We start from the raw sequence: 114,536 nt of genomic DNA, 5'->3' as shown, positions 1-114,536 counted from the left end.
TGTGCGCGGGCCTGGAGGCCGTGCTGGAGCGCCGCCGGCACCGCAAGGTGGTCGTCTTCCGCCCGCTGTACGCGGTGGGCGGCCAGGAGCTCGGCTACCTGCCCGGCTCGGAGAACGAGAAGATGTCGCCGTGGGCGCAGGCGGTCTACGACACCCTGTCGGCGGTGACCACCCCGGAGGTCATCGAGGAGGTTTTGGAGCGTGGCATGTTGGAGGTCCTGCCACTCACCCACATCCGGGGGCGCTCGCTGCACGACGCGTTCGTGATCGTGGACGAGGCGCAGTCGCTGGAGCGCGGCGTGCTGCTGACCGTGCTGTCGCGGATCGGCGCCGGATCGCGGGTCGTGCTCACCCATGACGTGGCGCAGCGCGACAACCTGCGGGTGGGGCGGCACGACGGGGTCGCGGCCGTGGTCGAGCGGCTCAAGGGGCATCCGCTGTTCGCGCACGTGACGCTGACGCGCTCGGAGCGGTCCCCGATCGCGGCGCTGGTGACCGACATGCTCGGCGACGTGGGGGCCTGACCCGGCACCCGGCCTCAGCGGCTCGACGACGGCGGTCCGTCTCGCGGGCTCCGGTCCACGCGGCCGGGGCCCGCTCGGCGTTCCGTGCGTGCGGCCGGATCCGGTCACGTTAGGTGATCGCTAAACGTCATCCCGGTTACCTGTGGCGAACGTCACATGAACCGGGGCGAAGTGGAGGAATCCCAGCTCTCATCGCCGATACGGGGCTTCGGCCAGGGAGTTGACAATCGCCACACCCATAGCATTCGCCCCGTTCCGGTTGCGGACCATGCCCCGGGCTGGGGCATTGTGTCTCCTCGTAAGCACCCCCAGAACGCTGCCGCATGCCTCCTCACCCCTGAACGACCGAGGCGGCCGCGGCCTTGTTCCGGCCCGGGGCCATCGTGACCCGGCCGGCTCGGTGGGCCGGGGGTGGAAGCAGCTCGTGCGCGTGTCCATGCGCGCATGACCGTCGGAAGGACCGCCTTGTACGGAGACCGTCCCGGGTCCCCTAGGCGAGACGATCGACAGAGCTTTGCCCCCCACGACTCCCAGGGCCCTGCTTACGGCGATCGGCACGATGACGACGTGAAGGTCGCCGGTTCCCCGTTCGCGACGCAGGCCATGGGCCCGATGGGCCGTCCCGGCGATGCCGGCGGGCCGGGTGGTACCCACGCGATGCAGGCCGTCCAGGACGAGCCGCACGGCCCCGGAGCGGCAGTGGGCCTGGCCGAGCCGCCGCCCTCGCCCTACCCCGGCCCCGGCGAGCCGATGGGCCCCATGGGCCCGGCGGGACCCGCCGACGAGCTCGCGGCCGGCCCCGGAACGCACGGCCCTCGCGGCCCGCGCGGCACGCGCCGTTCCGGCGGTGGCAAGGGCAACGGGATGAAGATCGTCGCCATGGCCGCGGGCGCGGCCGTCGTGGTCGGCGGCGGCGCGGTCGCCGCGCTCGCGCTGACCGGCGGCGACGAGGGCAAGGCCAAGGTCTCCTCGGCTCCGCAGGCCGACGCGCCCAAGCCGCCGCCCGTCGACCCGTACGTGGAGGTGCAGCAGCGCCGCAAGCTGGCCTACGAGCGGGCCACGCGGGCCGCGCGGACGGCCCCCAAGGGCAAGAAGCCGGTGCTCATGCCCAAGGGCGAGCCGATCCCGACCAAGAAGCCCAAGCCCGAGGGCGGGGACGAAGGCGGTGTGCCGTCGCTGGGCAGCCCGGTCCCAGCCGGTGTCGCGCAGGCGTACGCCAAGTCGGTCATGGACGACCCCGGCACGCAGTTCGGTTGCCTGCAGAAGCTGTGGAACAAGGAAAGCGGCTGGAACTACAAGGCCGCCAACCCCTCGTCGGGCGCGTACGGCATCCCGCAGGCGCTCCCGGGCTCCAAGATGTCCAGCGCGGGCGCCGACTGGAGGACCAACTACAAGACGCAGATCAAGTGGGGCCTCGGCTACATCGAGGATCGCTACGGCTCCCCCTGCAAGGCGTGGGGCCACTCTGAGTCGGTGGGCTGGTACTGAGTCGGTGGGCTGGTACTAGGCCGTAACAGCAGTCGTGAGGCCGCGCGGGCATGTCCCGCGCGGCCTTTCGCGTTCCCGGGGTCAGCCGCGCGGCGCTGAGCGCGTCATGGAGAGGACGTCGAGGGCCGCGTCGAGTTCCTCCTCGGTCAGCTTCCCGTCGGCCACGTGGCCGCGCTCCAGGACGACCTGGCGGATCGTCTTCCGCTCGGCGAGGGCCTGCTTGGCCACCCGGGCCGCCTCCTCGTACCCGAGATAGCGGTTCAGCGGCGTCACGATCGACGGCGAGGACTCCGCGTACTCGCGCAGCCGCTCCTCGTCGGCCTCGATCCCCGCCACGCAGCGGTCGGCCAGCAGCCGCGACGCGTTCGCCAGCAGGGTGATCGACTCCAGCACGTTGCGGGCCAGCATCGGCAGCATCACGTTCAGCTCGAAGCTCCCCGCCGCGCCGCCGAACGCGACCGCCGCGTCGTTCCCGATCACCTGCGCGGCCACCTGCGCCACCGCCTCGGGGATCACCGGGTTGACCTTGCCCGGCATGATCGAGGAGCCGGGCTGCAGATCGGGCAGCCGGATCTCGGCCAGCCCGGCCCGCGGTCCCGAGCCCATCCAGCGCAGATCGTTGGCGATCTTGGTGAGCCCGACCGCGATCGTGCGCAGCGCCCCGGACGCCTCCACCAGCCCGTCCCGGGCGCCCTGCGCCTCGAAGTGGTCGCGCGCCTCGGTCAGCGGCAGCCCGGTGGCCCGGGCGATCTCCGCGATCACCCGGGCCGCGAAGCCCTCGGGGGTGTTGATGCCGGTGCCGACCGCGGTGCCGCCCAGCGGCAGCTCGGCGAGCCGCGGCAGCACGGCGTCCAGGCGCTCCACGCCGTACCGGACCTGCGCCGCGTATCCGCCGAACTCCTGGCCGAGCGTGACCGGCGTGGCGTCCATCAGGTGGGTCCGGCCCGCCTTGACCACGGTCGCGAACGCGGCGGCCTTGGCGGAGAGGGCCTCCTCCAGGTGCCGCAGGGCCGGGACGAGGTCGTCCACCACCGCCCCGGTCGCGGCGATGTGGATCGAGGACGGGAACACGTCGTTGGACGACTGCGAGGCGTTGACATGGTCGTTGGGGTGGACGGGCCGGCCGAGGCGCTCCTCGGCGAGCGTGGCGATGACCTCGTTGGCGTTCATGTTCGAGGACGTGCCGGAGCCGGTCTGGAACACGTCGATGGGGAACTGGTCGTCCCAGCGGCCCGCCGCGACCTCCAGCGCCGCCTCGTGGATCGCCGCCGCCAGGTCCTTGTCGAGCACGCCCAGTTCCGCGTTCACCGTGGCCGCGGCCGCCTTCACCCGCCCCAGCGCGGCGATGTGCGCGGCCTCCAGCCCGCGGCCGGAGATCGGGAAGTTCTCCACGGCGCGCTGCGTCTGAGCGCGCCATTTGGCCGTGGCCGGGACGCGCACCTCCCCCATGGAGTCGTGCTCCGTCCGATACTCGGGCTGCTCCGGCGCACCCTCGGTCATGGAAAAGCCACCTCCGGATTCGAATCTATCCCTGCCCTCGTGGCAGCCCCGGAGACGGTGCCCGCATTCCCGTCGGCCTCACCCGCCGGAAGTGGCCCCCTGCACGGTGTAGGAGCGACGCTCGCCGGGCTTTCCTCCAGGCCGCCGCTCGCCGTTCACCCATACCTCGCAGGCCGCGGCGTCGTAGACGACGGCGTTCAGGTTGGGCTGGTCGTACTGGCGCGCGTCGCCGGCCGCCAGCGTCTCGTCCGAGATCACGTTGATGTTCGGGCCGGGCACCGAGACGAAGATCTTGCAGGGGCCGGTGCGGGCCCGCACGACCAGCGTGCTGGAACCGACCCCCGGCGGCGGGGCCGCCGCCGGCGCGCGGCCGGGCGAGCTCCCGTCCGGGGCGGTGGGGGAGGGGCCGGGGCTCTCCCGCATCATCCCGACGATCAGTGCGGTGGCGCCGATACCGCACGAGGCGACGGTGGCGCCGATCAGCGCGATCACGGCCATCACGCGCAGTCGCGGGGTGGGCGGGCGGCGGCCGGAGCGCGGACCGGCCTGCGCCCGTTCCAGCCGGTCCACCGCGCGCGCGTGGCTGAGCCGCCGGGTCGGGTTCTTCTCCAGCAGCCCGTTCACCACCGGGGCCAGCGGTCCGGCGTTCTGCGGGGCCGGCGCGGATTCGTTGGCCAGCGCGCTGAGCGTGGCCATCACGTTGTCCCGCTCGAACGGGGGACGGCCCTCCAGCGCGGCGTACAGCGTCGCGCCGAGCGACCACAGGTCCGACCGCGGTGTGGCCTTCTCCCCGGCGGCGACCTCCGGAGCCACGTACGCGGGCGACCCCATGAAATGGCCTGATCTGGTCAGGCTGGCCGAGCCCGGCGAGAAGGCCAGGCCGAAGTCGGTGAGCACGACCCGGTCGCCGTCCAGCAGCACGTTGCTGGGCTTGAGGTCGCGGTGCACGATCCCGGCCTTGTGCGCGGCGGCCAGCGCCTCCAGCAGCCGGCGGCCGATGTGCCCGACACGCTCGGGGGGCAGCGGCCCGGACCGCTCGATGAGCTGCTCCAGGTTGGGCGCCTCGATCAGCTCCATCACGATCCACGGCCGGCCCTGCTCGATCACCACGTCGTACACCTCGACGATCGAGGGGGTGCGGAGCTGGGCCGGCGCGCGCGCCTCGCGGAGCGTACGGCGGTAGAAGACGACCCGGTCGTCCTCGGAGAGGTCCGCGGGGAGCCGCAGCTCCTTGACCGCTACGGCGCGATCGAGGAGGTCGTCATGGCCTCTCCAGACGGTGCCGTTGGCACCCTGACCTATTTCCGAGACCAGCCGGTAGCGCGTCGCGAGCACGAGGCGCTCTGACTGAGACATGGCGGAAAAGATACCGGAGAGACCATGCGCCCATCGGGGAGATTTCGGGACTTACTTGGATATTGCTCCAATTCGGGCATTACCCCTTGACGGAGATCAACGCCTGCCGATCGTGAGCACCGGGCCGGTGGTGTCGGCGAAGAAGTCATTCCCCTTGTCGTCGACCACGACGAACGCGGGAAAGTCCTCCACCTCGATCTTCCAGACCGCCTCCATGCCCAGCTCCGCGTACTCCAGGACGTCCACCTTCTTGATGCAGTCCTGCGCCAGCCGCGCCGCCGGGCCGCCGATCGACCCCAGGTAGAACCCGCCGTGCGCCTTGCACGCGTCGGTCACCTGCTGCGAACGGTTCCCCTTCGCCAGCATGACGAACGAGCCGCCCGCCGCCTGGAACTGCTCGACGTAGGAGTCCATCCGGCCCGCCGTGGTCGGGCCGAACGACCCCGAGGCGTACCCCTCCGGAGTCTTGGCCGGACCCGCGTAGTAGACGGCGTGGTCGCGCAGGTATCGCGGCATCGGCTCACCCGCGTCCAGCCGCTCCTTGATCTTGGCGTGCGCGATGTCCCGCGCCACCACCAGCGGCCCGGTCAGCGACAGCCGCGTCTTCACCGGATACCTGGTCAGCTCGGCGCGGATCTCCTCCATCGGGCGGTTCAGGTCGATCCGCACCACGTCGCCGTCCAGCTGGTCCTCGGTGGTCTCGGGCAGGTACTTCGCCGGGTCGGTCTCCAGCCGCTCCAGGAACACGCCCTCCGCGGTGATCTTCGCCAGCGCCTGCCGGTCCGCGCTGCACGACACCGCGATCGCCACCGGGCAGGACGCGCCGTGCCGCGGCAGCCGGATCACCCGCACGTCGTGGCAGAAGTACTTGCCGCCGAACTGCGCCCCGATCCCCAGCTTCTGCGTCAGCTCGAAGACCTGCCCCTCGAGCTCCACATCGCGGAACCCGTGGCCCAGCGGCGACCCCTCGGACGGCAGCCCGTCCAGATAGTGCGCGGAGGCGTACTTCGCGGTCTTCAGCGCGAACTCGGCCGACGTACCGCCCACCACGATCGCCAGGTGGTACGGCGGGCACGCGGCGGTGCCCAGCGACCGGATCTTCTCCTCCAGGAACGACAGCATCCGCTTCGGATTCAGGACCGCCTTGGTCTCCTGGTAGAGGAACGACTTGTTGGCGCTGCCGCCGCCCTTGGCCATGAACAGGAACTTGTACGCCTCACCGGGCGCCGCGTACAACTCGATCTGCGCCGGCAGGTTGCTGCCGGTGTTCTTCTCGTCCCACATCGTCACCGGTGCCATCTGCGAATAGCGCAGGTTCAGCCTGGTGTAGGCGTCGTAGACGCCCCGCGAGATGTGCTCCTCGTCCCGCTCGTCGGTCAGGACGTGCTGGCCGCGCTTGCCCATCACGATCGCGGTACCGGTGTCCTGGCACATCGGCAGCACCCCGCCCGAGGCGATCCCGGCGTTCTTGAGCAGGTCCAGCGCCACGAACCGGTCGTTCGGCGACGCCTCCGGGTCGTCCAGGATCCGGCGCAGCTGCGCCAGGTGCGCCGGACGCAGCAGATGCGAGATGTCGCGCATCGCCGTCTCGGTGAGCAGCCGCAACGCCTCCGGCTCGACCTGCAGGAACGTCCGCCCGCCCGCGTCGAAGGCGGACACGCCCGCGGAAGTGAGCAGCCGGTACTCGGTCTCGTCCGGGCCGAGCGGCAGCAGGTCGGTGTAGGAGAACTCAGGCATCGAACATCCTCGCGCGCTTACTGAATGAGGGGCACCTAAAGGTTACGGCCCGCCCCGGCCACCGCGACCGCCGCCCCGGAAGGCTTCTCGCGTCCGCGGCCCAGCCCCAGCACCACCCCCGCGCCCACCAGGACGGCGCCCGCCAGATCAGCCGGGCCCGGCCGGCCCAGCCCGAGCACCACCGTGGTGATCAGCGCGCTGATCGGGATCAGCCCCGCGAACAGCCCCGCGCGGTCGGGCCCCAGCCCGCCGAGCGCGCCGTACCAGAGGCAGAACGCCACCGTCGTGACGAACACCGCCAGATACCCGAACGCCGCCAGCTCGGCCCAGGTCGGGACGCGCAGCACCCCGGAGCCGTCCACGAGCAGCCCGACGACCAGCAGCATCGGCGCGGCCAGCGCCGCCGAATACGCCGACACCCGCAGCGGCCCCAGCCTCGGCAGCAGCGGCACCGCCAGCAGCGAGAAGCACACCTCACCCGCCAGCGCGCCCAGCGCCAGCAGCAGCCCCCGCACCGTCCCGCCGCCCAGCCCGTTGGCCAGCGCCGCGCCCGCGGCCACCGCGCACGCCGCCAGCACCACCTGCGGAGCCGGACGGCGCCGCTCCAGCAGCGGGCCCACCAGTGCCAGCACCACCGGCACCGTCGCGACCACGGTGCCGATCGTCGCCGGGCTCGTGTCCTCGGTCGCGGCGACGATGCACACGTTGAACGCCGCCAGCCCCGTCCCCGCCAGCGCCGTCAGCAGTACCAGCTCCCGCCCCGACGGCCGCCCGGGTCGCGGCCCGCCGCGGACCAGCACGACCGCGTACAGCAGAACGGCCGCCACCGCGTACCGCAGCGCCTGGCCGCCGAAGACGGGATAGCCCGAGACCGTCGCCGACACGGCGGTGAGCGTGCCGACCAGGAACATCGCCGACCCGGCGCCGATCATGTGAACCTTCATGCCCGGGACGCTAGAAGCGACTTGGACCCCGAGGAAGGTCCAATAGGCCCCGCAGAACCAGAACCAATTTCACAGGACGTGACATCTGGGCGCCCCCGCGACGCTGAGATTGATGTGACCGACCTTCATCTGCCCCTCGACCGCTCCGCCGGACGGCTGGCCGCGCAGATCGCGGCCGGATTCCGCGGCGCGATCCGCTCCGGCCGGCTCACCGCCGGAACCCGGCTCCTGTCCAGCCGCGACCTCGCCCGCGACCTGGACGTCTCCCGCGGTGTCGTGGTCACCGCCTACGAGCAGCTCATCGCGGAGGGCTTCCTGGTGGCCCGCCGCGGCGACGGCACCCGCGTGGCCCCCCTGGCCCGCCCGGACGCCCCGCCGCCCGTCCCGGCCTCGCACGCGCCCCCCGCGCCCATGCCGGGCGGCCCTCCCGGCGGCGACCCGCACGGCTTCCAGTACAACCTGTGGCCCGGCACCCCCGACCTGAGCGCCTTCCCCCGCGAACGCTGGGCCGCCGCCGTCCGCGCCGCCCTGCGCGCCCTCCCGAACGACGACCTGACCTACCCCGACTTCGCCGGCACCGCCGCCCTGCGGACCGAACTGTCGGGCTACCTCGGCCGCGTCCGCGCCGCGTACACCACCCCCGACCAGATCGTCGTCATGAGCGGCGTCGCCCACGGCCTCTCCGCCGTCGTCGCCAACCTGGTCGCCCGCGGCCACCGCACCCTCGCCGTCGAGGACCCCACCAGCGCCCGGCAGCTCCCCATGCTGGACGCCGCCGGCATCCGGCTCGTCCGCGTCCCCGTCGACCGGCACGGCATCGACGTCGAGGCGCTGGCCCGGCTCGAGGCCCGCGCAGTCCTCGTCACCCCCGCGCACCAGTACCCCACCGGCGTCGTCCTCGCCCCCGAGCGCCGCGCCGAACTCATCGCCTGGGCACGCTCCGCCGACGGCCTGGTGATCGAGGACGACTACGACGCCGAGTTCCGCTACGACCGCGACCCCGTCGGCTGCCTCCAGGGCGTCGACCCCGACCGCGTCGTCCTCCTCGGCTCCGTCAGCAAGGCCCTCGCCCCCGGCCTCCGCCTCGGCTGGGCCGTCGCACCACCCCGACTCGCCGAACGGCTCCGCGCCCACCGCGCCCACACCGACCTCGGCGCCCCCGTCCTCGACCAGCACGCCCTCGCCCACCTCATCAGCACCGGCGCCTACGACCGCCACCTGCGGCTGATGCGCCGCCAATACCGCGCCCGGCGCGACGCACTCGTCAACGCCCTGCGCGAGCACATCCCGGGCGCCACCGTCCGAGGCGTCTCCGCGGGCGTCCACCTCTACGTCGAACTGCCCGAAGGCAGCGACGAAGACAAGGTCGTCACCGCGGCCGCCGGCCTGGGCGTCGCCGTCGCCGGCGCCAAACCCATGTGGTCACGAGGCCGCGCCCCCTACGCCCCACCCGCCCTCGTCCTCGGGTACGCCCAGCTCAACGAGGGCCGCCTGACCGAAGCTGCCGAACTCCTGGGCAAAGCGATTACAAAAGGCGCCCCCGGGTAGTTAGCCGATCCCGGCGAAGGAGGATTGCATGTCTCTGGAAGAGGCGGCGCGGCAACTGAAGATGGCGGTCCACGACTCGCAGGTGGCGTTCGACTGCGTCGGACTGGGCGACCTGGAGCGTGCACAAGAGCACGCGGTGATCGCGCGGGCTGCGACCGACGCCGCCATGACCGCACTGGCCCAGGCCCTGGAGGACATGACGCCGGAACAGGCCCTAGCCGAAGGCGAACGCGCCATAACAGCGATGGAAGACGCTTAATTTACCTGGGGGGCCAGCCCCCACGCCCCCCGGCAGGGGCCCCGCCCCCACACCCCCCGTCGGGGGGTGTGGGGTTTCAGGCGATGAGGCGGCGGCGCATTCCTCTTACGGCGATGAGCCACATCAGGGCCGCGAAGACCAGCAGGGCGGCCAGGTGACCCAGGTCGGCCAGGGGTTCCAGGCCGAACACCGCGTGCCGGATCAGCTCCACCGTGTGGAAGAGGGGGTTCAGCAGGGCCGCCTTCTGGGCCCACTCGGGCAGCGACCCGACCGGGAAGAACGTCCCGGCGATCAGGAACAGCGGGGTCACCACGCCCGTGATCACGTAGTCGAACGAGTTGATCGACGGCACCACCGACGAGGTCCACATCCCGAACAGGCCGAAGCCCAGGGCCGTCACGAAGACGATGAAGGGGACCAGCAGCATCCCGAACGAGGGGTCCAGGCCGAAGAACATCGCGACCACGATCGGGGTGCACGCGTACACCGCGGACTTGGCCGCGATCCACAGCGCCTCGCCCGTGACCAGTTCGTGCACGTCCACCGGCGCGGCCAGCATCGCGTCGTAGGTGTGCTGGAACACGCGCCGGATGTAGCCGTTGAACATGCCCGGGAAGACCGAGGTGAACAGCGCCGCGATCCCGACCACGCCCGTCGCGACGAAGTCGATGTAGCGGTAGTCGCCCACCGCCGCCACCATCGAGCCGAACCCGTACCCGAAGGCGAGCAGCATGAAGGTCGGCTCCACCATCGAGGCGAACGACTGGGAGCCCCAATAGCGCTTGAACAGCGCCAGCTCGTGCCGCCATATGCCCCGCACGGGCGCCATCTCGAACCGGCGCAGCGGCGCCTGTGCCCGCGTCGTCATTCCACCCGCTCCCCGGTGAGCACCACGAAGACGTCCTCCAGGTTCGCCGCGCGGCGCACCCCGTCGGGACCGAGCCGGTCGTCCAGTGACGGCGGGATGGTCTCCGCCTTCAGGACCGACACCGAAGGCCCGGTGCGGCGCGTCGGCAGCCCCGCCCCGCGCGCCAGCCGCTCGACCTCCTCCAGCCGGTCGGGCGGCCCGTGGTGCTCCACCACCAGCTGCCCGGCATGCTCCTCGATCAGCTTGGACGGCCCGCCCCGCGCGACCACCCGGCCGTGCGACATCAGCGCGCAGTCGTCGGCCAGCCGCTCGGCCTCCTCGATGTAGTGCGTCGACATCAGCACGGTCGTGCCGCTGTTCCGCAGCCCGTCGATCAGCCCCCACAGCTCCGCCCGGACCTGCGGGTCGAGGCCCACCGTGGGCTCGTCCAGCAGCACCACCGCGGGACGGTGCACCAGCCCGCGCGCGATCAGCAGCCGGCGGCGCATCCCGCCGGAGAGATCATCGACCTTGGTCCGCTGCCGCTGCGTCAGATGGGCCAGCTCCAGCGCCGCGTCCACCGCCTCCCGGCGGCGCGCCCGCGGGACCCGGTAGAGGTGCGCGAACACCTCCAGGTTCTCCCGGGCGGTCAGCTCCTCGTCGAGGTTGTCCTGCTGCGGCACGACGCCCATCGCCGCCCGCGCCCGCTTGGACTCGCGCGGCACCGCGTACCCGAGCACGTCGATGGACCCCTCGTCCGGCCGTGCCTGCGCCGTGAGCAGCTTCATCGTCGTGGACTTTCCCGCGCCGTTGGGCCCCAGCAGGCCCAGGCAACTGCCCGCCTGGACGTCCAGGTCGAGCCCGTCCACCGCCCTGAAGTCACCGAACCGCTTGACCACCCCGCGCAGGCTGATGGCCGAACGGACGCCGGTCCCCTCCCCAGTCACGAGCCCGTGACGCTGAACCGTCATGTCCGCCACACTATGCACAAGGCCGTACAAATCCCCATCGGTTTTCGGGCGGCTAACCTTGACCCGTGGACACGCCCATCCGCCGCCCAGCAGAACAGGCGACGCACGTGCGCGACCTGCGCGCCTCCGATGCCGACCGCGAACGGGTGGTCAACGTCCTAGGCGAGGCACTCGCCGACGGGCGGCTCACCCTCGATGAACACTCCGAGCGCACCACCCGTGCCTACCAGGCCCGTACCCTCGGCGAGCTGACCGGCCTCACCGGCGATCTCAGCCCCGAAGAGGCCCAGCCCATCCTCGTGGACGACCGTCCGGTTTCGGCCTTCTTCGGCCGGATGCGCCGCGAAGGCCGCTGGGTCGTCCCCGTCAAACTCCCCATCCTGGCCCTCTTCGGCACCGTCGAACTCGATCTCCGCGAGGCCGTCCTGCAGCGCCGCCACATCGTCCTGGACTCCCTGGTCGTCGGCGGCCGCGTCCGGATCGTCGTCCCCGAGGGCGTCCAGGTGAACGTCACCGGCCGCACCATCCTCAGCACCCGCGAGGTCCGCACCCGCCCCGCCGCCGAAGGCCCCACGATCGAAGTCGGCGGCACGTTCCTCTTCGGCTCGGTCAGCGCCCGCTCCCCGAAACGCAAATTCACCGCCCGCCTCTTCTCAAGATGGAGAGGCGACCCCCCACACCCCCCGAAACGATGACCCTCGTGGCTCTTTAGAGCCGATGTTCAACCCGTTCCGCTCACTTTGCGGGGTGTGGGGGCTGTCCCCCTGGCAGGGGGTGTTGGGGGGCGTCCCCCCGACAGTGATGAGAAATTGGTAGTGCCGTCACGGTCTCGGCCTTTTAAGAGCCGATCTTCGACCCGTTCCGGTTGCTTTTCGGGGTGTGGGGACGGAGCCCCTGCCAGGGGGCGTGGGGGGCTGGCCCCCCAGAAGATGCTTCTAGAAGTTGATGTTGCTGTAGGCCCTCAGCTTGTTGAGTTTGTGTTCGCTGGCGACGGTCCGGATGGTGCCGCTGCGCGAGCGCATGACCAGGGAGTGGGTGTGGGCGGAGCCTTTGCGGTAGCGGACGCCGTCGACGAGTTCGCCGTCGGTGATGCCGGTGGCGGCGAAGAAGACGTCGTCGGAGGTGACGAGGTCGTCGGTGGTGAGGACGCGGCCGAGGTCGTGGCCGGCGTCGATGGCCTTCTGCCGCTCGGCGTCGTCCTGGGGCCAGAGGCGGCCCTGGATGACGCCGCCCAGGGATTTGATGGCGGAGGCGGCGATGATGCCCTCGGGGGTGCCGCCGATGCCGAGGAGGAGGTCGGTGCCGGTGTCCTCGCGGGCGGCCATGATCGCGCCGGCGACGTCGCCGTCGGTGATCAGCTTGACCCGGGCGCCGGTCTCCCGGACCTCCTTGATCATGCCTTCGTGCCGGGGGCGGTCGAGGATGACCACGGTCACGTCGGCGGGGGCGGAGCCCTTGGCGCGGGCGATCGCCCGGATGTTGTCGGCGACCGGGCGTTCGATGTCGACGACGTCGGCGGCCTCGGGGCCGGTGACGAGCTTCTCCATGTAGAAGACGGCGGACGGGTCGTACATGGAGCCGCGGGGTGCGACGGCGAGGACGGCGATCGCGTTGTTCATGCCGAGGGCGGTGAGGCGGGTGCCGTCGATGGGGTCGACCGCGACGTCGCATTCGGCGCCGCTGCCGTCGCCGACCTCCTCGCCGTTGAACAGCATCGGGGCGTTGTCCTTCTCGCCCTCGCCGATGACCACCACGCCGCGCATGGAGACGGTGTTGATCAGTTGGCGCATGGCGTTGACGGCGGCCCCGTCGGCGCCGTTCTTGTCTCCCCGTCCGACCCAGCGGGACGCGGCCATGGCGGCGGCCTCGGTCACCCGGACCAGTTCCAGCGCCAGGTTGCGGTCCGGCGCCGCGGGCTCGGTGGTGAGCGGGGAGAGGATAGTGTCGTCGGACATGCGAGGCAGCCCTTTCGGTCAGTTGGTGACACGAATTCTCCGGGTGCCCGGTGCCGTGCCACAAATTGGACCAGACCAGCGATCCGCCTCCGGTACCGGAGGCCGGCCGGGGGCCCGATTCGGTCTCCGCGCGTGCAAGGGATCGTTTCCCCACCGTGGGAGGGCGTAATCTCAGCTTCCATGAGCAGCGACATCGACCTCTCGACCGCGGGTGGGGCGGCCGCGCAGGAGACGTCCTCGGTGAGCGGGGCGTCCGCCCGGACCTCCGACCGCGGGGCGGCGACCCGCAGCGCGTTGCTGGCGGCCGCCAGCGAGGTGTTCAGCGAGTCGGGGTTCGCCCAAGCGGCCGTGACCGACATCGTCGCCAAGGCGGGGGCCAGCGTCGGCAGCCTTTACCACCATTTCAACGGCAAGGCCGACCTTTACCTGACGCTGTTCGAGGAGTTCCAGACCCGGCAGCAGGAGCGCACCCGCAAGGCGATCAACGCGGTGCGGGACGCCGGGGAGAGCGACCCGATGCGGCTGTTCATCGCGGGCGCGGGCGCCTACCTGGACGGCTGCCTGCAGGATCGGCACGTGGCGCGGCTGTTCATCTCCGGCGACGGGCCGCCCGGGTTCGACCGGGTGATGCGGCAGCGGCTCAACAAGTGGGCCCGCCGGAACGCGGCGCTGTTCCACACGGCCGACGGCGGCGTGGACGAGCCGCTCGTGATCGTGTTGACGGGCGCGATGGCGGGTGCGGTCTCGGAGGTGTCGGGCAGCGACGACGAGGAGGCCACGCGGCGGCTGGCCGACGACATCATGGCGATCGTGGGGACGATCAGGAACCCCCGTTCGGAGCAGCCCTGACCGTGCGGGATGCTTGAGGGGTGACCGACAAGACCTCTTCCCCCACCGCCTCCGCCGAAGCGCGCGGGACGGTCCAGGTCAGCCCCGGGGTCTACAAGCGGCTGACGACCGGGCTGGGGGGCTTCACCCTGGCGATGGCGGCCTGCCTGCTGCTGGTGGGCGCGATCTACCTGGTCACGCCGCGCGGCGACAAGGAGCTGCTGCCGACGGTCGACTACAGCACGCAGCTGTGGGCGATGCGCAGTGACGCTCCGTACACGGTGCAGGCCCCGGAGGGGCTGCCGGCGGGGTGGCGGGCGACCAGTTCGCGGATGCACGGGCTGAACGGCGACGGGCCGGTGGCGTGGCATCTGGGGTTCGTGACGCCGACCGAGCAGTACGCGGCGGTGGAGCAGAGCAACGAGAAGGCGTCGGCGTACGTTCCGCGGATGACCAGCATCAAGAAGACGATCGGCACGATGCAGGTCGGCGGCGCGTCCTGGGCCAAGCACCACCGGGTGGACAAGAACGCCCGGTCGCTGGTGCGGACCCTGCCGGGCGGCGTGACGGTGGTGGTGACGGGGACCGCGTCGTTCGAGGAGCTGGCGGTGCTGGCGGGGGCGTTGAGGCCGCAGTCCAAGCAGGGCGCGTCGTCGGCGCCGCGGTCCTGAACGGGCCGTTCAGAAGGGCGCCTGGGCGCCGTCGTCGCCGTTCTCCGGACGGGCCATGGCGTTGGCCAGCCGGGCGCGTGCGCCCTCCAGCCATTCTTCGCAGACCGCGGCGAGCTTCTCGCCGCGCTCCCACAGCTCGAGCGACTCCTCCAGGGTGAGCCCGCCGGTCTCCAGGCGCTTGACGACCTCGGTGAGCTGGTCGCGCGCCTGCTCGTACGACATCTGTTCGGTCACGCGACAACCCTATGACCCGGGCGGGGCGGTGTCGTCCACGGTCACGGTGAGGCGGCCGCCGGCGAGCCGGACCAGGAGCCGGTCGCCCTTGCCGGTGCCGGCCGCGTCCCGGACGACGGTGCCGTCCTCGCGCTGGACGATGGCGTAGCCCCGTTCGAGCGTGGCGGCGGGGGAGAGGGCCAGCAGCCGGGCGCGGGTGTGGGACAGCTCGTCGCCGGCCCGGTCCAGGGAGCCGGACAGGGCGCGGCGGGCCCGGTCGCGGAGGGCGAGGACCAGCTCGGACTGCCGTTCGATCTCGCGGACGGGGTCGGCCAGCGCCGGTCGTGACCGGACCGCCTGGAGCCAGGCCCGTTCCCGTTCGATCCCGCCCGCCAGGCAGCGCCGCCCGCGGTCGCGGAGCTGCCGGACGAGCTGGAGCTGCTCGCGCACGTCCGGGACGACCTTCTTGGCGGCGTCGGTGGGGGTGGAGGCGCGGACATCGGCGACCAGATCCAGGATCGGACCGTCCTGCTCGTGGCCGATGGCGCTGACGACCGGTGTGCGGGCCGCGGCGACCGCCCGGACCAGGGCCTCGTCGGAGAACGGCAGCAGGTCCTCCATCGAGCCGCCGCCCCGGGCGATGACGATCACCTCGATCTCGGGGTCGGCGTCCAGCCGCCGCAGCGCCTCCATGACCTCGCCGACCGCGTAGGAGCCCTGGACGGCGGTGTTCTCGACCCGGAACGCGACGGCGGGCCAGCGGCGCCGCCCGTTCTGCAGGACGTCGTGCTCGGCGTCGGAGTCGCGGCCGGTGATCAGCCCGACCTTGCCGGGCAGGAACGGCAGCTGCCGCTTGCGTTCGGGCCGGAAGAGGCCTTCGGCGGCCAGCACCTGCTTGAGCCGTTCGAGCCGGGCGAGCAGCTCGCCGACGCCGACCGGGCGGACCTCCAGGGCGCTGAGCGAGAAGGTGCCGCGGTTGATCCAGAAGTCGGGCTTGGCGTGCACGACGACGCGGGCGCCGTCGGTCACGGCGGGCCCGGCGGCCTCGAACACGGCGCGGGGGCCGACGACCCGTACCGACATGTTGGCGACGGGGTCGCGCAGGGTGAGGTAGCAGGTGCCGCCGCGGGCGTTGAGGTCGGTGATCTGGCCCTCGACCCAGATGCGGCCCAGCTTCCCGATCCAGCCGCCGACCGCCTGCAGGACGGTGCGGACCGGTACCGGGGACTCGGCTGAGGTGTCCATCGCCATGGCACGCCAGCCTATGTGCAGCGGCTCAGTTGAGGCCGTTCAGCTTGGCGATCCGGTTCTCGTACATTTTCAGGACGTCCGGGCGGGCGGCGTGCTTGCGTTCGTATTCGCGCAGCAGCTTGACCTGTTCCGACGAAAGGCCGCGCAGGCGGGCGCGGAGCTGCGGGAGCGTGGCCTCGTCGTAGTTCGGGACGGGCAGGCCGGCCGCCACCCGCTCGGCCTCGGCGGGCGCCGCGGGCTTGCTCTCCGGACGCGGCTCGAGCTTCTCCTCGGCCTCCGGCTCCGGCTTGGGCTTGCCGACCGAGATCTCATCGCGGGGCGCGGCCTCGGGCTTGGCGGGCTCCGGCTCGGGCTTCGGCTCGGGCACGGTGCCGTCGCCGCGGACCCGCTCCACGACCTGTCCGACGACCTTCTCGGCGGTGTGCTGGACGTCGTCGCGCAGCCGTCCGATCACCGGGCGGACCCCGCCGCCCTCGGTGATCTCCTTGTAGTCCCTGGTCACCCGGTCGCTGAGCAGCAGTGCCCGGCCGACGCCGAACATGGCCAGCCGGACGGCGTGCAGCGGGAGGTCGCGAACCTGTTCGCCCACCGTTTCCTGCACCTGCTGCTTGAGGCGGCGCGGCGATTTCGTCATCGTCTCCATCTCCCTGCTGTCCCCAACACCGTCTGTCAATCATCACTTTGCCGTATGGCCGCGATAGGGGTCACCCCGGGTTAATGGAATTCTGGTCAACAGTGCCGTGCGGTGGGTCACGTTTTCGGGCGTGGCGCGACGACTTCCCAGAGTGACGCCCCGGACGGTACGCGGCCCCTCGGGTCGGCTCGTACCATGGAGCACATGACCTCCAACAGCCAGCGCCGTGTCCTGCTCGCCAAGCCGCGTGGTTACTGCGCGGGCGTGGACCGGGCCGTGCAGGCCGTCGAGATCGCCCTGGAGAAGTACGGGGCCCCCATCTACGTGCGCAAGCAGATCGTGCACAACGTGCACGTCGTGAAGACGCTCGAGGAGCGCGGCGCGATCTTCGTGGACGAGACCGAGGAGGTGCCGGAGGGCGCCATCGTGGTCTTCTCCGCGCACGGCGTCGCGCCCGTGGTGCACGAGGAGGCCAAGGGGCTGAGCCTGCGCACCATCGACGCCACCTGCCCCCTGGTGACCAAGGTCCACAAGGAGGCCGTCCGGTTCGCCAAGGACGACTACGACATCCTGCTGATCGGCCACGAGGGCCACGAGGAGGTCATCGGCACCACCGGTGAGGCGCCCGACCACATCCACCTCGTCGACGGCCCCGGCGACGTGGCCAACGTCGAGGTCCGCGACCCCGAGCGGGTCGCGTGGCTGTCCCAGACCACGCTGTCGGTCGACGAGACCATCGCCACGGTCGAGAAGCTGCGCGAGCGGTTCCCCAAGCTGATGGACCCGCCGTCCGACGACATCTGCTACGCGACCCAGAACCGGCAGACCGCGGTCAAGGAGATGGCGGCCCAGGTCCAGCTGGTGATCGTCGTTGGTTCGACCAACTCCTCCAACTCGGTGCGGCTCGTCGAGGTCGCCAAGGAGCACGGCGCCGACAACGCCTACCTGGTCGACTACGCCGAGCACATCGACGAGACCTGGCTGGAGGGCGTCACCACGGTCGGCGTCACCAGCGGCGCCTCGGTGCCGGACGAGCTGGTCCAGGGCGTCCTGGCCTGGCTGGCCGAGCGTGGCTTCGGCGAGGTCGAGGAGGTCGAGTCGGTGCCGGAGAGCATGCGCTTCGCGCTGCCCCACGAACTCCGCAGGAACCTGCGCATCACCCCGGTCGGCTGACCCCCTTCGCTCGCCTGGCCCTGGGACGTCTAGGGGCCGGACGGGACGTACGAGCGCAGCAGGCCGTCAATGTTGCCCAGCGCGGTGGTGGCCTCACGCAGGCGCGCAGGCCAGTCATCGTCGTCGCGGCGCGAGCCTGCGGCGGTCTCGATGGCCGACGGAGCGGCAGTCCCCCACAGCGCGGCGGCACAGGCGGTTCCGTCCCGCTGGTCGCGGTCCCACCGCGCGGAAACGTGCTCGAACTGCTCCGCGACGGTGGCACCAGGGATGTCGCGCCCGTGGACGGCCGCCCATTCACCGCTGCGGGGATGGCGTCCGGTACTGGGCGGTGCGGATCGCAGTTCTTCCAGCACCAGGCACCACCGGTAGGGGGCAGCGAGATAGGCGGCCTCCTCGGCCGCGCAGGCCACTCCGCCGTCCAGCCGGGCGTACAGGACGGCGGCCAGGTGCTCCCCGAGTGCCGCAGGGCCGATGGCCGGAGGGATGACGGTGGACCTGGACGCGGCGGCGGCATCCACGGCATGGGATATCGCGCACTCCCGCGACCGCACGGGCAGCGCCCGCACCTTCTCCAGGACGGTCTCGTCCGGGATCGGCGCGCCCCACCCGGTCAGGTGAGCCGCGGCGGCCAGCTCGGCCCACAGGACGAGCTCGGGCAGCTCGGTCAGGACGCGGTGGGCGTCGCGCATGTCGCGCAAGGTGCAGGGTGACGCCTGGCAATCGGTCCCGCATGTTCCGCTGCGCGGTGACACCACTGCCCTGGGGGAGGCCACGGCTGCGGTGGAGGCGGCCTCGGCCCGCGTGCCGTCGGGCATCCGGACGAGGTGGGGGAAGTCCATGCCGTCGGTGAAGACGGCGCCCTCTCCGGGGGTGAGGGTGACCAGGAACTGCGACTGGGCCTCGGTGATGTTCATCGTGGCGCCGACCGCGTCCCGGTCGTCCCGGGCGGGCAGCCGATGGACGATCTTGACGGCGGTGTTCTTGATGACGTCGGGGACGAGCTTCGCCGGGATCTGCTCGGCCACGATCAATCCCTCGCCGTAGGCGCGGATCTCGGCCAGCAGGCCCGCGAACGTCTCCACCGCGTGGGACGCCGGCCCCGGCTGTTCGCTGCGCCGCAGCAGGCGGTGCGCCTCCTCGAAGACGCTCAGATGCCGCAGCCCGGCCCCGCCTTCGTGGCGCTGCCTCAGCCGCAGGTGCTCCACCAGGCGTACCAGCACGGTGCCCATGAGGAACGCCTTGTCGCGGTCGTCTCCCACGTCCTCGATCTCCAGGACGACGTTGCGGTCGAGCAGCCGGCCGAAGTCGATCGGATGCCCGCCCTCGAGGAACCGGCCGGTGGTGCCGAGGCGGAGGCTGGACAGCCGCACCCGGATGAAGCCGCGGACATTGTCGGTGATCTCCTGCCCGTACCCGATCTCGTCCACCACGGTCTCGGCGGTGGCCTGCAGGTCGGCCAGCGTCGGGTAGCGCGGGCGGGCCCCGGGGACGGCGGGCTCGCCGAGCGCGAGGTCCCAGCCGAGCCGCTCGTAGCATCGGGTGAGGGCCGCGCTGAGCACCTGGGGGAACGGCTCGTCCGCCTCGAAGGCCGCCAGGAACAGCGCACGCACCAGGTCGGCGTGGGTCTGCAGCGGGAACGGACGGCCGTCCGGCCCGGCCGCGGGCTCCAGCGGGTTGATACCGGCGGCGATCGCCTCGGCGTCCCCGGGGCGGATCGCCACGACCTCGGCGTCCGGGAGGCGGGCGGCCATGAGCCGGTACTCGGCCTTGGCCGGTTCCACCACCAGCCATGGAAGCCCCGCCTGTGAGGCGGCGGTCAGCATTGCGCGGACGGTCTGGGACTTGCCCGCCCCGGTGGCGCCGCACACGAACGTGTGCCGGTTCAGGCTCGACAGCGGCAGCGCCAAGTGCCCGACCTCGCGGCGATTGCGGTCCAGCACCTGGCCCAGCCGGATACCGTCCGCGCCCGGAGCGGGTTCGGGGGTGACGTCGAACTCCGGGCGCAGCATGAACCGGACCCCGGCGACCTCCCGCAGCGGGGGCCGGGCGAGCGCGGCCAGCAGCCGCGTGCTCGCCTCGAACGGGAACGACGGTCCCGTGTCCGGGCTCGCCCGCGTCTCGGGGACGAGCGCGTACGGCAGCCCGTCCAGGTCGGCCGAAGCGCACACCAGTCCCGCCACCTGCGCGGCGGCGCGTGCCGTCATGGCGCCGGCCAGCAGCTGCACCCGCCACAGCCCGGATGTGGTGGCCTGGCGCAGTTCACGGTGACGATGCTCGTCGCGGATCGAGGCCACCGCGTGCTCGGGCGACATCTCCGCCATCGACGTGAAGTACTGCTGCCGGTCGGCCAGCTCGTCGGCGAGCCTGCCGGTCTCGCCAGGGTCGACAGGCTCGGCGAGCAGCAGCCACGCGAACGGCCGCATCCATACCGACAGCAGCCCGTCCTCCAACGACGGCCGCGCCGGATCCTTGGGGACGGTGTCGGCCAGCAGGCCGTCGGTGATGCCGCCGATCCGCACCCAGTGCGGGAAGGTGCCCATCGCGTCCGCCAGCGCCCCTGGCGGCAGCATCACTCCGCGCCCGCCGGCCGGCAGGCTCAACGTCGCGGCGTCTTCACCGTCTTCGGCGATGAGCGCGTCCCCACCGATGAACACCTCGGTGGGCCCGGACGCTTGCGCACGCCGCCAGCCCACCAGCACCGCGCCGCCGTCGCCGGCATGGTAGGCCGACACCAGTGCCGCGATCCGCTGGTCACGCCATTCGTCGCGGCCCTCGCTTTCCCCTTCCCGGCGGCGCGGCACCTCCAGGAGCCTGCACACGGGCAGTTCGCGCACCCTTTCCCACACGACCAGTCAGGGTATTGAGCAAGACCTCCAATGTGAAGCGCGATACTGGGCCGATCGGATGACAAGTCCCATGTCAATCTGCTTGGGTGTTTTGCGTACCACGGGCCCGTAACCGTGGCGATCGAACGGCACCCAAAAGAGAACAGGGGGGCGCACCCGTGAGGGGTGGCATCGATCACCACGCCTTTCTGAGCCGCCGCGCGCGGCTCTTCGATCCCGACCCGCGCCTGGGCTGGGTGTTCCGTGACCGCTGGTGGTTCCTGCGCCCCTTCCCCGAGCCCTCGCCCCGGCAGCAGCCGCTCCCCGACTACCTGGCCCGCCGGATGGCCGCCACCCGGCAGGCCGCCGACCGGCGGTTGCGCCGCACCCTGCCGGCCGGCCTGGCCGCCGCCGCGATCCTGTTGCTGTTCGCCGCCTTCTCAGCCCAGTCGCTGTCGCGCACCCCGGTCCCGGTCGGCTTTCTACTGCTGGCGCTGATCGCCGCGACGCCGAGCGCGGCCATGACGCTGTTCGCCGTACGGCAGCGCAACAGTGCCCGTGACGCCCACGAGCTGGCCCAGCGGCAGACCACCGGCGACCACGAGGACCAGACCCGCCAGTGGCAGGCGCGCAAACAGGCGCACGACGCCGCCGAACACGCTCGCCTCGACGGGCTCTCCGAATGGGGCGCCGTCCCCTGCCCCACCCGTCGCCTGGACGTCTTCGGCGGCACTCTGTGGTCATGGGAGGCGCTGCTCACCACCTACGGCACGTCCGCACTGGCCGCCCCGCTGCTGGTGCTGGACCTGTCCCGTGAACTGGTGAGCCGCGAACTCATCACGCTCGCCCAGCAGGCGGGGAAGGGCGTGGACGTCCAACTGCTGCCCAGCCGGCAGTCGTCCGCCACCCTGCTCGTCGACCTGCCACCGCGCGAACTGGTGGACGCCATCGTCGAATCCATGCACGGCGGCACCCCCGACACCGCCCGCGCCGAGCGCAGCATGGACGACCGCATCCTCACCGCGATCTGCGGCGCGCTCGGCGGCGACATCACCCTCGCCCGGATCACCGCCGCACTACGCGCCCTGATGGGGGAGCCCGACACCTCCGGGGCGCTGACCCGCGACGAACGCCGCCGCATCGCGAACGAACTGTTCACCGTCGAGTACCGGCGGCAGGCGCATGCGAGCCTGTCGCGCATCGAGTCCTACCTGCATCCGCTTGAAGACCTCGGCACTGAACCCCGCGAGGGCACCGGCGCGGGCTTCTTGACCGTCGTCGCGCTGGACAGCCAGGCGCGCAACGTCCGATCCGAGCTCCTGACCGACCTGATCGTGCAGTGGGTCACTCACCGCATCGCCGCCACCGCCGACTCCACGCCCGCGCTGCTCGTCGCCGGTGCCGACGAGCTGGCCCGCCGCCATCTGGAACGACTCTCGGACTCATGCGAGCGGCGCGGCGTCCCTCTCACCTTCCTCTTCCGGCGGCTACGGGAGGCCTCGGCGGAGGTGATCGGCGGCGGCGCGGTCGCGTTCATGCGGCTGGGCAACCACGAGGACGCCACCCGCGCGGCCGACTACATCGGCCGCGAGTACCGCTTCGTCCTGTCCCAGATCACCAAGAACATCGGCGGCAACGAATCCCACACCCAGACCGACACCACGGGCGAGAGCGACTCGGAGACCCTCTCCACAAGCCGGACCACCGGAACGTCCACCAACTGGGGCACCAGCCGCTCGTCGGGCGCCACCTACTCCGGCGGCGAGATGTTCCCCGACCGCTCGACCAACCGCCAGTCGGGCACCAACCGCGGGGGCTCCAGCAGCACCAGCGACACCACCGGCACCGCCACGTCCACCTCACGGAACTGGTCGGCGGCCTACTCCTTCGCCGAGGGCACCAACTGGAGCGACGCCGACACCACCCAGCGCGTCTACGAGTACGTCATCGAACCTGTCACCCTCCAGCACCTGCCGGACCACGCTCTCCTGCTGATCGAGTCGGCCCCCGGGGGCGGACGCACCCTCACACCAGTCGAATGCGACCCGTCCATCATCACGCTGGAGCGCGTCAGTACGTCCCCCTTGCCCGAGCCACCCGCCCCGCAGCAGGCCCTTACCACCGGGGCCCCGTCCACCACCCCCCAGTGGACCGCCGCCCCACCCGCCGCGCCGACTCCACGCGCGCCCCTCTCGCACGAACCAGGCCCACCACCCGGCCACCAAACCGGCCCGCGTCCAGGCCCCCCGCCTCGGCACCGTCCGCCGGGACCGCCACCCCTCTTCGGCGGAAAGAGCTGACCCATGGCGCTCGAACGCAACGATCACGGCACCGAGACGACCGACCGGCCGCCGCCCAGCGAGCAGTCGCCTCCCCAGGACAACCCCGGTGCTCCTGGCTACCCGTCCCGCCGCGAAAGCCTCGCCGCCGCCCGCACCGAAACCGGCGCGCAGACCGAGAGGACCGACGCAGGCGGGACCACCGAAAAGGAAACCACCGAGCCCAAAAGCGACACCAAATCCGGGCAGAACGACCAGACGGACCAGCCGCGGACCGACTCCCCGCAGACGACGGCCGATGACAGCCCACGCAACGACGAGCAGCCGGAAAAGCCCGGCACCGCCGATACCGGGACACAGTCGTCGACGCCCCGCCTGGACTCGCTCAGGGCAGCGTCAATTCCGAGCGAGCGCACGGACACCAACGGCACCAGCTCCCCACCGGAAACGCGCACCGCCAGGCCCGCCGAAGGCGGCGAAGCCCAGCCTCAGGACCAGACGATGTCCAGCGAGCATGAAGCCAAGGACCGGACCGCGATGCAACCGGACCAGGCCCAGCCACAATCCGAACCAGATGAGCGAAGCCCCCGCGAGACATCTGAGCAGCCCGCCGACGGCAGCGACACCGATCCCGCACAAGAGACGCCCGAGCCCGCCGGGCCGCACCAGGAGAAGCCCGAACCAGCCCGCGGCGGAACACGAACCACCGACGGAAGTTGGGCCGGCCCCCAGGAAGCACCGCCGACGGCCGACGACCAGCCTGAGCCCATGGACGCCCTACCCAGGGTCGAGCAAGACAAGACCAGCGAACGTCCAGACACCCCGCCACCCCCACGACAGGACGAGCCGGGCGACGAGCCGCAACCCACCGAGCCCATCCGAGCCGAAGTGAGCACCAGCGACACCGCGGGCCGGCCCTCCGAACGGACGGATATCCCCGACCCAGGAACAGACGACCCTGGCGCCCCCGTCGAACCTGCCCGGGACCTCGCCGAGCAGTCCCCACAGCAGGACAAACAGGTACTGGGCGGGTTGCGCGAGGAAGTCGACCCGACAGGCGCGGAGGGTGAATCCAACACTACTCTTGATGTGCGCGACGAACGGACCGGTGATCAGATCGCGGAGAGTGAGCCGGATTCCCGCTCCGATAGACTTCGCAGGAAGTTTTTCCAGCAAGGTGATGGTATTGGCATCAGTCAGGGAGGAAGGAAAGCAAGTAATTCTGTTCAAGATATCCTCAACAAACCTTCACCGACAGGGCACCCGGAGACCCGGACGAGTCCGACGATGTCTCAACCTGATCACCATGGAGTCGAAGCAGGGAATGCCCTGTCGGCTGCCGTGGTGGCGGGTGTGGTGATTACCGAGGTGGTTCGATGGTGTCGCAGTAGACGTACTCAGCGAACAGGAGTGTAGTGATGGCGATTTCCGCTGAGCAGGTGGCCACGCTGCGGGCGCAGCTTGCGGGCGACTTCACGGAATATGAACTGCGATGGGAGCGGTTGGAACCCACCGCTCGGGCTACTTATGGAGCACTTCTCTCCGCGGCGTTCTGTGAAGCCGTCGAGCGGAGGTTCAATGAGAGCACGCCGATCGAGGAAATAATCGAGTTCGTGAGTAGCGTGCGAGCCAGGTCGGAAAGAGTAACTGACGACCTTGATCCGCGTGTGGCCGAGCGTATGATTCTGGCGGTCTACACCAACGAGGAGATCGACGACGTCGACAGTCAAACGAGGGGAGTTGTTCAGATGATAGTCCTGGCGGCCCTAGTGTCGGACGCGCATTTGGATGACCTGGGTCTGGATGAACTTCTGGGCGAAGCTCGCAAGCTGGCTGACCAATGGCTGGAGTGAGCGATGGTGACCCCCGGATCGATATTTCGATATCCGATGATCACATTGCGACATTGCGTGCCTTCCTTGTGCTCGATTCAGGCTGGGAGGAGCTCGTATCGCAACTTGCCCAAAGAGGCTCTCTTGGCGGGTTCGCTGAGTTGGGGCGTGCTGCATTCGTTGTAGCAGTGCGGCGGCGGTTCTTCTCTTGGTCCGTGGCAGAGATAGTTCGTTTCGTCTCCGCCGTACGCGTCAGATTGCTCCAGGATGACATCGAGATCGATCCGAGCACAGCGGAGAGTCTCATCCGATCCGCTCTTGGGGACGTGTCGCAGGTCGATCTCGATCCAGATAAGATTGGCAGCGCTCAACTCCTCCTGCTTGGCGAGTTGATCTTTGAACGAGATCTTAACGATGCCGAACTTGATGACTTCTTGAATTTGGCCAGGCGATTTGCTGCAGGCAGAATCGGTGACGATTTATGAAACCGTCTGGCGACAAGTCGGTGCCTGCGCGCGGGTCGGCCGTATGCGTCGGTCGCGGCATGTTCGCCTCCTCGGCCACCCCATAGGCGAACACGCCGCCAGCCGATGGGGTGCCGCGATCAAGGACCGTTCGGCGTTCGTAACCGTGGTCGTCTTGGCACACGGCCGCGCAGCAGCCGTATGGGACGTCTTCACCAGACGGGCTGTCGGCGGAAATGTGGGGCGCCCGGCCCGTTGGGCCGGGCGCGAGGAGGAGGTGCGGTGCTTGCTGGATTCTCGTCTCAGTCGAAGAGTTCGTCGGTGGTGTTGATCGTGGCGGCGCGCTTCAGCCAGAGTTCGAGCCGGTCCAGGTCTGTACACCCCGTGATCTGCTCGCGGGTTTCATCGGAGACGCAGATCTTGCGGGCGCGCAGGAACATCAGGAGCGCCCTCGCCTCACCTTCGGCACGTCCTTCGGACCGGTGCTTGATGGCGAAGTCGGACTGCCACTGGTAGTCGTCGAGCATGATCTCCTCCAGGAGCTTGCGCGCCACGTCCGAGAATAGCGACCGAGCGTAGTCATGGTAAAGCTTGCCGGTTTCGCGATCGAGGGCTTCGAGTGCCTCGCAGTACCCGCGCAGGACGTCCTTGCCGTCCGGGCTGTCGGCATGGGCGGGAGCGGTGAGGACGGCCAGTTCGGGCCGCCGCCGGGCCTCTTGCGCGTCGGTCACCGGGGGTAGAGCCTTGGGGGATACGGTGACCGGATACACCACCGACCTCGAAGGGCTCAGCACGATCGGCTTCCCCAGCCGTTGGGCGGTGGTCTCGTCCGGGCACAGCACCAGCAGCTCCGCATCGCACTTGTGCTGGTGACGGAACGTGGCCAGATATGCCGGCCAGCTGTATTCCTTCTCGTCGTCGGTCCGCCGCTGCGACTCCACCACGACACCGAACACCGCCTTCCCGGCCTTGTTGGCCAGGACGGCGCCATCGCAGTTGAGCTCGGCCGGATGCAGCGTGGAGACGTTCTCCGACGCCAGGGTGACCTGATCGTGTGCGGGCACGTCGATGTCGAAGACATCACGCAATATTTCGACAGCGAGGCGGGGGCGCTGCCTGATCATGTGCAGTGGCACCTCGTGCTGATACGAGGGTGACATGCCCAGCAAACTATCGATAGTCGTGTGATCACGTACTGTTTACGACAGGGAAGCAGGCGCGGGGTGATCGCTCTTGTCGACCTTGCTGCTAGCCGAACACGCCACGATCAACAGGCTGGCGAACGATCTTGTTCGCAGTCGCCTTGACGAATGGCTGTGAAGAAAGCCTTGACCTCGGCTCGGGTGAAGGTGAGCTTGGGGCCCGCGGGGTCCTTGGAGTCGCGAACGGCCACCGAGTCGGCCAAGTTTGCGAGTTCGACGCACTCGCCGCCGGTGCCCTGGCTGTGGATGGACTTCCGCCAGACCGTCTTGGCAAGGTCGGTCGCCCGGGAGGTGCGGAACAGGGGGAGGGGCTGCATTGTCCTCACTCCAGCTGGCTGATCATTTCGGACAGGAACCGGATCGACGCATCTGGGGCCAGCGCGCTGGCCTGCAGGTGCTGGAACCTCACACTATGACGTTCCAGATCTTCCGGCTTGTCCAGATACAGCGCGTTCCCGCCGCCAGTCTCCAAGTACACGATCGAGGGATCCTGGGTGTAGCTGAGGATCACGAATCCGCAGGCGAGCCCTGCGTGCAGCCCGGCATCGAACGGGAGGATCTGCAGGGTGACGTGCTCAAGCGCGTCGGTGTCGACGAGCCGCTGCAGTTGCTCCCGCTGATCGGCGGTTGAGCCGAAGGGGCGGACGAGCGCGGCTTCGTCAATGATGACCCACATCGTCAGTGGATCTTCGTGTTCAAGGATCTTCTGGCGGGTCATGCGCATCTCGAGCCGCCGGTCGATCTCGTCCGCATCGCGGGCCAGATCCCCTCGGGCGAGCGCCCGAATGTAGGCGGGAGTCTGCAGGAGCCCTGGGATCACGAGTGGCTGGTAGGCGTGCAGGGACCTGGCCTCCTGTTCGAAGCCGACGTAGGCCGAGCCCAGCACGTCGCCGTACTCATCCTCCCACCAACCGCGCTTGCGGGACTCGCGGGCCATGGTCATCAGGGCTTCTCTGGTCGCGTCGTCGGTTTCGTACAGCTCGCACAGGTCCTTGATGTCGCGAGGGTTGGGGCGCTTCCACTTGTTGGTCTCCATCGCGGACAACTTGCCCTGTGACCATTCCAGCCGCCGGCCGACCTCGTCCGCGGTGAGGTTGGTTCCTTCCCGTAGCCGCCGGAGCTCGCGGGACAGGCGGCGGCGACGGACGGACGGGCTGTAGCGGGCGGTGCTGTCGATCACGTTCGGCTCCTGATCGTGTGCGGAGGGTGCGGTCACCTGGGTGGACAGCATCGTACGGAAACCGTTCCTCGTACATGGGTAAACGGACATATGGCCGCCAGATGGACTACTTCAAAGTCCGAGCTTGAGAATTTGAGCAACGGCGTTCATCATGGCACGAGTCCAGTTCCGTTACGTTCGGTGATCAATTGAGCTCGAATCGCTACCTTGCGGCGGCGATCATCTTCCGGCGTGCGGACGTCACCCTCTCCAGAGCTCGAGGAGGCGCAGATGATGGGCGGGAAGCCCTCGGATATTCCGTTCGGTGGTGCGTGTTTGTGGCGGTTCGCGGGGGATGCGTGCTGCGCGAAGCGGGCCAGGGATGCGCTCGGCTCGGTGATGGCGCAGTTGGGCTTTGCGCCCGACATGATCGACAGCGGCGTCCTGGCCGTCAGTGAGCTGGCGACCAACAGTCACCAGCACGCGGGCCGGGCGGCATCTGCCTCGGCCGACATGGTCGAGCTGTGGGTCTGGGCCCGCACCCATCCGCGTCTCGAACTGGTCGTGGCCGTTTTCGACGGTCACAGGGACGTGGTTCCCTGCCCCACGCCCGGAGATGTGCTGGACGAGCACGGCAAGGGCCTGGGAATCGTCGGGGCACTGGCCACGGCCTGGGGCTGGCATCCCTCGCGCTCACGCCTGGCCGCGCGTCCCGTCCTCGGCAAGGCGACTTGGTTCGCCCTGCCACTGCCCCCGGTCTGGCCGGTGCCGCGCCGGGTCATCGCACCGTCGGTAGCCGCTGAGCGGCTCCACTCGCTGCTCGGCTCGCGAGGGCTGGCCGTGACCCGCCGCAGCGACGCCACCGGGATATCGGTGATCACGAGTTGCGCGCTGGACATCTGGGTCACGCCCGGCTGGTTCGCCTGGAGGAACGGGTCCGGCTACGACCGGCATCCTCTCCTGGATCTCCAGGAGGCGGCGGAGAGCGTGGTCAGGAAGGTTGAGGCGGACGCGCGATCCCTGGCCACGTCCAGCGAGCCGCGGCGCGGGTGAGGCGGCCTCGATGATCGACGGGCCGCCGGAGGTGTTGAAGACCGGTGAGGTGGCGCGGATGCTCGGGGTCTCGCCTTCCACGGTGCAGTCGTGGGCGTACAGGGGCCTGCTGGACTACACGCGGACCCCCGGTGGGCAACTCCGCTTCTACCGGCACCAGATCGAGGCCATCCTGGACGGCACCGGGTCGGGGGACTAGAAATTCGCCTGGTCACGGCCCGGCGAGGTGGCGGCGGAGGCGTTCGGCGCGGCGGACCAGCGGAAGGGGCAGGTTGTCGCCGCTCGTCACTGTCTCGATCTGGTGCTCGACCGCCGCGAGCAGTTCGGATCCCAGGCCCAGCCGTACCGCGTAGGTGTCGGCTTGGAATTCGGTGTACTCCGACAAGGGGCGCATGACAAGGCGCAAGGCACGGGCCAGGCCGGCGGGCAGTGCGGACACGGCGGTGACTGCCGTGGCGGTGGTTGCGAGCAGGAACACCAGCAGGAAGCCGACCGGGCGATGCCATTTGACGGCTCGCTTCCACATGGGGCCGACCGGCGTCCACAAGGTTCTCAGTGTCCACCACAGCAGCCTGCTGGGCCAGGACAGGTGCGTGCCCGCGAAGTTCTGCACGGCCGAGCGGTGGCCCAGTTCGTGTGCGAGCACTGCTTCCAGTTGTCCGGCGGGCAGTGAACGGGCCGAATGCGCAGTCACGACCACGCGCTGCCCGGTGGAGCAGCAGGCGTTCAGGTCGTCCTGATCGGTCACCAGCAGCCGCCTGGACCGTTGCGTGAGGCGCTGCCAGGGGAGTTCGAGTCGGGCGCGTTCCGCACTGTTCGGCTCTCTGCACGGGCGGGACGCCGACCCGAATCGCGATACGGACAGCAGGAACGCGAGCGCTACCCAGATGGCCAAGGGCAGTGCCGCGCCCCAGACGGGCCAGCGGAGATGCAGGCCGTAGGCGATCGGCGCGACGACCGCGCCCTCGCTGACCAGAACCAGCAGGACAACGATCAGTGTCGTCCCTGCGGTCCTCAGCGGCTTGGACGCCGCCGGCGACGGACGATGTGACGGGCCCGCGATCTGAGGAACGGGCACGTCGGGCGGTGTGAGGGACTGGCGTGGGGGTGCTTGCACGGGGGCGGGCACCGCCGTGTCCCTTGCCGGGGGTTGGGTGCTCAGCGGCGCGGACGTGGATCCGCTCTTTCCTTCCCAACGGCGCGAGTGGTCGGTCCATGCCTGCCCGTCCCAGTACCGTTCCCGGCCCATCCATTGCGGATCCGGATACCAGCCGGGCACTGCGCTCACCGGGCTTTGCCTCCGGGTGCTGGGGAATCTGGTGTCTGCGCAAGGCTTGCGCACCTGGCGTCGCAGCGTCAACGCGGGCTGATCGGGGCGGTGGACGCCCTGGCGATCAGCTCTATGGGGTGGACGCGTTCGGTGCCGGGTGGGCTGGTGCCGTCGAGGAGTTCGAAGAGCAGTGCCGCGCAGGCGGCGCCCGCCCGGCGGGGGCGCAGGTCGATGGCCGTGACCGGCGGTTCGGTCAGGAGCAGGTCCGGGGCGTCGACGCAGGACGCCAGCAGGAGGTCCGTGCCGACGCGGCGGCCGGCGTCGCGCAGCAGGGGCAGGAGCTGGGCGGCGGAGCCGGCCGGCGCGCAGACCAGGGCGTCGAGGCCGGGTTCGTCGCGCAGCAGGTCGCGGCCGGCGGCGTGGACGTCGCCGGCGGGGGCCTCGAACGGGACGGTCCGGACGGCCGGGGCGACGCCGTGCCGGGTGCACCAGTCGCGGTAGCCGCGGTGCACGTTCGCCGCCCAGTCGCTCTCGTCGCCCGCGACGAGCAGCGCGGGCCGCTCCGCGCCGGAGGCGGCCAGGTGGTCGAGGAGGTCGCCGACCACGTCGGCGTGCCGTGACCAGACCACCCCGTCCGGGCGGGCCCGGCCGGGGAAGCGCTCGCAGGTGACGGTCGGCAGGCCCGCGTTCATCAGCTCCTCGACGACGGGGTCGCCGGTGAGGGGGTCGCCGAGCACCAGGCCGTCGACGCGGGGCGGGCGGGCCCGGCCCGAGGTGATGAGCGTGATGTCGTAGTCGTTGTCGGACGCCGTCGCGACGACGCCGAAGACGAACGACATGTAGTAGTCGGAGCGGGTGAGCACCTCGGGCACGTAAAGCCCGATCGTGCCGGTGCTGGCGCGCCGCAGGTGCCGGGCCGACCCGTTCGGGACGTAGCCGAGCGCGTCGGCGGCGCGCTGGACGGCGGCCCGCGTCTCCTCCGACACCCGGCCCGAGCCGCGCAGGGCGTCGGAGGCGGTCGTCTTGGACACCCCCGCCGCCTCGGCGACGGTGATCAGGGTGGCGGGCCGGTTGTTCTGCACGGGATCCCATCGTAGTTCCGGGGCCGGCGGGTCTTGTCGTCGCTCCGGGCGCGGGCTAGGTTGCTCTCCATTGCCGGAACGTTCCGGCAGCGGAAGGAGCCGCCGGAGATGGCAACCCTCGGGGCCGGTGCGCGGCCGCACCCGCTCGACCCGCTGGACGCGGCCGAGATCGACCGGGTACGGGAGATCCTCGCCGCGGCGGGCGTGCTGACGGAATCGACCCGGGTCGCCTACCTCGGGCTGCTGGAGCCGCCCAAGGACGAAGTGCTCACCGGCGGCGCGCCCGGCCGGCGGGCACGGGCCCTGCTGCTCGACCGGCGGGGTGACGCCGAGGACGTCGTCGTCTCGCTGACCTCCGGCGAGGTCGAGTCCATTACTGTGGTCGATCCCGTCAGCAGCGGGCAGGTGCCGCTGCTGGACGAGGAGCACGCCGCCGTCCGGGAGGTGCTGAAGAACGACCCGGGCTGGTCGGAGGCCCTGCTGCGGCGCGGGATCACCGACCCCGGCACGGTCTACACGGCCGCGCTGACCGCCGGCCACTTCGACCTCCCCGCGGAGAAGGGCCGCCGCGTCGCCCGGGTGCTCGCCCACCTGCAGCCCACGCCGGAGAGCCTGCCCTGGGCGCATCCGATCGACGGGCTGGTCGCCTACGTCGACCTGGTCGACCGGGCCGTGCTCGAGATCGTCGACACCGGCGCCCAGCCGATCCCGGAGGAGTCGGGCGACTACCACCGCCCCGAGGTGTCCGGCCCGCACCGGACCTCGCAGCGGCCCATCGAGATCACCCAGCCCGAGGGGCCGAGCTTCACCGTGGACGGCACCCTCGTCCGCTGGGAGAACTGGAGCCTGCGGCTCGGCTACGACATGCGCGAGGGTCTGGTTTTGCACCAGATCGGCTTCGACGACGCCGGCCGCACCCGGCCGATCGTCTACCGGGCCTCGGTGGCGGAGATGGTGGTCCCGTACGGGGATCCGAGCCCGGTGCGGTTCTGGCAGAGCTACTTCGACACCGGCGAGTACCAGCTGGGCAAGCTCGCCAACGCGCTGGAACTGGGCTGCGACTGCCTGGGCGAGATCACCTACTTCGACGTGACCGTCACCGGCGACGACGGCCGTCCCCGGGTGCTGCCCAACACGATCTGCATGCACGAAGAGGACTACGGCGTGCTGTGGAAGCACACCGACCCGGCCAACGGCTCCAAGGAGGTGCGGCGGCAGCGCCGGCTGGTGATCTCGTTCTTCGTCACCGTCGGCAACTACGACTACGGCTTCTACTGGTACCTCTACCTCGACGGGACGATCGAGCTGGAGGTCAAGGCCACCGGCATCGTCTTCACCGGCGTGTACGACGAGCGGGCGCGGCCGTACGCCTCCGAGGTCGCGCCGGGCCTGGCCGCCCCCTACCACCAGCACTTGTTCAGCGCGCGCCTGGACATGGCGGTGGACGGGACGCGCAACGCCGTCGACGAGGTCGAGGCGGCGCCGCTGCCCATGGACCGGGACAACCCCTATGGGAACGCCTTCGGCCGGGCGTCCCGGAGGCTGCGCACCGAGACCGAGGCGTGCCGCGACGCCGACCCGTCCCGCGGGCGCGCCTGGCACGTCGTCAACACCGAGACCACCAACCGGCTGGGACGGCCGGTCGGGTACGCGCTGACGCCCGAGGGCCTGCCCACCCTGCTGGCCGCCGCGGGATCGTCCATCCACGGGCGCGCCGCGTTCGCGACCCGGCACCTGTGGGTGACCCGCTACCACCCCGACGAGCGCTACCCGGCGGGCGACCTGGTCAACCAGCACCCTGGGGGAGCGGGGCTGCCGGCCTACACCCGGGCCGACCGCGACATCGACGGCCAGGACATCGTGCTGTGGCACACCTTCGGGCTGACCCACCACCCGCGTCCCGAGGACTGGCCGGTCATGCCCGTCGACACCTGCGGATTCACCCTCAAGCCGGTCGGGTTCTTCGACCGCAACCCGACGCTGGACGTCCCGCCGAGCACGGCCCGGCACTGCCACTAGGAAGGAACCCCCCATGCGCCCCACCTGGCTCGGTGCCGCGGCGACCGCCGTGCTGATGGCTTCGGCGTGCTCGGCTGGCACGACCGCTACCGGCGACACCCCCGCCGCCCCGGGCTATGCCGCGGTCGCGGACAAGGCGCTGCCCGCGGGCGGCACGCTCAAGCTGCAGACGCATGTCGACATCGGCGCCGCCACCGGGCTCGACCCGCAGATGGCGGACGTGGCCTCCTCCTGGCAGCTGCTGTCGCTGGTCTACGAGACCCTGGTCACCGTCGGGCCCGACTTCGAGGTCAGGCCGGGGCTGGCGGCGAGCTGGCGGACCCCCGACCCGACCACCTACGAGTTCACGCTGCGGGACGGCGTCGCCTTCTCCAACGGCAGGGCCATGACCGCCGACGACGTGGTGGGCAGCCTCGAGCGGCTGCTGGCGTCCAAGTCGGTGTGGCGGGGGCAGCTCGGCCCGGTGAAGTCGGTCGCCAAGACCGGGCCGCTCGATGTCGAGGTCAAGCTGAGCGCGCCCTACGGGCCGTTCCTCACGGCGCTCGCGAACGTCCCCGCGGCGGTCCTGCCGATGAAGGAGATCAAGGACGGTTCGGTGAAGCCGGAGACCGCGATGCTGGGCACCGGCCCGTTCACCGTCGCCGCCCACCGCCAGGACGTCTCCTGGAGCTTCAAGCGCAACGCCCGGTACTGGGCGAAGGGCAAGCCGGCGGTCGACGGCGTCGAGGTCACCATCGCGGCCGAGGAGAACGCGCGGGTCGCCGCGCTGCAGAACGGCGGCGCCGCCATGGCCACGCTCGGCAACGTCGACTCCCGCGCCACACTGGCGGGGGCGGCGAACGTCAAGGTCGTCACCCAGGCCACGACCGACTTCTACTACCTGATGCTCAACACCAAGAAGGCCGGTTCGCCGTTCGCCGACCCGCGGGTGCGGCAGGCGGTCAACATGGCGCTGAACCGGCAGCAGGTGTCGGACGTGGCGCTCGGCGGGCAGGGCAAGCCCACCACCGTCACCCCGGCGGGGCTGCCCGGGGCCTGCGACCCCGCGGCCATGCCCTCGGCCAAGGCGGGCGTCGCCCAGGCGAAGACGCTGCTGGCGCAGGCCGGAGTGCGGAACCCGACCTTCACGCTGAGCATCTACTCGACCCAGCCCGCCCCCGCCGTGGCGCAGGTGATCCAGCAGAACCTCCAGCAGATCGGGGTCACCGTGAAGATCGAGCAGATGGACGAGGCGAGCTGGGGCGGAAAGGTCTACACCCCGAAACCCACCTTCGACGCCGCGCTGTCGTGGTTCGCCGGGTACGCCGACCCGGCCATGGTGATGCGCTGGTGGAATCCCGAGCAGGGCGGCTTCAACGCCGCGTTCATGAAACCCGACCCCGATCTCGACAAGCTCATCGACACCGCGGGCCGGCAGCCCAAGGGCCGCGAACGGGACGAGGTGCTGCGCGCGGTGTGCGCCAAGGCCGACCAGGACGCGCAGATGATCCCGCTGGTCACCCGCCCGGCGACCACCGCCTACCGCACCGACTCGGTCAGCCCGACCTTCTACAGCGTCGAGGGCTACGGCAATCCGCTGCGGTTCCTCGCGGACCTGCGCATGAAGAAGGCCCAGTAGTCCGATGCGGCTGCTGCTGTGGTGGTCCGGCCGGGCGCTGAGCGCGGCCGCCACGCTGCTGGGCGTCTCGGTCCTGATCTTCGCGGCCGTGCGGATGATGCCGGGCGGCTTCGCCGAGACGATCCTGGGGCCGTTCGCCAGTGCCGCGCAGAAGGCCGAGCTGGCCGACCGCTACGGCCTGGACGAGCCCGTCCTCCTGCAGTACGGGCACTGGCTGGGCGCCCTCGCCCAGGGCGACTTCGGCGTCTCGATGATCAGCCGCGAGCCGGTCGCGGACGAGCTGTGGCGGCGGCTCCCGGTGACCGCCGAGCTGACGCTGTTCGCGGTGGGCGCGGCGCTGCTCGCCGGGGTGCCGCTGGGCGTGCTGACCGCCGTCCGCGCGCGCGGCGGCCGGGGCGCGGCGGCGGGCCGGCTGCTCAGCGGGCTCGGGGTGAGCCTGCCGGAGTTCGTGCTGGGCAGCCTGCTGGTGTTCGCGTTCTCCCGGTACGCGCTGGGCCTGCCCGTCGGCGGGTTCGTGCCGTTCACCCAGGATCCGGCGGCGAACCTGCGGTCGATGGTGCTGCCCGCGGCGGTGCTGTCGGTGTTCGCGCTGTCGGCGACGGCGCGCACGACCCGGGACGCGGTCATGGGCGTGCTGGTCGAGCCGTACATCACCGCGGCCGTCGCCCGCGGCCGCACCCCGTGGTCGATCGTCCGGCGGCACGTCCTGCGCAACGCGGCCGCCCCGGTGGTGACGCTCACCGCGACGGTCGCCGCGTACCTGCTGGGCGGGGCGGTGATCGTGGAGCACGTGTTCAACCTTCCGGGGATCGGCTCCTACGTCGTCCAGGCGATCACCCGGCGCGACTACGCGGTCGTGCAGGCGGGCGTCCTGCTGGCGGCCCTGGTGTTCATCGTGGTGAACGTCCTGGTCGACCTGGCCGTCGGGGTGATCGACCCGCGGCTCGGGACCGCGGGTGGGAGGAGCCGGCCGTGAAGGCGTTCAGGAGACTCGATCCGCTGTCCCGGGCCGGGCTGGTCTGCCTGCTGGTCCTGGTCGCGTTCGCGCTCGGGTCGGTGCTGGACCTCGGCGGCGATCCGGAGCGGATCGTCGGCCCCCGGTTGCGGCCGCCGGACGCGCGGTGGTGGCTGGGCACCGACAACCTGGGCCGGGCGATGCTGCCGCGCGTCATGGAGGGCGTCGCGACCACGCTGCTGCTGTCGTCGGCCGCGGTGCTGCTCACGGCGGTGGTCAGCGCGGCGTTCGGCATCCTGGCCGGATACCGGGGCGGGTACGTCAACGAGCTGGTCATGCGGCTGGTCGAGGTGCTGTACGCGTTCCCCGCGATCATCCTGGCCGTCCTGGTGTCGGCGGTGGCCGGCCCGGGACGGACGGCGGCGATGGCCGCCATCGTGCTGGTCACGATCCCGCTGATGACCCGGCTGGTGCGGACCGCCGCGGCCGGCGTGGCGGGGCGCGACTACGTGACCGCGGCGGTGATCAGCGGGGCGGGGCTGCCGCGCGTGCTGGGCCGCCATGTGCTGCCGAACGTCTCCGGAACGATCGCCGTCCAGGGCACCTACGCGCTGTCGGTCGGCATCGCGGTGGAGGGCGGGTTGAGCTTCCTCGGGCTGGGCGTGCAGCCTCCCCGCGCCTCGCTCGGCGTGCTGATCCAGCAGGGCGGCGCGTATCTCGTCGCCGCGCCGTGGCTGCTCGTCGGCCCCGGCGCGGTCCTGGTCACCGCGATCCTGGCGCTGAACGTGCTCGGCGACGGGCTCCGGGACCTCCTCGAACCCCGAGAGACAAGGTCGCTGGTATGAGCGTCGCCGGTACGGGCAAGGAGCCGTCGCCGCAGGAGCCGCTGCTGGACGTGCGGGGGCTGGTGGTGGACTACGCGGCGAACGGCCGCCGCGTCCGCGCGCTCGACGAGGCGTCCCTGTCGGTCCCGGCGGGCGGGACGGTCGGCGTCGTCGGCGAGAGCGGCTCGGGCAAGTCCACCCTCGGCGCGGCGGTGGGCCGGCTGCTGCCGCCGTCCGCGGAGCGCGTCGGCGGGACGGTCCGCGTCGCGGGGGCGCCGGTGTTCGAGCTGGCGCCCGCCACGCTGCGCCGGATGCGCCGCGAGCGGCTGGGCATGGTGTTCCAGGACCCGGTCGCCTCGCTCGACCCCACGAAGCGGATCGGCGCCCAGCTCCGGCTGGTGCTCGGACGCCGTGCGGACAAGCGGGTCCTGGCCTCCCACCTGGAACGCGTCCGGTTGCGCGACCCCCGCGAGGTCGCCCGCGCCTACCCGCACCAGCTGTCGGGCGGCATGGCGCAGCGCGTGGCGATCGCGATGGCCATGGCCGCCGGGCCGGAGCTCCTGGTGGCCGACGAGCCGACCGCCGCGCTGGACGCCCAGGTGCGCGAGGAGGTGCTCGACGTGGTGTTCTCGCTGGCCGCCGACGCGGGCACCGCCATCGTCTGGCTGAGCCACGACCTGGCCGCCGTCGCCCGCCGGTGCGCCCGCGTCGCCGTCATGTACGGCGGCCGGGTGGTGGAGGACGGGCCCGCGGGGCAGGTCCTCACCCGTCCCGCCCACCCCTATACCGCCGCCCTGGCGCGATCGGCGCCGGCGCGTGCCGGCCACGGGGCGCGGCTGGAGCCGGTGCCGGGACGGCCGCCCACGCTCACGGGGCCCTCACCCGGATGCGCGTTCGCTCCGCGGTGCGCGTTCGCCGTCGAACGGTGCGACCGGGAGCGTCCCGAGCCGGTCCGCGTGGACGGCAGGGACGTGCTGTGCCATCGGGTGGGGGAGCTGCCGTTCACCGAACCGGAGGAGGTGACCGCGTGATCCTCGAACTCGACGAGGTGACCGTGACCTTCACCTCCGGCCCACCGTTCGCGCGCCGCGTCCTGCGCGCGATGCGGGACGTCTCGCTCCAGGTGGCCGCGGGTGAGACGCTGGGCCTGGTGGGGGAGTCCGGGTCGGGGAAGACGACCACGAGCCGGGTCGCCCTGGGGCTGCGGCGGCCCGACTCCGGCACGGTGCGGTTCGACGGCCGCCCGTTCCCGCGGCGGCGCCGCCGGCTGGCCGGGCGGATGCAGGCCGTGCTCCAGCATCCGGACTGGTCGCTGAATCCCCGGATGCGGGTCGGGCAGAGCGTCGCCGAACCCCTCCACGTGCTCGGCGGCGCGAGCCGGGCCGGGGCCGCCGAAAAGGTCCGGCGGATGCTGGAGGAGGTCGGCCTGGAGCCCGAGCTGGCCCGCCGGTACCCGCACGAGCTGTCAGGCGGCCAGCGCCAGCGGGTGTCCATCGCCCGCGCCCTGATCACCAGGCCGGGCTTCATCGTCTTCGACGAGGCCGTCAGCGCGCTGGACGTGTCGGTCCAGGCGCAGATCCTCAATCTCATCAAGGACCTGCAGGACGAGTTCGGGTTCGGCGCCCTGTTCATCTCGCACGATCTCGGCGCGGTCCGCTACGTCGCGGACCGGATCGCCGTCATGCGGGCCGGTGAGGTCGTCGAGACGGCCGCGACCGAGACGTTCTACACGGGCCCGTCCCACGCCTACTCGAAGCAGCTGCTGGAGGCACTTTGACCACGACGAACGGGCAGGCGACCGGGGGGCGCCCGGCGACGCCGTCGGAGCCGCGCCCGGCGACGCCGTCGGAGTTCGCCGCGGGCGTCCCGGGCAACGCCGCCCCACCGCCGGTGCCGCGGGACAGCCCCGGCCGCGGCGTGGTCGAGTTCGACCTGCCGGGCGTGCTCGTCGGCACCGCCGAGTACGCCGAGGGCCCCACCGGCTGCACGGTCGTGCACGTCCCCGCGGGCGCCCGGACGGCCGTGGACATCCGCGGCGGCGCCGTCGGCCTCAGCGGCGGCTACGAGTTCAACCACGCCGTCTGCCTGGCGGGCGGGTCGGTGTACGGGCTGGCGGCCGCGGCCGGGGTGAGCGCCGAGCTGCTCGCGCGCCGCGACAACCGCACCAGGTGGGACGAGCTGCAGACGGTGTCCGGTGCGGTGATCTACGATTTCAGCTGCCGGGACAACGCCGTCCACCCCGATGCCGCCCTCGGCGCCGCCGCGCTGCGCGCCGCCCGGGAGGGCGCGTTCCCGGTGGGCCGGTGCGGCGCGGGCCGCAGCGCCACCGCGGGCAAGATCGACTTCTCCCGGGCCGAGTTCACCGGCCAGGGCGCCGCCTTCCGCGCGTTCGGCGAGGCCGGGGTGCTGGTCGCCACGGTGACCAATCCGATCGGGGTGGTGGTGGACCGGGACGGCACGGTCGTCCGCGGCAACTACCACGCCGCGGAGGGCGTGCGCCGGCACCCGTCCGCCGACTACACCGCCATGATCGGCGCGACGGACGCGGACACCGGCGCGGGCCCGGGCGCCGTCACCGGCAACACCACCCTGACGGTGCTGGTGACCAACGTCCGGCTGACCGACCGCGAGCTTGGCCAGCTCGGCCGCCAGGTGCACAGCTCGATGCACCGCGGCATCCAGCCGTTCCACACCGAGATGGACGGCGACGTGCTGTTCGCGATGACGACCGACCAGGTCGACCTGGCCGGCGTCCGGCCGTCCGGGCTTGGGGCGCTGGCGTCCGAGGTCGCCTGGGACGCGATCCTGAACAGCGCGGAGTGAGGAGGCGTCCGCGATGTACGCTTTTCCCCGTTTCGCGACCGGCGACCCCCGGCACGCCGTCGATCTCGTCCGGGACAACCCGTTCGCGCTCATCGTCAGCGTGGCCGGCGGGGTGCCCGTGGCCACGCACGCCCCGGTGATCATCGAGGATCCCGCGAGCGCGGCGACCTCGTTCGCCGGCACCACCCTGCTGGGGCACATGGCGCGGGTCAACCCGCAGTGGCGGACGCTGGAGGCGGCGCCGGAGATCCTGGTGGTCTTCTCCGGCCCGCACGGCTACGTCTCGCCGGCCATGCACGGTGCGGACCCGTCCGTCCCGACCTGGAACTACGCCGCCGTCCACCTGACCGGCCGGGCCGAGCTCATCACCGATCCGGACGGGGTGCTCGACGTCGTCGAACGAACCGTCCGGACGGTGGAGGCGCCCCGGACGCCCGAATGGCGGCCGAGCCCGGAATCACGGCGGACATTCCGGGGCATCCTCCAGGGCGTAGCGGCATTCCGGCTCCACGTGCGCCACGAGCAGAGCCTGTTCAAGCTGAGCCAGGACCAGGACGACGGGCTCCGCGGCCGGGTGTGGGACGCTTTCGCCGCAGGAGCCGACGCCAACCCTGACCTGGCCGACCTCATGAGCCGCGTGGACCCGCGAGGGAGTGACCGACGATGACCTTCCCGGTGGCGCATTCGCCCGAATCCGGACCGGTGGACCGCGGCCGGGCGTTCGGCACGCGGTGGCGCACCGAGGTGCGCGCCACCGCCGCCCGCTACGACGAGCTGTTCGCCGCCTCCGGCGCCGGCCCCGGGCAGGTCCGCGACTGGAGCCTGCGGGCGCTCGACCGCACCGCCGCCTGGGCGCCGGACCAGGCCAGGGAGATCGCCGCGATCGCCGAGGGCGCCGGGCTGCGGCCGTGGCAGGTCGCGGCGCTCAACGCGCGCACCGAGATCCTCGCGGCGCTGCGCGCCGGCGGCGAGGGCGAGTGCTCCACCGCGGTCACCCTGCCCGGCGCCGGGCTGCCGCCCCGCACCGTCCAGACCTGGGACTGGCACGACCGGCTGCGCGAGGCGCCCCTGCTGTGGGAGTACGAGCCGCGCCCCGGTCACCGGGTGCGCACCTTCACCGAGTTCGGCGTGCTGGCCAAGATCGGCGTGAACGGCGCCGGGCTCGGCGTCCACTTCAACATCCTGCGGCACGCGTCCGACCACGCGGACATCGGCGTGCCCGTGCACCTGGTGGCCCGCCGGATCCTCGACGAGGCCGCCGGCGTGGGGGACGCCCTGGAGATCGCGTGGTCCGCCCGGACCTCGGCCTCCACCGTCATCACCGTCGTCGCGTTCGACGGCGAACGCGCCACGGCCAAGTCGATCGAAGTGTGCCCGGCGGGTGTGGCGGCCGTCCCGGTGGACGCGGGCGGTGTGCTCCTGCACTCCAACCACTTCCTGGATCCCGCGCTGGCGGTGGGGGAGCGGCTGGGCACCGAGCGCCCCGGGACCTACACCCGGCTGAAGCACATGGAAGACCGCACCGGCGATCTGGGTGCCGCCGACGCCACCGGACGGGCGCACGCGATGCTGAGCCACGGCCCGGACGGCGCTCCCGTGTGCGCGCACGCCGACCCGGCGGAGGAGTTCAACGTCCGAATGGAGACCCTCGCCACGATCGCGCTCGACGTCGCCGCCGGACGGCTTCTGGCGCACCGGGGCGGCCCCTGCCAGGTCACGGCGTCGACCTGGCAGGTCCTCTGAGGGCCGGGGTCAGTCTGCTTCGTCGGGGGAGAGGCGGCGCCTGCCGCGTCCGCCGGCGGGGGGCTCCTCCCAGCGGACCGGGTTCTCGTTCTCCTCCTGCTCGAACAGGCGGCTCCCGGCGAGCCTGTCGCGCAGCTCGCGGACGTTCGCGGGCAGGCCGCGCGGCACGGTGATCAGCAGCGTCAGCAGGGTGCCGCCGAACAGCCACGGCGCGGTGCTCGCCAGGGCCGTCAGCAGCCCCACGGCGACGCCGCGCACCGGCGACGGCTCGCCCAGCGTCGTCACGATCTCCGCCAGCACCGTCACGGCCAGGAACACCGCGGGCGGGCTGACGGCCAGGGTGAGCAGGTCGGCGGGACGGGTGGCCAGCGCGGCCAGGACGCAGCCCGCCAGGAAGCCCGCCCCCGCCAGCACGCCGAGGTCCAGCCAGCGCGACAGCAGGGCGCCGGCCAGGGCGATGCCGGCCAGGACCACGACCCCGCCGCGTCCCGTCAGGGTGATCGGGCCACCGCCGGCAGCCCTGCCCCGAGAGCCCGGCCGCCCGCGCGTCCGGCCCCGCTGACCTCGCACTCGACCCCCTGAGTCCGGCGAGGCGCCCGAGGGCGCGTCGCCTACCGTCGGTGAACTCATGGCCGCCACCTCTCCCGGCGATCGATCCGGTCAGGGCCGGCCCGTCCGCCGAAACCTACCGCTTCGGCGGACGACTCCGCGTGCCCCGCGCCTTTCGCGCGGTGACCGTCCGGGGGCTCGGTCAGTTCGGCGGCCGACAGCGAGCGCGGGCTCTCCTCGACCGGGTCGGGCCCCTCCAGCGGAGCGTCCACCACGCCGAGCTCGTTCAGCTTGCGGGCGCTGACCAGCACCCGCGTCTCCAGGGACCCGACGGCGCGGTTGTACGACTTGATCGCCCCGGTCAGCGAGCGGCCCAGCTCGTCGACGTGCCCGCCCAGCGTGCCCAGCCGCTCGTACAGCTCCTTGCCGAGGTCGAACACCGCGCGGGCGTTGCGTGACAGCGCGGCCTGCTGCCAGACGTACGACGCCGTCCGCAGCATCGTGACCAGCGTCGTCGGGGTGGCGATGTGCACCCGGCGCCGCATCGCGTACTCCAGCAGGCCCGGGTCGCGGTCGAGCGCGGGCGCCAGGAACGCCTCCCCGGGGATGAACAGCACGACGAACTCCGGCGCGGGGCTGAACGCCTGCCAGTACGCCTTGGCCGCGAGCCGGTCGACGTGGTCGCGCAGATGCCGGGCGTGCGCGTCGAGCCGTACCGGGTCGCCGGTCTCGGCGGCCTCCAGATAGGCGGCCAGGGACACCTTGGAGTCGACCACGATGTTCTTGCCGCCGGCGAGGCGGATGACCATGTCGGGGCGCACCGAGCCGTCCTCGGTCTCGGCGGCGGCCTGCTCGTCGAAGTCGCAGTGGTGGGTCATGCCGGCCAGCTCGACGACCCGGCGCAGCTGCAGCTCCCCCCAGCGGCCGCGCGCCTCGGGACGTTGCAGCGCCCGCACCAGCGCCTGGGTCTCGCCGCGCAGCTGCTCGCCGCTCTGCCGGACGAAGTCGACCTGCTTGGCCAGCATCGCGTGCGACTCGCGGCGGCCGATCTCGACCTCGCGCAGCTGCGCCTCGACCTTGGCGAGGGTGTCCTTGAGCGGGGCGACGAGATGCTCCACGGCCTGCTTGCGGCGCTCCAGCTCGCCCGCGGCCTCCACGCCGGCGGCCTTGAGACGGGCGTCGGCCAGCTCCAGGAACCGCTGGTTGCTGGCGTCCAGGGCCTTGGCGGACAGGTTCTCGAAACGCTCGGCCATCCGCTCCTCGGCGTAGGCCAGCTTCTCCTCGGCGGCACGGGCGCGGGCGATCAGCGTGCCCTGGCGGCCGGTCGCGACGGCGAATCCGGCGATCGCGCCGAGAACGGCCCCGAGGACAAGCCCGGCGAGCAGCGCGAGATCCATTCTCTCATCGTGGCAGCGGATCCCGGCCGTTCCGGTGCGACGCGCCGAGACACGCCCCGCACCGGACAATTAGACTCAGCGCTCACTTACATCCTCAAACCGGGTGAGCGGCGTCGCCGAAGCCGCTCACGACCCCGCCGAGCGAGGAGAGAGCATGACGACCGGCATCGGTATGCCCACCGTCCACTTCGCGCCCAGGACGAGGACGCAACGACGGGTGGCCCGGGCGCTCCACCTCGAACCGGGCGGCCCGCCCAGCGCGCGGGCCGCGGTCGCGGGGCAGGTGGTCAAGGCCCTGCTGAAGACGGCTTGGTCGTCGGTGCCGAACTCGTTCGAGGGGCTGCTCCGCTTCCAGCGCGCCACCGGTGCCCTGGGACGCGTCCGGACCGTGCCGCGTGGGGTCTCCGTGGCCCAGGAAGATCTGGGGACGTGCACGGCCGAGTGGGTACGAGCAGGCGCCCCCGATGAGCGCAAGGTCTTCCTCTACCTGCACGGGGGCGGTTACTTCTTCGGGAGTGCCCGTCTTTATAGGCCGTCCAATTGGAGGCTGTCGGCGTCCACGGGACGGCCCGTACTGGCCCTGGACTACCGGCTCGCCCCACACCACACGCCTTACGACGCACTGGACGACGCCCTCGCCGCCTACGAGTTCCTCCTGCGCAGCGGGTACGCGCCGGGCGACATCGTCGTCGGAGGGGACTCGGCAGGGGGACACCTCACGCTCTCGCTGCTCCTGGAGTTGAGGCGCCACGAGGTGGACCTGCCCGCCGCGGCGGTGTGCGTGTCACCGTGGGTCGACCTGCTGTGCGCGGCGGATTCGCACCGCCTCAACGCGCGCAGCGAGGCGGTCATCCCGGCGGGCAAGCTCGCCTGGCTCGGCCGCCGCTTCTGCGCGGGCAAGGACGGAGACGACCCGCTGCTGGCGCCCCGCCGCGCCGACCTGACCGGGCTGCCGCCGCTGCTCCTGGTCGCCACCGGCGGCGAGATCCTCCGCGACGACGCCCGCGAGCTGTTCGAACGTGCCCGGTCCGCCGGAGTGGCGGCCGCCTACCAGGAGTGGGACGGGCTGATGCACAGCTTCACGATTTTCGCCGACCACGTCCCCGAGGGCAGGGCCGCCTTCCGGCACATAGCGGAGTTCCTCCACACCGCAGGAGCCTGAGGTGGTGGGCTTGACGGGGTGTTCACCTCGGCGTCGTCCGCGTATGGTCCGGCGGGCCCATAAACTTGTCCGCCGTGAGCCTCTCCATCGGAATCGTCGGGCTGCCCAACGTCGGCAAGTCCACGCTCTTCAACGCGCTGACCAAGAACGACGCGCTGGCCGCCAACTACCCGTTCGCGACCATCGAGCCCAACGTCGGCGTCGTCGGGGTGCCCGATCCCCGGCTGGAGCGGCTCGCCGAGATCTTCGGCTCACAGAAGATCATCCCGGCCACGATGGAGTTCGTCGACATCGCCGGGATCGTCAAGGGCGCCTCGGAGGGGCAGGGGCTGGGCAACAAGTTCCTGGCCAACATCCGCGAGACCAACGCGATCTGCCAGGTCATCCGGGCCTTCCACGACCCCGACGTCACCCATGTGGACGGCGACACCGACCCGTTGCGCGACATCGAGACGATCAACACCGAGCTGATCCTGGCCGACCTCCAGACGATCGAGAAGGCCCTGCCGCGCCTGGAGAAGGAGGCGCGCACCAAGAAGGACAAGGACCAGCTGGCGGTCGTCGAGGCCGTCACCTCCGCGCAGAAGCTCCTGGACGACGGCGTCACCCTGTTCGCGGGCGCCGAGCGCGCCGGGCTGGACCTGACGCTGCTGCGCGAGCTGCACCTGCTCACCGCCAAGCCGTTCCTCTACGTGTTCAACCTCGACGAGGAGGAGCTCACCGACGAGGCCCTGCGCACCCGGCTGAGCGAGCTGGTCGCCCCGGCCGAGGCGATCTTCCTGGACGCCAAGATCGAGGCCGAGCTGATCGAGCTGCCCGACGAGGAGGCGCTCGAACTGCTGCAGGGCATGGGCCAGGACGAGTCCGGCCTGTCGCAGCTGGTCCGGATCGGCTTCGCCACCCTCGGGCTGCAGACGTACCTGACCGCGGGCCCCAAGGAGTCCCGCGCCTGGACGATCCGCAAGGGCGCCACCGCCCCCGAGGCCGCCGGCGTCATCCACACCGACTTCCAGCGCGGCTTCATCAAGGCCGAGATCGTCTCCTTCGACGACCTGGTCGCCGAGGGCGCCATGGCCGCCGCCCGCACGGCGGGGAAGGTCCGCATGGAGGGCAAGGACTACGTCATGCGGGACGGCGACGTCGTGGAGTTCCGCTTCAACGTCTGACGTGGCGGGCCTGGCCGCGACGTCGTTCTACTGGCAGGGCTGTGCCGAGGGCGATGCGATCGCCGCGGACCGTCCGCTGCGTGAGCTGTTGCGGAGCGGCGAGACCGTCGCCATGGGCATCGCACTGGACCAGATCCAGCGCTCTTGGGCGTTGTCACGGTTCGGTGGGGACGTGCCGTACGAGGACTTCGAACAAGAGGTCCTGGAGTGCGCGCGTACGTTGCTGAGACAGCCGCCCACGCCCGCGGAGCTCAGCCCGTACACCGGGGAAGGCGCCAACCACGCGAGCGCCCTCAACGCGATGATGAACATCGCACGGGCCGAAGACTGCGGCCTCATCGCCGATGTGTTGGAACGCACATCCAATCCCAACGTGCGGGAGGCGGTGGCTTCCGCGGCGGGCGCCGCGTTGTCGTGCTGCGACGACGAGTCGGCCGGATGCGGACGCCTGGTGGGCCTGATCGGCACGTTCGCGGACGACCCGCGGCTGCCCGTGCTGGAACGCGCGCGATTGCTCGGGGCACTCGACCGCGCTCCGGGCGCCACGGCGACCGCCCTTCGGGACCGCGGGGCCAGGTTCCTGTGACCCCGGGTGACCTGCATGGCGCGGGTCGCGCACTGCCGGTGATGCGAACATTACGGTGATGTGTCGCGAACTGGACATGATGGCGGATTCAAGGGGAAGAAATTGCGCTCCGCCACGCCATGTGGTCATGAAGCACCTTCCGCACCGTGGTGCTTGTCCGGAACGGGTCCGCGCACGTCGTTCGGAGTCTGGGGCAGACGATCGTTACCGTTTGGCAATCTCACCCGCCGCTGTCGAGGTGAATCGCGTTATCCACAACCGCGTGCCGGGGGTGTGCTTCGCTCGGATGCGCTGGAACAATTGGCGCTCGTGGTTACGCTGGGCCCGAGGTGGGTGCAGGAGACGACCACACCCGAACACGAACCAGAGGCACAACATCACCGCGCCGACCGGGGGCGAGGCGCGAGCGGAGGCAGGATGGCTCGCAGGTCGGCCGTGAGACACGGCCGTGGGACCGCTGCGGTCGAGGACGACGCGGTGACCGGCCGCGCGCTCGACCCGTCCGCCGACCCCTGGCGGACGGGCGACGCCGGCCGGCGGCGCGGGCGCTCCGGCGACGACGGCTCGCGCGGCGGCCGATGGGGCGGCTCCGGCGGCCGCTGGTGGATGTGGGTCGGCCGCGCCGTGCTGTGGGCCGTCATCATCGTCATCCTGGTCAACGGCATCCGGGCCCCGTTCGAACGCTTCACCGCCACCGAGAAGACGCCCGCCGCCCCGTCCCCGGGCAAGGGCACGGGTTTCCCCAGCAGCGCCGCGGGCGCGTTCGCGCTTCAATTTGCGAACGTCTACCTCAACTACGACCAGAAGACCGCCGCAGCGCGCGAAACCCAGATACGCACCTTCGTGGCCGAGGGCGCCGACGGGCAGTTCGGCTGGAACGGCGTCGGCCAGCTGCAAATGCAGTCGGTCCAAGTCGCCGGGGTCGACGCGCGCGACGCCAACAACGGCGTCGTCACCGTCCTCGGCCGAAGCCATGACAACAAATGGTTCCGGCTCGCCGTCCCCGTCTACGCCAACAACGGCTCGCTCGTCGTCTCCGCCCGGCCCGCCCTGCTGCCGCCCCCGGCCAAGGCCGCACTGCCGCAACAGGCCGTGAAGGAACGCGACAGCGCCCTCGAAGGCGAACTCGGCCCGGTCCTCACCCCCTTCTTCCAGGCGTACGCCCAAAGCGACCAGGGCCAGCTGTCGCGCTTCGCCGCCGGCACGGCCATCGCGGGCCTCGCCAACTCGGTCACCTTCGTCCAGGTCAGGCAGGTCATCGCGCCCCGCGGAGCCACCGCGGAACGCACGATCACCGCCACCGTGGCCTGGCAGGTCCCCGGCGCCGCCGCCGGAGGTGAACTGGAACAGACCTACGAGCTTTCGATGGTGAAGAAGGGCACGACCTGGTACGTGAGAGACATACACGGCACCACCGAGCCGGGTGCGTCATGACGGGGCCACGCCTTGCGGGCGCGCCCCGTGCCCGACCCACCCGACGACCCAGGAAGGTAGTAAGTCGATGCTGCACCACATGATGGCGTCGATTCCGTTCGAGGTCCTGGCGGCGCCGAACGACGAGCTGCAAACCGATCAGCTGGCCGATTGGCTGCGGCAGATATTCGGCCCGCTATTCCTTGTGATCGTCTCCATTGTGGCGATCTTCTTTCTGTTCACCCGCGAGATCACGCGGTTCGTCCAATTCATCGTCCTCGCCATCGGAATCGGAGTGGTCTTCTACGTGCCCAACATCATCGAGACCACGGCCAGGGCGATCGCCCGGGCCCTGGGAGTGGACTTGACCTGACCTCGGGCACCGAGAGCAGGGGCGGCCCCGCACGCCGGGGCAGGCAGGCGACACTGTGCTCGCACAGTTAGGGGAGTAGGGGCGTGGATCTACCCACGTACACGAACATATGGCGCATTGAGAAGCGGCTGTACAAGCTGTACGACCTGCGGCTCCCGATGCCGCTGCCGCTGGTCCAGATCGGCGTGTTCGCCGGCGTGTTCGTGCCGTGGATCGTGCTGCTGCGCTTCATCGGGATCCCGTTCGAATCCCCGTGGCACGTCCTCTACATCGTCCCGCCCGGCGTCCTCACCTGGCTGGCGACCCGCCCGGTCATCGAGGGCAAGCGGCTCACCGAGCTGCTGCTCTCGCACACCCGCTACCTCAGCGAACCCCGCACCTGGTGCCGCCTGACCCCGATCCGCGAGCCCCGCGAGGCCGTCGTCGTGGCCCGCGTCTGGCGCCGCCCGCAGGCCCCCGCCCCGGTCGCCGCACCCGAACGCGCCCCCCGCAAGACCCGCCGCAAGGCCCGCAAGCAGCAGCGCCACCAGGTCGTCGAAGAGGCCCCCGCCACGCCCGTGTTCGCCCCGACCCCCGCCACGGCATCCGCCCCGCAGCCCCTGGCCGAGGTGGCCGCCCAACGCGACTTCGGCACCCTGGGCACCGAAGACGACATCCGCGTAGCCGGCCCCTCTGAGCAACCCCCCGCCACCAGGTCGGACCTGCACCCCGCCAGGTCCGAGGCACGCCCCACCGAAGCCGATCCGCACCTCACCAGGCCAGACATACGTCTCGCCAGGCCCGCGGCACATCCCTCCAAGGCCGAGCCGCATCCGGTCGAGACCGGCGGACGTCCCGCGAGGCCCGAGCCTCATCCCGCAAAGGCCGAGGCACGCCCCACCGAGGCCGACCCGCATCCGCTCGAGACGGGCAGACGTCCCGCCAGGCTCGAGCAGGCCGAGTCGCACGCGGTCGAAACGGGTGGGCGTCCCGCGAGGCCGGAGCCTCATCCCGCAAAGGCCGAGGCGCGTCCCGCCATGGCCGGGCCGCATGGTGCCGGGTCCGAGGCGCGTCCTGCCGAAGGTGAGCCGCATCCGGCCGCGGCCGGGGCTCGTCCCGCCAAGCCGTGGCGCCGCACCAGCCGTGACATCTCCCATGAGGAAGAGGCTCCACGGCTCGCCGACATGGAACGCCCTCCGGCGACCCCACAGCTGGAACTCGGGTCCTCGGGCAAACGGGCCCTCGCCTCAGGGGTCCGCCGACCAGGAAGCCCCCCCGAATTCTGGGAGGCGGCCCCCCAGCCCCCGAACACCCCCCAACCGGAGCCGACCCCCGACCCAGCCTCCCCGGCACGCGACGCAGCGACCCCCGCACCCGACCAGCTCGCCGCATCGGCCGCAGGCACGAACGGCAACGAGCGCGCCACGCCGGCTGAAGCGGCTCCAACGGCCGAGCACGCTGTCGGCGACGAGGCGCCCTCAGGGGACGGCGCGGCCATGGACGAGTCCCCGTCCGATGCGGAATCGGACGGGGCGGACGATCCGACACTCGAGCTGGAGCTTCCACCCGCCGAGGACCAGGCGCACGTCACGCAGCCCGACATTCCGCTGCGGCAGGCGAGCCCGCCGACGCAACCGGAGATTCCGCAGGAGGCGGAACTCACGCAGCCCGACATCCCGCTGGTTCCCGGCGCGTTCGGGAGCGCGGGGCAGCAGGAAGAGGAGCAGGAGGCTCCACACCGGGAGCCGCCCAAACCCTGGTCGGAGGAGTTGTCCAACCCGCAGCGCGCGGCCGCCACCGACGCGCGCGTGTGGCCTCCCGCACCGGCACCCCGGTCCGAGGAGCAGCAGCCCGCGCAACCCGAGAGCGCGCCGGACGAGCGGCCCGCGGCGGCGGGGCATCCCGGCCGGTTCCCGATGTCGGGCCCGGCACCGCGGCCCCCGGCGCGGGAGGAACCGCAGCCCACTTACGAGGAACCGCCGGCCGTGTACGAGGAACCGCCGCCCGCTCCGTCCCGCGAGGTGCGGTCGGGGCCCGCGTCGCCGGTACGCCCGCGCCCGCTGCCGCCGCCCCCCGCCGCGCCGCCGTCCGAACCGGCGATCACCCCGCCCGGGCCCGAGCACGAGGTCAGCTCCGGCGGGCTGCGCCGGCTCATCCAGGCCGTCGGCGGCGGGCACGGCGAGGCCGACGCCGAGTACCAGCAGCGGCTCCAGCAGCCGTTCCAGGGCACCCGGCACATCGTGGTGCTCGGCTGCACGGGCGGCGCCGGGCAGACCGTGACCGCGCTGATGCTGGGCCACACCTTCGCCCAGCACAACGGCGAGCCGGTCGTCGCGATCGACGTCAACCCGGGGCCGGGCGCGCTGGCGCGGCGGACCCGCAGCGAGACCAACGAAACGCTCACCGGCCTCATCACCCGTGCCGACCAGGTCAACAGCCTCACCGCGATGCGCCGCTACACCTCGCAGGCCAAATCCGGGCTGGACGTCATCGCCGCCGGGAAGAACCCGCTGCAGGCCCTCGACGACCGCGACTACGCGCTCGCGATCCGCACCATCGACCGGTTCTACTCGGTGACGCTGCTGGACGCGGCCGCCGCAGTGGTCGCGCGGGTGCTGCCGTACGCCGACCAGATCGTCCTCGTCGCCCCGGCCAGCGCCGACGCGCCGCGCGCGGTGGCGATGACGTTCGAGTGGCTGGACGGGCACGGCTACGAGGAACTGCGCTCCCGCGCCGTGACCGTCATCAACGGGGTCAGCCGCCGCAGCATGGACGACGTCGAGCAGGCCGAGGCGGTCGCCCGCGGCCGCTGCCGGGCCCTCGTGCGGATTCCATGGGACGATCACCTGAGCATGGACCGCGCGCCCCGCAACGAGCTCAAATCCTTGCGTGCGCCGACGCGGCGTGCCTACCTTGCCCTCGCCGGTGTGGTCGCCGGCGGGTTCACCGTCGTGCCCGAGCGTTACCACGAGCTTCAGCAGGAGCAGGAGGCCACCCGATGAGCGCCGCCACGAGCGCGAGCGGCCGTGCGGCGGCCGCGCCGCGGAATGCGCCAGGCGACGGAGGGACGAGCACCGCGTCCGTCGCGTGGGCCGTCCCGCCACAGGGAGGCGTCATGACCGAGCGCAGCGCGGTTTTCGTCGCGACGGCCCACCGTGACTCCCACGGGGAGGCGGCATGAGCAAGGCGTCCAAGGCGCGGGCCAGCCGGCTGCCCGTGCGGTACTTCGACGACCGGGTGGTGCTCACCGACAACGCGGCCTGGGCATACTTCCGGCTGCCGACGGTGTCGTACGAGTTCACCACCGGCGAGGAACGCGAGGCGCTGGCCACCAACATCACCATCGCGCTGGCCGGGATCCGGATGCAGGACGCCGAGATCCACCTGCGGATCGCGCACCGCACCTACCCGGCCGCCGACTGGGCGCTCGCGCTCGACCGCACCTCCGACGGCGGCGCGGGCTGGCGCGAGTACCTGGAGGAGACCTACGCGCACGTCTGGGCGAAGGACTTCTGGACCAAGGAGGTCTACCTCGGCGTGCGGCTCGGCCAGCGCGGCGTCGGCGCGCAGCTGTCCGGCGGCGTGCTGGCCCAGTGGCTCGGGTTCTACAAGCGCAGCGAGCAGGTCCTCGGGATCACCGACGACGCGATCGACAAGAAGGAGATCGCGCGCTGGACCGACCAGGCCGAACGCATAGGCCGTGCGCTGGGCGGCTCGGCCCTGTACGCGCGGCACGCCGCGTCCACCGAGGTGGCCTGGCTGTTCCAGCACGCGGTGACGGCGTCGCTGGCGGACCCGCCGCCGTCGGCCGTCCAGCGCCGTACGTGGGGCAAGGGCGAGATCGAGGCGCTGGTCGAGGGCGCGATCCACAACGGCCGCTCCTACCTGCGGGTGGAGCAGCCCAACTTCAACGGCGTGGGGACGAGCGCGACCGCGCAGTCGTACGTCGCCTACCTCTCCTTCGCCCGCTTCCCGGACATGATGCCGTTCCCGGACGGGGAGCCCTGGTTCCATTACGCCGACGCGCTGCCGTTCCCCGTCGAGATCAGTTCGCGGATGAAGCTGATCCCGCCGGCGAAGGCGTCCAAGGACGTCTCCCGCAAGCTCGCGCACGCCCGCGACATGGACCAGCACATCCGCGAGGCGGGCGCGGAGGCGCCGATCGCGCTGGCCGAGCAGATCGACGCGGCGCGGATGCTGGAGCACGGCATCACCAAGGAACGGCTGCCGTTCGTGTACGGCTGGCACCGCCTGATCGTGTCGGCGCCCACCGAGGAGCTGCTGGCGCAGCGGGTGGACGCCGTCGTCGAGCACTACCGCGACATCGGCATCGACGTGGTGAACTCCACCGGCGACCAGTTCTCCCTGTTCATGGAGACGCTGCCCGGCGACCGGATCAGGCTCAACGCCTACGCGCAGCGGCAGCCGCTCCGCACCATCGCGGGCGGGATGCCGGTGGCGACCGTCGACCTGGGCGACCGTCCCGACGACAACAACGAGGGCTGGGTCGGCCCGTACATCGGGGAGACGCTCGGCCGGGCCCGTTCGATCGTGCACTTCGATCCGCTCGTCGCCGCGGCCCGGAACCGTCCGACCGCGGTCGCGATCACCGGTGAGCCGGGCGGCGGCAAGACGACCCTCGCGCTGATGCTCATCTACCAGATGGCGCTGCGCGGTGTGACGATCGCCGCGATCGACCCGAAGGGCGACGCCGAATCCCTCGTCGAGCTGCTCCAGGCGCGCGGCCGGAAGGCGCGGATCCTGCCGCTCGGGTCGGCGGCGCCCGGCCTGCTCGACCCGTTCTCGTTCGGCGACGACCTGGCCGCCAAGAAGACGATGGCCACCGAGACGCTGCGGCTGCTGCTGCCGCGCATGTCGGAGGAGCGCGAGTCCGCGATGATCCAGGCGGTCGGCGCGGTCGCCAACGCCGCACGTCCTTCGCTCGGCAAGGTCGTGGACCACCTGGAGGGCTCCGCGGACCCCGCGTCCAAGAACCTGGGCGCGGTGCTGCGCTCGATGTCGGAGATGCGGCTGGCGCGGCTGTGCTTCGACCCGTCCGGCGGCGAGCGGATCGACACCGCCGGCTGGACGACCGTGTTCACCCTCGGCGGCCTCACCCTCCCCGACGTGGCCATCTCCCGCGAGGACTACTCCTACGAGCAGCGGCTCTCGGTCGCCCTGATGTACCTGGTCTCCCAGTTCGCCCGCCGGCTGATGCACGGTCTCGACCGGCGCCTGCCCAAGGCGATCTTCCTGGACGAGGCGTGGGCCATCACCTCGACACCGGAGGGCGCCAAGCTGATACCGGAGGTGTCGAGGATGGGCCGTTCTCGCAACACCGCGCTGATCCTGGTGTCACAGAACGCCGGGGACCTCTTGAACGAACAGGTGACCAACTGCCTCTCGTCGGTGTTCTCGTTCCGCTCCTCCGAACGGGTCGAGGTGGGGAACGTGATGTCCCTGCTGGGGGTGGAGACCTCCGACGAGCACAAGGCCGTGCTGCGCAACCTCGGCAACGGCGAGTGCATCTTCCGGGATCTGGACGGGCGCGCGGGCCGCATCGGCGTCGACCTGATCTCCGAGGAGCTGCGGCGCTGGCTGGACACCAACCCGACCCGGTCCCGCCCGGGCTCGGCCGAACTCACGGTCTCGGGGGCCGAATCCGCACAGGGGCAAGGTGGAGCCGGGTGAACACGAGAGGTCAGCCAATGAACCGACCCCGCGTCCCATCGGGAGGCACGCCGGGCCGCGGGTCCGCCCGGCGGTTGCAGCGTTCGCCGGCGGAAGGTCTCGACCGGTCGGTGCTCCAGGGGGCGCGGCGGCGTTCGCGGCGGATCCGGGGGCGCCGGTCGATCGTCATGATGGCGCTGGCCGCCCTGTTCATGGTCGGGCTGTCTCCGATGGCGGGTGCGGGTCCGTTCGGCGGTGACCCGTGTCGGCCGGCTGATAATCCGGCTCCTGAGCAGTACGGGTCGGGGACCGATGGGATGATCAAGCCCCCGGACTACCCGAGTGAGCAGTTGAAGAAGACGCCGGTCGACAGGCTCAGCTACTACGACCGGTACGGGACGGCCGGGCAGACCTGGTACGCGGTCGACATGGGCTGCGCGGACGCGATGGCGATGATGGGCAACGCGCTCGCCAACACCACCTTCACGCTGGTCCGCGCGATCGACCGGACGACGATCAGCGTGTACCAGGCGGCCGCGTCGGAGTCGTTGCTGGGCTGGTTGAAGAGCACCGTCGACGGTGTGATCAGCGACATCGGGAAGACGTTCAACGCGCGGTACTGGTCGTGGGTGGTCATCCTCGGCGCGATGTGGCTGGCGTGGTGGGGGCTGGTGCGCAAGCGGGCCAGCAAGGTCACCGAGGGCGTGATCTGGATGGTCGCGGCGATGGTGGCGCTGATCTGGCTGGTGGCGCGGCCCGCCGACTTCACGACGCTGGGCACCAAGGTGTCGGAGGCGACCAGTGCGGCGTTCAACGCGGCGCTGCCGCAGAGCGACACCAGGGGGACCTCGTGCATCCCGCCGCCCGAGGGCAAGGCGGATCCGATGAACTCGCCGAACGTCGACGCGACCACGCGCAACGCCAACGGGCTGTGGGTGGCGCTGGTCTGCAAGCCGTGGCTGATGGGCCAGTTCGGCACCACCGACCCGAACGCCAAGATCGTCAAGGACAACGCCGACAAGCTGCTGTGGTCGCAGGCGGTGGACCTGCCGGAGACGCATGGCGGGCAGAAGGTCGACCTGGCGAAGAAGGCCGACGCGTACAAGGCGGTCGCCGACAGCGTCAAGGAACAGCACGCCGGGGTCTACCCGCTGTTCCAGGGCAAGAACTGGACCAGCCGGCTGGCGGTGGCGTTCGGCGGGCTGTTCGCGGCGCTGGTGGCGGGGCTGCTGATCCTGGTGATCGCGATCGCGCTGATCGTGGTGAAGATCGCGTTCCTGCTGCTGCTGGTGGCCGGGCCGATCTTCCTCGGGATCGGGATCCATCCGGGCATCGGACGGGTGATCGCGGTGCGCTGGCTGGAACTGCTGCTGTCGATGCTGCTGAAACAGGCGGCGCTGATCGGCGTGCTGTCGCTGCTGCTGTGGGCGTACGGGCTGATCCTCGGCGAGACGCTGCCGTGGGGCCTGCAGATCCTGCTGATCGCGCTGGTGACGTTCGCCGCGTTCGTGTACCGCAAGCCGTTCCAGCACCTGTTCTCGGCCGTCGGGTACTCGGCGGTCGGGTCGCGGGAGAAGAGCCAGACGGAGCTCGACAAGTCGGTCATAGAGGCGCGCAAGAACACCACTGCGGTGGCCGGCGCGGCGGTGCCGGGCTACCGGCTCGCGCGGCTGGGCAAGAACGACGGTACCGGTGAGGCCGGGACGAACACGGCCGATGGGACGGGCGTGTCCGGGACGGGGCTCGACCGGCGCGGCGGGGCGGGAGACGGCCCGTCGCCGGAGGCGGCGCCGGTGCGGGCGGCCAAGCCGCGCGGCGGCGGCGCGGCGGCGCGGGGGCGGTCGCGGCGGGGCGCGCCGCCGCTCAACCTGCCGACCCGGGCGGGTGCCCGCGGAGACGCGCGCGGCGCCGTCGACGGCGGCGGTGCGGCGCCGGCGCCGTCGGGCGGCAACGGTGGCGGACAGCCGGCGGGTGCCGTTACCGGGGGCGGCTCGGGCGGGAAGTCCTCGGGCGCGTCCCGGCCCACGTCGTGGGGGGCGCGTCCGGAGAGCGGGAGTTCCAATGGCGGCTCGTCCGGAGGCGGCTGGTTCGGAGGCGGAAACGGGCGGTCGTCGGGTGGCCGCGACCGCGGCCGCGCGGGCGGTGGTTCCGGAGGTTCGGCGCCGTCCCGGGGCAAGGGCGGCGGCAGTCCGGCCAGGAGCAGGCCCGCCGACCCGTCGGGCGGCGTCCCGAAGCCGCGGACGGGTGCGTCCGGCACGGCATCCGGGCCCGGCGGCAGGCAGCAGCCGCCGCCGCTGTGGGGCCGCGGCGACGCCGGCGAGGGCCCGCCGCTCCCGTTCTGGCTGCGTCCGGTCGACCGCGACGCGGAGCGGGACGACTAGATGAACCTGACGGACCGCCAGCGCAAGCTGGTGTTCGCGGGGCTGGTGGTGGTCCTGGCCGTCGTCGGCGTGTACCTGACCGTCGCCGCCCCCGACGACGACACCGAGGGCGGCGCCGCGCCGACCCCCACGGCGACCGCGGGGCCGACCGGTCCCGCCTCGCCGCCGCCGGGCATCTCCGGCACGGTCTCCGCCGGCAGCTTCGACGTCTACCGGCTGCTGCCGTTCTCGCAGCAGGAGTTCGCCACCGCCGCCGATCTCGCGCAGCGGTTCACCGCGGCGTACGGGACGTACCGCTTCGACGAGGACCCCAAGGTCTACGGCGACCGGCTGGCGCCCATGGTGACCGCGGCGCTGCTCGCGGAGCTGCGGCGCGGCGAGGCCTCCCCCGGCAAGATCGATCTGCGCAGGCAGCAGCAGGTCGTCGCGGAGGGCTCGGCCACCCTCGACCGGGTCCGCGACATCGAGGACAACTCGCTCATCTTCCTGGTGACCTTGAAGCAGCAGGTCACCAAGGGCGGCAAGAAGGGCCAGGAGAGCCAGCAGTACGCGGTGACGGTGTCGCGGGACGGCGGCTCGCTGCGGGTGTACGCCTTCGCCCCCGCGGACGAGGGACAGGCGGGTGACACCGGATGACCAGGCGCAGGCTGATCATCGCCGGGGCGCTCGGCGCCGTCGGGACGCTCTTCGGCGCGCTGATGATCGTGCCGGTGCTGTTCGGTGCCAGCCAGTTCATGTTCGGCGGGGGCGGCGCGGGCAGCGGCGGATGCGTCGACACCAGCCAGGCGGGATCGCAGCCCGCCCAGGCCGGTGAGGCCAACGCGATCCCGTCCGGCTACCTGGCGCTCTACAAGAAGGCGGGCCAGGAGTTCGGCGTCCCCTGGAACGTGCTCGCCGGGATCGGAAAGGTCGAGACCAGCCACGGCACGTCCAAGCTGCCCGGTGTGAGCAGCGGCGAGAACTACGCGGGCGCCGGCGGGCCCATGCAGTTCCTGAAGGCCACGTTCGACTCGTTCGCCGTGGACGGCGACAAGAACGGCAAGAAGGACCGCTACGACCCTGACGACGCCATCCCGTCCGCCGCCCGCTACCTCAAGCACAACGGCGCCCCGGCGCGGATGCGGACCGCCCTCTTCATGTACAACCACTCGTGGGACTACGTGAACCTCGTCCTCGACTGGGCGAAGCGGTACGTGGGCGGCGACTTCACGGTCGTCCAGTCGAACGGCGTCGAATGCCAGGACAACCAGCTTCCGGCCAACGTGAGCGGCGTCGTCCAGCAGATCATCTCGTTCGCCATGGCGCAGCGCGGCAAGCGGTACATCTTCGGCGCCAACGGCCCGGACGCCTGGGACTGCTCGAGCATCCTCCAGGCCGCCTACCGCACCGTGGGGATCAGCATCCCGCGCACCACGTTCGAGCAGTGGCCGTTCGGAGTGAAGATCGACAAGGGCAAGGAGATCCCGGGCGACCTGGTCTTCTTCAACTCGGGTCCGGGCACCTCGGCCAACAATCCCGGCCATGTGGGGATGGTCATCGGCAACGGCAAGATGATCGTGGCGAGCTGCTCCACCTGCGTGCCGAACATCGGGGTCAAGCCGTACAAGAAGGCCAACTGGATCGGCACGACCCGGCCCCTCGCCCGCCCCGACATCCAGCGCCAGCTGGCCGAGGCGGGGCAACCCTGACCGGAGCGGTGCACTCGAGGACGCACCTGTGAGGCCGTCCCCGCGGCGGATGCCTGGGGGACGGCCGGTGGGGCTCAGCAGGTGAAGTCGATGTCCGAGAAGCTCTCGTAGTGGTCGGCGGTGTAGTACATCCCGTCGGCGCCCTGATCGCCCGCGGTGACGATGCGGCGGGCACCGCGGTCGTCCTCGCCGGGCGTCTTGACCGTGTACTCGTGGTAGTAGCCGCTGGGCTCGTCAGGGAGCAGGCCCTCGCGGTTCTGGAACACGGTGCCGTCCTGGGGGTAGGGGTACGGGCCGCCCTGCTCGATCAGCGCGATGGTGTCGTGCGCCTCGGCCGGGAGCCGGGACTCGCAGATCGGTGGGATGTCGGCCGCGAGCACGGAGGCGACCGCGGGCGGCCCGGCCACCGGCTGGGCGGGCCCGGCCTGCGCCGGGCCGGCCAGACCGGCCACGATCAGCGGCACCAGGAGCAGGAGACGGAGGAGCTTGGGGGAGCGGGGGGTCTTCATGGGGCGAGTGTGCGGTCCGCACCCCCGGCCCGGTCAAGGCGGGGCCGCGCTTTTCGGTTGATGTTGCCGATCGTGTCATCGGTGATTCGGCAGGGATCCCGGGTGTCGCACGGCCTCGGCCGACGGCGGGCGTTCCGGGGGTGAACCGCCGGTTAATCCGATCGACATCTCGCTCCGGCATGGCATGCTGGCCGCGTGGAGCCCGGGATGACGATTCGGATCGCCGAAGAACTGCTGATGTTCCTGCCGAGTGCGCGGCGGCGCGCACGGCAGGAGGTGGCGCACGACGGGACGTCGACGCTGGGACACATCGTGGAGTCCCTCGGCGTGCCGCTGCCCGAGATCGGCGCGCTCACCGTGAACGGCGAACCGGTCGAGCCGGGCCACCAGCCGGCGGCGGGCGACGAGGTGGCGGTGGCGGCCGTGCCCCGTCCGCAGCCCGTTCCGCTGGAGCCCGGCCAACTCGCGCCCCGGTTCCTGCTCGACGTGCACCTCGGCACGCTGGCCCGCCGCATGCGGCTGCTCGGGCTCGACACCGCCTACCACAACGACATGGACGACCCCGCGCTCGTCGTCCAGGCGAACGAGGAGGGCCGGGTCCTGCTGACCCAGGACCGCGGCCTGCTGCGGCGGCGGGCACTGTGGTTCGGCGCGTACGCGCGCGGCTCGCGCCCCGATGACCAGCTGCGCGACCTGCTGGAGCGGTTCGCGCCCGAACTGCGGCCGTGGACGCGCTGCACCGCCTGCAACGGCGTGCTGGCCCAGGTCGACAAGGAGGAGGTCGAGCGGGACCTGGCCGACGGCACCCGCCGCAGCTATGACGTGTACGGCCGCTGCGTCGACTGCGGCCAGGTGTACTGGCGCGGCGCGCACGGCGACCACCTGGAGACGATCGTCCAGGACGCGGCCCGGATCGTCGCCGCCGCCCGTAACGGCGCCGAAACGCCGCAGAGCGCGGCCTCCTGAGACGCGGACGGCCGCCGTCCGGCATCATGCCGGACAAGAGAGGGGCTGGTTGCGATCGGTGTTGTGGTGGGCGCGGCGATCATTTCCGGGGGGCGGCTGCTGGCCGCGCAGCGGGCGGAGCCGCCCGAGCTGGCGGGCGGCTGGGAGTTCCCGGGCGGCAAGGTCGATCCCGGCGAGTCCGACGAGGACGCCCTGGTCCGGGAGTGCCACGAGGAGCTGGACGTCAAGATCGCGCTGGCCGCGCGGATCGGCGGCGACTGGCCGCTGAGCCTGGGCGGCGTGCTCCGCGTGTGGACGGCGACGATCATCGAGGGCGAGGCGAGACCGCTGGAGCATCTGGCGCTCCGCTGGCTCGGCGCGGACGAACTCCACGACGTGCTGTGGCTCGCCGGGGACCTGCCCGTGGTGGAGGCCGTCCGCCCCCACCTGCGAGGCGCCGCGGGCCCCTGACCGCCGTTCGGCCGGCCGGCCGTCCTCGCCGGGGCCGTCGCCGGCCCCGGCGGGCGGTCACTCGATGCGGTTGGCGCCGGCGTAGTCGGAGCGGTCGGACAGCTTGGAGATCTTGACGACGTCGCCGGTCTGCGGGGCGTGCAGGTACTTGCCGTCGCTCAGGTAGATGCCCATGTGGTGCAGGTCACCGCCGAAGTAGACCAGGTCGCCGGACCTCAGCTCGCCCTTGCCCACCTTGCGGCCCTGGCCGAACAGGTCGCCGGTGTAGTGCGGAAGGCCGGGCTTGCCGACCTTGCCGTAGGCCCAGACGACCAGGCCCGAGCAGTCGAAGCTGCTCGGCCCCGCGGCGGCCCACACGTACGGGCTGCCGATCTTGCTCAGTGCCTTGCGGGCCATCTTGGCGGGCCGGCCGGAGCCCTTCACGGTCGCGCTCAGGCCCGTCCCGGGGTCCTTGGCGGTGGTGGTGGTCAGCTTGTCGAGTTGCCGGGTGACCTCGTCCACCTTGGCCTTGGCCGCCTCGCGGGCGCTCAGGGACCGGGCGGCGGCCCGCCGGACCTGCGCGGTCCTGGCCGCGGCGGCCTGCTGGGCGCGGACGGCGCCGTCGATCTGGGCCTGGAGGCGGTTGACGGCCGCGGCCCGGCTCTGGGCCAGGTAGGCGGAGGCCGACAGGCCGGTGGCGCCGCCGCCGGCGAACATCATGTCGGGGCCGCCGGTCATGTAGTCGGCGGCGGCGAGGCGGCCGAGTTCCTCGCGGGCGGGAGCGGCCTGGGCCTGGAGGGTGTCGGCGGCCTTGGCCGCGTCCAGCTCGGCCTGCTTGGCCTTGCCCAGCTCGACCCGGGACTTGTTGTAGCGCTCGGTCAGCTTCTCGGCCTCGGTGTTGAGGGCGTCCAGCCGCTTGCGCAGCTCGCTTTCGCCGGGCGCCGGTGCGGCGGCGTGCGCGGACGCCGGGGAGGCGGACGCGGCGGGGGAGGTGATGGGGAGGCCGACGCCGCACACGACGAGCGAGGCGGTGGTGAGGGCGGGCACGACGAGTCGACGTTTGGGGGGTGCCGGTGTCAAACCGGTGTCTCCTCTCCTTGGCCGCCTACCGGGTTAGCTGTCGGGTTCGGGCCAGGAGTCGCCCTACGGCGCGCACCAGGGAGTGTGCGCCGATTCACCCCGGGGGTCTGGGTCCCCGGTTCCCTCGCGGGATTCGGCGGTCCGGCCGTCGTCCCGGGGGGCGGGACTCCGAACGACCGGATCTGCAGGAGCGTACAAAATTGGGGCAAAATTAGCCAAATAGAGTATTTGTGACGGATCGGGCAAGGGGGTGGGGCGAGGGAGCCCCTACGGCCAAGTAGAATCAGGGGGTCGCACGTCTGCGGCGGACCCCACACTCTCACCCAAGGCGAGACCGCATGCCCATCTCCACGCGCGATGACCTCCGGAACGTCGCCATCGTCGCCCACGTCGACCACGGCAAGACGACGCTGGTCGACGCCATGCTCTGGCAGTCCGGGGCCTTCCGCGAGAACCAGGACGTGGACGACCGCGTCATGGACTCCAACGACCTGGAGCGTGAGAAGGGCATCACCATCCTGGCCAAGAACACCGCCGTCCGGCACGCCGGGATGACCATCAACATCATCGACACCCCGGGCCACGCCGACTTCGGCGGCGAGGTCGAACGCGGCCTGTCCATGGTCGACGGCGTCGTGCTGCTGGTGGACGCCAGCGAGGGCCCGCTCCCGCAGACCCGGTTCGTGCTGCGCAAGGCGCTGGGCGCGCGGCTCCCGGTGATCCTGGTGGTCAACAAGACCGACCGCCCGGACGCCCGGATCGACGAGGTCGTCGACGAGACCTACGAGCTGTTCATGGACCTCGACGCCGAAGAGGACCAGATCGACTTCCCGATCGTGTACGCCTCCGGCCGCGCCGGCCGGGCCTCCCTCACCAAGCCCGGCAACGCCGAGATGCCCGACAGCCCCGACCTGGAGCCGCTGTTCCAGGTCATCAAGGAGACCATCCCGGCGCCGTCCTACGACCCCGACGCCCCGCTCCAGGCGCACGTCACCAACCTGGACGCCTCCAGCTACCTGGGCCGGATCGCGCTGTGCCGGGTGCACTCGGGGATCATCAAGAAGGGCCAGCAGGTCGCCTGGTGCAAGCGCGACGGCAGCGTCGAGCGGGTCCGGGTCAGTGAGCTGATGATGACCGAGGCGCTCACCCGCAAGCCCGCCGACGAGGCCGGTCCCGGCGACATCATCGCGCTGGCCGGCATCCCGGAGATCATGATCGGCGAGACCCTGGCCGACCCCGACGACCCGCGCCCGCTGCCGCTGATCACGGTGGACGAGCCGGCCATCTCGATGACCATCGGCACCAACACCAGCCCGCTGGCCGGCCGGGAGAAGGGCACCAAGGTCACCGCCCGGCTGGTCAAGGACCGGCTGGAGCGCGAACTGGTCGGCAACGTCTCGGTCCGGGTGCTGCCGACCGAGCGTCCCGACGCCTGGGAGGTCCAGGGCCGCGGCGAGCTGGCGCTGGCCATCCTGGTCGAGAACATGCGCCGGGAGGGCTACGAGCTGACCGTCGGCAAGCCGCAGGTCGTCGCCAAGGACATCGACGGCAAGCGGCACGAGCCGGTCGAGCGGCTCACCGTCGACATCCCCGAGGAGCACCTGGGCGCGATCACCCAGCTCATGGCGGTCCGCAAGGGCCGCATGGAGCACATGACCAACCACGGCACCGGCTGGATCCGGATGGAGTTCCTGGTCCCGGCGCGCGGCCTGATCGGGTTCCGCACCGAGTTCCTCACCGAGACCCGCGGCACCGGCATGGCGCACCACGTCTTCGAGGGCTACGAGCCCTGGTTCGGCGAGCTGCGCACCCGGCCGTCCGGCTCGCTGGTCGCCGACCGCACCGGCGCCGCCACCGCCTACGCGATCATCAACCTGCAGGACCGCGGCACCTTCTTCGTCGGCCCGACCACCGAGGTCTACCAGGGCATGATCGTCGGGGAGAACTCCCGCGCCGACGAGATGGACGTCAACATCTGCAAGGAGAAGCAGAAGACCAACGTCCGCTCCTCCACGGCCGAGGCCACCGAGACGCTCACCCCGCCCCGCCTGCTGACCCTTGAGGAGGCGCTGGAGTTCGTCCGCGAGGACGAGTGCGTCGAGGTCACCCCGGCGGCCGTGCGGCTGCGCAAGGTCGTCCTGGACGCCAAGGAGCGCGAGCGCACCCGCGCCCGCGCCAAGCGCGCCGCCGGCTGAGCCGCCCGGCCGCGCGAAACGCCGAGGGCCGCCCCGGAGGATCGATCTCCGGAGCGGCCCTCGGCGTTTCGCGGCTCAGGTCAGCTGGACGGTGCCCGTCACGTCGGCGGCCAGGCGGAGCTGGTCGCCGTCGCGGAGCGGGGCCTCCACACCGCGCGGCAGGCGCTCGCCGTTGACGAACGTGCCGTTGGTGGAGCCCTCGTCCCGAACCCAGGCGGTGCCGGACGGGTCGAGCCACACCGTGGAGTGGCGGCGCGACACGTTGTCGTACTGCGTGAACGTGGCCGCCACCGGCGACTGGCCCGCGTCCCGGCCCAGCACCAGGTGCTGCCCGACCGAGACCTTGAGCTCGCCCGTGGGGAACTGCACCCGCAGCACCGGCGTGCCCTGCTGCGGAAGAGGCCGCAGGCAGGACTCGCACTGCGCGGCGGCCGGGTTGCTCAGCACCGCCTCGCAGTAGGGGCACATGTACGCCGTGCTGTCGGGGCCCGGCCGGTGCTGCTGGCCCTGCCCAGGCCCGCCCGGGGCGTCCGCCGGCAGCAGCGTCGCCTCACGGCCGTGCGGCGGAGGCGGCATAGGCGGCGCCTGTTGGGGCGGCGGCGGGTAAGCGTTGTCCGCAGGGCCGGGCGGCGGGGCGTACTGCTGGTGCGGCTGGTGCCCCTGCTGCTGCTCGGGAGCCTGCGGCTGCGGCGGGCCCCACTGGTCGGGAGACGGCGGCGCGGGGGCGCCCCACGGGTCCGGCTGCCCGCCAGGCCCCTGCCCCTGCTGGGGCGGCGGCGGGGCGTACTGCTGCTGCCCCTGGTGAGGCTGAGGCGGCTGATGCTGCTCGGCGGGCGGCTGCGGGGGCTGCGGCTCACCGTACTGAGGCTGCGGCGGCCCCCAACCCCCTTCAGCCCCCTGGCCTTGGCCCTGGCCCTGCTGGCCCTGCTGGCCCTGCTGGGGAGCGCCCCAGGGGTCGGGAGGCGGCGGGCCGGGCTGCTGCTGCGGCTCGCCGTACTGGGGCTGCGGCTCACCGTATTGAGGCTGTGGCTCACCGTATTGAGGCTGCGGCGGACCATACTGCGGCTGCGGCGGCCCGTACTGGTCCCCTGGAGGACCCTGCTGCCCGCCCTGCTGAGGCTGAGGAGGACCGGGCGGCATAGGAGGCCCAGGGGGGCCGGGCTGTTGCCCCTGCCCTTGCCCTTGCTGGCGCTGCTGGGCCTGCTGCGCATATGGAGAGTCTCCGAACGAGGGCTCTCCATACTGCTGATGCTGACCCTGCTGGTGCGGAGCCGGCTGCTGAGGCTGCTGCTGGCCCTGACCGTACGGGTCGTAGGACGGCTGCCCGTAGGGCTGCTGAGGGGCAGGAGGGGGTGGAACCCGCTGCGGCTGGCCGCCCCCGGCACGTGCCAGATTGGCCCCGCAGCTCAGGCAGAGCAGATCGCCCTGCTGGAAGGGCTCGTCACAAACCGGGCATTTCAAGGTCGCCATGACACATCCCCCGCTCGTACCCCAGCGCGCTCCAGCGTTGATGTGAGGTGCTCCATGTCACCCCTCCGCGGGATCCCGATGTAGTACACCCGCCTTCCCTCCGGCCCTTCGTCCACGGACACCTGCACTCGGGGCCCTGCGTCTTCTTTTTCCTTAACGGCGTCGGCGCCGGTCAAGGCCCCGTATCTCGCCTGCCCCAGCGGGGACAGCGGTACGACGCGCTGGTTGCCCGACCCCCTCCAGAGTAGAGAGCCACTCTGGGGGTGTCGCCCCCCCGGGTTCAGCCGATCGATGTACGGCCCCGTGATGACGGCGTCACATGACTCCAGGATCTCGCGCGCCTCCGGCGAACGCGAGAGCCGAGAGTAGACATATCCGCTGTAGACGAGAATGTCCAATGGAATCGTCTCATGCTGCGACTCCTCCCGCCACCTGCGGATACCCCGCACCAGCGCCGCCAGCGCCGCGGGCTGCTGGAACGGTTCCCCACCCGAGATCGTCACGCCCTCCACCGGCCCCGGCAGCGACGCCAGCCAGCCCAGGACGGCCTCCACCGGCACCTCCTTGCCCGGGTCGGCCTCCCAGGTGTCGCGGGACAGGCAGCCAGGGCAGTGCAGCGTGCAGCCCTGCGTCCAGATGCCCGCCCGCACGCCCGGGCCGAGTGTGGTCACCGGATAGTGCGCCTTGGCGAGCAGCAGCCCCGGTGCCCCGCCGCGGCCCGTCCCGTCCGCGGTCACTGGAGTTCCAGGTGGACGATGCTGCCCTCGCGCCGGATACCGGACACCGTGATCCGATCCTCGGGGGTCAGATCCCGGTCGAACAGCGCGCGGGCCAGCGGATTGACGAAGTACGACTCCAGCGCCATCCCGATGCCGCGGCCGCCCTTGTCCAGCTCCGTCGTGCACCATTCCCGCAGCTGCTGCAGGGCGTCCCCCTTCACCGCCAGTGACAGCCGGTGCTCCTCGGTCACCCGCCGGCAGATGTTGGCGAACTGCAGATCGAAGATCTTCCCGGCCGCCTCGTGGCCGATGAAGTCGAACACCACGATGTTGTCGCCGAACCGGTTCAGCAGCTCGGGACGGTTCAGCACCTCGGTGAAGTGATCGGCGACCGCGCCCTTGATCCGCGCCTCGACCTCGTCGTAGGACATCCCCGGCACGATGTTCTGGATCCGCGGCGCCGGCGGCGAGGCCACGTCCGAGCGCGCGGTGATGTCGCGGCCCTGCACGTACATCCCCAGATTCGAGGTGAAGATCAGGATCGACTCGGAGAAGTGCACCGTGTTGCCGCGCCCGTCGGTCAGCCGGCCGTCCTCCAGGATCTGCAGGAACTTGTCCAGGATCCGCGGATGCGCCTTCTCGATCTCGTCGAACAGGATCACCCGGAACGGGTCCTCCCGGACCGCGTTGGTCAGCTCGCCGCCCGCCTCGTGCCCGACGTACCCGGGCGGGGAGCCGATCAGCCGGTCGCCCGAGCCCTCCCCGGAGAACTCGCTCATGTCGAACCGCAGGTAGGCCGACTCGTCCCCGAACACCAGCTCGGTGATCGCCTTGGCCAGCTCGGTCTTGCCGGTGCCGGTCGGCCCGGCGAAGAACAGCACCCCGCGCGGCCGGCTGCCGGACCGGGTCGCCTGCGCGCCCGAAAGCCCCAGCACCGCGCGCTTGAGGATGTCGAGCGTCTTGGTCACCGCCTGCGGCTGCCCGATCACCCGCTCCGGGACCTTCCGCTCGCCCTCCAGCACCCGCCGCCGCAGATGGCCCCGGCTCCACGGGTTGTCCAGAACGCCCAGCTTGTAGGTGCGCACCGCGTCCGGCAGATCGGCCAGATCGACGTTGCGCTCCTTGGCCAGCCGGGTCACCTCGATCATCGACTGCAGGGTGAGCCCGTCGGCCTGCTCGGCGAACGCGTCGCAGGCCGCCGCCGCGATCTCGTCGTCGCCCACGTCGCTGACCCCGAACGCGCGGGCCAGCAGCCGCGCCGTCTCCTGCCGGTCGCCCAGATGCGGCCGCGGGATCGTGATCTCCCGCACGTTCTCGTTGTCGGCGGTCAGCCAGGGCGGCAGATCCCCCGGCCGCTCCACCAGCCACACGATCGGGTTGTACAGCGGCTTGGGCCGCGCACCCACCACCCGCACCGGCCGCGCGCTGCGCGACAACCTGGCGCAGAACCGGAAGAAATCGCGCTCGGCCGGCTCCATGTCGGTCGGGGTACGGGCGATCCGCGACGCCGAGTCGATCACGAACGCGGCGCGCAGATTCTCCGACGGCCGCGCCACCGCCGCCAGATGCCGGGTCAGCGCCTCCAGCGACGGCTTCTCGTCGGCCTTGCGCTTGCCCAGCAGCCGCTCCGCGGCCTGCGCCGCCTCCTCCGACAGCTCGTCGCCGGTGTCGGGGCACACCTGCAGGCCGTCCACCGGGTCGTACACGATCATGCAGGAGAAGCCGCTGGAGCGCAGCGACTCCCACAGCAGATCCCGCAGCGTCAGCAGCCGGCCCGGCCCACCGCCCTCCAGAGACGGCGCCAGGAAGCTGTCGTACAGATTCCCCGACAGCACGTACTGGGAATGCACCGACAGGGTCGCGTCCAGTTCCCGGATGAACGGCGGCCAGCCGGGCAGGCGCCCCCCGAGGGTCGGCGACTCGATGCTCACCTGCCCGCCCCCATCTGCGCCCCCGCGCCTTCGGCGGCGGTCGGCCGCTCACGGTACGACGGCCTGGCCCCGGCCTGGCTGGCAATCACTTCTCACGCTCCCGACGGCGTTCACGTTGTCCGGTCCGACTCCTAGTCTCCCCCGTCGCGGCCCCCCGCGACCGCTCGGTGACCGTTAGTTCACGCACGCCGGGGGCCAGCCGCCAGGTGACCGCGGACCGGATCCCCGCGCCCTCCAGCCGCGCCCGGGCCGTCTCGAACGCCTCGCACCACTCCTGTTCCCGCTCCACGTCCAGGCGCCGGTCGTCCTCGCCGCGCGCCGGCCGCGTCCGCACCATCGCCGCCCGGACGTGCGCGGCGTCGTCCACCCGCATCCGCACGCTGTGATCGGGCCACGACCCGCGCGACAGCACGACCTCGCCCGCCCCGGCCGTCAGCGTCTCGAAGCCCTCCTGGACCTCGTACCCCATCTCCTCGAACGCCGAGGTGATGGAGCTCAGGACGTACCGCCGCTCGGCCTCGGCCTGCTCGGCGGCGTCCCGCTCGGCGGCGCGGCGGCGCGCCTCGGCCCGCAGCTCCTCGGTACGGCGGTTGGCCGCCCGCACCCGCAGCCGGACCTCGGTGAGGGCGCCCTCGGCCTCCTCGATCGACCCCGCGCCCGCGAGCAGCCCGGCCGCCTCGGCGACCGACCCGCGGTGCTCCTCCGGCACGTCCGGCAGCAGCCTCGCCAGGACCCGCTCGAGCGTCCGCCGCGCGTCCTCGAGCCCCTGGTCCGCGGCGGCGTCCGCCGCGCCGGCCGGGGGCGTCCCGAGATCGGCGCGCAGCCCGGCCGGCCCGGCGGGACGCGCGAAGATCTCGGCCGCGACCTGCGCGGCGAGATGCTCCGACAGCGCGGCCTCCGCCTCGTCCAGGACCGCGTCGACCTCGGCGCACCACGCCGTCAGCGCCTCCACCGGCCGCTCGTCGGGACGCAGCGGCGCGGGCAGCAGGACCTCGGCGCCCAGCTCCTCCCGGGTCCCCGCCAGCGCCGCGATCCGGGCGTTGCGCTCCAGGACCTGGCGCAGCGCCTGATCCTGGGACTCGGCCGCGGCCAGCGCCTCCGCCCGCGCCTCGGCCCGTCCGGCGGCCAGCGCGGCCAACGCCTCCGCGCCCCGTCCCGCGAGCCCGGCCGTACGGCCGAGCGCCCGGTTCATCCCCAGGCTGAGGACGACCGCCGCGTCCAGCGCGATATCGGCCTCGACTCCGCTGCTCATCCTGCCTCCCCGTGGAGGGCGACCCCCCACACCCCCCGGCAAAAGCCCGCGCTCAAGCCCTCGCTCCGCTCGGTCATGCTGTTCAGCTCGTGGGGGGACGCCCCCCCACACCCCCTGGCAAGAACAGCGCTCAAGCCCTCGCTCCGCTCGGTCATGCCGCCCCTTCCCCATGCGGCCCGGCCTTGGCATGACCCTGCCGCCAGCGATGCAACCGCACGCCCGCGGCGACCGCGTGCGCGACCGGCCCGGCGACCAGCACCAGCCACCACAGCAGGCTCGCCACCGACGTCAACGCCGCCATCAGCAACAGAACGAGCAACAGCGGCACGGTGCCCGCGAGCAGCAGCAGCCCGCAGCCACGCCGCCCGGTCCGCTGGGCCGCCCCGGACATCGTCTGCGACGCCTTCGCCAACCCGCGCCCGCTCACCCCTAGAAAGCGTGACAGCCACGACCACGGCCCGTAGGGCAGATAGTCGTTTCCCTGCGCGCGCGCGAGCGCGACCTCACAGCCGCACTGCACCCCCCAGGCGAGGAAGGAGAACGCCACCAGGACGCCCAGAGGCACTCCAGACGTGCGCTGGAAGCCCCCGACAGAACTGGTGCCTTTCCCACCATCGCCGCCGAAAAGCGCCCCGACGACCCAGCTTCCTAGGAGCCACAACGCCAGCAGGGGCAGCGACCACGCCACGGCCCTCTGGACGGCCTTGCCCCTGCCTGCGAGGCGCTGCCGCTCCCGTTCGGCCCACCGCCGGTCCAGCTCCTGTGAACGCTCCTCGGTCGCGCGGCGATCCCGCGTCTGCGCCTCGGCCTCCAGAACGGCCACAGGCGCCGCCCTGGCCACGGCCAGCAGACGCAACGGGTCGTCGCCCGCGCCGTCCGCGATCCACTCGAACCAGGGGACCGGCTCGCTGACCCGCGCCCGCGCCCGGGCCGCCGCCTCGGCGATCCGCTGCCGCGCCTCCACGGGACGCGCCGCGAGCGCCAGCAGCGTCAGCAACACCTGCGCCTCGCCGCTCCCGGCATCCGGCAGCCGGGCCGCCAGCCGGGGCGGAGTCGCCTCCTGCTCCCGCAACCAGCCGGCGAGGTCGTTCCAGGCCGCCACATGGGCCCGCCACTGATCGTCGATCGGCGCCATATCCCCGCCCAGCACGGGCAGCAGCCGCCACTCCCACAACCCCTTGCCGAGCCTGCGGGCGACCTGATGATCGGGATGCGCGGGATCGTCCGCCAGAACCGCCAGCCCGGCCAGATCGTCGGCCGCGACCCGCCGGCCTAGAAAATGCGGGGGCAGCCCCGGATCGAGCCACCGCACCAGATGAAGCAGCTTCACATCGGCGGGCAGATCGGACGCGGCGAGCGGGCCGTCCATCAACCGGATCCGGGTGTCGTCCGGAATCCGCGCCAGCCACTCCCGCAGCGCCCGCCAGGCCTCCCCGGACTCGCCCCGCCCGAAGAAGTAGAGCGCGGCCTCGTCCCAGCGCTCCACCAGCGCCCGCGCCAGCTCGCCCCGGTCGTCGAAACGCCGCCCGGCGAACGGCACCCCCGCACCTTGCGCGCGCACCGGCTCCTTCGCGACCGCCGGAGCACCGCCGCCCAGCCACTCCGCCACCTGCTCACCGGCCCACCGCCGGCGCGGATCCCGGGTCAGCAGCCCCTGGCACAGCACCCGCACCCGCGGATCGGCCACGCCGTCCACCGGCACCGCCCGCGTCGCCAGATGGTCGACCACCGCCGTCTCGCTCAACCCCGGGAACGGCGCCCGGCCCGTGGCCAGCTCCCGGACGATCATCCCGAGCGACCACCAGTCACGCGCCGGCGATATCTGCCCCGACAGCGACTCGGGCGCGGCATAGGCCAGCGTCCGCGACGACGAGGCGAAGATCACGCTCTCGTCCAGAACCTTGCTCAACCCGAAATCCGCGATCGCCAGCCGCACCGGCTCCTCGCCGAGCACCAGCACGTTCTCCGGCTTCAGGTCACGGTGGACGATCCCGGCCCGGTGCAGGGCGGCCAACCCGTCGGAGAGCTGCGCCACGACCTGCTCCACGTCCAGCCGGGGGCTGCCCATCAGGCCCCGCAGATTCCCCCCGGCCGCGTACTCCGAGATCTCGTAATCGCGTCCCTCGGCCTCACCGGTCTCCAGGATCCGCAGCACATGCGGCGATCCGAGCGCCGGGAGCTTCGCCCACACGTCCCGGTCGGCGTGATAGCCCCGCCGGAACAGCTTCACGACGAACTCGCCGCCGGCCACGTCCCGTACCAGCAGCAGATCCGACTCGGCACCCTGGACGGGCAGTTCGGCCACCACCGCGAACCGCTCTGCGAGCACACCGGGAAGCCGCAGCAGCGGCTGCGCTGCCGCGTCACCGCCGTCCCGCCGGGTGGCCCCGGGCCCCGCCGCCGGCCGCGGCCCAGGGACGTACGGATCCCGATGGGTCACTCCAGGATCCCGCCGTGTCGCACGTGGCGGAGCGTCCTCTTCCGGCTCCTCGTCGAAGTCGCCCACCTGCATTGCCCCGTCTGTGTCGCGCGCGCCTGCCCGCGAGCCTAACGCGCCCCTCCAGGCTGTGTTCAAAGTCCCGGCCTACGGCGCTCGCCGCCAGCATCGCCCCACCGGCCAGGCTGTGTTTTTTTGCAACCCCGGCCCAGGCTGCTCGCCTGGCGGCTCGCACCCTGACCGTGTTTGGTGCGAGCGCGACATCGCTTCGCGATCTGGCCGGCGAGGCTTGCCTTCGGCATCGCCTCACCGGCCAGGTAGCGCGCTCACGCGGTACCTGAGGCCACTTCTAGTCAGGCCCTAGATCTTGTCCTTGATGGCCCGGAGGTGCTCCACCCCCTTGAACCGCACCACCACCGCCTCCATGAGGATCCGGACCATGAGCACCTCGAACAGCCAGACGAGCGGCGTGGCGACGGCCATGATGAGCCCCCAGGCCCAGAAGTCGTCCCAGGTCGCGATCCAGAGCCCGAGCCCCAGGACGACCAGGCACTGCAGGGTGATCAAAAGCAGCGCGATGACGTACCACAGCTTGATCAGCTTGGGGGTGACCAGGTAGTTGAAGTTCGCGTCGAACAACGCTCCGAACAGCCCCTTGTCGGTGCGCTCCGGAGGCGTCCATCCGTCCTGCTGCTGAGGCGGCACGTTCGGAGGAGGCGCCCCCATGGGCCCTGCGCCTTGCGGCGGCCCCGCGGGACGTGGCCCCGGAACGCGCCCGGGGTGCTGCTGAGGCGGCGGCCCGTACGGACCAGGTGCACGACCGGGCTCTGATGGGTTCGTCATCGCCGTCTCCTGCGCTAGAACGGGGCCGATGCCCAGACTCTAGGGCGTGACGCCTTCGGACACCCTCTCTGGAGCGGCGGTGTTGTGGGATCAAAGCCACGGGATGTTGATCGGACGGCGAAGCCAGCGCTCATGGAGCGATGGAGCCCCGAGTGAGGAGTCCTCTCTCAGCCGGCGGGTGTACGGGCGGAGCGCGGCGCCGCCGTCGGGCACCGTCCGCCGCCGGAATCGTCCGTCCAGCTGCGCGAGGAGCTCGGCCAGTGCGCCGACGGCCAGGACGGGACGGGAGGCCATGATCTCGTCGAGCGCGTCCCTCGATTCGAGGTCGTTGATGTACTCGTCGACGACGTAGCGGCCGTCCGGGGCCCATTCGTGCTCCATGCGGACGATCAACTGTTCCCACAGCCGGGCCCTGGAACGCACGGCGTAGATCGGTTCCGTGAGCAGCCGGGCGGTCTCCTCGGGGAGTCGTGAGCGTTCGAGCGCCAGCCGCTCCTCGTCCACCGCGGACACCTCGGCCAGCTGCTCGGCGGTCAGACCTTCCCAGGCCGTGTCCGTGGCCCGCGTCTCCCGCATCGGACGTGCCCCCAACTACTCGTTGATCTGCTCAAGGAAGTACTGGTATCCCCGGCCGGGCTGCATGAACGTGCCGTTGTCCCCTTCGCGGATGAGCATGGTGCCGGTTCTGCCATCCCACCAGGCCCAGCGGGGTGTTCCGGACGGCGTCGGACGCATCTTGATCCCCGGCGAGCCCCGCATGATGTTCTCCAGGTATTCGGCCACGTCATCGTCCCTGACTCCCGGAATGCTCCGCTGGTTGGCGTGCGCGGCGATCCTGTCGGCCACCATGTCGACGTTCCCGGCCTGGCTCGCGGGGTCGGGCTGGCCCTTCGACGGGGTGGGCGTCGGGGTGGGCGTCGGGCTGGGCGTGGGCTGGTCGACGTCGCAGCTCTCGCCGGGCGTCGGCACCGGATCGTTGTGGACCAGGACGCCCCGGTCCGCCGCGACGACATGGAACGTGTGCGGGCCGGCGACGGTGAGGTTGTGGACACGCTGGAAACGGGCCCGTTCCTGGGTGGCGACGACCGTCGCGTGCCGACCGTCGGCCGTGGTGAGCCGGTCCCCGAAGACCAGCTCGTCGGCGTCGATCCAGTCTCCCGCGGCGCGCACCCAGAAGGGATGGTCGCCGGTGCCGGTGAGAGTGGTGGTGCGCCCGCCGACCTGGCCGTCCAGGTCGATGGTGATGTCGACCAGCCGCTTGATGCCCGTTCCGCCGATGACGGCGGTGACGGGTTGCGGCCCGCCGCGCCCGGAACGCGGGTCGGCGGCCCAGACGAGGTCGCCGACGCGGACGTGTTCGATCGGTCTTCGCGTTCCGTCGGCCATCAGCACGGGTGTGCCGGGAACGAAGCTGTTGCGCTGCTTGCGCTGGCACGCCTCCAGGGCCCGGTCCAGCCGGTCCCGGGCGTCCTTGCGGCCCTTCCGGGCCTTGTCCAGGCGGCGTTTGAGGTCCAGGAACCGGTCGATCAGCTTGACGACCTTGGGGATGGACTTCAGCAGCTTGCCGATCTTGCCCCAGGGCACCAGGCCGACCAGCGCCCACAGGCAGTCGCCCAGATTGGGGTTCTCGACGCACGCGATGATGTCGCCGGCGATGAAGTCCAGCCCCAGCTTGCCGATCTCGACCAGCAGGTCGAAGTCGTCCCACTCGTTCTCAACGCCCTGGGCGTCCCGTTCGGCCTGGGCGAGCGCGGCCAGGGCCTCCCGGTACTCGCGTTCCTCCGGCGTCTCAGCGTCGGTCGGGGAGCCGCCGGGCGTCCCCGACGGCCCGGGCGAGACGCCCGGCGACCCTGAGGGGGACGGGGCGGCGTCGGTCCGCTCCCGGCCGCCGCAGTCCCGGCCTCCGGCGACCGTGCAGATGCCGGCGCGGATGTCGGCGACGACCTCGTCGGGGAGCGCCACCGCGGTCACCGCCGCGACGATCGAGCCGAACAGGAGGATCACCGCCAGGTAGGACAGCGATCCTTCTCCTCGGTCCCCCAGCCGCCTAAGCACCCAGGCCCCCGCTTCCGCTCCCCGTTCGAACCCGGTAGGGGAGCCAATCAACCACCGGCCGCCGCAGGGCGCACGGGCCCCTGGGCCTAACAAAGACCCAAAAACCGTCCGGAGTGCGGCCTCTCCCGCAAGTCACATTTAGGCTGCGGTGCCATGAGGTGTCTCGCCGTGATCGTCGTCCTCGCGTTCGCCGTGGCCGGCGCGGCGGCATGCTCGGGCGACGGGGGCGAGAAGGCGCGACCCGGCGCTGGGCCGACCGCCCCGCGGCCGGTCCCCGCGGCGCAGCTCGCCGCCGTCACGCTGCCCGGGTCGCCCGGTCCACTGGTGGACGTGATCACGCGGCAGGTGGGGGCCGCCGGCACCGTGCGCGCGGAGCACACGTCGGCCGGCACCGAGGGTTCGAAGAAACTCGAGGAGAGGATCAGCGCTCAGTTGCGGACCGGGGTACGGCCGCCGAGCGCCCAGATGACGATCATCGACCGCGATCCGGCCGGCCCCGGCACGACGGAGGCCGTCGTATCGGGCGGGGTGATCTACACCCGGGTCGACGGTGAGGAGCAGGCTCCGGGCAAGCCATGGGTCCGGCTCTCCCGGCAGGACGCGAGCAATCCCGAGCTGGCGCCGTTCGCGAAGATGCTGGCCGGCTTGGTCGACGAGGTCGAGAGGTCGCTCGCACAGTTGTCCACCGACACCGGCCTCGCCTTGGTCAGGAATGGTGCTTTTACCGGCGCACCTGTCGCGGAAACGCTTGAAGGGCTGCGGGTGCGGCGCTATTCGGGAGTCACCCCTGCGTCGAAGCTGTCCGGAACGGAAAAGGCTTTCCAGGCCCTTTCCAAGGCCGGTCTCAAGCAGATCACCTGGAGGCTGTGGGTGGACGATAAAGGCTTGCCGCGAAAGTTCCAGGCGGACTACAGCACACCGCAGAAGCTGCGGGGATCACAGACGGTGACCTACTCCCGGTGGGGCGAACCCGTCCTCATTCAGACCCCGCCCGCGAACAAGGTCCACAAGATCGGCACCTGATCGAATGGTCGACGTGAGGTGAGTGGGATGATGGTGACCGCAACGAGGGTGGTGTTCTTCGTCCTCGGGATCACCGTTCTGCTGGCCCTTTCCGGATGTGCCGGATCCGGTGGAGAAGGAAAAGGCAGGGCATCGCCTTCCGCGACCACGTCCGCGACGCAGCGGCCGGCGCCGGATGCCGGACCTTCCGTGCCGCCCGCCGGCGGCGGAACCCGTCTCGGTGGTGGCGAAGCCGGGGTGACGATTCGGCTCCCGCCGGGCTGGAAGAGGGTCGACCCCCTCCAGGACGGCTCGCCCGTGGTGCGGGCGAGCTTCGGTCTCGACGGCGACACCGGCCCGTTGATCAGGAACCTGATGCGGCGGCAGGCGCGGCAGGGCACCGTCTTCGCCATCGACGCGTCGGTGACCAACGGGATGGCTCCGCACCTGTCGGCGGGGTGCGACAAGGGTGGTGTCATCGGGGCCGCCTTGGATCAGCTCAAGCGCAAGCAGCGGGCTCTGGCGCCCAACTCACGGATCACCGATCTCACCGTCGGCGGCAAGCCCGGCTTCAAGGCCGCCTACGACTCGGCGAAGAGGAGCGGGCCCGTCAGTGGCCTGACCGTGCGGGTGCCGGTCGCGGCCGACCGGTTCTGCTTCGTGGACATCGAGGCCGCGCAGGGCGCCCTTCCATCCCAGGCCGAAGGGATCGCCACCTCCTTCAAGCCAGCCTGATCGGCCTGGGCGGCGCACTCGGCCGCCGTTCGGTCCGGGTCTCCGGTCAGGCCCAGAGGCCCGTGTGTTCACGCCCGGGTCGCTGGTCGGCTTACGCCTCTTGCCGGTTACTGATTTGGGGGTGGCCCGGTGCTCGGGCCGATGGAGGGTCGTGGCGAAGGCTTGCTCGCGTCCATCGCGAACACCCTTCTCGTGGGGATGACCGTCGCCGCGGTAGTGGTGGCGCTTCCCGGAGGAGACCCATTACCCGAGCTTGTCGAACCCCCCGCCCACTGCCAGTCCCAGAACGGTTTGGGGAACGATTGACTGGAGATGTTTTATGTGTTGACGTGTTAAGGAAAGGCGGCGTTGCGGTCATCGTCACGCAAGTAACTTCAGGGGATCCGCGTGACTACTGATCGTAACGGTCGGGGACGAACTCCGGTTCATCTGCCTTCTCGGCAGGCGCAATCTACGGGTGGTGCACCTCCTGGGTGCGGCGTCCCGTGAAGGGGACGACGTTGTATTGATCATCTTTGCGGGCGTGCTGCGGTTCCGGCCGGAGTCCGGCCCGCGGGTACGGGATCATCGCGGGCCCGGTGATGTCGGATCCGGATGGCGGAATGATGGCCGCATCGAAAATCCGGGGTGTGTGTCAGCAAACATGGTTGAGTTCGAGTTGGCGGGGCGGCTATGGTCAATTTTGAAATGTTTAAATTCCTGCGGCTCGTGTGTCCGGATGGGTAATGGAGAGTTGCGAGTGAGGAAACGGCGCGTGGTGCCCGTCGAGACCGGGACGAGCAGATGACCGCCGTGCTGCTCGTGGGTGACCTTCCGAACACGGGCATCATCCCGGACCAGGTCGCGCCGAGGATCGCCGATTCCGCGACGCCCGAGGCGGCGCTGGCCTTCGTCGATGGCATGGCCGCGGATTTGCGCCGGCATGGCGCGGCGCTGGTCGTCTGCCCGGCGTGGCGTTCCGATTCCGCTCTCAAACTGGTGCGGTTCGCGCGAGGGCTGCTGGACACCGACCGGATAGCGCTGGTCCCGCTCGACCTTCCCCCGCTCGCCCTCTCGCTGGTCGTGGACCAGCTCACCTTCATGGCCCCGCACGTCCGTTCCGGCGTGCTGGTCAGCGTCGCGCAGGTGCTGGCCGACCGCCTTTACGCCGGTGCCTGGGTCAGCAGCGTCGCCAAGCTGGAACACGTCCGCACCGGCCTGGGGCAGCACATGGCCTCGCTCATGCCGGGGAGCGGCTTCATGGTCGCGGCGGGGCGCAGCCCGCGGGTGCAGCGGGTGACCACGGCCAAGCCCCTGCTGGACATCAGCCACCGTCCGATCGACCCGGTCCTCGTGCTGGCCGTGCACGAGAACGGCGATGTGGACTGGCTGCAGAACAGGCTCAAGCCGGAGCTGCGCGCCGTCTCGCTGACGTTCGTCGCCGACCAGCCGCTCAGCTCCCGATATTGGGGCAGCAAGAAGTACGCGGAGTTCGTCGCTTTCAGCGGCAACCCGAGGGACCTGCAGCTGGCCCTGGAGACGCCGAAGTACCGTCCTTGCCCGTGGTGTGAGGAACCGACGGCTCTGCCCGCCTGCCCCTTCTGCCATCGGGCACAGCCGCCCTCGCCTGAACCGCAGGCCCCGCATCAGGTCGCCGCTGAGACGCCGGGCGCGGGCCTGCCCTCCGGGCCCGGTGGGAATGTTCCCGGGGCATTCCCCGTGCCGGCGGGACATCAGCCCGCCGCCCAGGTCCCGCGGCACCAGGCCCCGCCATCTCGGCCACCCGTGCAGGTGCCGCAAGGCCCGGTACCGGTGCCTCTGGCGGCCCCGACGCCGTCCCCGGATGGTCCACCGCCTGTTCCTGGAGCGCCCCAGACGCGCCCGCAGTCCTTCGGCGGCTTCCAGGGGCCGGGCGCCAAGCCCCGACCGCAGGACCCGTCTCCGGCTCCCGCTCCTCGACCGGACGGCGACGGCAGGACACCGGAGACCGTGTTCCCGACCACCGGCCCTGTGGATTCCACGGAGCCCGCACCCCCGAACGGTGCCGGAACCGTCGAATTCCGCTCGGCCCGGAACCGCTAGCCGCATGACTCTGCAGGACGGAGTGACATGAACCCCCGCCAGCGACGTGGTGTGCTGTTGATGATCTTGGCGGCCGTGGGAGCCGTCTTCGTGTTCATCACGGTCATCGGGTACGTCGGCAAGGTCCAGGCCGACGCCGACGCCGCTGTCGGTGAGATGACCACGGTGCTGCAGGTGCAGTCCAACGTCGAGGCGTTCCAGCCGGTGACCGCGTCCGCGGTCAAGCAGACGCGGATACCGAAGAAGTGGTCGACGAACGCCTTCGTCACCAACCTTGCCGATCTCCAGGGCAAGGTGGCGGCCGGCGGCATCCCGAGCGGGGCCTACCTCCAGCAGGGCATGCTTCTGGACGCGCCTTCACTGCAGCCTGGACAGCGCGAGATCGCGATCATGATCGACGCGGAGACCGGCGTGGCGGGCAAGGTGATCAACGGGTCGATCGTCGACGTGTACGCCTCGTTCGACTCCACTCAGAGCGGCCGGCAGGTCACCTCCGCCTGCGCGGTGCGCATCCTCAACCGCGTCCAGGTCATCAATGTCGGCCAGGTGCAGCAGACGCCCGAGACCGGTGGCGGGCAGCAGCAGAACGCCTCCAATCGTCCCAGCTCGGGTGCCGCCGTGCCCGTGACCTTCGCCCTCAACTCCGACGACGCCCTGAAGCTCACCTACGCCGAGTCATTCGCCCGGAAGGTGCGGCTGGCCCTGGTGGGCGGCGCGCAGGACGCCAAGCCGCCGTTCAACCGGCTCTGCGAGACGCCGCAGGTGGGACGGGGGGGCCAGTGAGCATCCAGGTCCTCATCGGCACGGCCGACCAGGAGTTGTCGACCCAGTTGCGTACGCAGATCGCCGAGCTGGCCGATGTCGAGGTCATCGAGGTCGAGACCGCCTCGGGCGACGTGCTCGGCATCGTGAGCTCCCACCAGGAGCTCGATGTCGTGCTGGTCGACGAGCAGCTCGCGCCGCAACCCGGGCAGGAGCTGATCAGGGAGATCGCGATGCGCCGTCCGCACGTCGCGGCGGTGCTGGTCGCCCGGAGGGTCGACGAGGACGTGCTGTCGCGCGCGCTGGAGGCGGGCGCGCGCGGCGTCCTCGGGCGTTCGCCCAGCCTGGAGGAGCTGAACTCGAGGCTGACCTCGGCCGCCGAGTGGTCGCGCGGGATGCGCCGCTGGCTCGGCGCGGGACAGGCCGCCGGGGAGATGGGCGGACGCAGGGGCCGGATCGTGGCGCTGGCCGGGGCCAAGGGCGGCACCGGGGCCACGACGCTCGCGGTGCAGCTCGCCCTCGCCGCCGCGGCGGCGGGCCGGACCGTCTGCCTGGTGGACATGGACCTGCAGACGGGGGACATCCCCACCTATCTCGACATGGTCCACCGGCGCAGCATCGCCGACCTGGTCGGCGTGGCCGACGAGCTCACGGGCGCGATGCTCGCCGACGCCCTGTTCGTGCATGAGGCGGGCCCGCACGTGCTGCTCGCGCCGGCCGAGAGCGAGCGGGCCGAGGATGTGACCCTGCTGGCCGCACGGCAGATCCTCGGGGTGCTGCGATCACGCTACGAGGTGGTCATCGTGGACTGCGGCGCCTTCATGACCGAGGCGTCGGTGTCGTCCGCGGAGATGGCCGACCAGGCCGTCATCACCGTGACGCCCGACCTGCCGTGCCTGCGGGCGGCCAAACGGCTGGCGGGCCTGTGGGAGCGGCTGCGGGTGCGCAAGCGGGACGAGATCTCGGTGGTGATGACCCGGCAGAGCCGCAAGAACGAGATCCAGCCCGACTTCGCGGCGCGGATCCTGGGCATGCCGCTGCTGCGCACGACCGTCCCGCCGGCCTTCCGCGCCCTGGAAAAGGCGATCAACAACAGCGCGATCGGCCGGGTCGAGGACGACGGGTTCCGGCGCGCGATGACCCAGCTCGGCGAGGAGCTGGGCGTCCTTCCCACCCCCACCGGCCCCGGAGCAGGCGGTCTGCGGCGCGCCAAGGCGGAGGGGACGTGAGCGGCCCCGCCCGCGGCCGCGACCCGCGCTCGGACACCGGCGCCGTGGAGTTCACCGGCATCCTCCCGGTGCTGCTCACCACCTGCCTCCTGGTGTGGGAGGCGTTCGTCGTCGGCATGTCGGCGACCTACACCGGCCACGCCGCCAACGAGGGCGCCCGCGTGGCCGCGGTCGGCGGCGATCAGGCGGAGGTCAAGGAGGCCGCGGTGAAGCGCATCGCCGGTGCCTGGGCCGAAGAGGAGAACATCCTGGTCCGCTACCCGACCGGGGACCTCTGCGATCCGGCCAAGGTGCCCCAGGTCGACGAGGACTGCGGGCACGTGCGGGTCGACATCAAGGTGCCGCTGCTGTTCCCCGGCGTCATGCTGCCGATGACGGTCAGCGCGCGGACCAAGGTCGTGTACGAGCAGGAGGGCGCGCGGTGACCAGGGACAGGGGGAGCGCGGCGACCGAGTACATGTCGATGATCGGGCTCTTCCTGTTCGTGCTCATGGTGTGCTTCGAGGTCTACGCCGGGTTCACCGCGGTGGAGAAGGTGGAGGACGCCGCCCGCACCGGGGCCCGGGTGGGCAGCATGCGGAGCGTGGCCGAGGGCCAGGCCGCCGCGGAGGCGGTCATGCCCGCGTGGATCAACGACCATTCCGTGCGGGTGTCCCGGGTCGGCGACGCCGTCCTCTGCGAGATCGACGCGACCGTGCCCGTGCTGGCCAAGGGGGTTCCGATCGACTTCTCGATCACGCGCAAGGTTCAGATCCCGGTCGGAGGGTGAGCGATGGGACTTCGGAACAGGCTGGAGGCCAAGGACGGCACCGGCAGGCAGACGGCCGGTGCGAACGTCGCCCACTGGCGGGCGCGGCTGCTCGAAGAGATCAACCTCGATGATCTGGCGGCGCTCGATCTGACCCAGCGGCGGGCGCGGCTGGAGAAGGTCGTGGGGCACATCCTGACCCGCGAGGGCCCGGTGCTGTCCACCCGCGAGCGGGCGGTGCTGATCCGCCGGATCGTCGACGAGGCGCTCGGCCTGGGGGTGCTGGAGCCGCTGCTGGCCGATCCGACGGTCACCGAGATCATGGTCAACGGGCCGGACGACATCTACATCGAGCGGGCCGGCAATCTCACCCGCCTGGACGTCGGCTTCGCCAGCGAGGGGCAGCTCCACCAGACCATCGACCGGATCGTGGCGCAGGTCAACCGGAGAGTGGACGAGTCCAGCCCGATGGTGGACGCCCGGCTCCCCACCGGTGAGCGGGTGAACGTCATCGTCCCGCCGCTGTCGCTCGTCGGACCGGTGATGACGATCCGGCGGTTCCCGCGCGCGTACCAGATGCACGAGCTGGTGAGCCGGGGGTCGCTGGACGGGCCCACCGCGGAGCTCCTGTCGGCGTTCGTGCGGGCCCGGCTCAACATGGTCGTGACCGGCGGTACGGGCAGCGGCAAGACGACGTTCCTGAACGCGCTCTCGGGGTTCGTCCCGAGCACCGAGCGCATCGTCACCATCGAGGACTCGGCCGAGCTCCAACTCCAGCAGGAACATGTGGTCCGGCTGGAGTCCCGCCCGCCCAACATCGAGGGCGAGGGCGCCGTGACCATCCGCGATCTGGTGCGCAACTCGCTGCGCATGCGTCCCGACCGCATCATCGTCGGTGAGGTCCGCGGCGCGGAGACCCTCGACATGCTGCAGGCGATGAACACCGGCCATGACGGCTCCCTGGTGACCGTGCACGCCAACTCGGCCGAGGACGCCGTCTACCGGCTGGAGACGCTGGCCTCGATGAGCGAGGTCAAGATCCCCTACGAGGCGGTCCGCGACCAGATCGCCAACGCCGTCGATGTGATCATCTTCCTGGAACGGGCGGCCGACGGGTCCCGGCGGGTCAAGGAGATCGAGGTGATCACCTCGGGGCGCAGGGAGGACATCCGGCTGACCGGCATCATGCGTTTCGAGCAGGAGCCGGTGGGGGGCGACCGGGTGGTGCGGGGGACGTTCGCGCACTCGCCGCTCCCGCGTGAGCTGGCCGACCGCCTGCTGCTGGGCGGCGAGCCGATTCCACCGATGTTCGGGGTGCGGGCCGGAAACGGGAGCGCGCCGTGAACCTTCCCACGATCGTGCTGCTGCTCGCCGCCGTGCTGATCGCCCTGGTCTGGGCCGCCTTCGAGTTCGGCCGCGGTCTCGACCAGCGGGCGGAGCTGGCCACCCGTGGCGCCCGCGGGTACGAGGAGCGCCGGATGGCCACGTTCCTCGACCGGTCCGACACCCGCCTGCGCCGCACCACGCTGGGCCGGCAGGTGCATCGCCGGCTGATCGCCTCCGGCGTGCGCGTCCGCCTGTCGGTCTTCGTCTATCTGCTGAGCGGCATGAGCCTGGCCATCCTCGTCCTGCTGGGGCGGTTCCTGTCGCCGCTCCTCGGCGCGGTGCTCGCGGCGGGCGCCTGCGGTGCCGTGTTCGCCTTCCTGCGGCACCAGGAGGACCGGCGCCGGGAGGAGTTCGTCGGGCAGCTCCCCGAGCTGGCCCGGGTGCTGGGGAACGCGACCTCCGCCGGCCTGTCCATCCGCACGGCCATCGAGATGGCGGCCGAGGAACTCGACGATCCGGCGCGCACCGAGCTGGCCCGCACCGCCGAGGCCCTGCGGCTCGGGCAGTCCTTCGACGAGGCGATGACGGACCTGCGGCAGCGGCTGCCGTCGCGTGAGCTGGCCGTGCTGGTCAGCACCCTGGTGGTGGCCTCGCGTTCGGGCGGCTCGCTCATCAGCTCGCTGCGCAACATCGCCACGACGCTGGAGCAGCGCAAGGAGACGCGCCGCGAGGTGAAGACCATCCTGGGCCAGTCGGTGGTGGCGGGCTGGGCGATCGGCGGCATGGGCGCGCTGATGCTGGTGGGGATCGCCGTGTTCAGCCCGGCGACGCTGGAGCGGATGACCTCCTCGTTGGCCGGCCAGTTCATCCTGGTCGCGGTGCTGGCGATGTTCTCCTCCGCGGTGCTGCTGATCCGCCGGATGACAAGGATCGATGTGTGATGCCGCTGATCATCGCGTTCGCCGCCGGGCTCACCGTGCCGCTGTTCGTCTGGGGCTGCCACTTGCGGAGCCTCGGCCGTCCGGCCGCCGCCGACGCCCAGGTCGTGACGAGGAAAGAGGCGAAGAAGGAGCAGTTCGGGCCGCTCGGCGACATCATCAATCCGCTCGGCCGGCCACTCGCCCCGCTGGTGCTGCGGATGATCTCGCCGTCCGGGCGCGGCAGGCTGCGGCAGCGCATCGAACGGGCGGGCCGCCCGGCGGGGCTGACGATCGAGGGATACGCGCGGAACAAGGCCGGCAACATCACGGTCTACGGTGTCGCCGGCCTGTGCGGCATGATCACCGACCATCTCTTCCTGGGCACGGGCCTGCTGGTGATCGGGATCATTCAGACCGACATCGTGCTGTGGAACCTCACCCGGGAGCGCCAGGAGGAGATCCAGCGGTCGCTGCCCGACTTTCTCGACGTGCTGACCGTGACCGTTTCGGCCGGGCTGGGGTTCCGGCACGCGCTCCGGCGGGTGGCCGAGAGCATGCCGGGCCCGCTTTCGGACGAGATGATGACGGCGTTGCGGCAGATGGAGCTGGGCTCGCCGTTCCGCACCGCCTTCGAGGATCTGCGGCAGCGCAACGACAGCGACGCGCTGACCAGCTTCGTGACGGCCATCCTGCAGGCGGAGGAGCTCGGCGCGCCGCTCGCCCGGGCGCTGAACGAGATCAGCGTCGACATGCGCCGGGACGCGTTCCAGGGCGCCCGGCGGCGTGCGCAGCGCGCCGATCCCCAGATCACCATGATCGTCACGTTCCTGATGGTGCCCGGCATGATCCTTCTCATTGTCTCGATGCTGTACTGGGGGAGCGGTGCCAAGCTCGGCGAAATCTTCGGCGGCTGACGGCCTCAGCGGCATCGCCGGCAGGCGGGTCGGCACGACCTTCCGCCTGCTCATGCAGATCCGGATCCTGCTGGCCGTGATGTCCATGCTCCTGACCCCCTACCACCGGTACAGCGTCAGCATCATGGTCGTGGTGGTGGGGGTGGCCCTGCTGTCCTGGCTCGGGCTGACCGCCTGGGAGCAGATCGTGCCCTGGCTGCTGGCCTATCCGGTGCTGATCGGGATTGATGTCTGCGTCGCCTACGTGGTGCTGGTCGCCGGGGGCGTGCTCGGGCCGTTCTTCCTGTTCACGGTGGTGACCTCCGCGGTCGCGGGGCTGCTCTACGGCCGGCTGGGCGTGACTCTGGTCTGCCTGCTCCAGGTGGCGGTGTACTACGCGGCCGCCGCGAGCGCCACGGACGTGGTGGTGAGCTTCCAGACGGTCGTGGCGATGCCCGCCTTCCACCCCATCTGCGCATACCTGGGGGCGAAGGTGCGCGGGGTCTTCGACGAGCACGAGTCCCTCTACCGCGCGCGCGGCCGGGCCGAAGTGGCGGCGGCCGCGGCCGAGGAGCGCGCCCGGCTGGCCCGCGAAATGCACGACTCGCTGGCCAAGACCTTGCGCGGCATCGCCATGTCGGCGGAGGCACTGCCGGTCTGGATGAGCAGGAAGCCGAGCCGCGCGCAGGAGGAGGCGGCACGCATCGCCGCCGCCGCTGAGATCGCCTCCCGTGAGGTCCGGGAACTCATCGCGGGCCTGCGGGAGGACATCGTGCAGCAGCCGATCGACTCGGTGGTCGGGGCCATCGCCGCGGGCTGGTCGGTCTCCACGGGCGTGCCCGTCAGCGTCCGGGCCGAACCGGGCCTGGAGCTGTCGCTGCGCACCCGCTACGAGCTGGTGGCGATCCTCAAGGAAGCGCTGGAGAACGTCGTCCGGCACTCGGACGCGTGCGCGGTGAGCGTCCGCTGGCACGACGGGCCGTCGGGCGCGGTCCTCACGGTCGCCGACGACGGGCGGGGTTTCGCGATCCCCACGGACGTCCGCGCGCTGGTCGGTGAGGGACATTACGGACTGGTCGGCATGCGGGAACGGGCGGCGGCCGTGGGCGGGGAGCTCATGGTGGAGTCGCGCCCGGGCGAGGGCACCACGATCTCCGTCGTCCTGCCGCTGGCCGAGGAGGGGCGGCGGCTTCCAGATCTCGAGGTGGCGTGAACGGAGCGGGGGCGAGGGGAAGGAAACCGATGTCTCTCATCAGAGTGGTCGTCGCCGATGACAATCCCGTGGTGCGCTCCGGCCTCGTCGCGCTGCTGGAGGCGCGCGGTGAGGCCGAGGTGGTCGCCGAGGCCGGGGACGGCAGGGAGGCGATCGAGCTGACCGAGCGGCTCCGGCCGGATCTGGTGCTCCTGGACGTGCGGATGCCGCTGGTCGACGGTGTCACCGCCCTGGAGACGCTCCGCCGGCTGACCCGGGTGCTGATGCTGACCTACACCGATGACGCCGAGGTGATCCGCGCCGCGGTGCGCAAGGGCGCCAGCGGCTATCTGGTCCATGGCACGTTCACCGCCGACGAGCTGGCCGCCGCGGTACGCGACGCCGCGGGCGGGACGGGCAACCCGCTCTCCTCGGCGGCCGTGAGCGCGCTGATGGCGGCGGTGCAGGAACCGTCGCAGGTGAACGTCGCCCGTTCCGCCGATCATGTCCGGTTCGGGCTGTCGATGCGGGAGGCTGAGGTCATGGACCTCATCGCACGGGGCCTGACCAACCGGGTGATCGCCGCCAAGCTCTTCCTGACCGAGAAGACGGTGAAGAACCACGTCAACCGCATTTTCGCCAAGATGGCCGTGGACAACCGGGCAGCGGCCATCGCCCGCTGGCTCGGCACCGCCGGCGGGGACCGGTGATGGGTCCGCGGAATGGGCCTGAATTGGGTCTGCAGGCCCTACGGCACCCGTTCCCGAAGCCGTACCTTCAATTGAAGCGAACGGATCGGGAAACGCGGAAGGTGCGAAATGGACCAGATTCAGATGGCGTACGCGTGGCTCGGTGCGCGCTGCACCCTGACCAAGGAGCGCATGAAGGAGGACCGCGGGGAGGGCCCGGTCTCCTACATCGCGGTTATCCTGCTGATCGCGGTCATCGCCGGCGCCTTTGTCAATTCGGGAATCGGCACGGATATCGTCACGTTCATCAAGAACGCCATCCAGAAGGTATTCAACAAGGGTGGCGGCAGCGCCTGATCCGGTCTTTCGCCCGACAGTTCAGGCATGCCCAGAGGGCTGGAGAGATCCAGCCCTCTGGGCATTGTCGTGTTCCCGGAGGCCGTTCCGACCGCCGGTTGGAACCGGAAGGAGATCGATAGTGCGGTTCCCTCGAACGATGAGCGGCAAGGGCGCTCCCGCCGGGTCTCTCGTCCGGTTCGCAGCCTTCGCCGTCTCGGTATCGCTCGTGCTCGCCGCTTGCGGGGGTTCCGACGACAAGGGCGGCGGCCCGCCCAGCGGCAGGCCCCCGGGTCAGGGCGGCGGTCAGGGCGGCGGTCAGGGGAGCACCGCTCCGCTGCAGTCGCAGGTCATCATGCAGAACGGCAAGGTGCGGGTGGACCTGATGGCGTTGGAGCGGGCGTCGGACAAGGTCGTCATCGCGCGGATGCGGGTGGTCAACCAGGACGCCGGCGCCTTCTCGTTCGGCCATACGCTCAGCGGTCTGGCGCAGGCCACGCCGGCGCAGGGAGTGCAGCGGGATCCGAACGCGATTTCGGCCATCACCCTGTTCGATCCGGTCAACTCGCGGCGCCACTTCCCGCTCACGGATCCCGGAGGCAAGTGCCTGTGCACGCGGTACCTGGGCACTCCGCAACTGGGGGCGGGGCAGTCGCTTGATCTGGTGGCCGCCTTCCCGGCTCCGCCGGCCTCGGTCTCCAAGCTCGGTGTCCTGTTTCCCAACGCCGCTCCCTTCCTGGACGTGCAGGCCGCTGCCAGGCCTGGCGCCACCCTTGCGGTGGAAGGCGGTCAGCAGATCGATCCGGCGCGGACACAGACGGCGCCGCCGCGGATCCTGCAGGTGTCGGCGATCAGTGAGAACGCCACCGGCGTCGAGGAGGACCTGGGCGACGACCTGCGGGTCCGGGTCTCCTCGGACGTGCTGTTCGCGCTGAACAAGGCCGATCTGACCCCGCGTGCCCAGGGCATCCTGAAGGAGGTCGCGGGGAAGATCGACCGGTCACCCGGAAATTCCGTCAAGGTCGACGGATACACCGACAGTTCCGGCAACGACGGCATCAACAACCCGTTGTCCCAGCGGCGGGCGCAGGCCGTCCAGGCGGCCCTGCAGAAGCTGGTGACCCGCCAGGGGGTCACCTACCAGGCCGCCGGGCACGGGTCGGCCGATCCCGTCGCCCCTAACGAGTCCGAGCGAGGCAGGTCGCTGAACCGCCGCGTGACGGTCTCCTTCGCGCGCCCCAGACCTGCCACCCCGCCTCCGGCGACGTCGGCGCCGTCCGGCAACGGCAAGACGGTGCTGCGGATCCAGGGCACCCCACCGGCGGGGTACGTCGGTGGCTGGCCGCGCAATGCCAGGGTCGAGATCAGCCCGCTACGGCGGCTGAGCGACGGTTACGCGACGCTGTCCTGGACGGTGGTCAACGACGACTCCACCGCGCTGCAGGCGGACGGCGTGTTCAAGGGCCTCAGCCTGGAGGAGGGCTACTACGAATTCGGCGGCAACGGGGTTGCACTGGAGGCCGGAAACGTGCGTTACCGGGTGCTGCGCGACGCCCAAGGCAACGGGTTCAGTTCGTCGTTCGCCGTGATGGATTCGCAGACCAAGCAGTTGGCTCAGGGCGAGGCGCTCACGCTGACGGCGGTGTTCAAGATTCCCACGGAACTTCCGTCCGTCACGGTCGACATCCCAGGTTTCGGCAAGGCGCAGAACGTCCCGGTGCGGTGACGGCACAGCTTGTGACGGCCGAGGCCCCCTGACAGCGCCCTGGACTAGCGGCGGCAGGACGGGTCGTACCAGACGACCCACCACAGGCCGCGGCCGGCGTTGCCGCTGCGCTGGTAGCGCCACCCGGCCGGTCGCTGCGGCCAGGTGTCGGCCGCCATGATGCCGGCCGGCCAGTAGACGATCGCGGCGCACACCCCCGGGCCCGGCAGGCCGCGGTCCTTGTCGAACCCTTCGAGCCGGGTCCAGCCGATCTCGTAGGCCTGCCACAGGTAGATCATCTCGGGGGTGGGCTTGTACGGGTCCGGCCTTCGCACATCGGTGCCGTACCGGGGCCGTTCCATCAGCACCCGGCCTGTGGCGGCGCCGGGGAAGGGCGGCGCCGGCGACGATTCGTGCGAATAGCGCGCCACGACGATCGCGATCAGTGCCGCGCACAAGTTGACGACGATGAGGGCGGAGAAGAGCTTCGGCCCTCCCCAACGGGACAGCCCCCAGAGCAGCGCCAGGAGCAGGCACGCAACGGCGCTGGTCACCGCCGGTCGGAAGTAGTCGTAGCTGCCCCCGAGCAACCCGACCTCTGGCAGATCCCAGGCATAGAAGTCGTAGACGTCCAGCCTGCTTCCTCCGTACAGCCGCACCCACAAGGCTGTGACGCCCACCAGGGCCGTGGTCGCGGCGAAGAGCCCCCGCATCCGTTCCGACTTTGTCAGCGCCGTCCTCATCAGTACGGACAGACCGATGAGCGCGTAGACGAGGGCGAAGCAGGAAAGGTAGCGGCCGTAGGCGAAGTTGCCGATGCGGAGCTCGTTGGGAAGGGCCGCGGAGGAGGCGTAGGCCACCCCCGCCGTGGTGGTGAGAAGGACACGGGACATGGTCCGGTCGGCGCCGGCCGCGTCGCGCGAAAGGGCCGTCCTGGTCACTACGATCAGCCCGAGCCCGGCCAGCCCCCAGGTGCCGCAGATCATCGCCCAGACCTGGCCGACGCCGCCGGAGACGGCCCACAGCTGGCCGTCCAGGCTCGTCATGCGATCGGCCAGGATGCCCGTGAGATCCCGTTGGCCGGTGGGGTAGAGCGCGTCGAGGATTTGCGCGTTCAGCAGGGCGCCCGCGGCGTATCCCGCGGCCGTGAGGCCCAGCCCCGCCAGCGCTGCGCGCCGGGTCCGCCACGGCGTGCCCCGCCACGAGGCGTAGGCCGCCAGCACGATCGAGTGCACGGCTATCACGATCAGGCCGCGCATATGGCCGGCGGAGGCATAGGCGGCCAGCAGGCTCGCGCCGCCGCACGCGAGTGGATGGCCGTCCCGCACGAACCGGTCCAGGAGCAGCAGCCAGCCGAGAACCAGTACGGGGAGGACCGCGTCGACGAGCGCGAGACCGTTGTAGAGGGTGCAGGCGGGCAGCAGGGCGGCGGCCCAGGCAAGGGGACAGGCGTGCAGGCGGCGCAAGCCGAGCCGCATGAGCAGGAGATATCCGAGCGGGAAGACCAGCGCGCCCAGCAGCGCGTTGGTCACCCTGACCAGCTGGTAGACGACGGAGGGATCATCACTGATCAGGTAGGCGGGGGTCAGCAGCAGCGAATAGCCGCCCTTATAGAACGTGAAACCGGACAGATCCGCCGCCGGGCCGCCGGTGAGCCACCGGGCGGCGAGCAGGTAACCGGCCTCGTCGGGAAGGACGAGCGGGTTCTTCCTGCCCCACCAGAGCAGCAGTCGGATGGCCGCCTGCGACCCCCAGCCGGCCGCCAGGAACCAGGGCAGGAGACTGATGGCGCGCGAGGCGGGCGGCGGCGCCGGGAGCGCCCGTTGCCGCGGCGGCGTCAGCGCATCGGTCACGGCGAATACGCTAGATCAGCACGCCCGCGCGGACCACTGGGAAATAGCGTTCAATGCGGTTTTGGGCCCAGGATGGGCCTATGGGCCTATGGGCCCATGCCGGCCCATGGCCGCCATCGGTCTCGTATCGGGAATTGCGCGCCTGCTTTGCCGGCGGCCGATTCGGGTTGGTCATGTGCGATGCGGTCTGGGACCGAAACCGGGTCCTGAGGCTCATCACAGTCACGCCGCGTGATTGTATACGTTGATATATGTCATACCCCGTTCGTTTTGTATTGATCGTCGCGACGGTCGCGGGCTTCGCGTGGTGGGCTCCTTGGCGTGAACTCACGGACGCGATCAACGTTCCGCCCGGTTTCGAAGCGCACCGCGGATCGCATTACCGTCTTGCCTGCCCGGCCGGATGGCGCACCCAGAGCGGCCGCGATGACCAGGGCAATGACTATGAGGAGTGCGACGGCCCCGAAACGGCGGCCGCAACCTACTCAGGCCAGGCCCGGGTCACCCAATGGGAGGGCTGGTCCCACCAGTTGGAAGGAAGACTCCTGCAATTCCGCAATTCGGCTCGCCGGTCCGGGTACCGGATCCTGAAAGAGGAGCCGGTCGTGGTGAAGGGCGCCGTGCGGGCCCACCGTTTCGAGGTGCTCCAGGAACGGCGGACCCCGACGGGCGCGTCGGCGCGGTCGCGCGGCACCGACACCTTCGCCCTGACCGAGGACCAGGTCCTGCTCCAGCTGACCGTGCGGGCGGCCGAGGGCGGTGACCAGGAGGAGCGGATGCCGGAGATCGTCGACTCGTTCCAGGCCCAGGAGGAACGCCGTTCCTTCAAAGACCTGTTCGACCCGATCAGGCCCCCCTGGATCTGATGCCTCTCACCGGTTCCGCCTCACCGGTCACCGGCCGGCGGCGGGATGCGACGGCCCGCAAGGAATCCACGACCGGCGATGGGGGACACCTTCACGACATCGCCGGTCGAGGGAGCCTCGACCATCATCCCCCCACCGGCGTAGATGGCGACATGCCCCATATGGGGAAAGATGAGGTCGCCGGGCTGCAACTGGCTGGGCGAACTCACGGGGATACCGGCGTTGATCTGGACGTAGGTCGTGCTGCCGATGACGATTTTGCCCCCCGACGCCTGGTACACGGCGTACTCGGTCAGCCCCGAGCAGTCGAAGCCGAAGGTGCCTGTCCCGGAGTACCCACCGGGCGAGCAGCAAATGCCATAGCTGGGACCGTTCGGGCCGCCGCCGCCCCAGGAATAGGGGGTGCCGAGCCAGCACTGCGCCCACGCCACGATCCGCTCCCCGAACGGCAGGCTCTTGTCGGGCTTCGGACCGTCCTTGCGGCACTTGCCCTCCACATACGGTCCAGAGGGCAGGCCGGTGGGCGGCGCGCCGGTGTACGGCTCCGGGTCCTCCTCGGCCACCAGGCGGATCTTGAAGAGCCGCAGTACTTCCTCGCGGTCGGGACCCCCGCCGCCGGAGCGCCAGACGACCACGTCATCGCACTCGAGGCGCTGAGGGACGCCGCTCGTCGGCTCCTCCTCCCCCGGCGGGGGGGACGGCTGGGGTGCGCCCACGTAGCCGCAGGTGGGAAGTTTCAGCTCGGCGATGGCCGTGGCGGTGCCACGTCCTTTGGAAATACCGGTCCGGCCGCTCCGGTCGGTGCAGATGTTCCGCCCGTTCCTCAGATCCTCGCGGTCTTGTTTGGTGAGCTCGTTCTCTTCTTTGAGGAAGCAGTCCTTGGTTTGGACCGAGACCTTCATCGTGTATCCGCGGACTCCCGTGGGGTGGGGTTTGCCGACGAGCTCCGCGTCGTTGCGCTTGGCGTAGTCGCGCGCCTTCTGGGCGTAGACGGGATTGCCGGCGTTCTCGTTCGGTTCGACCGTCCACAGCCCGACGATGTCGGGCATCTGGCCGTCCAGCGCGGTGGTGAGCGCCGCGTCGCGCAGCGGCGTCACCGCCGCGATCGCCGCGGCGTCCGCCGCGATCTGCCCCCGGGTGCGCATGTCGTTGGCCTGCGCCACCTGGATGGCCAGCAGGGCGAGGCCGAACGCGCAGACCATCGCCAGCAGCATGACGATCTGAGTCGAACCCTCGTCCCCGCGGGGCCCCCGCCCGAATCCACGTCTCACTCCGCCACCACCGCCGGGTAGAGCCCAAAGAGGTCTTTGTGACCGTAGAGAGCTTGGGAGTCCGAGAACAGGGCCTTGGGGCCCAATTGGCGTCCGGCGACGCCTGCCGGCTTCCGGGCGGGCGTTGTGCGCCGGCGTGCCGGACGCGTCGGCCCGGCCTCATTCCACCGCCCGGCGCGACCCGTTCGGTACGGGCCGCGCTCGCGGCGCCGCGCCGATTCGACGCTTCGAAATCCCGGGATGATGGCCAGGCCCCCGAATTTCGGTGAATAGCCGAGAAACGATGGATTTATCTTTTGTTAACACGTTGCCGGTGGCCGATATTTAGGTCCGCCAATGGGCCCTGGGGCTCAGTTTTCGGCGGGCGGGAACTGGCACCGTTCCAGCCGTGCGCGAGGAAAGGGACGCCCGCCGTGAAATCCGGCCGGACCGCGGCGAAGGGCCGGTCGGCTATCTGGCCGCGCTGCTGCTTTGCGGCGCGGTGGCCGCCGCCTTCGTGCTGTCCGGGCTCGGCGGCCAGGTCGTCGGGAACATCGGCGCCGCCATCTGCAAGGTCGTGCGCTCCGGCGGGCTGGTGGAGCGCTGTGCTCCGGCACCGGATCCGGGCCGCAATCCGCAGGCTCAGGATCCGGACCTGCCCACCACGCCGTGCCTGGCGTACAGCGACACCACCTACCTGGAAGAGACGGTGACGATCCCCACCAAGCGCATCGACGTCCGGACCAACAGCCGGGGGACGCTCCAGTTGAACCGGCGGGTCGGCCCCGATGGCCGGGTGATCTGGGAGGTCGTCGACTTCACCTGGGGCGAGGGCGGAATCGCCACGCCGGAGGTGGGGGCGGGGCCGATCAGCGGCAGCGTGTGGGGCGGGCTGACCGTCACCAACGGCAAGATCTACAGCGGTTTCCGGGACGAGGCGGAGGCCCGCCGGTTCTTCGACGATCTGACCGAGCACCGGATCGGCAGCGAGGTCAAGTTCACGCTGCGCACCAACCCGCTGACCGGCGGATTCGTCTGGCTGGGCACCAAACTGCCCTGGGTCGGGGACGATTTCGACCGGTACATGGGCGGCAGCGAGCCGGACCGGCCGCCCTCGGCTGAGTATCTCGACGGCGGGGTCACCGGCGGGTTCAAGGCCGACATCAACCTGTCGAGGTTCAAGATTCCGCTGAAGGGCCGCGGCTGGTCGGTGAGCGGTTCGCAGACCGACCTGCAGAACGGCGAGGTCACGACGTACTACAACGACCGCGGTGAGTTCGAGGCCGCGGTCCAGCTTGATGTGGGCGACATCGTCCAGCGGCTTCCTCCCGCGGTTCGCAGGCGCGCCCAGGAGGGGCTCGAGGACGGGCTCGACGCCGTTTTGAACGTCATCGAGACCCGTCTGCGAGGTGAGTACGGCAATCAGTTCTCGCTCCTGCCCGAGCACCGGGCGCAGATGAAGTCCGCCATCAAGTTGAACCCGAGCATCGGGTTCAACTACAAGCACCGCGGCGGCACGACCTGGGCCATCACCGAGGACGCGCAGGGGAACATTGTGCGGGTGTCGCAAACGCAGAACGGGCAGGACATCCTGTACGCCCGGGTCGACGGGAAAGTGGACGGCAGCAATCCTGGCGGCGACCGCGGCCAGGTGACCGCTGGAAAGCAATGGATCCTCTTCGCCCAGCGGACGCTCACCCAGAAGGACCTCGAATATTCCAGATCCGAGGATCGGGCCGTCATCGACCGGTTTCTCCGGGACGGTGACACCGGTGCCTTGGAACGGGCCTGGGAGAACGGGGTCGGCACCATGGGCAGGACGACCTACGACAACACGGGCGACACCATGAAGCTGGAAGGCAAGGGCGCTTCCGGTAACAAGTCCAGAAAGCGCTGGGGAATCTTCGAGATCGGATACGAGTCGGAGACGCACGCGTTGCAGAGCGCGCATTTCTACAAACCGGGGGTGGGGTGGGTTCCATGGTCGGTCTGCCGGTGAGGGGCCGGGCGGCCTTCCTGCTCCTCTTGCCGATGATCCTGGGAACGGCGGGCTGCTTCTCGGGAGGGGGCGGGCCCGCGCCGGTCCCGCAGGGGTTCCAGCGGTATCAGACCGATCAGTACAGCTTCGCCTATCCGGCCGGCTGGCGCCGCACCGAGGACAAGGACGAGCGGGGGCGCCCGCAGTCGCGGTTCGAGGGGCCCGGGCTGCCGTCCGGGATCATCGACGGCCAGATCCATGTCGCCGGGTACGGCAGGGTCGGCCAGGAATTCGAGACGGCGCTCTCGCAGTTCCGCGGGCTGGCGGTGCTGAACCGCTACCGCCTGACGGCCAACCGGGCGATCAAGGTCGCCGGGGCGGTGCGCGCGCACCGGTTCGAGGCGGTGTACGAGCTGGAGGCCGGTGACGGCACGCGGGTGCCGTGCCGGCTGGTGGGCATGTACGTGCTGACCGAGCGGAAGGTTCTCCTGGAGTTCATGCTTCGTTCCCCGGCCCAGGGGACGGCGGCTTCGCGGTTGCCTGAGATATTCGATTCGATCCGGATCCGGGAGACGTGATCGATGGGTGGGGCGGCGGCGGCGCGGGCCGTATTCTGGGCCGTGTGCGCCCTGGTGGCGGCGGCGATCCTCGTGCCCTTCTTCCTGGTGCCGGACTCCTGGCTCAAGGCGCTGGCCATGGGGGTGGCCGGTCCCGCACTGGTCGTCGCCGGCCCGGTCTTCCTCGTCGTGCAGCTGCGTTTCCGCGGCAGGGCCGTACGAGCCGTGGGGACGGTCGAGGCCTGCGTCGACAACGGCCCGGAAGAGCCGTCCTGCACGCTCACCGTGCGGTACACCGCGCTGGACGGCCGCGAGCGGACCCTCACCGACGATCGTGCCCCGCGCCGGCCGGTGGGCGGCGAGGTGCGGATCATGTACGACCCCGACGACCCGGCGGACGCCAAGCTTCACCGTCCCGCCGCCTCGGTCCTGTTCACGGCCGCGGCGATGGTCGTGATGGGGGCCGCGCTGGCGTACTTCTACTGGCGGGGCGATCCGCCCGGCTGATCGACGCGGGCCCTCGCGTGGACGGGCGGTGCGGCGAAAGGAGCGAGATCATGCGATTCGGCGTGGCCGTGCGCGCCTTCGTCCAGGGCGCGCTGATCATGCTGGCGGGTACGGTCGCCGCGGCGCTGGTGGCCTCGTTCGTCATCGCCGGTGCTTCGGGCTCGGCCGGGTCGGCGGGTTTCGTGTGGGCGTCCGCGGGGGTCGCCGTGGTGCTGCACGGGCTGCTCGGCCACTTCGGGGCTCGGGCGGCCGCGCGGCGACTGCGGGACGCGCATGAGATCGGTGTCACCGGCGCCGTGCTCGCGTGCGCCGGGCCGGTGCTGGTCAGCCTGTTGGGCCAGGCCGGCGCGGTCGCGCAGACGGGAGATGCCGTCATGCTGGCGCCCACGTGCGCGGCGCTCGTGGGGGCGGTGCTGGGAGCCGTCTCCGTTGCCCGCGAGGGCGAGCGGAGCCCGTCGGCCCCCAGGTGACGCTGGACGGCCGGTCGGGCCGTACGGGGCATCGGCGGACCTCGGTCCAGGCCGCCCACGGTGTTGGGCCCCTTCTTTTTTAGGTCCTGGGGCTCAAGTTTCCCCCGGTCAGGCAGAGTTACCGTCCTGATCATGGCGCGAGGTGAACAGAGCGCGAACATTGGACGAACCGGCCGCGATCACGGCGAGGGTGCCGTCAACCACCTCGTGGTCATGCTTCTCCTCGCCCTCGTCGCCGGCGCGCTCGTCACCGCGAGCCTCGGCGGCTGGGTGGTCGGCGGCATCCGGTACGCCATCTGCCGGGTCGCGAACGCCGGTGACGCCGCCGCGTGCGAGTCGCCCCGCGACCGGGAGCTGCGGCCAGGCTGCCTCACCTTCCTTTCCAGCGACAGCTACGGTGGCGTCATCGATGTGCTGATCTTCAGGGTGGGCAAGGACTACTCGTTCCTGCGCACCACCACGATCGCGCCCGACGGCACCAAGACCGTGACGATCACGGCGGTCAAGGGCGGTACCGCGGGGGTGGGGACCGGCGTCGGGGTGGGGATCAACGGCGGGAACCTGTTCAACCTCGGCGCGGACGCCGCCGTGGACGCCCAGGTGCGGCTCGGGACCGGCGACGGCTGGGAGTTCACCGGGCCCGACGCCGAGCGGAACGCCGACGAGTTCGAGGGACGGCTGCGCGAGCAGTACCAGATCGACGCGGTCAAGGAGAACGCCGGTCCGCTCGGCTGGATCGGCGGCAGTATCTACGACGCGGTCGCGGGGCCGGACATCCCCGACCCGAACATCCGGCGGTTCGAGGGCGAGTTCGATCTGAGCGGCTCCCTGTCCGCGATCGCCGGGATCGGGCCCTCCGACCCCACGGGCAGGCATCGCAAGCCCGACCGGCACACCGACCCGCGCGGTCCGCAGCCGGACAACCCCGGCGACACCCGCGGCTCGGACTCCGTCAACCCCAACGCCCAGGCATGGGTCGGCCTCGACGCCAACGAGAAGGCGATCATGCAGGTCAACGACCGGACCGGCGAGACCTCGGTGACGCTCTCGCTCAGGGGCGAGGTCAGCTACGGGGCCAACGCCGGCGCCGACGGGCCGCAGGGCCGCCGTCAGGCCACCGGGGCGGTCACGCTGACCCGCAAGGACGGCAAACTGACCAAGGTCACCTTCGCTCAGACGCACATCGTCGACGGCACGGCAACCGTCGTGACCACCGAGCTGCCGCTGCGGAGCGACGAGCAGCGCCGGGCCGTGGCCGAGTACCTGCTCGACCCCGCCGGTGGCGGGCCCGGCGGCCGGCTCCTCTCGCTCACCTGGGACGACATGGCTCCCACGACCGACCCGGGCCCCGATGCCACGCCGCTTCAGCGCCTGCTGTACGACCAGGGCATGTCGTCGAGGATCGAGTACGAGTACGACCAGAGCGACTCCAACTACGGTGCGAGCGTGAAATTGGGACTGAGGCTGGGACTGAACGTCGCGCTTTCGGACTCGACCCGCAGGGCGATCGGCGCGGAGTACCTCGGCGCGCCGGCGCCCGACGGCCGCCGGCAGTACCTGAGGATGCCGGAATGCCGAGGCTGAGCCAATGATCCGCTACAGGGGGGAGCGCCGATGATCGGGAACATTCTCGCCATCGCCGTCGGGCTCGCGTTCATCGTGGGCGGGCTCCGGGAGCTGGCCGGCCGCATCCGCATGCAACGGCGGATGCGACGGGCTCCGGGCGTCTTCGTGGGCCGCGCGGAGGTGGGGCACATGTCGGGCCCGGGCGTGCGGAGCCGCGCCGGACGTTTCCGGTTCACCACCGAGGCCGGACAGGTGGTGGAGCGCATGAGCGCGCTGTCGTCCTTCCCCGGCCCGAAACCGGGACGGTCCCTGACCGTGGTCTACGACCCGGCGCGTCCGGGCAGCACCGCCGAACGCGCCTGGGTGCACCTGGCCCTCCTCCTGGTTTTCAGCCCGGTGGCGATCGCTCTGGGGACGTTCATCGTGATCAGAAGCCTGGGCGCGTTGTGAGACCCGGGCGTCCGCGTTCCCTTGCGGCCGCGCTGGCCGCCGCGCTGCTCGTGGCCGGTTGCGGGGGAGGCTCCTCCGACCGGGCGAGGAAACCGGATACGCCCAAGGCCGCACCGGTGCCGTACGGCTACACCCCCGTCCGGGCGGGCCGCGTGATGTTCGCCCATCCCGCCGGGTGGAAGGCCATGGCCCGCCCCCCGCAGGGCTGGCTGTACGGCGCCGACCTGCGCGGCGGTGACGGCACCGAGGTCCGGGCGGGCGTGATCGGGAAGGTTCCGCAGGTCCCCGCGGCCGCGCTCGTGGCCGACGCCGCCTCCTCCGGGGTCGAGCTCAACGCCGTCGGCGTTCAGCGCGGAGCCAACCGGACGCTGAAGATTCCAGGGGCCAGGGAGGCCGTCCGTGTGGACTACACGTACGCGACCCGGGAGGGGCGGACCCCCGATCACCGCGGCACCGATGTGAGCGTCGTCTGGGGCGCCGGCAGCGCCGCCGTCGTACGGATCACCGGCCCGCAGGCCGGCCTGACCCCCGCCCAGATCGACCCGATCGTCCGGACCATCGGCATCGGCCCATGACCGGGAGCTCCCGCCGCCGGCCGGTTCCACGACGAGCGGAGAGGACGCATGGACCTTGTCAAGGCATGGAGCATCGGGTTGCTCGGCTACGTGCTGGGCGCCGTCATCGACGCCGCCGTCGCCGTCAACTCCGGCGCCGGCGACCGGCTGACCGAGGTGGACGGTGCCCTGCTGTGGATCGCGCTGCCCGCGCTGGTCACGTTCCTGCTGATCACCTTGCTCACCGATCTGGCGCACTCCGCGGCAACGGACCACGGGCGTCCCGGCCGGCGCGCGGTGGCGGTGCTGACCGTGCCCGTCCTGGCCACCCTGTTCGGCATCGCCGTCGGGCTCGCCCGGGACTCGGGAACACTCGGCATGGTGACGTCCGCGCTCGCTTCGTCCGCAGGCACCGCCGCGGGCTTCTTCGCCGCGACCTGGTGGCGACGCCGCGCAAGCCGACACCCCTAGGGCGGTTGGGCCCCAGGGCCCATGGTTCTGTGACGACCCGCAGCGATGCCCGGCCGGGTAGAAGCGGCCGAACCGATTGGGTCTCGGGGCCCTGGCGAAGCCGCATGTTCGTGACAAGATTTCCTGGTGAGCACGGAGATGGACCTCGAGCCGTCCCCAGAAACCGTCTGGTCGTGGCGCGCGGACTGGACCGAGCCCCTGAGACACCACCCGATACTGGTAACGCTGTGTGTGCTGGTGGTCGAGACCGTTCTCGGCTTGCGGGTCGGTCTTCAGCCCGATCTTGTGGCATTCGCCTATCTCGGGATCGTCGGGACGGCCCTCGGTTTCATCGACGTCCATCTGCGGCGGCTGCCCGACCCGTTGACCCTGCCGTCGTATCCCATCGTCATCGGGCTGCTCGCCGCCGCGGCGCCGTTCACCGGCAACGGCGGCGGCCACTTCGTGACAGCCCTGATCGGGTCCGCCTCCCTGTGGGCGATTTTCGCTGTCCAATGGTTCTTCGTCCCCGACGCTCTAGGGCTCGGCGACGTGAAGTTGTCAGGCGTGCTCGGGCTCTACCTGGGCTGGCTCGGGGCGGATGCCTGGATGCTCGGGGTGTTCGCCATGTTCGTGATCGGCGGTTCCTACGCCGTCGGACTGCTTGTATCGCGCCGGGCAGGGCGTAAGGAGTCGATCCCGTTCGGCCCGTTCATGCTTCTCGGAACGCTCGTCGGCGTATGTGCCTAGGGCCTGTCTCGAAGTGGCCTCGGGTACCGCGCGAGCGCGCTACCTGCCCGGTGGGGCGATGCCGGAGGCGAGCCCCACCGGGCAGATCGCGAAGCGATGCCGCGCTCGCACCCAGCACGGTCAGGGTGCGAGCCGCCAGGCGAGCACCCTGGGCCGGGATTGCATGAACACAGCCTACTTGCAGAGCTTCTGGTTGCCCTTGACGCCGCCGTTGATGTTGTTGATGGCCTGCGGCGCGAGGTTGACGCCGGGCTTGCCGATGACCAGCCGCACGCCGTCCGCGGGCGCCTTCCCGTCCGGGGTGAGCATCGCGTTCGGGACGGCCTGGGCCAGCGCGGACGCCTGCCCCTCGGCGGACGGGGCGTAGAGGATGCGGCTCTCGGTGCCGGCGGACGCCTTCTCGACCTTCTTCCGCACGTCGAAGCCGCGGCGCTTGAGCTGGTTCACGGTGCGCTTGACGAGCTTGTCGTCGCCGCCCGCGTCCACGACGGTGACCTTCACCTTGTCCGGGCCGGGCAGGGCCGGCTGCTGGACGGGCTTGGCGGGTTCGGCGGGGAGGTCGTTGTCGTGCTTGATGGCCTCGAAGAGCGGCTTAGCCAGGTCCTCGTTCCACTGCACCCGGTTGGCGTCGGGCGCGTACCGCTCCACCGGCACCGTGACGAAGCGGACCTGCCCGGCACTCATGCCGCGCAGTCCCTCGGCCACCTTCCGCATGGCCGGCACGTCCAGGTCGTCGTCGGTGGTGATCGACTTGGTGGCGGCCTTGAGGAACTTGTAGGTCTTGGCCGGATCGGTGAGGATCTCGCTGCTGGTGGCCTTGTTGACCACCGAGGCCATGAACTTCTGCTGGCGCTCGATCCGCTCGAGGTCGGAGCCGTTGCCGAGGGAGTAGCGGGCGCGGACGTAGCCGAGGGCGTCCTCGCCCTTGACGGTCTGCTTGCCGGCCTTGAGGAACAGTTCGGCGCGCGGGTCGTTCACGGGCTTGTCGACGCAGATCTCCACGCCGTCGAGGGCGTCCACCATCCGCTTGAAGCCCGCGAAGTCGATCTGCACGAAGTGGTCGATGTGGACGCCGGTCAGCGTCTCCAGCATCTTCCAGGTGCAGGTCGGCCCCGCGTAGGCGAAGGCGGAGTTCAGCATGCCGAACTGCGCCGGAACGGTCCCGCCCTTCTCCTTCTTGCAGGACGGGATCTTCACCATCGAGTCGCGGGGGAAGCTCACCCCGACCGCCTGGTCGCGGTTGGGCGACAGGTGCAGCAGGATCGCGGTGTCGGAACGGGCGCCGGTCATCCCGGCGGCGGCGCCGTACCGCGCGTTGTCGCCCGCGCGGGTGTCGGAGCCGATCAGCAGGATGTTCAGCGACTTGTTGAGCTTTTTGGGACGGTTGTCGCCGAGCTGGTCCTTGGCGTTCTTCTGGTCGATGCCGCCGATGATGTCGAAATACAGCCCCGCCACTCCGGCGCCGGCGAGCAGCACGAGCGCCGCGGTGCCGATGGCCGTGCCGCGCAGGATCTTCTGTTTCCTGGTGCGCGGCTTGCGTTTGCGGCGTTCGGTCTTCGCGGAGCCGTCATCGGCGGCGGGAGCGGATGCCGCGTCGCCGCCGTCGGGGGTCCCGGTGTCCGCCGCGAGGTCGTCGCGGGCGGGCTCGTTCTCGCTCATCCGGTCCCGTCTCGGGCAGGCCCTGTCCAGGGCGGGGCTGAAGGTTCGTCAGTTTAGGCAGGACGCCTAAGTGGTGGAAGGTCGCGATCTTTCACTGGTTGGATGCGTGATCACCCCTGGGCGTTGCCATGGACTCCGAATTCATTTGTGTGATCTGCGCTATCGGGCCGCCCGCCTCATCGACGGACGCGCCTGCGAGGCCGGGGCGGATCCCGCCCGCACCCTGGGGCGCCGACGCCGGCGGGTGGGCGATGCCCCTGGGCGCTCGTTTCGATTCCGCTCGGCCATAACCACTGGTTATGAGGTCCGGGCATTGCGTGAGCACTTCTGAGAAGGCATAGCCTGTGGTCAGGCTCACATGATGGCCTGCCTGTTATGTATGTCACAGCTCCAGTCGCGTGGCGTAAGGTCGCTTCGCTGGAAGCGCACACGAGGTGTCACTGCCTGCGTGCGGCCGCGGCGCAGTGGAGCGCGACGGCGGCGGATGTGCGTTCGACCGGCGGTACGGGGACCCGATGGCCCGAGCTCAGGAGAGCGAACGATGAGCACTGTGGAGGCGCCGGCCAAAGCGCGCGCCCAGATCAAGGAACGTACGCTCCGCAAGGACAACTGGCGGCTCTATCCCATCACCACGCTGGTGATCTTCACGGCGTGGGTGGTGTACGCGACAGTGCGCGCGTTCTGGGGTGCGGCCTTCTACGTCGAGGAGTACCACTACCTGACGCCGTTCTACTCGCCCTGCCTCAACGAGGTGTGCGGCGACGCGGCGGAGTTCGGGACGTTCCTGCCCGCCGAGACCAAGGGGTGGATCCCGTTCGCGGCGGTGTCGCTGCCGTTCCTGCTGCTGTTCCGGCTGACCTGCTACTACTACCGCAAGGCGTACTACCGCTCGTACTGGGCGTCGCCGCCCGCGTGCGCCGTCCAGGAGCCGCACAAGAAGTACAGCGGCGAGCGCCGGTTCCCGCTGATCGGGCAGAACCTGCACCGCTACTTCTGGCTGGCCGCCGCGGCCATCTCGCTGGTCAACACCTATGACGCGATCCTGGCCTACCACGGCAAGGACGGCGGGTTCGGCATCGGGCTCGGCAGCCTGATCCTGACCGCCAACGTGATCCTGCTGTGGGCCTACACGCTGTCGTGCCACTCGTGCCGCCACATCGTGGGCGGACGGCTGAAGAACTTCTCCAAGCACCCGGTCAGGTACTGGATGTGGGGCCAGGTCTCCAAGCTGAACGAGCGGCACGGGCAGTACGCGCTGATCACGCTGGGCTCGCTGGTGCTGGCCGACTTCTACGTCATGCTCGTGGCCAGCGGCACCATTTCCGACCTGCGAATCTTCAACTGAGGGGGCCTGTAGATCATGACCGAGATCGAGAGGCACTCGTACGACGTCCTGGTGATCGGCGCGGGCGGTGCCGGGCTGCGCGCCGCGATCGAGGCGCGGCTGCAGGGCAAGAAGACCGCGATCATCTCCAAGTCGCTGTTCGGCAAGGCGCACACGGTGATGGCCGAGGGCGGCGCCGCCGCGGCGATGGGGAACGCCAACCCCAACGACAACTGGCAGGTGCACTTCCGCGACACCATGCGCGGCGGCAAGTTCCTCAACAACTGGCGGATGGCCGAGCTGCACGCCAAGGAGGCCCCGGACCGGGTCTGGGAGCTGGAGCACTGGGGCGCGCTGTTCGACCGCACCAAGGACGGCAAGATCAGCCAGCGGAACTTCGGCGGGCACGAGTACCCGCGGCTGGCGCACGTCGGCGACCGCACCGGCCTGGAGCTGATCCGCACCGCGCAGCAGAAGATCGTCGCGTTGCAGCAGCAGGACCACGCCGAGACCGGCGACTACGACTCGCGGATCAAGGTGTGGGCCGAGACGACGGTGACCCGGCTGCTGCTGGACGCCTCCGGCAAGGTCTGCGGGGCGTTCGCCTACGTCCGGGAGACCGGGAAGTTCGTGGTGTTCGAGACGCCCGCGGTGGTGCTGGCGACCGGCGGCATCGGCAAGGCGTTCAAGGTCACCTCCAACTCCTGGGAGTACACCGGCGACGGGCACGCGCTGGCGCTGCTGGCCGGCGGGACGCTGCTGAACATGGAGTTCGTGCAGTTCCACCCGACCGGGATGGTCTGGCCGCCGTCGGTCAAGGGCATCCTGGTGACCGAGTCGGTGCGCGGTGACCGCGGCGTCCTGAAGAACTCCGACGGCAAGCGGTTCATGTTCGAGTACATCCCGGAGGTCTTCAAGGCCCAGTACGCGACCTCCGCGGAGGAGGCCGACCGCTGGTACGACGACCCGGACAACAACCGGCGCCCGCCCGAGCTGCTGCCGCGCGACGAGGTGGCGCGGGCGATCAACTCCGAGGTGAAGGCGGGCCGCGGGTCACCGGCCGGCGGCGTCTACCTCACGGTGGTGGACCGGATGCCGGGCGGCGCGGAGGAGATCAAGCGGCGGCTGCCGGCGATGCACCACCAGTTCAAGGAGCTGGCCGACGTCGACATCACCAAGGAGCCGATGGAGGTCGGCCCGACCTGCCACTACGTGATGGGCGGCGTGGAGGTCGACCCGGACACGGGCGCGGCGCTGGTGCCGGGGCTGTTCGCCGCCGGTGAGTGCTCGGGCGGCATGCACGGCTCCAACCGGCTCGGCGGCAACTCGCTGACCGACCTGCTGGTGTTCGGGCGGCGGGCCGGGCTGGGCGCGGTCGAGTACGTGGACGCGCTGGACGCGCGTCCGGCCGTCCCGGACGAGGAGATCGAGGCGGCCACCGCCGAGGCGCTGGCCCCGTTCGAGCGCGAGGGCGGCGAGAACCCGTACGCGGTGCACGCCGAGCTCCAGCAGACGATGAACGACCTGGTCGGCATCATCCGCAAGGAGGGGGAGCTCAAGCAGGCGCTGGAGTCGCTGGAGAAGCTGCGCGAGCGGGTCGCCAACGTGAGCGTCGAGCCGGTCGCGGTGAACGACGGCCGCGGCTACCACCCGGGCTGGCATCTGGCGCTGGACCTGCGCAACATGCTGCTGGTCTCGGAGGCGATCGCGCGGGCGGCGCTGGAGCGGCAGGAGAGCCGCGGCGGCCACACCCGCGACGACCACCCGACGATGTCGCCGGAGTGGCGGAAGGTCAACCTGGTCTGCCGGCTGGCCGGCGACCCCGACTCCCCCCGGGTCGAGCTGAAGCGGCAGCCGCTGGAGCCGATGCGGGACGACCTGATCACGCTGTTCGAGACCGACGAGCTGAAGAAGTACCTCACCGCGGACGAGCTGCCCGCGGGCGCGGCCGGCGATCGGCCCGCCGAGGACGCGAAGGCCGCCGTCTCCGCCGCCGAGACCGCCGAAGCCGAGACCGAGGAGAGCGACCGATGAGCTACGACGCCAAGTTCCGGGTCTGGCGCGGCGACGCGGGCGAGGGCGAGCTGCAGGACTACACCGTCGAGGTGAACGAGGGCGAGGTCGTCCTCGACATCATCCACCGGCTGCAGGCGACGCAGGCGCCCGATCTGGCCGTCCGCTGGAACTGCAAGGCCGGCAAGTGCGGCTCCTGTTCCGCCGAGATCAACGGCATGCCGCGGCTGCTGTGCATGACCCGGATGTCGACGTTCGAGCCGGACGAGACGATCACCGTCACCCCGATCCGCACCTTCCCGGTGATCCGCGACCTGGTCACCGACGTGTCGTTCAACTACGAGAAGGCGCGGGAGATCCCGGCGTTCGATCCCGGTGACACCGCGCCGGGCGAGTTCCGGATGAAGCAGGTGGACGTGGAGCGCTCGCAGGAGTTCCGCAAGTGCATCGAGTGCTTCCTGTGCAACAACGTCTGCCATGTGATCCGCGACCACGAGGAGAACAAGCCGGAGTTCGCCGGGCCGCGGTTCCTGATGCGGATCGCGGAGCTGGAGATGCACCCGGCCGACGCCGCGGACCGGCGCAACATCGCGCAGGACGACCACGGTCTCGGCTTCTGCAACATCACCAAGTGCTGCACCGAGGTCTGCCCCGAGCACATCAAGATCACCGACAATGCGCTGATCCCGATGAAGGAGCGGGTGGTGGGCCGCAAGTACGACCCGGTGGTGTGGCTCGGCAGCAAGCTCGGCATTGTGAAGAAGGGCCAGGACACCCCGTCCGCCTGACCTGCCCGCGTTCGATCGTTCGCCCTCTGCCGGTGCCCGCCGCGCAGGGGGCGTTCGGCTGTGCGGACACGCCAGGGCAAGGTATCTCGGCGGTGAGATTTGTATCGCGTTCGGCGCACGGCGGAAGTGCACCCGTTCCCGGGTGGGCCCGGGCGGATGCCGGCGGGCGGCGTGCCCCCGTCGCCGCCGCCCGCCGTACCGCCGTTCCCCATGAACGCCGTAGCCTCAGGGGGCGGCCTTGCGGCCGCACACGCCGCGATCAAGCCTCGCCCAACGGGCCGCGCGTGAATAGGGAGAAGTTCACACAACGCGTGATGCTTTCGTGATTCCCCGCCCCGTTACGGGATCGCGGGACTCGTTTAGCGTGGTGGCATGAGCCCCCTGGAGCCCGGCTCTTTCCTCGCCGAACTCACTCCCGAAGAGCGCGCCGACCTCGAGTCGCGCGGCCGGTTCCGCGATCTCGGGCGCGGCGAGGTGCTCTTCCACGAGGGGGAGATGTCGACCTGGGTGGCGGTGCTGGTCGCGGGCCGGGTCAAGGCGTTCTCCGACCGCGAGCACGGCGGGGAGGCGCTGCTGGACGTGCGCGGCCCCGGCTCGCTGCTGGGCGAGGTGGCGGCGATCGACGGGCTGCCGCGGTCGGCGACGGTCGCCACGCTGGAGCCGGCGCGGGTGCTGGCGCTCACCGAGGAGGAGTTCATGTCCTTCCTCCGCGCGCACGGCCGGGTGTCCATCCTGATCATGAAGATGCTGTGCCGGCGCTGGCGGGACGCCGACCGGCGCCGGGTCGAGTTCGGCATGTTCGACGCGACCGGACGGGTGGCGCAGCGGCTGGTCGAACTGGCGGAGCGGTTCGGCGTCCCGTACGAGCCGGGCGGCCGGTCGCGTGCCGGCGGCGGGCACGGAACGCGTCCCAACGGCTCGGGTGCGCGTCCCGGCGCCGGCTCCACGGGGCCCGGGACGGCCGGCCGCGGCGCCCCGCGGCCGGGACGGCCCGGCCCGCAAGGCGACCGGCCGGGGGACGCGACGAGCGTGCAGATCACCCTGAGCCTGTCGCAGGAGGAGCTGGCGGGGTGGGTCGGCGCCTCCCGCGAGGCGGTCAGCAAGGCGCTGGGCACGCTGCGGCGGCACGGCTGGATCGAGACCGGACGGCGGCGCGTGATCGTGCACGACCTCCAGGCGCTCCGCCGCCACGCCCGCTGATCGCCAGGGGCGGCCATGAGGCGCTGACCTGGCGGGTCGTACCCTGTGCAGGATGCAGCTGCAGCAGCTCGCCTACTTCGTCGCGGTCGCGGAGGTACGGCACTTCACCCAGGCGGCCGAGATCCTGCACGTGGCGCAGCCCTCGCTGTCCAAGCAGATCCGCGCGCTGGAGGCCGAGCTGGGCGCGTCGCTGTTCAGCCGGGCGCGCGGGAACATCAGCCTGACCCCGGCGGGCGAGGCGCTGCTTCCGCTGGCCAAACGCATCCTGGCCGATGTGGACACGGCCCGGCTGGAGGTGCAGGAACTGGCCGGGCTGCGCCGCGGACGGGTGCGGCTGGGCGCCACGCCGTCGCTGTGCGCGGGGCTGCTCGCCGACGTGCTGCGCCGTTTCCACGACGCCTATCCGGGCATCCGGCTGATCGTCGAGGAGGGCGGGTCGCGGGACCTGGTGCGCGATCTGACCCGCGGGTCGCTCGACCTGGCGCTGGTGATACTGCCGCTGCAGGGCGACCCGCCGCTGGAGACGACCCCGATCCTGCGGGAGAACCTGGTGGTGGCGTCCCCGACGGAGCCCGAGCGGCTGCCGCGGCGGCCGTACCTGCGGATCGAGGATCTGCGGAACCGGCCGCTGGTGATGTTCCGGTCCGGCTACGACCTGCGCGAGGCGACGATCGGGGCGTGCCGCACGGCGGGGTTCGAGCCGAGGTTCGCGGTCGAGGGCGGGGAGATGGACGCGGTGCTGCGGTTCGTCGAGGCCGGGCTCGGCATCGCCGTGGTGCCGAGCATGGTGCTCGCGGGACGGCCCCGCCTGCGCGGCACGCCGCTCGTCCTGGCCGAGGACGGCGTCGAGCGGGGCCAGAACGGGCCGGGGCTGCAGCGCACGGTCGCGCTCGCGCGCCGCAAGGACGTCGATCCGACGCATGCCGCCCGCGCCTTCCAGGAGACGCTGGAGACGTACCTGGTGGAGGCGGCGCTGGACGGCAGCCTCCCCGCGGGCGTCGACGCGATCGGCTCGATCACGGCGGTTCCAAGACGTCAAGGCCAATGATGCTGTGTTTTCTGCAATCCCGGCCCAGGGTGCTCGCCTGGCGGCTCGCACCCTGACCGTGCTCGGTGCGAGCGCGACATCGCTTCGCGATCTGGCCGGTGAAGCTCGCCTCCGGCATCGCATCACCGGCCAGGTAGCGCGCTCGCGCGGTAGCTGAGGCCGCTTCGAGACAAACAGGACTTAAGATCCGGGCAAAGTGATCTTTAGCCCCCGGAGATCCCATGGTCCCTGTACTCCCGTCCCCCCGCCGTTCCGCCGCGTTCCTGATCGTTCCGCTCGCCCTCGGGCTGGCCGCGCCGCCCGCGTCGGCCGGTGCGCCGCCGGCCCCGCCGATGCCCCCGCAGGAGTGCAGCGACGAGCCGCGCGACCTGCCGACCTGGAAGTTCGTCGACTACGACGAGATGCGCACGGAGCTGGCGCGGATCGAACGCGCGAGCCGCGGCCGGGTGGACGTGCGGGGCGCGGGCGCGTCCACCCGCGGCCGCTCGATCTACACCGCCACCGTCGGCACCGGGAAGAAGGTCTTCCTGGCCAACAGCGAGATCCACGGCAACGAGAAGACCGGCACCAGCTCGCTGCTGCGCATCCTGAAGTGGCTGGGCACCTCGGGCTCGCCGGAGGCCGCACGGCTGCGCCGCGAGATCACCTTCGTGGCCGTACCGAAGATCAACCCCGATGGGGCGGAGCTGGACCGGCGCGGCAACGACCATTCGTGGGACGCGGTCCAGAGCGAGTTCCCGCAGCTCAAGGGTCGTCCGCCCGCGTGGAACTACCTCAACGGGACGCAGCAGGGCGACGACTACACCCAGCGGCCCGGCTTCGACCTCAACCGCGACTTCAACGTGGACCTGGACTACAAGCCGAAGCCCGAGGACGTCCCAGGGCAGTCGTCCGGCTTCGGCTGGTTCCTCAACCCCGAGTCGCAGACGCTACGCGACATCTACAAGCGCCTGCGCGCACGCCACGGCAAGGTGGACGTCTACGTCGACCTGCATCACCAAGGGGCGTGCGTTAGGGAAGACGCCCAGAACCGGCTCCTGGACGTCGCCGTGGACTACCCGCCCCTGCCGGACGTGTTCTTCCAGCCCGGCGGCAAGTACGCCCCGTACGCCGACACCTACCCCAAGAACTTCTCCAAGCAGCTCGCCATCAGCGCGTTCCGTGGGATCGAGGACGGCGGCCACATCGCGGCCCGCTACCCGCACGCGCCCACGCGCGACCTGCCCGGACAGGCGCGTTCCTCATTCGGGCTCAACGGCACCGGGACGGTGCTGTTCGAGGTGCGCGGCCAGACCCAGTCGATGGGCCACTACCAGTCCGAGCGTTTCATCAGCGCGGTGACGGGCGGGCTCAAGAACATGCTGAACGACCTCGCCACCGGCAAGGTCCGCGGCATCGACCCCGACGGCTTCGAGCGACTCCCCGGCACGGTGGAGGACGAAGGCGCCCGCGCCCTGCGTGCGCTGGAGGAACGCTGACCGAATGGAAAAGGCGCCCTGGGCCACCCCAGCCCAGGGCGCCTCGCTTGAGGCGACTACCTCTCGCTACTTCTTGCGGCCCCCGGCGCTGGCCTTGAGGTAGTCGTTGTTGAGCCGGCCGATGACGTCCAGCGGGATGCCCTTCGGGCACGCCACCGTGCACTCACCGGTGTTGGTGCAGCCGCCGAAGCCCTCGTCGTCGTGGGTGTCCAGCATGTCGACGACCCGGTCCCAGCGCTCGGGCTGGCCCTGCGGCATCAGCCCCAGGTGGGTGACCTTCGCGCCGAGGAACAGCGCGGCCGAGCCGTTCGGGCAGGCCGCGACGCACGCGCCGCAGCCGATGCACTCGGCCGCCTCGAACGCCCGGTCGGCGTCCGGCTTGGGCACCGGCACCGAGTGCGCCTCCGGCGCTGTGCCGGTCGGGGCCGAGATGAAACCGCCCGACTTGATGATCCGGTCGAACGCCGAACGGTCCACGACCAGGTCCTTGACCACCGGGAACGCCTTGGCCCGCCACGGCTCGACGTCGATGACCTCGCCGTCCTTGAACTTGCGCATGTGCAGCTGGCAGGTCGTGGTGTTGCGCTCGGGGCCGTGCGGCGTCCCGTTGATCACCAGGGAGCACATGCCGCAGATGCCCTCGCGGCAGTCGTGGTCGAACGCCACCGGCTCCTCGCCCTCGGCGATCAGCTTCTCGTTCAGGACGTCCAGCATCTCCAGGAACGAGGCGTCGGGGGAGATGTCGTCGAGCTTGTACTCGACCATCTTTCCCTTGTCCTCGGGGGCCTTCTGGCGCCAGACGCGCAATGTCAGCTTCATTACTTATATGACCTCTGGCTCGGCTTGACGTATTCGAACTCCAGGGCCTCCTTGTGGAGGACGGGCAGCTCGCCCGCCCCGGCCCATTCCCAGGCGGCGACGTAGGAGAAGGCGTCGTCGTCGCGCTTGGCCTCGCCGTCCTCGTCCTGGCTCTCGGCCCGGAAGTGGCCGCCGCACGACTCGGCGCGGTGCAGCGCGTCGACGACCATCAGCTCGCCCAGCTCCAGGAAGTCGGCGACCCGGCCGGCCTTCTCCAGCTGCTGGTTGAGCTCCTCGCCCCTGCCGGTGACCTTGACCCGGGTCCAGAACTCCTCGCGCAGCGCGGGGATGAGCTCCAGCGCCTTGCGCAGGCCCTCCTCGGTGCGTTCCATGCCGCAGTACTCCCACATGATGTGGCCGAGTTCGCGGTGGAAGGAGTCGACGGAACGGTCCCCGTCGATGGACAGCAGCCGTTCGATCTGGTCCTTGACCCGCGTCTCGGCCTCGGCGGCGGCGGTGTCGTCCACGGGGCCGAGGTCGTTGCGGGCGATGTAGTCGCCGATGGTGTTCGGCAGCACGAAGTAGCCGTCCGCCAAGCCCTGCATCAGCGCGGACGCGCCGAGCCGGTTGGCGCCGTGGTCGGAGAAGTTCGCCTCGCCGATCACGAACAGGCCGGGGATGTTGGACTGCAGGTCGTAGTCCACCCACAGCCCGCCCATCGTGTAGTGCACGGCGGGGTAGATGCGCATCGGCGTCTCGTACGGGTTCTCGCCCGTGATCCGCTCGTACATCTCGAAGAGGTTGCCGTACTTGGCCTCGACGGTCTTGCGGCCCAGCCGCTCGATCGCGTCGGCGAAGTCGAGGTAGACGCCCAGGCCGCCGGGGCCGACGCCGCGGCCCTCGTCGCACACGTTCTTGGCGGCGCGGGAGGCGATGTCGCGGGGGACCAGGTTCCCGAACGAGGGGTAGATGCGCTCCAGGTAGTAGTCGCGCTCGCCCTCGGGGATGTCGTACGGCCTGCGCTCGTCGCCCGCTTTCTTCGGCACCCACACGCGGCCGTCGTTGCGCAGCGACTCCGACATCAGCGTCAGCTTGGACTGGTGGTCGCCGCTGACCGGGATGCAGGTCGGGTGGATCTGGGTGTAGCAGGGGTTGGCGAAGTAGGCGCCGTGCTTGTGCGCCCGCCAGGACGCGGTGACGTTGGACCCCATGGCGTTGGTGGACAGGAAGTACACGTTCCCGTAGCCGCCGCTGGCCAGGACCACCGCGTCGCCGGTGTGCCGCGAGATCTCGCCGGTGATCAGATTGCGGACGACGACGCCGCGGGCCCGGCCGTCATCCATGATCAGGTCGAGCATCTCGTGCCGCGCGTGCAGTTCCACGTTCCCGGCGTCCACCTGCCGCATCAGCGCCTGGTACGCGCCGAGCAGCAGCTGCTGGCCGGTCTGGCCGCGGGCGTAGAACGTCCGGGAGACCTGGGTGCCGCCGAACGAGCGGTTGTCGAGCAGGCCGCCGTACTCGCGGGCGAACGGCACGCCCTGCGCCACGCACTGGTCGATGATCTGCGTGGAGATCTCGGCGAGCCGGTGCACGTTGGACTCGCGGGCGCGGAAGTCGCCGCCCTTGACCGTGTCGTAGAACAGCCGGTGCACGCTGTCGCCGTCGTTGCGGTAGTTCTTGGCGGCGTTGATGCCGCCCTGCGCGGCGATCGAGTGGGCGCGCCGCGGGCTGTCCTGGAAGCAGAACTGCACGACGTGGTACCCGGCCTCGCCCAGCGTGGCGCCGGCCGAGCCGCCGGCCAGCCCGGTGCCGATGATGATGATCTTCTTCTTGCGCTTGTTGGCCGGGTTGACCAGCTTCGCCTCGAACTTGCGGGTGGTCCAGCGGTCCGCGATCGGCCCGGCCGGGGACTTGGCGTCGGCGACCGGCTCGCCCGGAGTGTAGAAGTCGTCCATGATCAGCTCACCCATCCGAAGGCGACGGAGACGGGCACGGCGAGGAACCCGACGGTGACCAGCGCGGCCACGGTCGCGGCCAGCGCCCGCAGCGCGCGCTCGTTGCGGGGGGTGCGCAGCCCGAGGGTCTGGAACGCGCTCCAGACGCCGTGCCGCAGGTGCAGCCCCACCAGCAGCATCGCCACCACATAGAAGATCGTCACGTACCAGCGGGACGGGGCGAAGCCCTCCACCACCCGCTCGTACGGGGTGGCGTCCCGGCCGCCCGGGTTCACCACCAGGAACGTCATGTCCAGCAGATGCCAGATCACGAACAGCGCGATGATCAGGCCGCCGAACCGCATCGTGTGCGTGGCGTAGCCCTGCGCGTGCGACTTCTTCTTGGCCTGGTACTTCACCGGACGGGCCTGGGACGCGCGGCGGGCCAGCGACACCGCCGACCACATGTGCAGCACCACCGCGGCGAACAGCACGACCTCGGTCAGTGTCAGGACCGTGCGGTACGGCACGGCGGGCTCGCCGACCGTGCGCAGCCAGTGCGCGTAGTGGTCGAAGGCCTCCGCCCCAAAAAAGATCTTGAGGTTGCCGGCCATGTGCCCGAGCAGGAACAGCACGAGCACGCCGCCGCTCACGGCCATGACCGCCTTCTTGCCCACGGTCGACCGGTAGATCGCAGGAATCGCTATAGCCACGAGCGCACGGTACGACCGCGAGGTTCAAGACATCCAAGTCATGGCGGTACTCGTTTCCATAGCCTGTGGCTATGACGCAAGCAGCCTGGGCATTTCCGGCGTCTCACCACATCGTCCAAGGTGAGAGACCTCACAGGCGGGTCAGGAACTCCGCGCGGGATCGCGGGACAGCAGCAGCACCGCCAGGTCGTCGGTCAGCGCGTCGCCGTTGAGCTCCTCGACCTCGGCGACCAACGCGTCGATCAGCCCCCGGCCCGCCGCGCCACGGCCGCGCGCCTCGCGGGCCAGCGCCACCAGCCCGTCGGTGCCCAGCCGCGCCGGGCCCTCGCCGACCCGTCCCTCGATCAGCCCGTCGGTGTAGAGCATCAGGCTCCACGACTCGCCCAGGTCGATCTCGGTGGTCGGCCACTCCGCACCCTGCACCAGGCCCAGCGCGGGCCCGTGCGCGTACTCGGGCAGCGCCACGACCTCGCTCTCCCGGAACAGCAGCGGCGCCGGATGCCCGGCCAGGTGCATCCGCGCCGTCCGCAGCGACGGCGCGATCGTCATCATGCACAGCGTGGTGAAGATCTCCTCGCTGCGCCGCTCGTGCCCCAGCACCGTGTCGAGCGTGCCGAACAACTGCTCGCCGGTGTGCCCGGCCAGCACCAGCGTCCGCCAGGCCATCCGCAGCTGGACGCCCAGCGCCGCCTCGTCGGGGCCGTGCCCGCACACGTCCCCGATCATGAGGTGCACCGCGCCGCCCTCGGTCTGCACGGTGTCGTAGAAGTCGCCGCCCAGCAGCGCCCGGCGGCGTCCCGGACGGTACCGGGTGTGATGCCGCAGCCCGGGATCGTCGATCAGCGGCACCGGCAGCAGGCCCCGCTCCAGCCGGGCGTTCTCCCGGCCCAGGATCCGGGCCTCCACCAGCCGCCGCTCGGTCTCCTCGGCGCGCTTGCGCTCGATCGCGTACCGGATCGCGCGGGCCAGCAGCGGCCCGTCCACCTCCTGCTTCACCAGGTAGTCCGCGGCCCCCGCGGCGACCGCCCGGACCCCGAGCCGGGCGTCGAGCCGCGCGTCGTCGAACCCGGTCAGCACGATGACCGCGGCGTGCCCGGAGATCGCCAGAACCTCCCGCAGGCCCTCGACGGGGTCCCGGTCGCCGGACGCGGACAGGTCGACGATGATGCACTGGGTCCGCCGGTTCAGCAGCCGCCGCGCCGCAGGCAGCCCGTCCGCGACGGCCAGGCCGATCTCCAGCCCGCTCTCCGCGAGCATCTCCTCGACCAGGAAGACATCGGAGGGATCGTCGTCGATCAGGAGCAGGTCGACGCGATCCTCGCCGCCATGGGCGACGAGGTTGGAATGGGGTCTGGGGCCGTGCGGGAGCGGACTGTGCGAATGGTGGCTGACGGTGCTCACAAGGCTTCCGGAAGGTTGGCGGGCGGCGGCACAGGCAACGGCCGGAATCCCCGGTCCCGCATACGGCGGAACCGCGCGGACCTGGACCGGACCGCGCCGGGGCAGCGGCATCTGCCTAGCCGCCTGTGTCCCGGCTCATGGAGCGCAGGAGCATCGCTCCGTACTCACCCGACCTTATCGCATGGCCGCCGCATCCAGCTGTGTCTATCTGGTGAGTGCCCCCCACGTAGGCACGGCCTCCCCAGAATTAATCGCTCGAGATTTCTTGCCGTGGATGCTTAATCTGCCGGGCGTGAAGCCGTTGCCGGTGAAAGATCCAGGCAGGCCGGACCATCGTTCTTCGGTTCGCTACCTCTTGTGGCTCGGGCGCGCACAGGCGGCGACGCTGGTGGGCGGTGCCTCGCTGGGCGTGGTGTGGATGCTCAGCCAGGCGCTGATGCCGGCGGCGATCGGCCGTGCGATCGATCAGGGGCTGGCGGCACGGGATTCCGGTGCCCTGCTGGTGTGGGCCGGGGTGCTGCTGGGGCTCGGGGTGGCACAGGCGGCCGCCGGAGTCATGACGCACCGGTTCGCGGTGTTCAACTGGCTCGCGGCCGCGTACCGGACGGTCCAGGTGGTGACGCGGCAGGCGACCCGGCTGGGCGCGACGCTTCCCAAGCGGCTCAGCGCCGGGGAGGTCGTGAGCGTGGGCGTCGCGGACGTGTCGCACGTGGGCGAGGCGATGGAGATCACGGCGCGCGGGACGGGCGCCGTGATCTCCATCGCGGCCGTCGTGGCGATCATGCTGGTGTCCTCGCCGGAGATGGGCCTGATCGTGCTGGTGGGGGTGCCGGTGATCCTGGCGGTGGCGGCGCCGCTGCTGCGGCCGTACCGGGAGCGCGAGCAGCGGCACCGGGAGCTGGTGGGCGAGCTGAACACCCGGGCCACCGACGTGGTGGCGGGCCTGCGGGTGCTGCGGGGCATCGGCGGTGAGCGGCTGTTCGCCGAGCGGTACCGGGACGAGTCGCAGCGGGTGCGGGCGGCCGGGGTCGCGACGGCGCGGGCGGAGTCCAAGCTCACCGGCGCCGAGATCCTGCTGCCGGGCCTGCTGATCGCGCTGGTCACATGGGCCGGTGCCCGGTTCGCGGCGAACGGCGTGATCACTGTGGGCGAGCTGGTGGCGTTCTACGGGTACGCGGTGTTCCTGATCCAGCCGCTGAAGACGGTGGGCGAGCTGGCGGGCAAGCTGACCAGGGCGTACGTGGCGGCGGGCCGGGTGGTGGCGGTGCTGGAGCTGCGGCCCGAGGTGGCGCTGGACGGCACGGCCCGTCCGGCGGCGGGCGGTGAGCTGGTGGACGCGGCGTCCGGGCTGGTGGTGCGGCCGGGCGCGGTCACGGCGATCGCGGCGGCCGATCCGCGCGACGCCCAGGCGATCGCCGACCGGCTCGGCCGGTACGCCGACGGCGAGGTGACCTACGGCGGCGTGCCGCTGGCGGATCTGGCGGACGTCCGCGCGCGGATCCTGGTCGCGGTGAACGAGGACCGGCTGTTCTCCGGGCCGCTCGCCGACGGCCTGACGTCCCCGGGGACGGTGGACGGGGCACTCGACCGGGCGCTGGAGGCCGCGAACGCCGAGGACGTCGTGGCGGCGGTGGGCCGGGACGCGCATGTCGTGGAGGCGGGCCGGGAGTTCTCCGGCGGGCAGCAGCAGCGGCTGCGGCTGGCCCGGGCGCTGGCCGCCGATCCGGAGGTGCTGGTCCTGGTGGAGCCGACGAGCGCGGTGGACGCGCACACCGAGGCGAGGATCGCCGACCGGCTGGGGCCGGGCCGGGCGGGCCGGACCACGGTGGTGTGCACGACCAGCCCGCTGGTGCTGGACCGCGCGGACCATGTCGTCTTCGTCGAGGACGGGACGGTCGCCGCGGAGGGCGCGCACCGCGATCTGCTGGTGTCGGAGCCGCGCTATGCCGCCACCGTCACGCGCGGCGAGGCCGGCGACGGCAAGGACGCCAGGGCCGAGGCCGTCGTCTTCGACTGAACTGAGGGGAGAGCCGT

104 protein-coding genes, 1 pseudogene and 1 riboswitch (2 of these 106 cut by a window edge) are annotated in these 114,536 nt (G+C 71.1%); of the genes and pseudogenes, 69 read left to right on the top strand and 36 right to left on the bottom strand.

Going from position 1 to position 114,536, the window contains the following annotated elements; genetic code table 11:
- A protein-coding gene (phoH2, locus tag ABD340_RS18250) for an RNA 5'-3' helicase PhoH2 (RefSeq protein ID WP_344590722.1) crosses the window boundary here: on the top strand, positions 1-524 show its 3' end. Its footprint begins 796 nt before the window's first position; 524 of the gene's 1,320 nt are visible here — the last part of the coding sequence; its start codon lies beyond the left edge, outside the window; the stop codon is at positions 522-524.
- A gap of 567 nt (positions 525-1,091) precedes the next feature.
- The gene (locus tag ABD340_RS18245; protein WP_344590176.1) at positions 1,092-2,012 is read left to right on the top strand and encodes an aggregation-promoting factor C-terminal-like domain-containing protein; all 921 of its coding nucleotides are present in this window, start codon (positions 1,092-1,094) and stop codon (positions 2,010-2,012) included.
- A gap of 81 nt (positions 2,013-2,093) precedes the next feature.
- On the opposite strand, the gene ABD340_RS18240 is transcribed toward ABD340_RS18245, so the two are convergent.
- From ABD340_RS18240 to ABD340_RS18225, 4 genes are all read right to left on the bottom strand, one after another.
- Positions 2,094-3,512, bottom strand: coding sequence for a class II fumarate hydratase (locus ABD340_RS18240; protein WP_344590175.1), 1,419 nt, complete (start codon positions 3,510-3,512; stop codon positions 2,094-2,096).
- A 78-nt stretch (positions 3,513-3,590) separates the two neighbouring features.
- Positions 3,591-4,868: a serine/threonine-protein kinase gene (locus ABD340_RS18235; protein WP_344590174.1), complete on the bottom strand. Its 1,278-nt coding sequence runs from the start codon at positions 4,866-4,868 to the stop codon at positions 3,591-3,593.
- A gap of 96 nt (positions 4,869-4,964) precedes the next feature.
- Complete coding sequence (locus tag ABD340_RS18230) at positions 4,965-6,605, bottom strand: fumarate hydratase (protein ID WP_344590173.1); 1,641 nt, start codon at positions 6,603-6,605, stop codon at positions 4,965-4,967.
- Between the two features lie 35 nt (positions 6,606-6,640).
- The gene (locus ABD340_RS18225; RefSeq protein ID WP_344590172.1) at positions 6,641-7,549 is read right to left on the bottom strand and encodes a DMT family transporter; all 909 of its coding nucleotides are present in this window, start codon (positions 7,547-7,549) and stop codon (positions 6,641-6,643) included.
- Between the two features lie 114 nt (positions 7,550-7,663).
- Here ABD340_RS18225 and pdxR point away from each other — a divergent pair, with 114 nt between their 5' ends.
- Positions 7,664-9,097 carry a MocR-like pyridoxine biosynthesis transcription factor PdxR gene (gene pdxR / locus ABD340_RS18220; RefSeq protein WP_344590171.1) on the top strand — a complete coding sequence of 478 codons (1,434 nt, stop codon included), beginning with the start codon at positions 7,664-7,666 and terminating at the stop codon, positions 9,095-9,097.
- A 28-nt stretch (positions 9,098-9,125) separates the two neighbouring features.
- Complete coding sequence (locus tag ABD340_RS18215) at positions 9,126-9,356, top strand: hypothetical protein (RefSeq protein ID WP_344590170.1); 231 nt, start codon at positions 9,126-9,128, stop codon at positions 9,354-9,356.
- A gap of 76 nt (positions 9,357-9,432) precedes the next feature.
- On the opposite strand, the gene ABD340_RS18210 is transcribed toward ABD340_RS18215, so the two are convergent.
- Complete coding sequence (locus ABD340_RS18210) at positions 9,433-10,224, bottom strand: ABC transporter permease (RefSeq protein WP_344590169.1); 792 nt, start codon at positions 10,222-10,224, stop codon at positions 9,433-9,435.
- Positions 10,221-11,174 (bottom strand): ABC transporter ATP-binding protein, encoded by a 954-nt coding sequence (locus ABD340_RS18205; protein WP_344590168.1) that lies wholly within the window; start codon positions 11,172-11,174, stop codon positions 10,221-10,223. Before ABD340_RS18205 ends, ABD340_RS18210 begins: the two co-directional genes overlap by 4 nt.
- Positions 11,175-11,239: 65 nt before the next feature.
- Here ABD340_RS18205 and ABD340_RS18200 point away from each other — a divergent pair, with 65 nt between their 5' ends.
- The gene (locus ABD340_RS18200; RefSeq protein ID WP_344590167.1) at positions 11,240-11,869 is read left to right on the top strand and encodes a DUF1707 SHOCT-like domain-containing protein; all 630 of its coding nucleotides are present in this window, start codon (positions 11,240-11,242) and stop codon (positions 11,867-11,869) included.
- 240 nt (positions 11,870-12,109) lie between these two features.
- On the opposite strand, the gene glpX is transcribed toward ABD340_RS18200, so the two are convergent.
- Positions 12,110-13,129, bottom strand: coding sequence for a class II fructose-bisphosphatase (glpX, locus tag ABD340_RS18195; RefSeq protein WP_344590166.1), 1,020 nt, complete (start codon positions 13,127-13,129; stop codon positions 12,110-12,112).
- A 180-nt stretch (positions 13,130-13,309) separates the two neighbouring features.
- Here glpX and ABD340_RS18190 point away from each other — a divergent pair, with 180 nt between their 5' ends.
- Both ABD340_RS18190 and ABD340_RS18185 read left to right on the top strand, forming a co-directional pair.
- Entirely contained in the window at positions 13,310-13,978 is a 669-nt protein-coding gene (locus ABD340_RS18190) for a TetR/AcrR family transcriptional regulator (protein ID WP_344590165.1), read from the top strand.
- A 20-nt stretch (positions 13,979-13,998) separates the two neighbouring features.
- Positions 13,999-14,628: a DUF4245 domain-containing protein gene (locus ABD340_RS18185; protein WP_344590164.1), complete on the top strand. Its 630-nt coding sequence runs from the start codon at positions 13,999-14,001 to the stop codon at positions 14,626-14,628.
- A gap of 9 nt (positions 14,629-14,637) precedes the next feature.
- On the opposite strand, the gene ABD340_RS18180 is transcribed toward ABD340_RS18185, so the two are convergent.
- From ABD340_RS18180 to ABD340_RS18170, 3 genes are read right to left on the bottom strand one after another with little or no spacing between them, the layout of a single operon-like run.
- Positions 14,638-14,850, bottom strand: a complete 213-nt coding sequence (locus tag ABD340_RS18180; protein ID WP_344590720.1) for an exodeoxyribonuclease VII small subunit — start codon at positions 14,848-14,850, stop codon at positions 14,638-14,640.
- Positions 14,851-14,871: 21 nt separating this feature from the next.
- Complete coding sequence (xseA, locus tag ABD340_RS18175) at positions 14,872-16,092, bottom strand: exodeoxyribonuclease VII large subunit (RefSeq protein WP_344590163.1); 1,221 nt, start codon at positions 16,090-16,092, stop codon at positions 14,872-14,874.
- Positions 16,093-16,117: 25 nt separating this feature from the next.
- Positions 16,118-16,726, bottom strand: a complete 609-nt coding sequence (locus ABD340_RS18170) for a DUF8129 domain-containing protein (protein ID WP_344590162.1) — start codon at positions 16,724-16,726, stop codon at positions 16,118-16,120.
- 204 nt (positions 16,727-16,930) lie between these two features.
- On the opposite strand from ABD340_RS18170, the gene ABD340_RS18165 reads away from it, so the two are divergent.
- Positions 16,931-17,899: a 4-hydroxy-3-methylbut-2-enyl diphosphate reductase gene (locus tag ABD340_RS18165; protein ID WP_344590161.1), complete on the top strand. Its 969-nt coding sequence runs from the start codon at positions 16,931-16,933 to the stop codon at positions 17,897-17,899.
- Between the two features lie 29 nt (positions 17,900-17,928).
- Here ABD340_RS18165 and ABD340_RS18160 read toward each other — a convergent pair whose 3' ends face one another.
- Positions 17,929-20,745, bottom strand: a complete 2,817-nt coding sequence (locus ABD340_RS18160) for an ATP-binding protein (protein ID WP_344590160.1) — start codon at positions 20,743-20,745, stop codon at positions 17,929-17,931.
- Between the two features lie 158 nt (positions 20,746-20,903).
- Here ABD340_RS18160 and ABD340_RS18155 point away from each other — a divergent pair, with 158 nt between their 5' ends.
- From ABD340_RS18155 to ABD340_RS18140, 4 genes are read left to right on the top strand one after another with little or no spacing between them, the layout of a single operon-like run.
- A complete protein-coding gene (locus tag ABD340_RS18155; protein ID WP_344590159.1) occupies positions 20,904-23,024 on the top strand; it encodes a hypothetical protein in 2,121 nt (706 codons plus the stop codon).
- A 3-nt stretch (positions 23,025-23,027) separates the two neighbouring features.
- Positions 23,028-24,419: a hypothetical protein gene (locus tag ABD340_RS18150; RefSeq protein ID WP_344590158.1), complete on the top strand. Its 1,392-nt coding sequence runs from the start codon at positions 23,028-23,030 to the stop codon at positions 24,417-24,419.
- Between the two features lie 2 nt (positions 24,420-24,421).
- A complete protein-coding gene (locus ABD340_RS18145) occupies positions 24,422-24,856 on the top strand; it encodes a hypothetical protein (RefSeq protein WP_344590157.1) in 435 nt (144 codons plus the stop codon).
- Positions 24,853-25,320: a hypothetical protein gene (locus tag ABD340_RS18140; protein WP_344590156.1), complete on the top strand. Its 468-nt coding sequence runs from the start codon at positions 24,853-24,855 to the stop codon at positions 25,318-25,320. The genes ABD340_RS18145 and ABD340_RS18140 overlap by 4 nt, the downstream gene beginning before the upstream one ends.
- A 281-nt stretch (positions 25,321-25,601) precedes the next feature.
- Here ABD340_RS18140 and ABD340_RS18135 read toward each other — a convergent pair whose 3' ends face one another.
- The 3 genes from ABD340_RS18135 to ABD340_RS18125 form a co-directional block, all read right to left on the bottom strand.
- The gene (locus tag ABD340_RS18135; protein WP_344590155.1) at positions 25,602-26,423 is read right to left on the bottom strand and encodes a hypothetical protein; all 822 of its coding nucleotides are present in this window, start codon (positions 26,421-26,423) and stop codon (positions 25,602-25,604) included.
- Between the two features lie 143 nt (positions 26,424-26,566).
- On the bottom strand, positions 26,567-26,818 hold the full coding sequence (locus ABD340_RS18130) for a DUF397 domain-containing protein (protein ID WP_344590154.1): 252 nt from the start codon (positions 26,816-26,818) through the stop codon (positions 26,567-26,569).
- A gap of 5 nt (positions 26,819-26,823) precedes the next feature.
- A complete protein-coding gene (locus tag ABD340_RS18125) occupies positions 26,824-27,681 on the bottom strand; it encodes a helix-turn-helix domain-containing protein (RefSeq protein WP_344590153.1) in 858 nt (285 codons plus the stop codon).
- Between the two features lie 270 nt (positions 27,682-27,951).
- On the opposite strand from ABD340_RS18125, the gene ABD340_RS18120 reads away from it, so the two are divergent.
- Together ABD340_RS18120 and ABD340_RS18115 are read left to right on the top strand one after the other, a co-directional pair.
- Positions 27,952-28,713: an ATP-binding protein gene (locus ABD340_RS18120; protein ID WP_344590719.1), complete on the top strand. Its 762-nt coding sequence runs from the start codon at positions 27,952-27,954 to the stop codon at positions 28,711-28,713.
- A 10-nt stretch (positions 28,714-28,723) separates the two neighbouring features.
- Complete coding sequence (locus ABD340_RS18115) at positions 28,724-28,912, top strand: helix-turn-helix domain-containing protein (RefSeq protein ID WP_344590152.1); 189 nt, start codon at positions 28,724-28,726, stop codon at positions 28,910-28,912.
- Positions 28,913-28,924: 12 nt separating this feature from the next.
- Here the strand turns inward: ABD340_RS18115 and ABD340_RS18110 are convergent, their stop codons facing one another.
- From ABD340_RS18110 to ABD340_RS18105, 3 genes and pseudogenes are all read right to left on the bottom strand, one after another.
- Complete coding sequence (locus ABD340_RS18110; protein WP_344590151.1) at positions 28,925-29,791, bottom strand: M48 family metalloprotease; 867 nt, start codon at positions 29,789-29,791, stop codon at positions 28,925-28,927.
- A 129-nt stretch (positions 29,792-29,920) separates the two neighbouring features.
- Positions 29,921-29,992, bottom strand: a pseudogene (locus tag ABD340_RS47985) (DUF2510 domain-containing protein); the annotation flags it as partial.
- 77 nt (positions 29,993-30,069) lie between these two features.
- Positions 30,070-31,065, bottom strand: a complete 996-nt coding sequence (locus tag ABD340_RS18105) for a LacI family DNA-binding transcriptional regulator (protein ID WP_344590150.1) — start codon at positions 31,063-31,065, stop codon at positions 30,070-30,072.
- Positions 31,066-31,173: 108 nt separating this feature from the next.
- Between ABD340_RS18105 and ABD340_RS18100 the strand changes: the two genes are divergently transcribed.
- From ABD340_RS18100 to ABD340_RS18060, 9 genes are read left to right on the top strand one after another with little or no spacing between them, the layout of a single operon-like run.
- Complete coding sequence (locus tag ABD340_RS18100) at positions 31,174-33,084, top strand: primary-amine oxidase (protein WP_344590149.1); 1,911 nt, start codon at positions 31,174-31,176, stop codon at positions 33,082-33,084.
- A 13-nt stretch (positions 33,085-33,097) separates the two neighbouring features.
- Entirely contained in the window at positions 33,098-34,702 is a 1,605-nt protein-coding gene (locus ABD340_RS18095; protein ID WP_344590148.1) for an ABC transporter substrate-binding protein, read from the top strand.
- Positions 34,703-34,706: 4 nt separating this feature from the next.
- Positions 34,707-35,678, top strand: coding sequence for an ABC transporter permease (locus ABD340_RS18090; protein ID WP_344590147.1), 972 nt, complete (start codon positions 34,707-34,709; stop codon positions 35,676-35,678).
- The gene (locus ABD340_RS18085; protein WP_344590146.1) at positions 35,675-36,502 is read left to right on the top strand and encodes an ABC transporter permease; all 828 of its coding nucleotides are present in this window, start codon (positions 35,675-35,677) and stop codon (positions 36,500-36,502) included. Before ABD340_RS18090 ends, ABD340_RS18085 begins: the two co-directional genes overlap by 4 nt.
- Positions 36,499-37,512: an ABC transporter ATP-binding protein gene (locus ABD340_RS18080; protein ID WP_344590145.1), complete on the top strand. Its 1,014-nt coding sequence runs from the start codon at positions 36,499-36,501 to the stop codon at positions 37,510-37,512. The genes ABD340_RS18085 and ABD340_RS18080 overlap by 4 nt, the downstream gene beginning before the upstream one ends.
- On the top strand, positions 37,509-38,258 hold the full coding sequence (locus ABD340_RS18075) for an ABC transporter ATP-binding protein (RefSeq protein ID WP_344590144.1): 750 nt from the start codon (positions 37,509-37,511) through the stop codon (positions 38,256-38,258). The genes ABD340_RS18080 and ABD340_RS18075 overlap by 4 nt, the downstream gene beginning before the upstream one ends.
- On the top strand, positions 38,255-39,304 hold the full coding sequence (locus tag ABD340_RS18070; RefSeq protein ID WP_344590143.1) for a P1 family peptidase: 1,050 nt from the start codon (positions 38,255-38,257) through the stop codon (positions 39,302-39,304). Before ABD340_RS18075 ends, ABD340_RS18070 begins: the two co-directional genes overlap by 4 nt.
- Positions 39,305-39,317: 13 nt before the next feature.
- Positions 39,318-39,971 carry an FMN-binding negative transcriptional regulator gene (locus ABD340_RS18065; RefSeq protein ID WP_344590142.1) on the top strand — a complete coding sequence of 218 codons (654 nt, stop codon included), beginning with the start codon at positions 39,318-39,320 and terminating at the stop codon, positions 39,969-39,971.
- Positions 39,968-41,047 (top strand): C45 family autoproteolytic acyltransferase/hydrolase, encoded by a 1,080-nt coding sequence (locus ABD340_RS18060; RefSeq protein ID WP_344590141.1) that lies wholly within the window; start codon positions 39,968-39,970, stop codon positions 41,045-41,047. The genes ABD340_RS18065 and ABD340_RS18060 overlap by 4 nt, the downstream gene beginning before the upstream one ends.
- 9 nt (positions 41,048-41,056) lie before the next feature.
- Here the strand turns inward: ABD340_RS18060 and ABD340_RS18055 are convergent, their stop codons facing one another.
- Positions 41,057-41,617 carry a DUF6542 domain-containing protein gene (locus ABD340_RS18055; RefSeq protein WP_425547388.1) on the bottom strand — a complete coding sequence of 187 codons (561 nt, stop codon included), beginning with the start codon at positions 41,615-41,617 and terminating at the stop codon, positions 41,057-41,059.
- Between the two features lie 56 nt (positions 41,618-41,673).
- The gene (locus tag ABD340_RS18050) at positions 41,674-42,993 is read right to left on the bottom strand and encodes a DNA recombination protein RmuC (RefSeq protein ID WP_344590140.1); all 1,320 of its coding nucleotides are present in this window, start codon (positions 42,991-42,993) and stop codon (positions 41,674-41,676) included.
- A 154-nt stretch (positions 42,994-43,147) separates the two neighbouring features.
- Between ABD340_RS18050 and ABD340_RS18045 the strand changes: the two genes are divergently transcribed.
- From ABD340_RS18045 to ABD340_RS18000, 10 genes are all read left to right on the top strand, one after another.
- Entirely contained in the window at positions 43,148-44,155 is a 1,008-nt protein-coding gene (locus ABD340_RS18045; RefSeq protein WP_344590139.1) for an alpha/beta hydrolase, read from the top strand.
- A gap of 74 nt (positions 44,156-44,229) precedes the next feature.
- Positions 44,230-45,321 carry a redox-regulated ATPase YchF gene (ychF, locus tag ABD340_RS18040; RefSeq protein ID WP_344590138.1) on the top strand — a complete coding sequence of 364 codons (1,092 nt, stop codon included), beginning with the start codon at positions 44,230-44,232 and terminating at the stop codon, positions 45,319-45,321.
- A gap of 1 nt (position 45,322) precedes the next feature.
- Positions 45,323-45,907 (top strand): hypothetical protein, encoded by a 585-nt coding sequence (locus ABD340_RS18035; RefSeq protein ID WP_344590137.1) that lies wholly within the window; start codon positions 45,323-45,325, stop codon positions 45,905-45,907.
- A gap of 435 nt (positions 45,908-46,342) precedes the next feature.
- A complete protein-coding gene (locus tag ABD340_RS18030; protein ID WP_344590136.1) occupies positions 46,343-47,341 on the top strand; it encodes a conjugal transfer protein in 999 nt (332 codons plus the stop codon).
- A gap of 67 nt (positions 47,342-47,408) precedes the next feature.
- A complete protein-coding gene (locus ABD340_RS18025; protein WP_425547387.1) occupies positions 47,409-47,693 on the top strand; it encodes a hypothetical protein in 285 nt (94 codons plus the stop codon).
- Between the two features lie 83 nt (positions 47,694-47,776).
- Positions 47,777-50,674 carry a TcpE family conjugal transfer membrane protein gene (locus ABD340_RS18020; RefSeq protein ID WP_344590135.1) on the top strand — a complete coding sequence of 966 codons (2,898 nt, stop codon included), beginning with the start codon at positions 47,777-47,779 and terminating at the stop codon, positions 50,672-50,674.
- A gap of 175 nt (positions 50,675-50,849) precedes the next feature.
- Positions 50,850-53,363 (top strand): ATP-binding protein, encoded by a 2,514-nt coding sequence (locus tag ABD340_RS18015; RefSeq protein ID WP_344590134.1) that lies wholly within the window; start codon positions 50,850-50,852, stop codon positions 53,361-53,363.
- 296 nt (positions 53,364-53,659) lie between these two features.
- Positions 53,660-55,723, top strand: a complete 2,064-nt coding sequence (locus ABD340_RS18010; RefSeq protein WP_344590133.1) for a type IV secretion system protein — start codon at positions 53,660-53,662, stop codon at positions 55,721-55,723.
- On the top strand, positions 55,724-56,359 hold the full coding sequence (locus ABD340_RS18005; RefSeq protein ID WP_344590132.1) for a hypothetical protein: 636 nt from the start codon (positions 55,724-55,726) through the stop codon (positions 56,357-56,359).
- Entirely contained in the window at positions 56,356-57,411 is a 1,056-nt protein-coding gene (locus ABD340_RS18000; protein ID WP_344590131.1) for a C40 family peptidase, read from the top strand. The genes ABD340_RS18005 and ABD340_RS18000 overlap by 4 nt, the downstream gene beginning before the upstream one ends.
- A gap of 74 nt (positions 57,412-57,485) precedes the next feature.
- On the opposite strand, the gene ABD340_RS17995 is transcribed toward ABD340_RS18000, so the two are convergent.
- Positions 57,486-57,920, bottom strand: a complete 435-nt coding sequence (locus tag ABD340_RS17995; protein WP_344590130.1) for a guanyl-specific ribonuclease — start codon at positions 57,918-57,920, stop codon at positions 57,486-57,488.
- Positions 57,921-58,127: 207 nt separating this feature from the next.
- On the opposite strand from ABD340_RS17995, the gene ABD340_RS17990 reads away from it, so the two are divergent.
- On the top strand, positions 58,128-58,886 hold the full coding sequence (locus ABD340_RS17990) for a Mut7-C RNAse domain-containing protein (protein WP_344590129.1): 759 nt from the start codon (positions 58,128-58,130) through the stop codon (positions 58,884-58,886).
- Between the two features lie 66 nt (positions 58,887-58,952).
- Positions 58,953-59,336 carry a (deoxy)nucleoside triphosphate pyrophosphohydrolase gene (locus ABD340_RS17985; RefSeq protein WP_344590128.1) on the top strand — a complete coding sequence of 128 codons (384 nt, stop codon included), beginning with the start codon at positions 58,953-58,955 and terminating at the stop codon, positions 59,334-59,336.
- Positions 59,337-59,393: 57 nt separating this feature from the next.
- Here the strand turns inward: ABD340_RS17985 and ABD340_RS17980 are convergent, their stop codons facing one another.
- The gene (locus tag ABD340_RS17980) at positions 59,394-60,395 is read right to left on the bottom strand and encodes a C40 family peptidase (protein WP_344590127.1); all 1,002 of its coding nucleotides are present in this window, start codon (positions 60,393-60,395) and stop codon (positions 59,394-59,396) included.
- 6 nt (positions 60,396-60,401) lie between these two features.
- Positions 60,402-60,544, bottom strand: a riboswitch (cyclic di-AMP (ydaO/yuaA leader).
- A gap of 189 nt (positions 60,545-60,733) precedes the next feature.
- Between ABD340_RS17980 and typA the strand changes: the two genes are divergently transcribed.
- Complete coding sequence (typA, locus tag ABD340_RS17975; RefSeq protein ID WP_344590126.1) at positions 60,734-62,590, top strand: translational GTPase TypA; 1,857 nt, start codon at positions 60,734-60,736, stop codon at positions 62,588-62,590.
- Positions 62,591-62,665: 75 nt separating this feature from the next.
- On the opposite strand, the gene ABD340_RS17970 is transcribed toward typA, so the two are convergent.
- A complete protein-coding gene (locus ABD340_RS17970) occupies positions 62,666-63,166 on the bottom strand; it encodes an FHA domain-containing protein (RefSeq protein ID WP_344590125.1) in 501 nt (166 codons plus the stop codon).
- A 69-nt stretch (positions 63,167-63,235) separates the two neighbouring features.
- Here ABD340_RS17970 and ABD340_RS17965 point away from each other — a divergent pair, with 69 nt between their 5' ends.
- The gene (locus tag ABD340_RS17965) at positions 63,236-64,144 is read left to right on the top strand and encodes a hypothetical protein (RefSeq protein ID WP_344590124.1); all 909 of its coding nucleotides are present in this window, start codon (positions 63,236-63,238) and stop codon (positions 64,142-64,144) included.
- On the opposite strand, the gene ABD340_RS17960 is transcribed toward ABD340_RS17965, so the two are convergent.
- The 7 genes from ABD340_RS17960 to ABD340_RS17930 all read right to left on the bottom strand — a co-directional run bounded on the left by ABD340_RS17960 (position 64,048) and on the right by ABD340_RS17930 (position 73,297).
- A complete protein-coding gene (locus ABD340_RS17960) occupies positions 64,048-64,797 on the bottom strand; it encodes a 4Fe-4S single cluster domain-containing protein (protein WP_344590123.1) in 750 nt (249 codons plus the stop codon). The genes ABD340_RS17965 and ABD340_RS17960 overlap by 97 nt on opposite strands.
- A complete protein-coding gene (locus tag ABD340_RS17955) occupies positions 64,794-66,710 on the bottom strand; it encodes an AAA family ATPase (protein ID WP_344590122.1) in 1,917 nt (638 codons plus the stop codon). The genes ABD340_RS17960 and ABD340_RS17955 overlap by 4 nt, the downstream gene beginning before the upstream one ends.
- A gap of 85 nt (positions 66,711-66,795) precedes the next feature.
- The gene (locus ABD340_RS17950; protein WP_344590121.1) at positions 66,796-67,962 is read right to left on the bottom strand and encodes a response regulator receiver protein; all 1,167 of its coding nucleotides are present in this window, start codon (positions 67,960-67,962) and stop codon (positions 66,796-66,798) included.
- Between the two features lie 151 nt (positions 67,963-68,113).
- Positions 68,114-70,402 (bottom strand): protein kinase domain-containing protein, encoded by a 2,289-nt coding sequence (locus ABD340_RS17945; RefSeq protein WP_344590120.1) that lies wholly within the window; start codon positions 70,400-70,402, stop codon positions 68,114-68,116.
- A gap of 357 nt (positions 70,403-70,759) precedes the next feature.
- Positions 70,760-71,125: a DUF4282 domain-containing protein gene (locus tag ABD340_RS17940; protein ID WP_344590119.1), complete on the bottom strand. Its 366-nt coding sequence runs from the start codon at positions 71,123-71,125 to the stop codon at positions 70,760-70,762.
- Between the two features lie 207 nt (positions 71,126-71,332).
- Complete coding sequence (locus ABD340_RS17935) at positions 71,333-71,818, bottom strand: hypothetical protein (protein WP_344590118.1); 486 nt, start codon at positions 71,816-71,818, stop codon at positions 71,333-71,335.
- A 15-nt stretch (positions 71,819-71,833) separates the two neighbouring features.
- Positions 71,834-73,297, bottom strand: a complete 1,464-nt coding sequence (locus tag ABD340_RS17930) for a polymorphic toxin-type HINT domain-containing protein (protein ID WP_344590117.1) — start codon at positions 73,295-73,297, stop codon at positions 71,834-71,836.
- Between the two features lie 168 nt (positions 73,298-73,465).
- On the opposite strand from ABD340_RS17930, the gene ABD340_RS17925 reads away from it, so the two are divergent.
- The 14 genes from ABD340_RS17925 (at position 73,466) to ABD340_RS17860 (ending at position 86,916) form a co-directional block, all read left to right on the top strand.
- Entirely contained in the window at positions 73,466-74,320 is an 855-nt protein-coding gene (locus tag ABD340_RS17925) for an SCO4651 family lipoprotein (RefSeq protein ID WP_344590116.1), read from the top strand.
- A 237-nt stretch (positions 74,321-74,557) separates the two neighbouring features.
- Positions 74,558-75,034, top strand: coding sequence for a hypothetical protein (locus tag ABD340_RS17920; RefSeq protein WP_344590115.1), 477 nt, complete (start codon positions 74,558-74,560; stop codon positions 75,032-75,034).
- Between the two features lie 783 nt (positions 75,035-75,817).
- Positions 75,818-77,095 carry a hypothetical protein gene (locus tag ABD340_RS17915; protein WP_344590114.1) on the top strand — a complete coding sequence of 426 codons (1,278 nt, stop codon included), beginning with the start codon at positions 75,818-75,820 and terminating at the stop codon, positions 77,093-77,095.
- Positions 77,096-77,155: 60 nt separating this feature from the next.
- A complete protein-coding gene (gene cpaB / locus ABD340_RS17910) occupies positions 77,156-77,878 on the top strand; it encodes a Flp pilus assembly protein CpaB (protein WP_344590113.1) in 723 nt (240 codons plus the stop codon).
- Entirely contained in the window at positions 77,875-79,086 is a 1,212-nt protein-coding gene (locus tag ABD340_RS17905; protein ID WP_344590112.1) for a CpaE/TadZ family protein, read from the top strand. The genes cpaB and ABD340_RS17905 overlap by 4 nt, the downstream gene beginning before the upstream one ends.
- Complete coding sequence (locus ABD340_RS17900) at positions 79,083-79,511, top strand: TadE/TadG family type IV pilus assembly protein (RefSeq protein WP_344590111.1); 429 nt, start codon at positions 79,083-79,085, stop codon at positions 79,509-79,511. Before ABD340_RS17905 ends, ABD340_RS17900 begins: the two co-directional genes overlap by 4 nt.
- Entirely contained in the window at positions 79,508-79,855 is a 348-nt protein-coding gene (locus tag ABD340_RS17895) for a TadE/TadG family type IV pilus assembly protein (protein ID WP_344590110.1), read from the top strand. The genes ABD340_RS17900 and ABD340_RS17895 overlap by 4 nt, the downstream gene beginning before the upstream one ends.
- 3 nt (positions 79,856-79,858) lie before the next feature.
- On the top strand, positions 79,859-81,178 hold the full coding sequence (locus ABD340_RS17890; protein ID WP_344590109.1) for a TadA family conjugal transfer-associated ATPase: 1,320 nt from the start codon (positions 79,859-79,861) through the stop codon (positions 81,176-81,178).
- The gene (locus ABD340_RS17885; protein WP_344590108.1) at positions 81,175-82,101 is read left to right on the top strand and encodes a type II secretion system F family protein; all 927 of its coding nucleotides are present in this window, start codon (positions 81,175-81,177) and stop codon (positions 82,099-82,101) included. Before ABD340_RS17890 ends, ABD340_RS17885 begins: the two co-directional genes overlap by 4 nt.
- Complete coding sequence (locus ABD340_RS17880) at positions 82,101-82,994, top strand: type II secretion system F family protein (RefSeq protein WP_344590107.1); 894 nt, start codon at positions 82,101-82,103, stop codon at positions 82,992-82,994. The genes ABD340_RS17885 and ABD340_RS17880 overlap by 1 nt, the downstream gene beginning before the upstream one ends.
- Entirely contained in the window at positions 82,963-84,186 is a 1,224-nt protein-coding gene (locus ABD340_RS17875) for a sensor histidine kinase (RefSeq protein WP_344590106.1), read from the top strand. The genes ABD340_RS17880 and ABD340_RS17875 overlap by 32 nt, the downstream gene beginning before the upstream one ends.
- A gap of 29 nt (positions 84,187-84,215) precedes the next feature.
- Complete coding sequence (locus tag ABD340_RS17870) at positions 84,216-84,875, top strand: response regulator (RefSeq protein WP_344590105.1); 660 nt, start codon at positions 84,216-84,218, stop codon at positions 84,873-84,875.
- 108 nt (positions 84,876-84,983) lie between these two features.
- Positions 84,984-85,211, top strand: a complete 228-nt coding sequence (locus ABD340_RS17865) for a hypothetical protein (RefSeq protein ID WP_344590104.1) — start codon at positions 84,984-84,986, stop codon at positions 85,209-85,211.
- Between the two features lie 121 nt (positions 85,212-85,332).
- Positions 85,333-86,916 carry an OmpA family protein gene (locus ABD340_RS17860; protein ID WP_344590103.1) on the top strand — a complete coding sequence of 528 codons (1,584 nt, stop codon included), beginning with the start codon at positions 85,333-85,335 and terminating at the stop codon, positions 86,914-86,916.
- Between the two features lie 44 nt (positions 86,917-86,960).
- Here ABD340_RS17860 and ABD340_RS17855 read toward each other — a convergent pair whose 3' ends face one another.
- Positions 86,961-88,748: a hypothetical protein gene (locus ABD340_RS17855; RefSeq protein WP_344590102.1), complete on the bottom strand. Its 1,788-nt coding sequence runs from the start codon at positions 88,746-88,748 to the stop codon at positions 86,961-86,963.
- Positions 88,749-89,353: 605 nt separating this feature from the next.
- Here ABD340_RS17855 and ABD340_RS17850 point away from each other — a divergent pair.
- Positions 89,354-89,614: a hypothetical protein gene (locus ABD340_RS17850; RefSeq protein ID WP_344590101.1), complete on the top strand. Its 261-nt coding sequence runs from the start codon at positions 89,354-89,356 to the stop codon at positions 89,612-89,614.
- A 20-nt stretch (positions 89,615-89,634) separates the two neighbouring features.
- On the opposite strand, the gene ABD340_RS17845 is transcribed toward ABD340_RS17850, so the two are convergent.
- A complete protein-coding gene (locus ABD340_RS17845; RefSeq protein WP_344590100.1) occupies positions 89,635-90,885 on the bottom strand; it encodes a C40 family peptidase in 1,251 nt (416 codons plus the stop codon).
- Between the two features lie 388 nt (positions 90,886-91,273).
- Between ABD340_RS17845 and ABD340_RS17840 the strand changes: the two genes are divergently transcribed.
- The 9 genes from ABD340_RS17840 (at position 91,274) to ABD340_RS17800 (ending at position 98,146) form a co-directional block, all read left to right on the top strand.
- Entirely contained in the window at positions 91,274-92,863 is a 1,590-nt protein-coding gene (locus ABD340_RS17840; RefSeq protein WP_344590099.1) for a hypothetical protein, read from the top strand.
- Positions 92,845-93,420, top strand: a complete 576-nt coding sequence (locus tag ABD340_RS17835) for a hypothetical protein (protein WP_344590098.1) — start codon at positions 92,845-92,847, stop codon at positions 93,418-93,420. Before ABD340_RS17840 ends, ABD340_RS17835 begins: the two co-directional genes overlap by 19 nt.
- A 3-nt stretch (positions 93,421-93,423) precedes the next feature.
- Complete coding sequence (locus ABD340_RS17830) at positions 93,424-93,906, top strand: DUF3592 domain-containing protein (RefSeq protein WP_344590097.1); 483 nt, start codon at positions 93,424-93,426, stop codon at positions 93,904-93,906.
- 50 nt (positions 93,907-93,956) lie between these two features.
- On the top strand, positions 93,957-94,376 hold the full coding sequence (locus ABD340_RS17825; RefSeq protein WP_344590096.1) for a hypothetical protein: 420 nt from the start codon (positions 93,957-93,959) through the stop codon (positions 94,374-94,376).
- A 132-nt stretch (positions 94,377-94,508) separates the two neighbouring features.
- Positions 94,509-95,960, top strand: a complete 1,452-nt coding sequence (locus ABD340_RS17820) for a hypothetical protein (protein WP_344590095.1) — start codon at positions 94,509-94,511, stop codon at positions 95,958-95,960.
- 30 nt (positions 95,961-95,990) lie between these two features.
- On the top strand, positions 95,991-96,392 hold the full coding sequence (locus ABD340_RS17815) for a DUF3592 domain-containing protein (protein ID WP_344590094.1): 402 nt from the start codon (positions 95,991-95,993) through the stop codon (positions 96,390-96,392).
- Entirely contained in the window at positions 96,389-96,967 is a 579-nt protein-coding gene (locus ABD340_RS17810) for a hypothetical protein (protein WP_344590093.1), read from the top strand. The genes ABD340_RS17815 and ABD340_RS17810 overlap by 4 nt, the downstream gene beginning before the upstream one ends.
- A gap of 48 nt (positions 96,968-97,015) precedes the next feature.
- A complete protein-coding gene (locus ABD340_RS17805; RefSeq protein ID WP_344590092.1) occupies positions 97,016-97,417 on the top strand; it encodes a hypothetical protein in 402 nt (133 codons plus the stop codon).
- Positions 97,418-97,543: 126 nt separating this feature from the next.
- A complete protein-coding gene (locus ABD340_RS17800; RefSeq protein ID WP_344590091.1) occupies positions 97,544-98,146 on the top strand; it encodes a prepilin peptidase in 603 nt (200 codons plus the stop codon).
- Between the two features lie 174 nt (positions 98,147-98,320).
- Here ABD340_RS17800 and ABD340_RS17795 read toward each other — a convergent pair whose 3' ends face one another.
- Complete coding sequence (locus ABD340_RS17795; protein WP_344590090.1) at positions 98,321-99,805, bottom strand: LCP family protein; 1,485 nt, start codon at positions 99,803-99,805, stop codon at positions 98,321-98,323.
- A gap of 541 nt (positions 99,806-100,346) precedes the next feature.
- Here ABD340_RS17795 and ABD340_RS17790 point away from each other — a divergent pair.
- The 6 genes from ABD340_RS17790 (at position 100,347) to ABD340_RS17765 (ending at position 107,656) form a co-directional block, all read left to right on the top strand.
- Positions 100,347-101,150, top strand: a complete 804-nt coding sequence (locus ABD340_RS17790; protein WP_344590089.1) for a hypothetical protein — start codon at positions 100,347-100,349, stop codon at positions 101,148-101,150.
- Between the two features lie 15 nt (positions 101,151-101,165).
- Positions 101,166-103,163: a fumarate reductase/succinate dehydrogenase flavoprotein subunit gene (locus ABD340_RS17785; protein WP_344590088.1), complete on the top strand. Its 1,998-nt coding sequence runs from the start codon at positions 101,166-101,168 to the stop codon at positions 103,161-103,163.
- The gene (locus ABD340_RS17780; protein ID WP_344590087.1) at positions 103,160-103,930 is read left to right on the top strand and encodes a succinate dehydrogenase/fumarate reductase iron-sulfur subunit; all 771 of its coding nucleotides are present in this window, start codon (positions 103,160-103,162) and stop codon (positions 103,928-103,930) included. The genes ABD340_RS17785 and ABD340_RS17780 overlap by 4 nt, the downstream gene beginning before the upstream one ends.
- A 372-nt stretch (positions 103,931-104,302) precedes the next feature.
- Positions 104,303-105,130 carry a Crp/Fnr family transcriptional regulator gene (locus tag ABD340_RS17775; RefSeq protein ID WP_344590086.1) on the top strand — a complete coding sequence of 276 codons (828 nt, stop codon included), beginning with the start codon at positions 104,303-104,305 and terminating at the stop codon, positions 105,128-105,130.
- Between the two features lie 52 nt (positions 105,131-105,182).
- Positions 105,183-106,178, top strand: a complete 996-nt coding sequence (locus ABD340_RS17770; protein WP_344590085.1) for a LysR family transcriptional regulator — start codon at positions 105,183-105,185, stop codon at positions 106,176-106,178.
- 221 nt (positions 106,179-106,399) lie between these two features.
- The gene (locus tag ABD340_RS17765) at positions 106,400-107,656 is read left to right on the top strand and encodes a M14 family zinc carboxypeptidase (protein ID WP_344590084.1); all 1,257 of its coding nucleotides are present in this window, start codon (positions 106,400-106,402) and stop codon (positions 107,654-107,656) included.
- Between the two features lie 66 nt (positions 107,657-107,722).
- Here ABD340_RS17765 and ABD340_RS17760 read toward each other — a convergent pair whose 3' ends face one another.
- From ABD340_RS17760 to ABD340_RS17745, 4 genes are all read right to left on the bottom strand, one after another.
- Positions 107,723-108,475, bottom strand: coding sequence for a succinate dehydrogenase/fumarate reductase iron-sulfur subunit (locus tag ABD340_RS17760; protein ID WP_344590083.1), 753 nt, complete (start codon positions 108,473-108,475; stop codon positions 107,723-107,725).
- Positions 108,475-110,409 (bottom strand): fumarate reductase/succinate dehydrogenase flavoprotein subunit, encoded by a 1,935-nt coding sequence (locus tag ABD340_RS17755; RefSeq protein WP_344590715.1) that lies wholly within the window; start codon positions 110,407-110,409, stop codon positions 108,475-108,477. Before ABD340_RS17755 ends, ABD340_RS17760 begins: the two co-directional genes overlap by 1 nt.
- A gap of 2 nt (positions 110,410-110,411) precedes the next feature.
- The gene (locus ABD340_RS17750) at positions 110,412-111,047 is read right to left on the bottom strand and encodes a succinate dehydrogenase cytochrome b subunit (protein ID WP_344590713.1); all 636 of its coding nucleotides are present in this window, start codon (positions 111,045-111,047) and stop codon (positions 110,412-110,414) included.
- Positions 111,048-111,242: 195 nt separating this feature from the next.
- A complete protein-coding gene (locus ABD340_RS17745) occupies positions 111,243-112,502 on the bottom strand; it encodes a PP2C family protein-serine/threonine phosphatase (protein ID WP_344590082.1) in 1,260 nt (419 codons plus the stop codon).
- Between the two features lie 355 nt (positions 112,503-112,857).
- On the opposite strand from ABD340_RS17745, the gene ABD340_RS17740 reads away from it, so the two are divergent.
- Both ABD340_RS17740 and ABD340_RS17735 read left to right on the top strand, forming a co-directional pair.
- Positions 112,858-114,519 (top strand): ABC transporter transmembrane domain-containing protein, encoded by a 1,662-nt coding sequence (locus ABD340_RS17740; protein ID WP_344590081.1) that lies wholly within the window; start codon positions 112,858-112,860, stop codon positions 114,517-114,519.
- 15 nt (positions 114,520-114,534) lie between these two features.
- Positions 114,535-114,536: a 2-nt sliver of an ABC transporter ATP-binding protein gene (locus tag ABD340_RS17735; RefSeq protein ID WP_344590080.1), read on the top strand. The gene runs 1,765 nt beyond the window's last position; a 2-nt sliver of its 1,767-nt coding sequence is all that appears in the window; the start codon is cut by the window's right edge — 2 of its three bases fall inside, at positions 114,535-114,536; its stop codon lies beyond the right edge, outside the window.

The organism is Actinomadura vinacea (genome assembly GCF_039532545.1).
In the GTDB taxonomy this organism is placed as follows: domain Bacteria; phylum Actinomycetota; class Actinomycetes; order Streptosporangiales; family Streptosporangiaceae; genus Spirillospora; species Spirillospora vinacea.
The sequence above is the reverse complement of the archived record's forward strand: the minus strand, read 5'-3'. Positions and strand labels throughout refer to the sequence as shown.

Excerpts from the sequence above, each read along its gene's own strand:
- ABD340_RS17795 (WP_344590090.1), bottom strand. The coding sequence starts at position 99,805 with ATGAGCGAGAACGAGCCCGCCCGCGACGACCTCGCGGCGGACACCGGG.
- ABD340_RS17915 (WP_344590114.1), top strand. The coding sequence starts at position 75,818 with ATGACCGCCGTGCTGCTCGTGGGTGACCTTCCGAACACGGGCATCATC.
- ABD340_RS17935 (WP_344590118.1), bottom strand. The coding sequence starts at position 71,818 with ATGCGGGAGACGCGGGCCACGGACACGGCCTGGGAAGGTCTGACCGCC.
- ABD340_RS18180 (WP_344590720.1), bottom strand. The coding sequence starts at position 14,850 with ATGTCGTACGAGCAGGCGCGCGACCAGCTCACCGAGGTCGTCAAGCGC.
- ABD340_RS18050 (WP_344590140.1), bottom strand. The coding sequence starts at position 42,993 with ATGGATCTCGCGCTGCTCGCCGGGCTTGTCCTCGGGGCCGTTCTCGGC.
- ABD340_RS18010 (WP_344590133.1), top strand. The coding sequence starts at position 53,660 with ATGATCAAGCCCCCGGACTACCCGAGTGAGCAGTTGAAGAAGACGCCG.
- ABD340_RS18215 (WP_344590170.1), top strand. The coding sequence starts at position 9,126 with ATGTCTCTGGAAGAGGCGGCGCGGCAACTGAAGATGGCGGTCCACGAC.
- ABD340_RS18135 (WP_344590155.1), bottom strand. The coding sequence starts at position 26,423 with ATGATCAGGCAGCGCCCCCGCCTCGCTGTCGAAATATTGCGTGATGTC.
- ABD340_RS18100 (WP_344590149.1), top strand. The coding sequence starts at position 31,174 with ATGGCAACCCTCGGGGCCGGTGCGCGGCCGCACCCGCTCGACCCGCTG.
- ABD340_RS17815 (WP_344590094.1), top strand. The coding sequence starts at position 95,991 with ATGATCGGGAACATTCTCGCCATCGCCGTCGGGCTCGCGTTCATCGTG.
- ABD340_RS17970 (WP_344590125.1), bottom strand. The coding sequence starts at position 63,166 with ATGCCGCCTCCGCCGCACGGCCGTGAGGCGACGCTGCTGCCGGCGGAC.
- cpaB (WP_344590113.1), top strand. The coding sequence starts at position 77,156 with ATGATCTTGGCGGCCGTGGGAGCCGTCTTCGTGTTCATCACGGTCATC.
- ABD340_RS17950 (WP_344590121.1), bottom strand. The coding sequence starts at position 67,962 with ATGAGCAGCGGAGTCGAGGCCGATATCGCGCTGGACGCGGCGGTCGTC.
- ABD340_RS17780 (WP_344590087.1), top strand. The coding sequence starts at position 103,160 with ATGAGCTACGACGCCAAGTTCCGGGTCTGGCGCGGCGACGCGGGCGAG.
- ABD340_RS18005 (WP_344590132.1), top strand. The coding sequence starts at position 55,724 with ATGAACCTGACGGACCGCCAGCGCAAGCTGGTGTTCGCGGGGCTGGTG.
- ABD340_RS17870 (WP_344590105.1), top strand. The coding sequence starts at position 84,216 with ATGTCTCTCATCAGAGTGGTCGTCGCCGATGACAATCCCGTGGTGCGC.
- ABD340_RS17990 (WP_344590129.1), top strand. The coding sequence starts at position 58,128 with ATGACGATTCGGATCGCCGAAGAACTGCTGATGTTCCTGCCGAGTGCG.
- ABD340_RS18205 (WP_344590168.1), bottom strand. The coding sequence starts at position 11,174 with ATGACGGTTCAGCGTCACGGGCTCGTGACTGGGGAGGGGACCGGCGTC.
- ABD340_RS18240 (WP_344590175.1), bottom strand. The coding sequence starts at position 3,512 with ATGACCGAGGGTGCGCCGGAGCAGCCCGAGTATCGGACGGAGCACGAC.
- ABD340_RS17830 (WP_344590097.1), top strand. The coding sequence starts at position 93,424 with ATGGGTGGGGCGGCGGCGGCGCGGGCCGTATTCTGGGCCGTGTGCGCC.
- ABD340_RS18130 (WP_344590154.1), bottom strand. The coding sequence starts at position 26,818 with ATGCAGCCCCTCCCCCTGTTCCGCACCTCCCGGGCGACCGACCTTGCC.
- ABD340_RS17785 (WP_344590088.1), top strand. The coding sequence starts at position 101,166 with ATGACCGAGATCGAGAGGCACTCGTACGACGTCCTGGTGATCGGCGCG.
- ABD340_RS17820 (WP_344590095.1), top strand. The coding sequence starts at position 94,509 with ATGGCGCGAGGTGAACAGAGCGCGAACATTGGACGAACCGGCCGCGAT.
- ABD340_RS18060 (WP_344590141.1), top strand. The coding sequence starts at position 39,968 with ATGACCTTCCCGGTGGCGCATTCGCCCGAATCCGGACCGGTGGACCGC.
- ABD340_RS17760 (WP_344590083.1), bottom strand. The coding sequence starts at position 108,475 with ATGAAGCTGACATTGCGCGTCTGGCGCCAGAAGGCCCCCGAGGACAAG.
- ABD340_RS18190 (WP_344590165.1), top strand. The coding sequence starts at position 13,310 with ATGAGCAGCGACATCGACCTCTCGACCGCGGGTGGGGCGGCCGCGCAG.
- ABD340_RS18095 (WP_344590148.1), top strand. The coding sequence starts at position 33,098 with ATGCGCCCCACCTGGCTCGGTGCCGCGGCGACCGCCGTGCTGATGGCT.
- ABD340_RS17770 (WP_344590085.1), top strand. The coding sequence starts at position 105,183 with ATGCAGCTGCAGCAGCTCGCCTACTTCGTCGCGGTCGCGGAGGTACGG.
- ABD340_RS17825 (WP_344590096.1), top strand. The coding sequence starts at position 93,957 with ATGCGATTCGGCGTGGCCGTGCGCGCCTTCGTCCAGGGCGCGCTGATC.
- ABD340_RS18090 (WP_344590147.1), top strand. The coding sequence starts at position 34,707 with ATGCGGCTGCTGCTGTGGTGGTCCGGCCGGGCGCTGAGCGCGGCCGCC.
- ABD340_RS17890 (WP_344590109.1), top strand. The coding sequence starts at position 79,859 with ATGGGACTTCGGAACAGGCTGGAGGCCAAGGACGGCACCGGCAGGCAG.
- ABD340_RS18210 (WP_344590169.1), bottom strand. The coding sequence starts at position 10,224 with ATGACGACGCGGGCACAGGCGCCGCTGCGCCGGTTCGAGATGGCGCCC.
- ABD340_RS17940 (WP_344590119.1), bottom strand. The coding sequence starts at position 71,125 with ATGGGGGCGCCTCCTCCGAACGTGCCGCCTCAGCAGCAGGACGGATGG.
- ABD340_RS17865 (WP_344590104.1), top strand. The coding sequence starts at position 84,984 with ATGGACCAGATTCAGATGGCGTACGCGTGGCTCGGTGCGCGCTGCACC.
- ABD340_RS18045 (WP_344590139.1), top strand. The coding sequence starts at position 43,148 with ATGACGACCGGCATCGGTATGCCCACCGTCCACTTCGCGCCCAGGACG.
- ABD340_RS18150 (WP_344590158.1), top strand. The coding sequence starts at position 23,028 with ATGGCGCTCGAACGCAACGATCACGGCACCGAGACGACCGACCGGCCG.
- xseA (WP_344590163.1), bottom strand. The coding sequence starts at position 16,092 with ATGGCGATGGACACCTCAGCCGAGTCCCCGGTACCGGTCCGCACCGTC.
- ABD340_RS18235 (WP_344590174.1), bottom strand. The coding sequence starts at position 4,868 with ATGTCTCAGTCAGAGCGCCTCGTGCTCGCGACGCGCTACCGGCTGGTC.
- ABD340_RS17880 (WP_344590107.1), top strand. The coding sequence starts at position 82,101 with ATGCCGCTGATCATCGCGTTCGCCGCCGGGCTCACCGTGCCGCTGTTC.
- ABD340_RS18080 (WP_344590145.1), top strand. The coding sequence starts at position 36,499 with ATGAGCGTCGCCGGTACGGGCAAGGAGCCGTCGCCGCAGGAGCCGCTG.
- ABD340_RS18230 (WP_344590173.1), bottom strand. The coding sequence starts at position 6,605 with ATGCCTGAGTTCTCCTACACCGACCTGCTGCCGCTCGGCCCGGACGAG.
- typA (WP_344590126.1), top strand. The coding sequence starts at position 60,734 with ATGCCCATCTCCACGCGCGATGACCTCCGGAACGTCGCCATCGTCGCC.
- ABD340_RS18015 (WP_344590134.1), top strand. The coding sequence starts at position 50,850 with ATGAGCAAGGCGTCCAAGGCGCGGGCCAGCCGGCTGCCCGTGCGGTAC.
- ABD340_RS17765 (WP_344590084.1), top strand. The coding sequence starts at position 106,400 with ATGGTCCCTGTACTCCCGTCCCCCCGCCGTTCCGCCGCGTTCCTGATC.
- ABD340_RS17755 (WP_344590715.1), bottom strand. The coding sequence starts at position 110,409 with ATGGACGACTTCTACACTCCGGGCGAGCCGGTCGCCGACGCCAAGTCC.
- ABD340_RS18170 (WP_344590162.1), bottom strand. The coding sequence starts at position 16,726 with ATGACGAAATCGCCGCGCCGCCTCAAGCAGCAGGTGCAGGAAACGGTG.
- ABD340_RS18025 (WP_425547387.1), top strand. The coding sequence starts at position 47,409 with ATGCTGCACCACATGATGGCGTCGATTCCGTTCGAGGTCCTGGCGGCG.
- ABD340_RS17835 (WP_344590098.1), top strand. The coding sequence starts at position 92,845 with ATGGTCGGTCTGCCGGTGAGGGGCCGGGCGGCCTTCCTGCTCCTCTTG.
- ABD340_RS17805 (WP_344590092.1), top strand. The coding sequence starts at position 97,016 with ATGGACCTTGTCAAGGCATGGAGCATCGGGTTGCTCGGCTACGTGCTG.
- ABD340_RS17995 (WP_344590130.1), bottom strand. The coding sequence starts at position 57,920 with ATGAAGACCCCCCGCTCCCCCAAGCTCCTCCGTCTCCTGCTCCTGGTG.
- ABD340_RS18065 (WP_344590142.1), top strand. The coding sequence starts at position 39,318 with ATGTACGCTTTTCCCCGTTTCGCGACCGGCGACCCCCGGCACGCCGTC.
- ABD340_RS18165 (WP_344590161.1), top strand. The coding sequence starts at position 16,931 with ATGACCTCCAACAGCCAGCGCCGTGTCCTGCTCGCCAAGCCGCGTGGT.
- ABD340_RS17750 (WP_344590713.1), bottom strand. The coding sequence starts at position 111,047 with ATGGCCGTGAGCGGCGGCGTGCTCGTGCTGTTCCTGCTCGGGCACATG.
- ABD340_RS18115 (WP_344590152.1), top strand. The coding sequence starts at position 28,724 with ATGATCGACGGGCCGCCGGAGGTGTTGAAGACCGGTGAGGTGGCGCGG.
- ABD340_RS18000 (WP_344590131.1), top strand. The coding sequence starts at position 56,356 with ATGACCAGGCGCAGGCTGATCATCGCCGGGGCGCTCGGCGCCGTCGGG.
- ABD340_RS18120 (WP_344590719.1), top strand. The coding sequence starts at position 27,952 with ATGATGGGCGGGAAGCCCTCGGATATTCCGTTCGGTGGTGCGTGTTTG.
- ABD340_RS17775 (WP_344590086.1), top strand. The coding sequence starts at position 104,303 with ATGAGCCCCCTGGAGCCCGGCTCTTTCCTCGCCGAACTCACTCCCGAA.
- ABD340_RS18145 (WP_344590157.1), top strand. The coding sequence starts at position 24,422 with ATGGCGATTTCCGCTGAGCAGGTGGCCACGCTGCGGGCGCAGCTTGCG.
- ABD340_RS17790 (WP_344590089.1), top strand. The coding sequence starts at position 100,347 with ATGAGCACTGTGGAGGCGCCGGCCAAAGCGCGCGCCCAGATCAAGGAA.
- glpX (WP_344590166.1), bottom strand. The coding sequence starts at position 13,129 with ATGTCCGACGACACTATCCTCTCCCCGCTCACCACCGAGCCCGCGGCG.
- ABD340_RS18225 (WP_344590172.1), bottom strand. The coding sequence starts at position 7,549 with ATGAAGGTTCACATGATCGGCGCCGGGTCGGCGATGTTCCTGGTCGGC.